Here is a 111745-nt window from a genome sequence, read left to right as displayed (position 1 = left end):
ACCCTGTCGACCCTGCCGGCCAATGACTTCCCGACTGTGGAAGAAGGTCCCGGCTCGCTGACGTGCAGCCTTGAGCAAAGCAAACTGCGCCGTTTGATCGAACGCACCAGCTTCGCCATGGCCCAGCAGGACGTGCGTTACTACCTCAACGGCATGCTGCTGGAAGTTTCCGAAGGCATCATCCGCGCCGTGGCCACCGACGGTCACCGTCTGGCCATGTGCTCGATGAAGGCCGATATTGGTCAGCCGGATCGTCACCAGGTGATCGTGCCGCGCAAGGGTATCCTTGAGCTGGCGCGTCTGCTGACCGAACCGGACGGCATCGTCAGTATCGTTCTGGGTCAACATCACATCCGCGCCACCACTGGCGAATTCACCTTTACCTCGAAACTGGTCGACGGCAAATTCCCTGACTACGAGCGCGTTCTGCCTAAGGGCGGCGACAAACTGGTTCTCGGCGATCGTCAGGCTCTGCGTGAAGCGTTCAGCCGTACCGCGATTCTGTCCAACGAGAAGTACCGCGGCATTCGTCTGCAACTGGCCAACGGTCAGCTGAAGATCCAGGCGAACAACCCCGAACAGGAAGAAGCGGAAGAAGAAGTGGGCGTCGAGTACAACGGCGGCAATCTGGAAATCGGCTTCAACGTGAGCTACCTGCTGGACGTGTTGGGCGTCATGACGACTGAGCAGGTTCGTCTGATTCTGTCCGACTCCAACAGCAGTGCGCTGGTGCAAGAGTCCGACAACGACGACTCGGCCTACGTTGTCATGCCGATGCGTCTGTAATCATGCTCAGCAGAAGCTAGATGTCCTTAAGTCGCGTCTCGGTCACCGCGGTGCGCAATCTGCACCCGGTGACCTTCTCCCCCTCCCCCCGAATCAACATTCTTTACGGCGCCAACGGCAGCGGCAAAACCAGTGTTCTGGAAGCCATTCATCTGCTGGGGCTTGCCCGTTCGTTTCGTAGCACCCGCCTGTTACCGGTCATCCAGTACGAGCAGCTCGCCTGTACGGTGTTTGGTCAGGTGGAGATGGCCGAGGGTGGGCACAGCGCCTTGGGGATCTCCCGAGACCGTCAAGGGGAGTTCCAGATTCGCATTGACGGGCAGAATGCCCGCAGTGCGGCGCAACTGGCGGAAATCCTGCCGCTGCAGTTGATCAACCCTGATAGCTTCCGGTTGCTGGAAGGCGCACCGAAGATTCGCCGGCAGTTTCTCGACTGGGGCGTGTTCCACGTGGAACCACGATTCATGTCCACCTGGCAGCGCTTGCAGAAGGCCCTGCGCCAGAGAAACTCTTGGCTGCGGCATGGTACACTTGACGCCGTTTCGCAAGCGGTTTGGGACAGGGAACTGTGCCAGGCCAGCGCTGAAATTGATGAATACCGCCGCGCTTATATCAAAGCCTTGAAACCAGTCTTTGAACAGACCTTGAGCGAACTGGTTGAGCTCGAGGGTTTAACGCTCAGCTATTACCGAGGTTGGGACAAAGACCGCGAGCTGAGTGCAGTACTCGCCGGGTCCCTTCAGCGGGATCAGCAAATGGGTCACACCCAAGCCGGACCGCAGCGTGCTGATTTGCGTCTTAGATTGGGCGCACATAACGCCGCGGACATCTTGTCTCGCGGTCAGCAGAAGCTGGTGGTCTGTGCATTGCGGATTGCTCAAGGGCACTTGGTCAGCCAGGCCCGACGCGGCCAGTGTATTTATCTGGTGGATGACCTGCCGTCCGAACTGGACGAGCACCACCGCCGCGCGCTTTGCCGCTTGCTGGAAGACTTACGCTGCCAGGTGTTTATCACCTGTGTAGATCACGAATTATTGAGGGAAGGCTGGCAGACGGAAACGCCAGTCGCTCTGTTCCACGTGGAACAGGGCCGTATCACCCAGACCCACGACCATCGGGAGTGAAGGCATTGAGCGAAGAAAATACGAATACCTACGACTCAACGAGCATTAAAGTGCTGAAAGGCCTGGATGCCGTACGCAAACGTCCCGGTATGTACATTGGTGACACCGACGATGGTAGCGGTCTGCACCACATGGTCTTCGAGGTAGTCGACAACTCCATCGATGAAGCGCTCGCTGGCCACTGCGACGACATCAGCATCATCATCCACCCGGACGAATCCATCACCGTTCGCGACAACGGTCGTGGCATCCCGGTAGACGTGCACAAAGAAGAAGGCGTCTCGGCTGCCGAGGTCATCATGACCGTGCTGCACGCCGGCGGTAAGTTCGATGACAACTCCTACAAAGTATCCGGCGGTCTGCACGGTGTAGGTGTGTCGGTTGTGAACGCCCTGTCCGAAGAGCTGGTCTTGACCGTTCGCCGCAGCGGCAAAATCTGGGAACAGACTTACATCCACGGTGTTCCAAAAGAACCGATGAAAATCGTCGGTGAGAGTGAAAGCACCGGCACTCAGATCCACTTCAAACCGTCCGACCTGACGTTCAAGAACATCCACTTCAGCTGGGACATCCTAGCCAAGCGGATTCGTGAACTGTCCTTCCTCAACTCCGGTGTCGGCATCGTCCTCAAGGATGAGCGCAGCGGCAAGGAAGAGCTGTTCAAGTACGAAGGTGGCCTGCGTGCGTTCGTTGAATACCTGAACACCAACAAGACCCCGGTCAACCAGGTGTTCCACTTCAACATCCAGCGCGAAGACGGCATCGGCGTGGAAATCGCCTTGCAGTGGAACGACAGCTTCAACGAGAACCTGTTGTGCTTCACCAACAACATTCCACAGCGCGATGGCGGTACTCACCTGGTGGGTTTCCGTTCCGCACTGACGCGTAACCTGAACACCTACATCGAAGCAGAAGGTCTGGCGAAGAAGCACAAAGTCGCGACCACCGGTGACGATGCCCGTGAAGGCCTGACCGCGATCATCTCGGTAAAAGTGCCGGATCCGAAGTTCAGCTCCCAGACCAAAGACAAGCTGGTTTCTTCCGAAGTGAAGACCGCGGTCGAACAGGAAATGGGCAAGTACTTCTCCGACTTCCTGCTGGAAAACCCGAACGAAGCCAAACTGGTCGTCGGCAAGATGATCGATGCGGCTCGCGCTCGTGAAGCGGCGCGTAAAGCCCGTGAGATGACACGTCGTAAAGGCGCGCTGGATATCGCCGGCCTGCCGGGCAAACTGGCTGACTGCCAGGAAAAAGACCCTGCCCTTTCCGAACTGTACCTCGTGGAAGGTGACTCTGCTGGCGGCTCCGCCAAGCAGGGACGCAACCGTCGGACCCAAGCCATCCTGCCTCTCAAGGGCAAGATCCTGAACGTCGAGAAGGCGCGCTTCGACAAGATGATCTCTTCGCAAGAAGTGGGCACCTTGATCACCGCGCTGGGCTGCGGCATTGGCCGCGATGAGTACAACATCGCGAAGCTGCGTTACCACAACATCATCATCATGACCGATGCTGACGTCGACGGTTCGCACATCCGTACCCTGCTGCTGACCTTTTTCTTCCGTCAGTTGCCGGAGCTGATCGAGCGCGGTTACATCTACATCGCCCAGCCACCGCTGTACAAGGTCAAGAAGGGCAAGCAAGAGCAATACATCAAAGACGACGACGCCATGGAAGAGTACATGACGCAGTCGGCCCTGGAAGATGCGAGCCTGCACCTGAACGAGGAAGCCCCGGGTATTTCCGGCCCCGCCCTCGAGCGTCTGGTGAATGATTTCCGTCTGGTAATGAAGACACTCAAGCGTCTGTCGCGCCTATACCCACAGGAGCTGACCGAGCACTTCATCTACCTGCCTGCCGTTAGCCTGGAGCAATTGTCCGATCACGCTGCGATGCAGGATTGGATGGCCCAGTACGAAGTTCGCCTGCGCACCGTCGAGAAGTCCGGCCTGGTCTACAAAGCCAGCCTGCGTGAAGACCGTGAACGTAATGTCTGGCTGCCAGAGGTCGAGTTGATCTCCCACGGCTTGTCGAACTACGTCACCTTCAACCGCGACTTCTTCGGCAGCAACGATTACAAGACTGTTGTTTCTCTGGGCGCTCAACTGAGCACCTTGCTGGACGATGGCGCGTATATCCAGCGTGGCGAGCGCAAGAAGCCGGTCACCGAGTTCAAGGAAGCCCTTGAATGGCTGATGGCCGAAAGCACCAAGCGTCACACCATCCAGCGATACAAAGGTCTGGGTGAGATGAACCCGGATCAGCTGTGGGAAACCACCATGGACCCAAGCCAGCGCCGGATGCTCAAAGTGACCATCGAAGACGCCATTGGCGCGGACCAGATCTTCAACACCCTGATGGGTGATGCGGTCGAGCCTCGTCGTGACTTCATCGAAAGCAACGCCCTGGCGGTTTCCAACCTGGACTTCTGATTCAGCGAACCTGCCAAACGAAAAAGGCCAACGCTCAAGCGTTGGCCTTTTTTATTGTCCGTAAATGGCTCTGGTAACAATCCACTCTTGATGATGTGCAACGATTGAAACACGGCCATTGCGGGCATAAAAAAACCGGCTATATCAGCCGGTTTTTTTACGTCCGAAAAAAACTTATGCACCTTTTTCGGTTTTTTATGGGTTTATAAAATATGTATATAAATCATAAACCTACGAACTAAATCCGACGCATTTCAACAAAACGGTACACAGGTTATCCACAAAATCTCAGACAGCCACTTGGTCAGTAGCAGTCGGGGCTTGCGGGGCGGGTGGCAGCGAACCCATTTCACGTTGCATCTGCTCGTTCCAGGTTTGGACCCGATCATTCAACTCGGCAACCGCACGCGGCCCGCTACCCTCGGCATACATGGGTGCGCCGATGATCACGGTGATGACGCCCTGCTTCTTCGCCCAACCGGTTTTCGGCCAGAACTTGCCAGCATTGTGCGCAATTGGCAGCACTGGAAGTGCGGCGTTGACGGCTAAAGCGGTACCACCCCGAGAGAACTTTCCGATGGTGCCGTAAGGAACGCGCGTTCCCTCTGGGAATATCAGGACCCAGACACCATCCTTCAGTAGTTCATCGCCTTTCTTCGCCACATGCTTGAGCGCCGCTTTCGGGTTGTCGCGGTCGATGGCGATCGGTCGCAGCATGGCCATGGCCCAGCCGAAAAACGGAACGAAGAGCAGTTCGCGCTTAAGTACCTGGCTCAATGGCTCAAAGTAGGCGGATAGGAAGAACGTCTCCCACGTGCTCTGGTGGTTCGACTGAATAACGCAGGGCTGGTCAGGCACGTTCTCAGCGCCCTTCACTTCGTAGCTGATGCCCAGAAAGACTTTGCTCAGCCACAAGGCGCAGCGGCACCAGTACACATTGATGAAGCGATACCGCGCCTTGAACGGCAGAAAAGGCGCGATAAAAAAGCTCAGGCTGCACCAAAGCAAAGAGCTGGTGCCCAGCAACAGATAGAAGAGGAGCGTTCTGATGGCCTGCAGTATCGACATGGTGACGTTTACCGTGCGGGCTCTGCCCGTCTATATAAAGCGCAATCCCGATCAATCCTTGGTCAGGAATCTCGAAACGCTCTAATTGTGGATAAGTTCTGCGGCAATCGCCGCCAGATCGTCAAAAATCAAGGTGCCTGCCGGTAGGGTCTTGCCCAAAGTCTTTTCGCCTTTCCCGGTCTTTACCAAAACTGGCTGAGAATCGACGGCTTTGGCGGCCTCCAGGTCACCAAGGGTATCGCCGACGAACCAAAGATTGGTCAGCGATACGTTGTAATGCGCGGCGATGGTTTTCAACATCCCGGGTTTTGGTTTGCGGCAATCGCAGCCATCGTCCGGCCCGTGCGGGCAATAGACGATCAGCCCGACTTCACCGCCCTGCTCCGCCACCCGCTCGCGCAAGCGCTCGTGCATGGCGTCCAGGGTGGCGATGTCGTAATAGCCGCGAGCGATGCCCGACTGGTTGGTAGCCACCGCTACCGTCCAGCCAGCCTTGCTCAACTGCGCGATGGCTTCGATCGAACCCGGGAGCGGAATCCACTCCTCCACCGACTTGATGTAAGCGTCGGAGTCGTAATTGATCACCCCGTCCCGATCGAGAATCAGCAGTTTCAACAGCAGCCCCTCAACCCAGCAGCGAAATGTCGGCGACGCCGAGGAACAGCCCACGCAGACGCGCCAGCAGCGCATAACGGTTGGCGCGGACCTTGGCATCTTCCGCGTTGACCATCACGGCTTCGAAGAACGCATCCACTGGCTCGCGCAAGGCAGCCAGACGTGCCAGCGATTCGCTGTACTGACGCGCCGCAGCCATCGGCTGGACAGCCTGGTCAGCCTGCTGGATCGCCGAGTACAGGGAGAACTCGTTGGCGTTGTCGAAGTACTTGGCTTCCACGACCGAAGGAACAGAGCCTTCGACCTTGCTCAGCAAATTCGAAACGCGCTTGTTCACCGCAGCCAGGGCAGCGGCTTCCGGCAATTTGCGGAACGCCTCTACCGCTTGTACGCGCTGATCGAAGTCCAGCGCCGAACCCGGTTTCAAGGCACGAACCGACAGGTAAGTCCCGACATCAACGCCTTCGTCTTCGTAACGGGCACGCAGACGGTCGAAGATGAACTCCAGCACCGAATCGTTGAGGCCGGCAGCCTTGACCTTGGTACCGAACGCATTCACGGCGAAAGCCACGGCGTCGTTCAGGTCGAGGTCGAGCTTCTTGTCGATCAGGATGCGCAACACGCCGAGTGCAGCACGGCGCAAGGCGTACGGGTCTTTGCTACCGGTTGGCAGCATGCCGATGCCGAAAATCCCCACCAGCGTGTCGAGCTTGTCAGCGATGGCCACGGCCGCACCGGTCAGGGTGGTCGGCAGTTCAGCGCCGGCACCGCGCGGCATGTACTGCTCGTTCAGCGCCAGAGCGACTTCTTCCGGCTCGCCGTCGTTGAGGGCGTAGTAGTAACCGGCGACACCTTGCATCTCCGGGAACTCACCGACCATCTCGGTCGCCAGGTCGCACTTGGACAGCAGGCCTGCACGGGAAGCCCATGCGGCATTACCGCCAATACGTTGGGCAATGAACGCAGCGAGTTTGGAAACGCGCTCGGCCTTGTCGTAGACGCTGCCGAGTTTTTCCTGGAACACCACGTTCTGCAGACGCAGGTTGAAGTCTTCGAGTTTCTGCTTCTTGTCTTGCTTGAAGAAGAACTCGGCGTCGGTCAGACGTGGACGAACCACTTTCTCGTTACCGGCGATGATCTGCTGCGGGTCTTTGCTTTCGATGTTGGCCACGGTAATGAACCGTGGCAGCAACTTGCCGTCGGCATCCAGCAGGCAGAAGTACTTCTGGTTGTCCTGCATAGTGGTGATCAGGGCTTCTTGCGGCACGTCGAGGAAACGTTCTTCGAACGAGCACACCAGCGGCACCGGCCATTCAACCAGCGCGGTCACTTCGTCGAGCAGCGCTGGCGGCACGATCGCCGTCCCTTCCTGCATGGTAGCCAGCTCTTCGACGCGCTTGCTGATCAACTCACGACGCTCGTTGGCATCGGCCAATACGTAAGCGGCACGCAGGTCGGTCAGGTAGTTGGCCGGCGAGGTGATGCGCACGCTTTCCGGGTGATGGAAGCGGTGACCACGGGAATCGCGACCCGCCTTCTGGGCGAGGATGGTGCAATCGATGACCTGGTCACCGAGCAGCATCACCAGCCACTGGGTCGGACGAACGAATTCTTCCTTGCGAGCGCCCCAGCGCATGCGCTTGGGGATCGGCAGGTCGTTCAGGGAATCTTCGACGATGGTCGGCAGCAGGCTCGCGGTTGGCTTGCCGGCGATGCTTTGGCTGTAGCGCAGTTTCGGGCCGCTCTGATCGATTTCGCTCAGGTCGACGCCACACTTCTTGGCGAAGCCCAATGCCGCTTGAGTCGGGTTGCCTTCGGCATCGAACGCGGCCTGACGTGGCGGGCCATCGAGGTTGATGCTGCGATCCGGCTGCTGAGTCGCCAGATCGGTGATCAGCACAGCCAGACGACGTGGCGCGGCGTAGACGGTTTTGGTCTCGTAGTTCAGGCCAGCGGCTTGCAGGCCCTTGTCGATACCGGCGAGGAATGCCTCGGCCAGGGTGTTCAGGGCTTTGGGTGGCAGTTCTTCAGTGCCCAGTTCAACCAGAAAATCCAGAGCACTCATTGTGCAGCCTCCAGCTTGGCTAGTACTTCATCACGCAGGTCCGGGGTCGCCATCGGGAAGCCCAACTTGGCGCGAGCCAGCAGGTAGGCTTGCGCAACGGAACGCGCCAGGGTGCGGACACGCAGAATGTATTGCTGACGCGCGGTCACCGAGATCGCCCGGCGAGCATCCAGCAAGTTGAAGGTATGGGAGGCCTTCAACACCATTTCGTAGCTTGGCAACGGCAGCGGCTGGTCGAGTTCGATCAGGCGCTTGGCTTCGCTTTCGTAGAAATCGAACAGTTCGAACAGCTTCTCGACGTTGGCGTGTTCGAAGTTATAGGTCGACTGCTCCACTTCGTTCTGGTGGAACACGTCGCCGTAGGTCACTTTGCCGAACGGACCGTCAGCCCAGACCAGGTCGTAGACCGAGTCCACGCCTTGCAGGTACATGGCCAGACGCTCAAGACCGTAAGTGATCTCGCCGGTCACCGGGTAGCACTCGATGCCGCCCGCTTGCTGGAAGTAAGTGAACTGCGTCACTTCCATGCCGTTGAGCCAGACTTCCCAGCCCAGACCCCAGGCGCCCAGTGTTGGCGATTCCCAGTTGTCTTCAACGAAGCGAATGTCGTGGACCAGCGGGTCCAGGCCGACATGCTTGAGGGAGCCCAGGTACAGTTCCTGGAAGTTGTCCGGGTTCGGCTTCAGCACGACCTGGAACTGGTAGTAGTGCTGCAGACGGTTCGGGTTTTCGCCGTAGCGGCCGTCAGTCGGGCGACGACTGGGCTGCACATAAGCGGCGTTCCAGGTTTCCGGGCCAATGGCGCGCAGAAACGTGGCAGTGTGGAAAGTCCCGGCGCCTACTTCCATATCGTAGGGCTGAAGTACCACACAACCTTGCTCGGCCCAGTATTGCTGGAGGGCGAGGATCAAGTCTTGGAAGGTACGCACGGCTGGCGTAGGCTGGCTCACGAAATTCACCTGTTTCTTGGGCTGCGATTTAAAGAGCGGGAGTATACCCGATTCGGTCCTGCGCACGCCCCCTGGAGCCTTATGCCACGCTGCTTTTGGTGTTCCGAAGATCCGCTGTACATGGCTTATCACGATCAGGAGTGGGGCACGCCGCTACGCGATGCGCAGGGATTGTTCGAGTTGCTTTTGCTCGAAGGGTTCCAGGCCGGCCTTTCCTGGATCACCGTGCTGCGTAAACGTGAGCACTATCGTCAGGTAATGTTCGGCTTCGACGTACAACGCGTGGCGCAGATGAGCGACGCCGAAATCGATGAATTGATGCTCGATCCGGGCATCATTCGTAATCGCCTCAAACTCAATGCGGCCCGGCGCAATGCCCAGGCCTGGCTGGCGCTGGAAGATCCGGTGGAGTTTCTCTGGTCCTTCGTCGACGGCAAGCCTGTGATCAACCATTTCAAGGACCGCAGTGAAGTGCCGGCCGTGACGCCGACTGCCGTGGAGATGAGCAAAGGCCTGAAAAAGGCCGGCTTCACGTTCGTCGGTCCGACTATTTGTTACGCGCTGATGCAGGCCTCGGGCATGGTCATGGACCACACCCAGGATTGCGATCGCTACGCGCCGCTGGCGATCGGCGGTTAGAATAGCTGCCTCGCGCACAGCACAAGATCAGGAGTGACCTGTGGATAAGTTGAAAGGCGCCTTGCTGGTAGGCGCTCTGCGGCTGTTTGCCCTGCTTCCGTGGCGGACAGTGCAGGCAGTGGGCTCGGCCATCGGCTGGGTCATGTGGAAAACCCCCAACCGTTCCCGCGATGTGGTGCGGATCAACCTCGCCAAGTGTTTCCCGGATATGGACCCGGCCAAGCGTGAGCGTCTGGTAGGCCAGAGCTTGAAAGACATCGGCAAGTCCCTGACCGAAAGCGCCTGCGCCTGGATCTGGCCGGCCCAGCGCTCCATCGACCTGGTGCGTGAAGTCGAAGGTCTCGACGTATTAAAGGACGCCCTCGCCTCCGGCAAAGGTGTCGTCGGTATCACCAGCCACTTGGGCAACTGGGAAGTGTTGAACCACTTCTATTGCAGCCAGTGCAAACCGATCATTTTCTATCGCCCGCCAAAGTTGAAGGCGGTGGATGATTTGCTGCGCAAGCAACGGGTGCAATTGGGTAACCGGGTAGCCGCTTCCACCAAGGAAGGCATCCTCAGTGTCATCAAGGAAGTGCGCAAAGGTGGTGCAGTGGGTATTCCCGCTGACCCGGAACCGTCCGAATCCGCCGGGATTTTCGTGCCGTTCTTCGCCACTCAGGCCCTGACCAGCAAATTCGTACCGAACATGCTCGCCGGCGGCAAAGCGGTCGGCGTGTTCCTGCATGCGCTACGTCTGCCCGACGGTTCGGGTTACAAAGTGATCCTCGAAGCCGCGCCAGAGGCCATGTACAGCACTGATACCGAAACGTCCTGCGCAGCCATGAGCCAGGTGGTCGAGCGCTATGTGCGGGCGTATCCGAGCCAGTACATGTGGAGCATGAAGCGCTTCAAGAAGCGTCCGCCGGGTGAAGAACGCTGGTATTGAGTTGATTGGCATGATCTGTGGATAACCTGAGTCCAGGGTTATCCACACCGTTCAATAAAGGGCGCAGAAGATGTCCGAACACCGCAAATCATTTCGTATCAAGATCAGTCACCACAGTTTCGGCGAATGCCTGGGCCAGACGCGTAACCTGTCGACGACAGGCGTCTACGTCAAGCATCCGGGCTTGTCGGCGTTGCGCAAGGGCGCGGTGGTGTACGGTCAGGTGCAGGACTTACCCACAGGCGCGCCGCGTGTGCGAATGGAAGTGGTGCTGGTGGATGCCGAGGGCATTGGCCTGCGCTACCTCTGATCAGTGAGCCTGACGCTCAAGCTTCTTCAGAAACACCGTCATTTCTTTTTCGGCCTGCTTGTCGCCATGGGCGCGAGCGGCTTCCAGGCCCTGTTCCCACGCCTGACGTGCGGACGCGAAATCCTTCAGCCCCAGATGGGCCTTGCCCAATAGCTTCCAGGCTGCCGAATATTTCGGATCGAATTCGACGCAACGCTGGAAATGCTCAGCGGCCTTGGCGTTTTCCCCAAGATCCAGATAACCCTTGCCCAGCCCGAAGCGCAGCAATGAGTTATCCACACCCTTGGCGAGCATTTTTTCCAGGGATTCGATCATGGCTGGATTCCTTATTGAGGTGTGTCAGAGATCAATATGTCTCAATGAAACCGCATTCGCGAGCAAGCCCGCTCCCACAGTTGATCTTTAGTGAACACATAATTTGTGTACGGCAGATAACCTGTGGGAGCGGGCTTGCTCGCGAAGAGGCCTGTCCTGACAACATAAATTCAGGGTCAGAAGAAGCTGAGTCCCACATGGAACAGCTTTTCCACATCCCGAATATGCTTTTTATCCACAAGGAACAGAATCACATGGTCACCGGCCGCGATCACTGTGTCGTCGTGAGCAATGATCACCTCTTCGTCACGGATGATTGCGCCAATAGTGGTGCCTGGCGGCAAGCCAATGTTCTCAATGGACTTGCCGATGACCTTACTCGACTTCTCATCACCATGGGCAATCGCCTCGATGGCTTCCGCCGCGCCCCGGCGCAATGAGTGCACGCTGACGATATCGCCGCGACGTACGTGCGCCAGCAAGGTGCCGATGGTCGCCAATTGCGGGCTGATCGCGATGTCGATGTCGCCGCCCTGGATCAGGTCGACGTAGGCCGGGTTGTTGATGATGGTCATCACCTTCTTCGCGCCCAGGCGCTTGGCCAGCAGCGACGACATGATGTTGGCTTCGTCGTCGTTGGTCAGCGCCAGGAAAAGGTCGGCGTCGGCGATGTTCTCTTCCATCAGCAAGTCGCGGTCGGAGGCACTGCCCTGCAACACCACAGTGCTGTCGAGGGTGTCCGAGAGATGACGGCAGCGCGCCGGGTTCATCTCGATGATCTTCACTTGGTAACGGCTTTCGATGGCCTCGGCCAGACGTTCACCGATCTGCCCGCCGCCGGCGATGACGATGCGTTTGTAGCTCTCATCGAGGCGGCGCATTTCGCTCATCACCGCGCGAATATTCGCCTTGGCGGCGATGAAAAAGACTTCGTCGTCCGCCTCGATCACCGTATCGCCCTGCGGCAGGATCGGCCGATCACGACGGAAAATCGCCGCGACGCGGGTTTCGACATTCGGCATGTGTTCGCGCAACTGGCGCAGTTGCTGACCCACCAGCGGGCCGCCGTAATAGGCCTTCACCGCCACCAGCTGCGCCTTGCCTTCGGCGAAGTCGATCACCTGCAAGGCGCCCGGATGCTGGATCAGGCGCTTGATGTAATTGGTGACCACTTGCTCCGGGCTGATCAGCACGTCCACCGGAATCGCTTCGTTGTCAAACAGCTCGGAGCGAGTCAGGTAGGCGGCTTCGCGAACCCGGGCAATCTTGGTCGGCGTGTGAAACAGGGAGTGGGCCACCTGGCAGGCAATCATGTTGGTTTCGTCGCTGTTGGTCACCGCCACCAGCATGTCGGCGTCGTCCGCGCCGGCCTGACGCAGCACCGTCGGCAGCGAGCCGCGGCCTTGCACGGTGCGGATGTCCAGCCGATCGCCGAGGTCGCGCAGGCGTTCGCCGTCGGTGTCGACCACGGTGATGTCATTGGCCTCGCTGGCCAAGTGTTCTGCCAGCGAACCGCCGACCTGCCCTGCGCCGAGGATGATGATTTTCATCCAGTCACTCCCTTAAAACCCATTAACCGCGCGCGGCGGCAATCTTGATCAGCTTGGCGTAGTAGAACCCGTCGTGGCCGCCGTCCTGGGCCAGCAGTTGGCGACCGTGAGGTTGCTTGATACCGGCTTGAGTCGCGAGGTCCAGTTCACGGGCGCCCGGCGTGCGAGCGAGGAAGGCTTCGATGACTTCGGTGTTCTCGGTCGGCAGCGTGGAGCAGGTGGCGTAAAGCAGAATCCCGCCGACCTCCAAAGTTATCCACATGGCATCGAGCAGCTCGCCCTGAAGCACCGCCAGCGCGGCGATGTCGTCGGGTTGGCGAGTCAGCTTGATGTCCGGGTGACGACGAATCACTCCGGTGGCCGAGCACGGCGCGTCCAGCAGAATGCGCTGGAACGGCTTGCCATCCCACCAGGTGGCGGTGTCGCGGCCGTCGGCGGCGATCAGTTCGGCGCTCAGGCCCAGGCGTGCAAGGTTTTCCCGCACTCGCACCAGACGCTTGGCTTCCAGGTCCACCGCCACCACGCCGGAGAGTGCCGGCTCGGCTTCAAGGATGTGGCAGGTCTTGCCGCCCGGTGCGCAGCAGGCGTCCAGCACCCGTTGACCCGGTGCCAGGTCGAGCAGATCGGCGGCCAGTTGCGCGGCTTCGTCCTGCACGCTGATCCAGCCTTCGGCGAAACCCGGCAAGCTGCGCACGTCGGTGGCGGCTTCGAGAATGATGCCGTCCTGACTGTAAACACACGGCGTGGCGGCGATGCCGGCATCGGTCAACGACCCAAGGTAAGCATCGCGACTGTGATGACGACGGTTGACCCGCAGGATCATCGGCGGATGCGCGTTGTTCGCCGCACAAATGGCTTCCCACTGCTCAGGCCAGAACGCCTTGAGGGATTTTTGCAGCCAGCGCGGGTGGGCAGTGCGCACCACTGGATCGTGTTCCAGCTCGGCCAGCAGCGCTTCGCTTTCACGCTGGGCGCGGCGCAACACGGCGTTGAGCAAGGCCTTGGCCCAAGGCTTTTTCAGCTTGTCGGCGCAACCCACGGTTTCACCGATGGCGGCATGGGCCGGAACCCGGGTGTAGAGCAACTGATAGAGCCCAACCAGCAACAGCGCTTCGACATCGGCGTCGGCTGCCTTGAACGGCTTCTGCAGCAACTTGGCCGCCAGCGCCGACAAACGCGGCTGCCAGCGCGCGGTGCCGAACGCCAGGTCTTGGGTGAAGCCGCGGTCGCGGTCTTCGACCTTGTCCATTTGCGTCGGCAGGGAACTGTTGAGTGAGGCTTTTCCGTTAAGAACAGCAGCAAGTGCCTTGGCGGCGGCCAGACGTGGATTCATTGAGCGTCCGCCGCTTGACCGAGGACGGTGCCAACGGCGAATTTCTCACGACGGCTGTTGAACAAGTCGCTGAAGTTCAGCGCCTTGCCGCCGGGCAATTGCAGACGAGTCAGACACAGGGCTTGCTCACCGCAAGCGACGATCAAACCGTCCTTGCTGGCGCTGAGGATTTCCCCCGGTGCGCCCTGCCCTTCGGCGAGGCTGGCGGCCAGCACCTTCAATGCTTCGCCATTTAGCGTGCTGTGACAGATCGGCCATGGATTGAAGGCGCGGACCAGACGTTCCAGCTCAACCGCCGGACGGCTCCAGTCGATGCGCGCTTCATCTTTGTTCAATTTGTGAGCATAAGTGGCGAGGCTGTCGTCCTGCACTTCGCCTTCCAGCGTCCCGGCGGCGAGGCCGGCGATTGCTTGAATCACGGCGGGTGGACCCATTTCCGCCAAACGGTCGTGGAGGCTGCCGCCGGTGTCTTCACCGGTGATTGGTGTGGTGACTTTCAGCAGCATCGGCCCGGTGTCGAGGCCCAGCTCCATGCGCATCACGGTCACGCCGCTTTCGCTGTCGCCCGCTTCGACGGCGCGCTGGATCGGCGCCGCACCGCGCCAGCGTGGCAGCAAGGAGGCGTGGCTGTTGATGCAACCCAGGCGCGGAATATCCAGCACCACTTGCGGCAGGATCAGGCCGTAGGCGACCACCACCAGCAAGTCCGGCTTGAGCGCGGCCAGTTCAGCCTGAGCGTCTTCGTTGCGCAGGGTTGGCGGTTGCAACACAGGAATGTTGTTTTCCAGAGCCAACTGCTTGACCGGACTTGGCATCAACTTTTGCCCGCGACCCGCCGGACGGTCCGGTTGGGTGTAGACCGCGACGATCTCGTAAGGGCTGTCGAGCAGGGCCTTGAGGTGTTCGGCGGCGAATTCGGGGGTGCCGGCAAAGACGATGCGCAGTGGCTCAGTCATTCAAAAGGTCTCGCAAAAGAAAAAGGCTTGCCGCAGCAAGCCTTTGAAAGGAGGGCATCAAGCGTTCTGGCGATGGAGCTTTTCCAGTTTCTTCTTGATTCGGTCGCGTTTGAGATTGGACAGGTAGTCGACGAACAATTTGCCATTCAGGTGGTCGCATTCATGCTGGATGCACACCGCGAGCAGGCCTTCGGCGATCAGTTCGTAAGGCTGGCCGTCGCGGTCCAGGGCCTTGACTTTAACCTTCTGTGGGCGATCGACGTTTTCGTAGAAGCCCGGCACCGAGAGGCAGCCTTCTTGATATTGCTCCATCTCGTCGGTCAGGGTTTCGAACTCGGGGTTGATGAACACCCGTGGTTCGCTGCGGTCTTCGGAGAGGTCCATCACGACGATACGTTTGTGCACGTTGACCTGGGTCGCGGCGAGGCCGATGCCTGGCGCTTCATACATTGTTTCAAACATGTCATCGACCAACTGACGCACTTCGTCGTCCACTACGGCCACAGGTTTGGCGATAGTGCGCAGGCGCGAGTCGGGGAATTCGAGGATGTCTAAAATGGCCATAAGCTTAATTGCTGCACGTTTGAGGTAATGTCGGGTCGATGGCCTGGCGGGTCCGAAGATGCAGGCTACCGTTGTAAAACGTAGCTTCCTGCTCTTTTTGGTAAAGAGTCGGGAGCGAGCCACGAGGGCTCTGGCGTTCTACGCGAATGCACATAATAAAGGGATTCACCGCATGAGGAAATCACTACTCGCCTTGCTCCTTCTGGCCTCGGCCGGTTTGGCGCACGGGCAAGTGCAACTCAAGGAAGGTTTTCCACAGCAATACACCGTGGTATCGGGTGACACGCTTTGGGACATATCGGGGAAATTCCTTCGTGAGCCGTGGAAATGGCCGGAGCTATGGCAAGCCAATCCACAGATCGAAAACCCCAATCTGATTTACCCCGGCGACTCGCTGTCGCTGGTCTACGTCAACGGGCAGCCACGTCTGACCCTCAACCGCGGCGCTTCCCGGGGCACCATCAAGCTGTCGCCACGCGTCCGCAGCAGCCCGGTCGCCGACGCCATCCCGAGCATTCCGCTGCAATCGATCAACAGCTTTCTGCTGAGCAACCGCATCGTCGACACGGTCGAGGACTTCAACAAGGCGCCTTATATCGTCGCCGGCGATGCCGAACGCGTGCTCAGTGGCACCGGTGACCGAATCTTCGCTCGCGGTCACTTCGACCCGGCTCAACCGGTTTACGGCATCTTCCGTCAGGGCAAGGTCTACACCGATCCTGTCAGTAAAGAATTTTTGGGGATCAATGCCGACGACATCGGCGGTGGCGAGATTGTGGCGACCGAAGGCGACGTCGCCACCCTGGCGCTGCAACGCACCACCCAGGAAGTCCGCATCGGCGACCGCTTGTTCAGCGGTGAAGAGCGATCGATCAACTCGACCTTCATGCCCAGTGCGCCAAAAACCGAGATCAACGGGGTGATCATCGATGTGCCGCGCGGGGTTACCCAAATTGGCGCGCTGGATGTAGTCACGCTGAACAAGGGCCAGCGCGATGGCCTGGTCGAAGGCAACGTGTTGGTGGTGATGAAAACCGGCGAAACCGTGCGTGACCGGATCACCGGTCAGCCACTGAAAATCCCGGATGAGCGCGCCGGTTTGCTGATGGTTTTCCGCACCTACGACAAGCTCAGCTACGGGCTGGTGCTTTATGCATCACGCTCCCTGGCGGTGCTGGACAAGGTGCGAAATCCTTAACAGGCTCCACAAGTTACCAACAGAGTTATCCACAGCTTATTCCCGTTTGAACGGGGCTCATAACGATCAAGGATGATCCATGTCGCTGTCTGCTTTTGCACCGGTTTCCCCTGCGGAACTGGAAGCTCGTTTACGTTTGCATCGCCTGCCGGAACTCGGCCCTGCGCGTTTCAAGAAATTGCTTGAGGCCTTCGGCTCGGCGTCCAAGGCCATCAGCGCGCCCGCCAGTGCCTGGCGTTCGTTGGGTTTGCCCCTCGCTTGCGCGGAGGCCAGGCGCTCCAGTGAAATCCGTGATGGCGCGAGCCATGCATTGGCCTGGTTAGAGCGTCCGGGCCAGCATTTACTGATGTGGGACCAACCTGACTATCCGGCACTGTTGGCGGAAATCAGCGATGCGCCGCCGCTGTTATTCGTGGCGGGCGATCCCGGCATTCTGGAAAAACCGCAGTTGGCGATGGTCGGCAGCCGTCGCGCTTCGCGGCCGGGCATGGACACCGCCGCTGCTTTTTCCCGCAGTCTGGCCGGCGCCGGTTTTGTCATTACCAGCGGTCTGGCGCTGGGCATTGATGCCGCGGCCCATCAAGCCGCTTTGGACGTGGGGGGGCGAACGGTCGGTGTACTTGGCACGGGACTTGAAAAGTTTTATCCACAGCGCAATCGACGGCTGGCAGACGCCATGATCGCTTCGGGCAGCGCAGTGCTTTCAGAGTTCCCGCTGGACGCCGGACCGACCGCCAGTAACTTCCCTCGGCGCAATCGGATCATCAGCGGTTTATCCCTGGGCGTGCTGGTGGTCGAGGCGAGTGTCGCCAGCGGTTCGTTGATCACTGCGAGGCTGGCGGCGGAACAAGGGCGTGAGGTGTATGCGATTCCCGGGTCGATTCATCACCCGGGCGCAAAGGGTTGTCATCAGCTGATCCGCGACGGTGCGGTGCTGGTGGAAACCATCGAGCACATCCTCGAAGCCTTGCGTGGCTGGCAACGGTTGCCGTTATCCACAGCGACACCCGCGGTGACACATCCGTTGCTCATGCTCCTTCATGCCGCGCCGCACACCAGTGAAGCGTTGTCCGTCACCAGCGGCTGGGCCCTGCCAAAAGTGCTGGCAGCGCTGACGGAGCTGGAAATGGACGGCCGTGCGGTCTGCGAAAGCGGGCGCTGGTTTGCGCGGGTGAGCTAGGTTTTATAAGGAAGATCGGTAAACTGCGCAGAGCCTTATTCCGGAGAGTTTTTCATGGTCAACAGTTGGCGTGTGCAACAAGCCGCACGAGCCATTCGCGCAGGCGCGGTGATTGCCTACCCAACCGAAGCGGTCTGGGGCCTGGGTTGCGACCCGTGGGACGAAGAGGCGGTCTATCGTCTGCTGGCGATCAAGGGTCGGTCGGTGGAAAAAGGGTTGATTCTGGTGGCCGACAACATTCGCCAGTTCGACTTCCTCTTCGAAGACTTTCCTGAATTGTGGATGGATCGCATGGCCAGCACCTGGCCAGGGCCGAACACCTGGCTGGTGCCGCATCAGAATATGTTGCCGCAGTGGATTACCGGCGTGCATGAAACGGTGGCGCTGCGGGTCAGCGATCACCCGTTGGTGCGGGATTTGTGCGCGGTGGTCGGGCCGTTGGTTTCAACGTCGGCCAACCCGCAGGGCCAACCGGCGGCGCGGACGCGGATTCGCGTCGAGCAGTATTTCCGTGGGCAGGTGGATTACGTGTTGGGTGGGAATCTGGGTGGGCGCAAGAACCCGAGCGTGATTCGCGATCTGGCGACCGGCCACGTTGTGCGCCCGGATTAAGACCGCCGCGCGGCCATTCGCGAGCAGGCTCGCTCCCACATTGGTTAGGTGTCGATCACAAATACCCTGTGGGAGCGAGCCTGCTCGCGATGGCGTCCGTCAAGGCAACAAAACAGTCGAACCCGTCGTACGCCGCGCCGACAACTCGGTCTGCGCCTTCGCTGCTTCAGCCAATGGATACTTCTGGCTGATGTCCACCTTCAGCTTCCCGCTGATGATCATCTCAAACAGCTCATCCGCCATACGCTGCAAGTTCTCGGCGTTGTTGGCGTAAGTCGCGAGCGTAGGCCGGGTCACGTACAACGAACCCTTCGCCGACAGAATTCCCAGGTTCACCCCGTCTACCGCACCCGACGCATTGCCGAAGCTCACCACCAGACCGCGAGGCGCCGCGCTATCAAGCGAAGTCAGCCAGGTGTCCTTGCCGACGCCGTCGTACACCACCGGCACTTTTTTCCCGTCAGTCAATTCCAGTACGCGCTGTGCGACGTTTTCATGGCTGTAATCGATGGTCGCCCAAGCGCCGTTAGCCTTGGCCAGTGCGGCTTTCTCTGGTGAGCTGACCGTGCCGATCAACTTCACGCCCAAGGCCTTGGCCCACTGGCAGGCCAGGGAACCGACACCACCCGCGGCAGCGTGAAACAGGATGGTTTCGCCACCCTTGAGTTCATAGGTCTGACGCAGCAGGTACTGCACGGTCAGGCCCTTGAGCATCACGCCCGCGGCCTGTTCGAAGCTGATCGCGTCCGGCAGATGCACCAGGTTGGCCTGCGGCAACACGTGAACGTCGCTGTAGGCGCCCAACGGACCGCTGCCATATGCCACGCGATCACCGACCTTGAACCGGGTGACTTCACTGCCCACCGCCTCGACCACGCCCGCGCCTTCCGAGCCCAGGCCCGATGGCAGGGCTGGCGGCGCATAGAGACCACTGCGGTAATAGGTGTCGATGAAATTCAGGCCGATGGCCTTGTTGGTCACGCGAACCTGCTGCGGGCCGGGCTCGGCGGGTTGGTAATCGACATATTCGAGTACTTCGGGGCCGCCATGGGCGCGGAACTGGATACGCTTGGCCATCAGAACTCTCCTTAGGTCTTGGCTACTGGAGTTGTAGCGCGAAGCTCCCTATCGAACTCCCATGCTTGATCTTCGTCAACTGCGGCAGGCCCATCTGCGATGTTATGCTACGCGCCCATTTGCGCCGGCCCCCGCTCCCATGGAGCGCCGCGTAGCTTTGCCCGATTCAAGGTGATGACATGACGACCCGCACCGAGGCCGTAAAAGCCTACCTGCTCGACCTGCAAGACCGCATTTGCGCGGCCCTCGAAGCTGAAGACGGCGGCACGCAGTTCGTCGAAGACGCCTGGACCCGGACTGCCGGTGGCGGCGGCCGCACCCGGGTGATCGAAAACGGCGCGGTCATCGAAAAGGGCGGCGTCAACTTTTCCCACGTCTTCGGCAGCGGTCTCCCACCGTCCGCCAGCGCCCATCGACCAGAACTGGCCGGCCGTGGCTTCGAAGCGCTTGGCGTCTCTTTGGTTATTCACCCGCACAACCCGTATGTGCCGACGTCCCACGCCAACGTGCGCTTTTTCATCGCTGAAAAAGATGGCGAAGAACCGGTCTGGTGGTTCGGCGGTGGCTTTGACCTGACCCCTTATTACGGCAATGAAGAAGACTGCGTGCATTGGCACCGCGTCGCCGAGCAGGCCTGTGCACCGTTCGGCCCGGATGTTTATTCGCGCTACAAGGCCTGGTGCGACAGCTACTTCCACATCAAGCATCGCCACGAGCCGCGCGGTATCGGCGGCCTGTTCTTCGATGACTTGAACGAGTGGGACTTCGACACCAGCTTCGCTTTCATGCGCGCCATCGGTGACGCGTTCATCGACGCCTACCTGCCGATCGTGCAGCGCCGCAAAAATGATGCGTTTACCGCCAAACAGCGTGAATTCCAGGAATTCCGCCGTGGGCGCTACGTTGAATTCAACCTGGTCTACGACCGCGGCACGCTGTTCGGTCTGCAATCGGGCGGGCGTACTGAGTCGATCCTGATGTCCCTGCCGCCGCAAGTACGCTGGAGTTACGACTGGAAAGCCGAGCCGGGCAGCGAAGAAGCACGGCTGACCGAGTACTTCCTGCAAGACCGCGATTGGTTGGCCAAGGCCTGAACGAGGAATCCTGATGGACCGTTACGTCGTATTTGGTAACCCGATTGGCCACAGCAAATCGCCGCTGATCCACCGTCTGTTCGCCGAGCAGACGGCTCAAAAGCTGGACTACAGCACGTTGCTGGCGCCTCTCGACGATTTTTCCACCTGCGCCCGGACGTTTTTCCTCGAAGGTCGCGGGGCGAATGTGACGGTGCCGTTCAAGGAAGAGGCCTATCGTCTGGCGAACAGTCTGACGGCACGGGCGCAGCGCGCCGGTGCGGTGAACACCCTGAGCAAACTCGCTGATGGCAGCCTGTTGGGCGACAACACCGATGGCGCCGGACTGGTGCGGGACCTGACGGTCAACGCCGGTTTCAGCCTCAAGGGCAAACGCATCCTGCTGCTCGGTGCCGGCGGCGCGGTGCGTGGTGCGCTGGAGCCGTTGCTGGCCGAGCAACCCGCCTCGGTGGTCATCGCCAACCGCACGGTGGAAAAAGCCGAACTGTTGGCGGAATTGTTCGCGGACCTGGGGCCGGTGTCGGCCAGTGGTTTTGATTGGTTGAAGGAGTCGGTCGATCTGATCATCAACGCGACGTCTGCCAGTCTGTCAGGGGATGTACCGCCGATTGCCAGCAGTTTGATCGAGCCGGGCAAGACGGTTTGCTACGACATGATGTACGGCAAGGAGCCGACCTCGTTCTGCCGTTGGGCCAGTGAACATGGCGCGTCGGTGTCGATGGATGGCTTGGGGATGCTCGCCGAACAAGCGGCAGAAGCCTTCTTCCTGTGGCGCGGCGTACGCCCGGACACGGCGCCGGTGCTGGCCGAACTTCGCCGGCAGTTGGCCCTTTAAGAGCTTCGCGAGCAAGTCGAATCGTCGCACCGCCGCTCCCACATTGGTTTTGTGAACGCCACAGATCAAATGTGGGAGCGGGCTTGCTCGCGAATGGCCGCGACACCGATTTCGGATCAGTCCTCAAACCGGATCGGGCATTTCTCCGCCCCTTCCAGCTTCCTCAATTCTTCCACCACCTGCGGCCGCGCGCGCCGCAGGGTCAGGCTGCGATCCTGCCGGAGCAGTCGTCGCGCTTCCTGGTGCAGCATCTCCACGCCTGAATAGTCGATGAAGTTGATCTGTTGCGCCTCGATCACCACGCGCACGCCGTGCATTCGTTGCAGGCGTACTTGCAGGTAATGGCTGGCGCCGAAAAAGATCGAACCGCCAACCCGCAGAATGTCTTCATCCCCATCCCGCCAATGCTGGACTCGCGGTTGCGAGGTGCGTTTGAGGTAGAAGAACAGTGAAGCCAGCACCCCGGCGTAGATCGCGGTCTGCAATTCCAGCAGCAGCGTGGCGACACAGGTCAGCGCCATGACCAGGAACTCGGCGCGGCTGACCCGCAACAACGCCCGAATGCCGCGATGATCCACCAGCCCCCAGGCGATCAACAGAATGCTGCCGGCCATGGCCGGGATCGGAATGTGCGCGATCAAATTCGCGCCGAAGATGGCGAACAGTGCCACCCACAGCGCCGAAAAAACGCCAGCCATCGGCGAGCAGGCACCCGCTTCGTAGCTCAGGCCGGAGCGGGTGAAGGAACCGGCTGACAGCGATCCAGAAAAAAACGCACCGACGATGTTCGATAAACCCTGGGCGCGGACCTCTTGGTTGGCGTCGAGCAACTGTTGTGAGCGGGCCGACAAGGAGCGGGCAATCGACAGACTGGTGACCAGCCCGAGCATGCCCACCGCCACCGCGCTGGGTAACAAACGCAGAATCAGGTCCAGATCCAGCGGCAGCGGGCTGAAAGGCGGCAGCCGCCCGACAAACGCGCTGACCAACTTCACATGGCCAAACATCGATGGCCAGAGCCAGACCAGCAATCCGCTCAGCGCCAGGGTGATCAATAGTGTCGGCCAGCGTGGCAACAGCAGTTTCAGGATCACGCCCACGACGACTGTCGCCAAGCCCAACATGAGCGAAGGTTTATCCACTTCGCCGAGGTGACTGAACAGCATCATCAAACTGTTCAGCGCTGTTGCCTGGTTGGGCAATTCTAGCCCCAACAGATTCGGCAGTTGGCCGATGGCAATCACCACCGCCGCGCCGAGGGTGAAACCCAGCACCACCGAGTGCGAGACGAAATTCACCAAGGCGCCGAAGCGCAGCAAACCGAGCAGCCACTGGAAAATGCCGGCCAGCAGCGTCAGCAACAGGATCAGGGTGACGTAGTCCTCTGACGCAGGAACGGCCAGCGGACTGACGCTGGCGTACAAGACAATCGAAATCGCCGCCGTAGGACCGCAGATCAAGTGCCACGAAGAACCCCACAGACAGGCGATCAGCACCGGGATAATCGCCGCGTACAGACCGTATTCAGGTGGGAGACCGGCGATCAGCGCGTAGGCAATGGATTGCGGCAACGCGAGAATCGCGCCGCTGAGGCCGACGATCAGATCGCGACCGACGCTGGCGCGGGTTTGCCGAGGCATCCAGCTGAGGAAGGGGAAGAGCGAATGGCGGCTTGGGAAGGCCATGGGTCCTCTCGGGTGAGATTTTGCGCAAGGGTAGCAGGACTAGACGTTGATCGTTCCCACGCTCCGCGTGGGAATGCATCCCGTGACGCTCCGCGTCACATCTCTAAGCGGACGCGGAGCGTCCATGGCGGCATTCCCACGCAGAGCGTGGGAACGATCGGTGGCGAGGGTTCAGAGTTTGGCTTTCACCGCCTCCAACGCATCCTTTCCATCCACTGTCTTCACCCCGTCAAGCCACTTATCCAGTACCGCCGGATTAGCCTTGATCCACGCCTTGGCTGCATCAGCATTGCTGACCTTCTTGTTCACCACCTCGGCCATGATGCTGTTCTCCATGTCCTGGGTGAAACTCAGGTTGGTGAGCAGTTTGCCGACGTTCGGACAGGCCTGTGCATAACCTTTGCGGGTCAGGGTGTGGACGCTGCCGGTGTCGCCGAAGTACTTCTCGCCGCCCTTGAGGTAATGCATTTTCAGTTGCACGTTCATCGGGTGCGGGGTCCAGCCGAGGAAGGTCACGAACTTCTGTTTCTTCACCGCGCGAGACACTTCCGCCAGCATTGCCTGCTCGCTGGACTCGACCAGTTTCCACTGACCCATGTCGAAGTCGTTCTTCTTGATGATGTCCTGCAAGGAGATGTTGGCGGGAGCGCCGGAGCCGATGCCGTAGATCTTCTTGTCGAACTTGTCGGCGTATTTGTTCAGGTCGGAAAAGTTATGCACACCCGCGTCCCAGACGTAATCCGGGACGGCGAGGGTGAATTCGGTGCCGTCGAGGTTCTTCGCCAGTTGCGTGACATCGCCGGTGGCCACGAACTTGTCGTAGAAGCCCTGTTGTGCCGGCATCCAGTTACCGAGAAACACGTCGACCTGGCCATCTTTCAAGCCGCCAAAGGTGATCGGCACCGCCAGCGTGTCGACTTTGGCCTTGTAACCCATGCCGTCCAGCAGAAACCCGGTGATGGCGTTGGTCGCGGCAATGTCGCTCCAGCCAGGGTCGGCCATTTTCACCGTCTCGCAACTCTGATCGGCATACGCCGACGCACTGCCCAGAGCCAGAAGCCCGACCGTCATTGCTGTGGATAACCTACGCATGGCATTCCCCTTAACATTATTGGTTTTGGCAGGGTTGTGGATAACGTGCTTTACGCTCCAGATCGTCGAGGTCGATGTGGTTGCGCATGTACTGCTGACTGGCGTCCACCAGCGGCTGGTGATCCCAACTCTTCAGCTTGCCGATGGTTAATGCCTCGGCGACAAATCGTCGGCGTCGCTGGCTGGCGAGCACTTGTTGATGAATCGCCGGGATATCCCATTTGGCCCGGGCTTCAGCGAGAAATTCATCGAAAAGCGGCCGATGTTGCGGCGATTGACTGAGTTCTTCCTGTTCACGCGGGTCGTTGTGTACATCGAAGAGCAGGCAAGGATCGTCTTCGCTGTAGATGAATTTGTAGGCGCCGCGACGGATCATCATCAGCGGGCTGATGGTGCCTTCGGCCATGTATTCGCCGAAGACCTCGTCATGACCGCCCTGCCCTTGCAGGTGCGAGACCAGCGAGCGGCCATCCAGCGGCAGCCCCGGCTCCAGCGAACCGCCGGCCAGTTCCACGAAGGTCGGCAACAGATCGGCAGTGGAGACCGCCGCGCTGACCCTACCAGCCCCGAATTGCCCCGGCGCACTGATCAACAGCGGCACGCGGGCGGCCATTTCGTACCAATGCATTTTGTACCAGAGCCCACGCTCGCCGAGCATGTCGCCGTGGTCGCCGGAGAACACGATGATGGTGTCATCGATCAGACCGGTTTCCTCGAGTGTTTGCAGGAGTTTGCCGACGTTACTATCGATATAACTGCACGCACCGAAGTACGCCCGGCGCGCATCGCGAATCTTATCCACAGGCAACGGTTTATCCCACAGGTCGTAAACCTTAAGCAAACGCTGGGAATGCGGATCAAGTTCGGTCTGCGCCGGGGTTTCGGGCAACGGGATGTCGGCGTCGTCGTACATATCCCAGAAGGCCTTGGGAATGGTGTACGGGTCGTGTGGGTGAGTCATCGAAACAGTCAGGCAGAACGGTTGATCGCCATCTTCCCGGATGTGATCGAACAAATACTGCTGGGCCTTGAACACCACCTCTTCGTCGAAATCCAGCTGATTGGTGCGTACGCACGGCCCGGCCTGCAGCACCGAAGACATATTGTGAAACCAGGTTGGACGCACGTCTGGCTCGTCCCAGTTCACCGACCAGCCGTAATCGGCCGGGTAAATGTCGCTGGTCAGGCGTTCTTCATAGCCATGCAACTGATCCGGGCCGCAGAAATGCATCTTGCCCGACAGCGCGGTGCGGTAGCCGAGTCGACGCAGGTAGTGGGCATAAGTCGGTACATCGGCGGGGAAATCGGCCGCGTTGTCGTAGGCGCCGATCTTGCTCGGCAACTGACCGCTGACCAGGGTAAAACGCGACGGCGCGCACAGTGGGCTGTTGCAATAAGCGGCGTCGAACACCACGCCTTCGGCGGCGAGGCGGCTGAGATTGGGCAGTTTGATGGGCGAAGGGCCGTAGAACGGCAACATTGGCGCGGCCATCTGATCGGCCATGATGAAAAGAATATTCTTGCGCTTCATGTGATCGCGGGATTCCATAGTGAATATTTATGCGAGAGTGCTGCGATCGAGCATGTAGCCCACGCAGTTTGTGGTAAAGCCCACGCGCGGCAATGACTAGGATAAGCACAGCTTATGTATGACGCCCTTGGTGATTTGTCTCTGGATTTGCTTCGAGCCTTTGAAGCGGCGGCCCGTCAACGCAGCTTCACGGCGGCCGCGGTGGAGCTCGGCACCACGCAACCGGCCATCAGCCAGCAGATCAAACGGTTGGAAGAACAACTCGGGACGCGGCTGTTCGACCGGATCTATCGCGGCATCGAACTGACTGAGGCCGGGGCGATCCTGTTTGAGCAGGTTCAGCTCGGATTGCAGAATATCGACGCAGGATTGAGCGCGATCAGCGCACAGCACCAGCATGAAGTGTTGCAGGTCGCCACCGATTTCGCCTTCGCCGCGTATTGGCTGATGCCGCGCCTGCACCGCTTCCATGCCGCCAATCCTCAAGTGGACGTCAGCCTGGTCACCAGCGAACGCAGCCTCAACATGCTGCGCACCGATATTGATGTGGCGGTGTTGTTTGGGGATGGCAGATTCAAACAGGGCGAAAGCCATTGGCTGTTCAGCGAGGAAGTCTTTCCGGTGTGCAGCCCGCTTCTGTTGAAGGATCGTCCCCTGCCCTTACCGGCCCAGTCATTGCTCGAGTTCCCGCTACTGCACCTTCGAGGCGAAAACAGCAGCAACTGGTTCGACTGGAGCGGCGTGTTTCGGGAGTTGGGGATCGCTTCGGCACCTGCGCCTGGGCAATTGCGCTTCGACAATTACACGTTGCTGATCCAGGCGGCGATTGGCGGCCAGGGCGTGGCGATTGGGTGGCGGCACCTTGTGGATAACTTGCTGGCGCAAGGTTTGTTGTGTCGACCGATCGCGGAAACGGTGATTTCCAGGCTCGGCTATTACGTGGTCCTGCCCCAGCGAAAACGGCGTGGTGCCCTGATTCAACAGTTTGTGGACTGGCTGATGGCTGAGCAGGCCAGCAGTGCGCAATCGTTGAATGGCCTGCCGCTGCCGTCTATCGCTGTATAGCCTCTGTCGCGACAAAGGTCACGTGTTCGCCAACATGCAGGTTCAACCGCAACTCATCGGCAATCCCGACCGCCACCCGGCTCAACCGCTCAAGCGGTTCGGCGAGGCCCAGCTCCAGGCTGCGGCTGACGTGGCTGAAATGCTCGATGGTCAGCCCGGCCACCCCGCGGGGCGCATTCACCAGCGTCCAGTGCAAGGTGCTGCTTTGCAGGGCCTCGCGGATTTCTTCGGCGGCGTGGCGTTGCAGTCGATCTTCTATCTCCGGGTCGTCCAATACCTCGAAATCGCCCACCAGAAACAGCCGGGAAATCCCCGAGGCCTGCATGCCATCGATCAGCGCATCCACCGCCAGCACTTGCTCGACCGGGCCGGGCACGATGGATTTTTCCACGTGCTCGCTGTTCATCGGCAACCCGGGTGCATCCAGCAGACAGATCACCGCCGAACACCCGGCGACGCTCTGCTTGACCCGCTTGGCGTCGAACAAATCGCCGGTCTTGGTCCGCAATCCCGGGCGCGGCGCGAGGGCCGTAAGGTCATCGAGAATCGCGATCACTTCATGTTGGCGCCGCAGCATTTCAGCCATCAGCGCACTGCCCAGGCTACTCATGGCACCATAAAGCACCACTTTCACCACCGGGGTTTCGGCATTTTTCATGGCCGTGCTCCGTTCTTCCTATCTCTATGGCGTGTGACCTGTGGGAAACAACGCCGGTTCGACTCGGTTCAGAGGGTTTCAAATGCAGCGGATCAACGGCTACCACGCCCATGTCTACTTCGACGCCAGCACCCTTCCTCAGGCGCGCGCCTTGTGTGAGCAGGCGGCGCAACTGTTTCCAGTGAAGATGGGCCGCGTCCATGAACGGCCGGTGGGCCCGCACCCGGACTGGAGCTGCCAGTTGGCTTTCGAGCCGCAATACATCGGCGACGTGCTGCCCTGGCTTGCGCTCAACCGCAAGGGTTTGGTGGTGTTCCTGCACCCGGACACCGGCGACGATCTGCTCGACCACACCGAGCACGCCATCTGGATGGGCGCGATTCGGCCACTGGATCTGTCTATTTTTTGATCAGTTTACAACTGTTCCTCGGCTTCGCCGGGCAAATGTTCGTCCAGATGCAGCCAGGGCAGTCGGTTGTCAGTCCAGATATGTTTTTCGGCGGGTGCCTGCTCGGGATGATCGAGGGTGGCGATGGTTACGTCGATGCTGTCCGGGCTCAACTGCGTTATCAGCGCCAGCTGCGCCCCACAGTTGCCGCAGAAATACCGCACGCAGGGTGTTGAAGAGTTGTACTGCGCTGGCGTTCCTTTCAGCCATTCAAAGGCTGACGCGGGCACGGTGATCCAGGTGGTCACGATCCCGCCGCTGACCCGTCGGCAAATCGAACAATGACAGTGGGCGATGTCGTGCAAAGGCCCACTGAATTGATAGCGCAGATGTCCGCAGTGGCAGCCGCCCGTATGAATTTCGGCCATGTTTTGTCCTCCTGCCCTGTGTTCAGGGACTTGAAACCCGTCCGACGACCGGTTGCACATCTGGTCAATGCTTTCATCCGCGAAAGCTGGCTGAAAGCTTCCGCGATTAGGATCGCCCCCACTACCGGCAACAGACCGGTTGGCCAACGTGAGTGTTTGATTGCTTACACGGTCCATTTAACAACAACAATGGTGATCCTGATGTCCTCTTCTACCCGCCGCTTCGCTGTCACTCCGCCCATACGCCTCGTGCTTCCCGTTCTGCGCTGACCCACCCGGTTCGCCCATTCCCTAGACGCGCTATGCCTGGAGTATTCCCATGCTGACTTTCCTTGGCTTTGCCATGGTCATCACGTTCATGTTCCTGATCATGACCAAGCGCCTTTCCGCGCTGATCGCTCTGATCATTATCCCGATCCTGTTCGCGCTGTTCGGTGGTTTTGCGCCGAAGATCGGCCCGATGATGCTCGAAGGCATCACCAAGCTCGCACCGACCGGTGTGATGCTGATGTTCGCCATTCTGTACTTCGCCCTGATGATCGACTCCGGTCTGTTCGACCCGGCCGTGCGCAAGATCCTCAAACTGGTCAAGGGCGACCCGTTGAAAGTTTCGGTCGGCACCGCCGTACTGGCGCTGATCGTGTCCATGGACGGTGATGGCGCCACCACTTATATGATCTGCGTGGCCGCCATGCTGCCGCTCTACGCCCGTATCGGCATGAGCCCGCGGATCATGGCCGGCCTGATCATCCTCGCCGGTGGCGTGATGAACATGACGCCATGGGGCGGCCCGACCGCTCGTGCCGCCAGTGCGCTGCATGTGGATCCGTCCGACATCTTCGTACCGATGATTCCGGCGATGGCTTTCGGGGTGCTGGCCATCCTCATGATTGCCTACTTCTACGGCAAGCGTGAGCGTGCGCGTCTGGGTGAGCTGCACCTGGTGGGCGATGAAATCGACCACAGTGAAATCAGCGTTTCGCAATTCCCGGATGCCCGTCGTCCGAAGTTGATCTGGTTCAACGGCGCCCTGACCCTGGCCCTGATGGGCACCCTGGTTGCCGGTCTGTTGCCGCTGCCGGTGCTGTTCATGGTGGCGTTCAGCATCGCGATGATCGTCAACTACCCGTGCCTGCAACAGCAGAAGGACCGCGTCGCGGCCCACGCCGGTAGCGTGCTGGCGGTGGTCGGCTTGATCTTCGCGGCCGGCATCTTCACCGGTATCCTGACCGGCACCGGCATGGTCGATGCGATGTCGAAAAGCCTGTTGGCGGTCATCCCGGACTTCCTCGGCCCGTACCTGGCAGTGATCACTGCACTGGTGAGCATGCCGTTCACATTCTTCATGTCGAACGATGCATTTTATTACGGCGTGTTACCGGTACTTGCGGAAGCCGCCAGTCATTACGGTATAACCGCGGTTGAAATGGCACGTGCCTCGATCGTCGGTCAGCCCGTCCACCTGTTGAGCCCGTTGGTACCATCGACCTACCTGTTGGTGGCCCTGGCCGGTATCGACTTCGGTGATCACCAGCGTTTCACCCTGAAGTGGGCAGTGCTGGTTTGCATGTGCATACTGATCGCCGCTTTGCTGATGGGGATTTTTCCGCTGTTCAGCACTCTATAAGCCCAAGACTCACCATGACGGGTCCAGGCATTGTTGTTTGAAGCCTGGGCCCTTCGTGGTTTAACACACGCACAAAGGAATACACATGGAATGGCTGACCAACCCTGAAATCTGGGTTGCCTTCTTCACCCTGACCGCCCTGGAAATCGTTCTGGGTATCGATAACATCATCATGATTTCGATCCTGGTCAGCCGCATGCCCAAGCACATGCAGGCACGCACGCGGATTTTCGGCCTGGCACTGGCCATGGTCACGCGGATCCTGTTGCTGCTGTCGATCACCTGGGTCATGCGCCTCACCGCGGACCTGTTCGAAGTGTTCGGCCAAGGCATTTCCGGGCGTGACCTGATCCTGTTCTTCGGTGGTCTGTTCCTGCTGTGGAAAAGCTCGCAAGAGATGTATCACGCGCTGGAAGGTGAAGACGAAACCAATGAGGAGCCGAGCGGCAAGGGCGGCAACTTCCTCTACACCATCATTCAGATCGCAATTATCGACATCGTGTTCTCGCTGGACTCGGTCATCACCGCTGTTGGCATGGTGTCCCACGTACCGGTCATGGTCGCGGCGATCGTCGTTGCCGTGCTGGTGATGATGTGGGCTTCGGGCACCATCAGCGAGTTCATCGACAAGCACCCGTCGCTGAAGATGCTGGCGCTGTCGTTCCTGTTGATAGTCGGTACCGTGCTGATTGCTGAATCCCTCGACGTTCACGTGCCAAAAGGCTACGTCTACTTCGCCATGGCGTTCTCGCTGGCGGTGGAGGCGATCAACATCAAGATGCGCACCGCGATGGCGAAAAAGCGCAAACAGCAGGACCCGGTGAAACTGCGCAAGGACATTCCGGGTCAATAACCCGAGCCTGTGCACTGGCTGGTGTCAGCCAGTGCACAAAACTTGTGGGAGCGAGCCTGCTCGCGATAGCGGCCTGTCAGTCAACATCGATGTTGAATGTGACGGCCCCATCGCGAGCAGGCTCACTCCCACATTTTTTTTGCTCTGTGATTACCCTGGCGGATCGAGGTTATCCAGCACTCGATTCACCGCCAATTCCCCCAACATGATGCTTTGCTGAATCCCCAGCAGAGTGCTGCGCTGTGGGCCATCCAGAAACCCTGCGAAATCACTGGCCATTACGCTGGCTGACGCCAACGATTCGCAGGCGTGCCCGAGCAAGGTTTCGTTATCGACCTTGGGGTCTATGAAGAAAATGCTGCTGGGTTTGCGCGGCGGGAAGTCGTGGGGGACCGGATCGGTGTCCGGTGGGTTGGGCGTTACCTTGAACATAGATAGAACTCCAGTACTGATTACGTGGAGCCATCACTCTCGCTACCAAACGAAGGGTGGCGGCCATACACAGGTTGGTAGACCGGAGTACTGGAACCGGCGCCCCCGAAGGGACCCTGCGCATGGCCACCATAAAGCTGCGACCTCAATAAGCGTCCGCAAGAAGTGGCTATGCGCCAGACTCCGGGCTACCAAACCCGATCACTGTTTTTCAGCGACTGGGAAACGATAGAGACCCGGGCCACGGCGCACAAGCCGGCGGATTCTGGCGTAACCGTAGGCAACGGCGCAAGGCGTTGTAGCCTCCGAGAAGTAACTCTGGGTGTCATTAAACATGTGTTGCAGAGCGCGTGAATCACATCAACGCAGTTGAAGAATTAGCCGACAGTTTTTTCCAAAGGTTGACGCACAGACCGCAGGTTATGTTCGCGTAACCTTTCAACTGAGGTGCTGAGATCTATGGGCCCCTATTTCATACCTGCATCAACCTGTTTTCATGACAGTTTTGTTTCAATCGTTTCTTTAGCTGTGCGATGCTGGCGCGCAGACCGTTAGCCAACTACAGCTTAAGTACAGAACGTAGAAGAACGCGCGGCACCGTCAAATTTGCCCCAATGGGGCGCTACCACCACAGGGGGCCTGCATGCTCACCCTGCTCAATTTGTTATCTGCCGTGGCCTTGTTGATTTGGGGCACGCACATCGTCCGAACCGGCATCCTGCGGGTCTACGGTTCCAACCTGCGCCATGTGATTGGCCGGAACATGTCCAAGCGCTGGCTGGCGTTCATCTCGGGGATCATCGTGACGGCGATGGTCCAGAGCAGCAACGCCACCGCCATGCTCGTCACCTCCTTTGTCGGTCAGGGCCTGATGGCGCTGACCCCGGCCCTGGCGACCATGCTCGGGGCCGACGTCGGTACTGCGCTGATGGCGCGGGTGCTGACCTTCGACCTGTCGTGGCTGTCGCCGCTGCTGATCTTTCTTGGGGTGATTTTCTTCCTGTCGCGCAAACAGACCCGGGTCGGACAGATGGGTCGGGTCGGTATCGGCCTGGGGCTGATCATCCTGGCGCTGCAACTGATCGTCGAATCCGCTGCGCCGATCACCCAGGCCCAAGGCGTGAAGGTGATTTTCGCCTCGCTGACCGGCGACATCCTGCTGGATGCCCTGGTCGGTGCGTTGTTCGCAATGGTTTCCTACTCCAGCCTGGCCGCCGTCCTGCTGACCGCGACCCTGGCCGGTGCCGCAGTGATCAGCCTGCCCGTGGCCATCGGCCTGGTGATCGGCGCCAATATCGGCAGCGGCATCCTCGCCTTCCTCAGCACCAGCATGCAGAACGCCGCCGGCCGCCAGGTGGCGTTGGGCAGTTTGCTGTACAAGTTGATTGGTCTGTTGCTGATCATTCCGGTGCTCGACCCGTTGGTGCACTGGATCGACAGCCTGGACTTCAGCCCTCAGGAAATGGTCATCGGCTTTCACCTGCTCTACAACACCGCGCGCTGCCTGCTCTTGCTGCCGAGTGTCGGGCCGATGGCCAGGTTCTGTGCGTGGGTGCTGCCGGAGCGCCCGCAACTCAACGGCACTGCCAAACCGCGGCATCTTGATCCGACAGCGCTGGTCACGCCCAGCCTGGCGCTGGCCAATGCCGCCCGGGAAACCCTGCGTATCGGCGACCTGATCGACAACATGCTCGAGGCCATGCTCGACGTGCTGAACGGCAAGCAAACCGCCGTTACCCAGGAAATGCGACGCCTGACCGATGATGTGGAATCGCTCTACGGCGCGATCAAGCTGTATCTGGCGCAAATGCCTCGTGAAGACCTCAGCGAGCAGGACAGTCGGCGCTGGGCGGAAATCATCGAGCTGGCGATCAACCTCAAGCTCGCCAGCGACCTCATCGAACGCATGCTGCGCAAGGTCCAGCAGCAGAAAACTTCGCAGCGCCGGTCTTTTTCCGAAGTCGGCCTGGAAGAGTTGGCGGGGTTGCACACTCAGTTGATATCCAATCTGCGCCTGGGGTTGTCCGTGTTCCTCAGTGCCGACAGGGAAAGTGCCCGCCAGTTACTGCGTGAGAAACGTCGCTTTCGCGCACAGGAACGGCGCCTGGCCCATGCTCACGTCAGCCGATTGCAACGTAAGATCGTGCAGAGTATCGAAACCAGCTCGTTGCACCTGGAGTTGATTGCCGATATGAAGCGTCTGAATTCGCTGTTTTGCAGCAGCGCCTATGTGGTGCTGGAAACTTCCGACACCGGTGCTCTGGCGGTCGACGAATTCGCTGACATTACGCATTCACCCTGAACGTCCGCAGTTGCCTGAAGTCTGTTGAACTTACGCTGGCCGTATGGAAACCCGTTATGCGTTGTTTGTTGTTCGCCTGTCTGTTGCTTGGCTCATTCCCTTCATTTGCCCTGGATCGCTTTCAGGTCGAGGGCTATACGCTGCCCAACGGCCTGCAATTAATGCTCAAACCCGGCACCGAGCACGGGCATGTGGCGATTCGTCTGGTGGTCGGCGTCGGCATCGATGATTTCAGCTGCGCCGACAAGGAGCTGCCGCACCTGCTTGAACACTTGCTGTTCAGCGGCATCGACGCCACGGGCGAAGGCGGGCTGGAAGAGCGCATGCAGGCCTTGGGTGGCGAGTGGAACGCCTACACCAGTAATGCCGACACGACGTTTGTCATCGAAGCCCCGGCGAAAAACCAGCGCAAGGTCCTCGACCTGCTGCTGGCGCTGCTGACCCAGACCCGAATCGACGACAACGCCATCAACGCCGCCAAACAAGTGGTCGAGCGCGAAGACGGCGGCCATTACTCGCACCTGCAACGCTGGCTGGATCGCCAGGACCTTGGCCACACGGCGAGTAATCAGCTGGCGGTGGAACTGGGCCTCAAATGCCCCGAGCGGCCTGAGGTCGATCACCTGACCCGCGATCAGTTGGAAAAGGTACGCAAGGCCTGGTACGCGCCCAACAACATGACCCTGATCGTGGTCGGCGACCTCGAGCGGTTGCTGCCGGCCTATCTGGAACGGTCTTATGGCGCGCTTGAAGCGGTCGACCCGACTGATCACCCGCCTCTGCCGGCGATCCAGGCCAGTGCTGCCCATGAGCGCACCCTGAGTCACGGTTTTGTCGGCGGCAGTGCCAAGTTGCATTGGCTGGTGCCAGAGCCGGTGCTGGAGGATCAGCACGATGAAACCTTCGACTTGCTCAAGGAGTATCTGGACTGGGCGCTCTACCGCAAATTGCGCTTGGCCCATGGCTTGTCCTACGGCCCCTCGGCCGAGCGCGAGGTGTTTGGCGGCGTGGGCTTCATGAGCCTGAACGCAGACCTTGAGCGCGACGACGTGCCCGAGGCCGAACAGGTGCTGGAGGATCTGAAGGCCGGGTTGCTCAGGGACGGTCTCAATGCCAACACCTTCAACCGCCTCAAGCAGGCCGCCATCGCCCGCCAGGCCTGGGCCGTGCAAGGCAACAGCGCGTTGGCCGATTATTACTGGAGTGCCCTTGGGGACTACGAGGACGGCCGTTTCGCCAACCCTGCCAAGGAACTGCAAGGAGTGACGCTGGAGGAAGCAAACAAGGCCATGCGTGAATTGCTGATGCAGCCGGGCTACCTGCGGATCGAAAAGCCGTTGATCAGTGATGATCAGTTTATGTGGGCGATTGCCGGGGTGCTGGGGCTCATCGTATTGATACTGATGGGTTGGCGCTTGCATCGAAGAGCACCGCGAACCCCGTAGCAGCTGGCGTAGCCTGCGTTCGGCTGCGCAGCAGTCGTAAAATCATTCAACGCGGTCCGTCAGGTTTATCTGACATAACGGATTGGCGACTGCTGCGCAGCCGAACGCAGGCTACGCCAGCTGCTACGGGGTTTTGTGATCGGATCGCGAGCCCCTCGCCACGCTGACCTCCGGCGGTTACCCTGTCGAGGATTTTTCCCACGACTATTGCGAACCGCCGAATGCCTACTCTGACCCTATACGTACAGCGCATCCTGGAATTGATGAAGCGCTACCCAGGGGTCATTGCGCTCGGCGGTTTCATTTCCGGGGTCGGCAGCTTCATTCTGGTGGATCGCCAGCAAGGTCTGGCGACCTGGATCACCACCATCATGCTGGTCAGCTGGATCTGGCTGATGCTGGAAAACAGCCTGACCAAGCTGTTCGTCAGGATCTTCAAACGCGAAATCCCCCAACCTCTGCTGCGCTACGCCACGCAGATGATCCACCAGGAAAGCCTGTTCTTCGTCCTGCCGTTCTTTTTTATCACCACCACCTGGAACAGCGGCCAGCTGTTCTTCACCGGTCTGCTGGGCATTGCCGCGCTGATTTCCATCATCGACCCGCTCTACTACAAATGGCTGGCCCCCCGGCGCTGGGCGTTTCTGGCGCTGCACACACTGACGCTGTTCGCTGCACTGCTGACCGCCCTGCCCGTCATCCTGCACCTGACCACCGCTCAGAGTTTCAAACTGGCCCTGGGCACCGCCGTCGTGCTGTCGTTCCCGAGCCTGGCATCGATCTTTCCGATTCGTACCGTGCGCAACGCGCTGGCGATTCTCAGTATCACGCTGGGCATCGGCGCGCTCGGTTGGGTGCTGCGATCCTGGGTGCCTCCGGCGACCCTGTGGATGACTGACGTGGCGATCAGTACGCAAATGCAGGACCGCACACCTGGCAAGAGTCTGGAAGAAGTCAGCGCCGACCAGATCCGTGGTGACGGGCTGTACGCCTACACCGCAATCAACGCCCCGCGCGGTCTGGATGAGCGGATCTATCACGTGTGGCAGTTCAACGGCAAAGAGGTCGACCGTATCCCGCTGGATATCCACGGCGGGCGCAAGGAAGGTTATCGGGCCTGGACCCACAAGCAGAATTTCCCCGGCAACCCCGCGGGTAAATGGCAGGTTCGGGTGCTGACCGAAGATGGCCAGGTCATCGGTGTGTTGCGCTTCGTGGTAAAGGACAACAAGCCGGCGACTGCCGCAAAGTAACCCGTTCGTGCTATTACGTAGAGCTGCGTAATAGCCGATAAAGCACGGAGCTTATGACCAGCAGCACAATGCCCGGCAGTGTCCGACTGGACACCTCTCACTCCCCTGCTCAGTTGCGGGTCACGGGTGACTGGACGCTTGCCCATTACGCCGATCTCAAGCACCTGAGCGAAAAGCTCCGCGGCCAATACGACGACAGCACTCACATCGACCTCAACGGCCTCGGCGCGCTCGACACCGCTGGCGCGTCGCTGCTGGTGGAGTTGCTCGGGTCCGAGCGTTTGGGCCGATCCGCCGAACACCCCGATTGCACACTGTCCTCGGCCGACCGTGCCTTGTTGCAGACGGTCTATTGCTCGCTGACCGACTTCTGCGTGCCGATCAAGGAACCGGAAATCAGCGTCGGCATTCAACTGCTGACCCGCATCGGCCACGCGGTCGACGCGGTCTGGCAGGACACCCTGCAACTGCTGGGTTTCGTCGGCCTGATACTGGAAACCATCGCCCGCGGTCTGTTTCGCCCCAAGCGCTGGCGCATTACGCCGATGGTGGCGCACATCGAACAGACCGGCCTCGACGCCGCACCCATCGTTGCCCTGCTGACCTTTCTGGTGGGTGCCGTGGTGGCGTTTCTCGGGGCGACGGTGCTGGCGAGTTTCGGTGCGAGTATTTTCACCGTGGACCTGGTGGCGTTCTCCTTCCTGCGCGAATTCGGTGTGTTGCTGACCGCGATCCTGATGGCCGGCCGCACCGCCAGCGCGTTCACTGCGCAGATCGGCTCGATGAAAGCCAACGAAGAAATCGACGCCATCCGCACCTTGGGCCTCGACCCGATGGAGCTGCTGGTGGTGCCGCGCGTGTTGGCCCTGCTGGTCGCACTGCCGATGCTGACCTTTCTGGCGATGCTTTCGGGGATCGTCGGCGGCGGTGTGGTTTGCGCGGTGGCGCTGGATATCTCGCCGGCGATGTTCCTGTCGCTGCTGCAATCGGATATTGGCGTTCAGCATTTTGTGGTGGGGATCGTCAAAGCGCCGATTTTCGCGTTTCTGATCGCCGCGATCGGCTGCCTAGAGGGCTTCAAGGTCAGCGGCAGCGCCGAGTCCGTCGGCGCGCACACCACGTCGAGCGTGGTCCAGTCTATTTTCGTGGTGATCGTGCTCGACGCCGTGGCTGCGCTGTTTTTCATGGAGATGGGCTGGTGAATCGTCTACCCCGAGCGCCCTCCGAGGCGGTGATCGAAGTCCGTGGGCTGTGCAATCGCTTCGGTCGCCAGAGCGTGCATGAGAACCTCGATCTGGATTTGTACAAGGGCGAAATCCTCGCCGTGGTCGGCGGTTCCGGCAGCGGCAAGTCAGTGCTGTTGCGCAGCATCGTCGGCTTGCGTCAGCCCAGCGAAGGGGTGGTGAAGGTCTTTGGCAAAAACCTGCCGACGCTGTCCGAACACGAACGCTCCATGGTCGAACGGCGCTTCGGCGTGCTGTTCCAGAAAGGCGCCCTGTTCTCTTCGCTGACCGTGACGGAGAACGTCGCCCTGCCCCTGATCGAGCATGCCGGTTTGAGCCGAGAGGACGCCGAGCATTTGGCGGCAGTGAAAATGGCCTTGGCCGGGCTGCCGCTGTCGGCAGCCGACAAGTACCCCGCTTCGCTGTCCGGTGGCATGATCAAGCGTGCGGCACTGGCCCGGGCGTTGGCGCTGGACCCGGACATCCTGTTTCTCGACGAACCCACCGCCGGCCTCGATCCGATTGGCGCGGCGGCGTTCGATCAATTGATCCTGACCCTGCGCGATGCGTTGGGTCTGAGTGTGTTTCTGGTCACCCACGACCTTGACACGCTCTACACCATCACCGACCGGGTGGCGGTGCTGGCGCAGAAAAAAGTGCTGGTGGCGGATGCCATCGACAAGGTGTCGGAAACCGCCGATCCGTGGATTCACGAATACTTCCATGGCCCTCGCGGCCGCGCGGCGCTGACCGCCGCTCAACAGCTTAAGGAGGTCTGACATGGAAACCCGAGCCCATCATGTATTGATCGGCCTGTTCACCGTGATTGTGGTGGCAGGCGCCCTGCTTTTCGGCTTGTGGCTGGCCAAGTCCAGCGTCGACACCGAGTTCAAGGATTACGAAATCGTCTTCAACGAGGCCGTCAGCGGCCTGTCCAAGGGCAGCGCCGTGCAGTACAGCGGGATCAAGGTCGGCGACGTGGTGGCCCTGCGCCTGGACCCGAAAGACCCGCGCAGGGTGTTGGCGCGGATTCGCCTGGGCGGTGATACGCCGATCAAGGAAGACACCCGGGCCATATTGGCGCTGACCGGGATCACCGGCACCTCGATCATTCAGCTCAGCGGCGGTACGCCGCAGAGTCCGAAGCTCAAGGGCAAGGACGGTGAGTTACCGACCATTATTGCATCGCCCTCGCCTATCGCTCGCTTGTTGAACGACAGCGGCGACCTGATGGCTGGCGTGAACATGCTGATGCATAACGCCAACCAGATGTTTTCTTCGGAGAACGTCGAGCGCATCAGCAATACCCTTGAGAATCTGGAACAAACCACCGGCACCATCGCCGACCAGCGCGGCGATATTCGCCAGGCGATGCAGCAACTGGCCTCGGTCGGCAAACAGGCCGGCGCCATGCTGGAACAGACGTCGGCGCTGATGCGCAACGCTAATGGCATGCTCAACGATCAAGGCAAGCAGATGTTCGGCAGTGCCGAGCAGGCGATGAAGTCGCTGGAACAGAGCAGCGCGACCATCAACACGTTGCTCACGACCAATCAGGATTCGCTCAACAGCGGCATGCAAGGTCTCAATGGCTTGGCTCCAGCAGTGCGTGAACTGCGCGACACCCTGACGTCGTTGCGGGCTATTTCCCAGCGTCTGGAAGCCAATCCCACCGGTTATTTGCTGGGCAATGACAAGAACAAGGAGTTCACGCCATGAAGCGGCCTCACCTCGCCCTCCTCGCCAGCTTCATTGTGCTCAGCGCCTGCTCGATCCTGCCCAAGGCCGAGCCGTCCGATGTCTATCGGTTGCCTTCGGCCCAGAGCAGCGCAGCGGCCAGTCACGGGACGCCGCAACGCTGGTCGCTGCGCCTGACCAAGCCGCAGGCCAGCGAGGCCTTGAACAGCCCGAAAATCGCCGTGATCCCGCAGGGTGATCTGATCAGCAGCTACAAGGCTTCGCGCTGGAGCGACCCGGCACCGGTGTTGCTGCGCAATCGTCTGTTTGATGGTTTCCAGCGTGATGGTCGGGTGCCATTGCTCAGTACCGATGACAGCAATTTCCAGGCTGATCTTGAACTGGGCGGTAGCCTGCAGGCGTTTCAGACTGAGTACCAAGGCACGAGTGCGAGTGTCGTCGTGCGTCTGGATGCATTGCTGGTGCGCGGTTATGACCAGCGAATCCTCGCCAGCCGACGCTTCGAAGTGCGCCAGCCGTTGAGCGATGCGAAGGTACCGGCGGTGGTGGCCGGGTTTGGCCAGGCCAGTGACCAGTTGACGGCGCAGGTGGTGGCTTGGGCGGTTGAGCAAGGACAGAAAGTCGCCCCGCCGCTGAGGCCATAAAGGTCGCACGCACATCTAATGTGGGAGCGGGCTTGCTCGCGAAGGCGGTGTGTCAGTCAACAGAGATGTTGAATGTACCGGCCTCTTCGCGAGCAAGCCCGCTCCCACAGGGTTCTCGTTTAGCCAAAGAACCAGTAGCAGACGCCGATCGCGCCCAACACCCCGGCAAGCTCCGCCAGCAACGCACACCCCACCGCATGCCGCGCCCGCTGGATCCCCACCGCGCCGAAGTACACCGCCAATACATAGAAGGTCGTTTCGGTACTGCCCTGAATCGTCGCCGCCACCAGCGCCGGGAAGCTGTCCACGCCTGACGTTTTCATGGTTTCGATCAGCATCGCACGGGCGGCACTGCCGGAGAACGGCTTGACCATGGCGGTCGGCAGCGCATCGACGAAGCGCGTGTCCCAGCCGGCCCATTCCACCAGATGCCGAATTCCGTCCAAGCCAAAGTCCAGCGCTCCGGATGCCCGCAGCACGCCGACGGCACACAGCATCGCCACCAGATACGGCAGCAGGTTCTTGGCCACGTCGAAGCCTTCTTTGGCGCCTTCGACGAACGCTTCGTACACCTTCACCTTACGCAGCGCGCCAATCACCAGAAACAACATGATCAGCCCGAACAGCGTCACGTTGCCGAGGATCGATGACAGGCTGGCCAGAGCGGTCGCTGAGAGCGTCGCCAGCAGCGCCATGAAGGCACCGAGGGCCAAGGCACCGGGAATCAGGTATGCGAGCACCACCGGGTCCCACAGGCGCAGACGCTGCATGAACGCCACCGACAGCAGGCCGACCACTGTCGAGCAACTGGTGGCGAGCAGGATTGGCAGGAACACCAGGGTCGGATCGGGCGCACCTTGCTGGGCGCGGTACATGAAGATCGTCACCGGCAGCAGGGTCAGGGAAGAGGCGTTGAGCACCAGGAACAGGATCTGCGCGTTGCTGGCGATGGTGTCGCTGGGGTTGAGCTCTTGCAGCGCCTTCATGGCTTTAAGGCCGATTGGCGTGGCGGCGTTGTCCAGGCCCAGGCCGTTGGCGGCGAAGTTCAGCGTGATCAGGCCGATGGCTGGGTGCCCGGCCGGCACTCCCGGCATCAGCCGCAGGAACAACGGGCCCAGCGCTTTGGCCAGCCACTCGACGATCCCGGCCTTCTCGGCAATCCGCAGAAAGCCCAGCCAGAGCGTCAGGGTGCCGAACAACAGGACCATGACTTCGACCGACAACTTGGCCATGGCGAAAATGCTTTCCACCATCGCCGCGAAGATCCCGGCGTTACCGCCGATCAGCCATTGCGCCAGTGCCGAAACGGCAGCCACGATGAAGAAGCCAAGCCACAGGCCATTAAGCATCAGTCAAATCCCCCGAAGAATGCGGCGAATGATAGCGGGGTAGCCAGAAACGACAAACCCCGGATTTCTCCGGGGTTTGTTTAGCGCGATGTACGCTCCCACAAGGGGTTTTGCATTAGTTGCTGGAAATCTCGCCAGTTGGCAATTTTTCCTTGCTGCGCCAGTGCGGCAGCGAGTTCCAGTAGCGCTCGCCCTTGGCGTCGTCGTACATGCCTTCCCAGCGGGAGATGACCAGCACGGCCAAGGCATTGCCGATCACGTTCAGTGCGGTACGGGCCATGTCCATGATGCGGTCGACACCGGCGATGAACGCCAGGCCTTCGAGCGGAATACCCACGCTGCCCAAGGTGGCCAGCAGCACCACGAAGGACACACCCGGTACGCCGGCGATGCCTTTGGAGGTGACCATCAGGGTCAGCACCAGCAGCAATTGCTGGCTGATCGACAGGTCGATGCCGTAGAGCTGGGCAATGAAGATGGCCGCGATGCTCTGGTACAGGGTCGAACCGTCGAGGTTGAACGAGTAGCCGGTCGGTACCACGAAGCTGCAAATGGCTTTCGGCGCGCCGTAGGCTTCCATTTTCTCGATCACGCGCGGCAGCACGGTTTCGGAACTGGCGGTGGAGTAGGCCAGCACCAGCTCATCCTTGAAGATGCGCATCAGCTTGATCACCGAGAAGCCGAACAGGCGAGCGATCAGGCCCAGCACCACGAAGGCGAAGAAGGCGATGGCGACGTAAACCAGGATCACCAGTTTGGCCAGCGGTATCAGAGAGGCGAAGCCGAAGTTGGCCACGGTCACTGCGATCAGTGCGAAAACGCCGATCGGGGCGTAGCTCATGATCATGTGGGTGACTTTGAACATGCTTTCCGACACGCCCTGGAACATCTTCACCAGCGGCTCGCGCAGGTCCGATTGCAGGCTCGACAGACCGAGACCGAACAACACGGAGAAGAAGATGATCGGCAGCATCTCGCCGCGGGCCATGGCCGCGAAGATGTTCGACGGGATCAGGTTGAGGATGGTTTCGATGAACGCATGTTCATGCTGAACCTCGGCGGCAGTGGCCTGGTACTTGGAAATATCCACAGTACCCAGGGTGCTCATGTCGATGCCGGTGCCCGGATGGAACACGTTGGCCAACACCAGACCGACCACGATGGCGATGGTGGTGACGATCTCGAAGTAAAGGATGGTCTTGAGGCCGATACGCCCGAGCTTCTTCGCGTCGCCGACGCCTGCAATACCGACGATCAGCGAAGAGATCACGATCGGGATCACAATCATCTTGATCAGACGGATAAAGATATCGCCTGCTGGTTGCAGGACGTTGCTGACCCACCAGGCTTTTTCGGCACTGAAATGGTTGAGCAGCGCACCGATTGCAATCCCCAATACCAGACCGATGAGGATCTGCCAGGCGAGGCTAAGCTTTGCCTTCTTCATATCTTTACCCTTACTTGCGTTTGACTCAGACAGATGCAAGAACTGAAACGCTTGTGGCGAAAAAGTCTTGTGCATCTGCCCCCGTATAAGGTGCCCCGGAGCGCTTGTTATCGGCTCTCTGGCAGGCGAAAAAAGGCGCAACTATTCAGATGCAAGGAAGCGACGTCTAATGCCGTAAACGCCTACCCTATGCCGAATCGGCATGAGCTTTTTTTACTGAAACTCGCGTCCCAACCGGTTCGAATACGACATTTCGGCAGGCATAAGTGCCGTGAACCGGTCATCGCAGAGGAGATTGGTTGTTTTTTGAACAAGGGAATGAGGACTAAAACTTGGGAAAAAGCCTACGTTTAAGCGCGAAAATTCTCGGTCTTTGAGGCGCAGTTTTCTCGATATACGGTCACCAAAGAAACACCGCGAAATGGTTTTGCGAGGGATTGACGGAGCAGGCGAGCAGAACGCTCTAGGACAACACTTTGCGCTGAGGAGCTCTTCGCAAGTCCGTCGATCCATGAGTGACCGACGAACTTGCGTCGCAGCTTCTGCCTGACCCGGCCCTTGCGCAGGCACTCCCTGTACCCGTAGGTCACTCCGCCCCTGAAACAGGCAGAACGTCCCGGCCCCTTGATCATGCGTCTACCGTCCTCGGGTAGCGCAGTGGAAAGAAGCCATGCTGCTTCTTTCATGTTACGAATTCAGTACCCGTGTGGATCTTTCTTCCATGGCACTACCGCCCGGAAGCAGGGCGGCTGCCAGTGTCTTTAACAAAACGCTCATGTTCACCCTCGACCGCGACGGCCAAAGAAGAAGGAAGCAATGAACATCACCAGGAACACGACAAAGAGAATCTTGGCGATACCCGTGGCGGTGCCCGCGATACCACCGAAGCCCAGTACCGCAGCGATGATGGCAATGATCAAGAATGTGATTGCCCAGCTCAACATGGTGATTCTCCTTACGCTTCTATTTAGAGATGTTGCTTGTGGTGCTTTTCCCGGCGCCTTGAACGCGCCAAGTTCATGTGTCTAGAACACCCAACGTTCCTGGCGAGGCATCTCATCCGCAGGCTGAGCCTGATCGACGTCCATCATTCGCATTGGGGGGCTGTCAGCCTGGTTACTGCTGGCCGCGCTGAAATGGGTTTGGGTCGGGTGCTGAATCGACAAGCGTGGCGCTTCTTGCTGCTGGTTCTGCTCCCAACGCTGAAACTGCTGGCCGGCGATCAAGGTGATCAATAGCGCCAGAACAGCAAACAGGCCTTGCTGGATATGCAGTGGCGAGATACGCAACTGGGCGGCACGTTGGCGACTCATCCTGAAGCTCCTCCCACACTGTGGTGATCTTGTTAGGGGCGACTTTTAAATGCCCCGGTTAATCAGACCATTGCAGCCTGCATGCCAGCTTTTACTGATAATAAAAACCAATAAAATCAGTTGATTATGAATGATGTAGGAAACGGATCGGACGCATCCTGCACGATGGTCCTTTTGAAGTCGTGCGTAATGCACGATGGACTTGTAAGAAATTTCAATATTTTTGAATTGCGAGGAGGAGGTGGATGTCACAAGGGGACAGCGGGAATCGCCCGCGAACCGGCTATCTGATAAAAAAACAACAAAATCAGGCGATTAGCCGTAGGGTGAGGAGAGAGCTACGCTGCTGTGGCTGGAATCGACCAGAATCAACCATGCAACTTGCCCGATTATTCCGGGACTAACCAAGATCATTCTTTAAGGAGCGTAGGAAAATGGAATCAGCCACTGAGCATCAAGGCCGCATTCTGCTGGTGGACGATGAGTCCGCCATCCTGCGTACTTTCCGTTATTGCCTCGAAGATGAAGGCTACAGCGTCGCTACCGCCAACAGCGCCGCTCAGGCTGATGCACTGCTCCAGCGCCAAGTCTTCGACCTGTGCTTCCTCGACCTGCGCCTGGGTGAAGACAATGGCCTCGATGTGCTGGCCCAAATGCGCATTCAGGCGCCGTGGATGAGGGTCGTGATCGTCACCGCTCATTCGGCCGTGGATACTGCCGTGGATGCCATTCAGGCCGGTGCCGCCGACTATCTGGTCAAGCCTTGCAGCCCCGACCAATTGCGCCTGGCCACCGCCAAGCAGCTGGAAGTGCGGCAACTGTCGGCACGTCTGGAAGCCCTTGAAGGCGAAGTGCGCAAACCCAAGGATGGCCTCGACTCTCACAGCCCGGCGATGAAAGTTGTGCTCGAAACCGCCCGCCAGGTGGCCAGCACCGATGCCAATATTTTGATTCTCGGCGAGTCCGGCACCGGTAAAGGCGAACTGTCCCAGGCCATTCACGGCTGGAGCAAGCGCGCGAAGAAATCCTGCATCACGATCAACTGCCCGTCCCTGACCGCCGAACTCATGGAAAGCGAGCTCTTCGGCCACAGCCGTGGCGCGTTCACCGGGGCCAGCGAAAGTACTCTGGGTCGTGTCAATCAGGCCGACGGTGGGACGCTGTTTCTTGACGAGATCGGCGATTTTCCGTTGGTTTTGCAACCTAAGTTGCTGCGTTTCATCCAGGATAAAGAATACGAACGGGTGGGTGACCCGGTCACCCGCCGCGCCGATGTGCGCATCCTCGCTGCCACTAACCAGAATCTCGAAGACATGGTCCGCGATGGCCGTTTCCGCGAAGACCTGCTCTACCGCCTGAACGTCATCACCTTGCACCTGCCGCCACTGCGCGAACGCAGGGAAGATATTCTGAACCTGGCCGATCGCTTTCTGGCCCGTTTCGTCAAGGAGTACGCGCGTCCGGCTCGGGGCTTCAGCGACGAAGCCCGTGAAGCGCTGCTCGGCTACCGCTGGCCGGGGAACATTCGCGAACTGCGCAACGTTGTGGAGCGGGCAAGCATCATTTGTCCACAGGAACGGGTCGAGATCAGTCACTTGGGCATGGCTGAAACCCCGGTCAACAACGCTCCTCGCATCGGCGCTGCGCTGAGTCTGGATGAATTGGAAAAGGCCCACATCGGAGCGGTGCTCGCCACTGCAGATACGCTGGACCAGGCCGCCAAGACCCTGGGTATCGATGCCTCGACGTTGTACCGAAAACGCAAGCAGTACAACTTGTGAGCTGTCTCCGATGAGACTGGCGATGAAGTTGCGCACGCGGCTGTTTCTGAGTATTTCCGCACTGATCACCGTGGCGCTGCTTGGGCTGTTGCTCGGGCTGGTCAGCGTTATGCAGATGGCGAGTTCCCAGGAAGCGCTGAATCGCAATAATTTCGTCATGCTCGACCTGGGGCTGAAAATGCGTCAGACCTTGGGCGATCAGCTGATGATCATGCTCAGCGAGAAGCCGGATCCTGCAGCGTACGAGGCGTCCAAGCAGCATTATTTTCAGTTGCTTGACGACGGCATTGCTCATTCCCAGGCTGGCGATGAGCGCCAGTTCGGTTTCGAACAGGCCAAGACTGACTACCTGAGCTTTCTGCAGGCGTACGACCTGTCCCGTGATTCGACGCAGGTGTTGAGTGGCAACAAAGAACTCACCGAAAAATTCAATGCGCTGCGCAATGGTTTGATCGTCGAGCAACAGCGTGCGCTGGATAACATCAATGCCACCGAACGGCAGGCTCGGGAGAGGGCGCTCCTGATTGCCGGCCTGCTCGGGTTGGTGGGGTTGGCGGTGCTGATCATCGGTTTCGTCACTGCCCACGCTATTGCTCAACGTTTTGGTGCACCGATCGAGGCTCTGGCCCAGGCGGCGGATAACATTGGCCAAGGCAATTTCGAAGTGACGCTGCCGATTTCCTCGGCCGTGGAAATGAACCTGCTGACCAAGCGCTTCGGGATCATGGCCGAGGCCTTGCGCGAGCATCAGGCCACCAATGTCGATGAACTGCTCGCCGGCCAGCAGCGTTTGCAGGCCGTGCTCGATAGCATCGACGATGGGTTGCTGATGATCGACCGCGATGGTCATTTGGAGCACCTCAATCCAGTGGCGCAGCGTCAGTTGGGTTGGGACAGCGATCGTCTCGGTCAAGGTCTGGGTACGGCGCTTGAGCGTCCCGAACTCGATGATCAGCTGCAACTGGTGCTGCGCGGCGGCACCCTGGAGCGGGCGCCTGAGGACCTGAGCATCGAGGTCGACGGTGAGTCGCGGTTGCTGACCTTCAGTCTGACGCCGGTCAGCCATACACAGGGACATATTCTCGGTGCCGTGATGGTGCTGCATGACGTCACCGAACAGCGGGCATTTGAGCGGGTGCGCAGCGAGTTCGTGCTGCGCGCCTCGCATGAATTGCGAACGCCGGTTACCGGGATGCACATGGCGTTCGGCCTGTTTCGCGAGCGCGCGCACTTTGCCAAGGACTCGCGTGAAGCTGATCTGCTGGACACCGTGAATGAAGAGATGCAGCGCTTGATGCAGTTGATCAACGACCTGCTGAACTTCTCCCGCTACCAGAACGGATTGCAGAAACTCACGTTGGCGCCGTGCTCCATCGAGGATTTGCTGGAGCAGGCCCGGGCACGTTTTGCCGGTCCGGCAGAAGAGCAGGGCCTCGACCTGCTGGTGGAAGTGCAAGGGCCATTGCCGCGATTGCAGGCCGATCAGCCGCAGCTGGACCGGGTGCTCGATAACCTGATCGACAACGCGTTGCGCCACACCGCTTCCGGCGGGCAAATACGTTTGCAGGCTCGACGCCATGGAGAACGAGTGATTATCAGCGTCGAGGACAACGGCGAAGGCATTGCCTATGGTCAGCAGGGGCGGATTTTCGAACCTTTTGTACAGGTCGGTCGCAAGAAGGGCGGAGCCGGACTCGGTCTGGCGCTGTGCAAGGAAATCGTGCAGTTGCACGGCGGTCGGATGGGTGTTTATTCGCGGCCGGGGCAGGGTACTCAGTTCTATATGGCGCTGTCGGTATAAGCCGCAGCCGCTTCAGGCTTCGTCATCAAGACGTCGGGCAGCCAATCGGCGTCCACGGGTAATCAGCTCGATGAACTGCACCGCACTCAACGCATGGGCGAATAGCCAACCCTGACCGAATTTCACGCCTTCACTGCTTAGAAGCGCCGCCTGGGATTCAAGTTCGATGCCCTCGGCAATCACCTTGAGTTGCAGGGCCTGGGCCATGTGAATGATGTGCGGGGCGACACCGCTACTTGCAGCGTCATGACCCAGCGCATCGATAAACGCCTTGTCGATTTTCAGGCAGTCGACTGGCAGGGTTTGCAGATAGGCGAGGCTGCAATAGCCAGTGCCGAAGTCATCAATCAGCACTTGATGCCCGACATCCCGCAAGGCTTGCAGGTTTTCCCGGGCTACCACGACATCGATCAATCCCCGCTCGGTGACCTCAAAGGCAATTTGCTTTGCCGCGACGCGGTGCAAGGTCAGCAGTCGTGCCATGACTTGGCCGATACGCGGCACCATGACGTCGCAGGCCGCCAGGTTGACCGAGATGTACAGTTGCGGATTGGCCCGCAACAATTGACCCAGCTGCTCAAGCAGGCGTTGCAGGACGAAGTCGGTCATCTGGCGGATCTGGCCGGTGTTCTCCGCCATCGGAATAAACAGGTCGGGGCTGGTCAGGGTGCCGTCCGGCCGTCGCCAGCGCAGCAAGGCTTCTGCCCCGACACAGTTGCGGCTGTCGAGGTCGAAGATCGGCTGATACAGCACCTGCAATTCGCCTCGCCGTATGGCGCCACTCAGTTCGGCGTCCAGCGACTGTCGCTGGCGCACCAGCAGAAGCACCAGAAAACCCACGCATAAGGCGAGTGCCAGGCTGGCCGGCAGCAACCACCACCAGACTGCGGGCACATGCATACCGGTGCGCGGGCTGATCAGCACCAATTGGTATTCCGGATTGTTGGTGGGCATGCGGTAAATCAGGCGGGAATGCGTCACTTGTAGCGCGTCGAGACTTTTCGGGGGCCAGGGTTCTGTGGGTGGCCAGGCCTGCGAGACACCCAGTACCGGAATCGCGCGCGTACCGTGGTCGAGCACCACCAGCAGGCTGCTTCCCGGCGGCAAGTCGACCATGTCGGTCAAATGCCCGCGAGACGTCGCGACCCGAAAATTGCCGCGTCCGAGCATCAGCGCGGCGCGGTTTTCATCGGGTTCGGTGGTGGTGTTCAGCCAGTAACTGTAGGTCGGCCCCTTGATGTCTGGCGGCCTTATCATCGACAGCCCTTCCTGGCGGGGGCGGTTGGAACAGATCCGTGAGGCGTCCATATAGGCGGCTTCGTAAACGAAGCGGTAATTGAAGCTGACCTGTTGCAAGGTCGCGATCATTTCGTCATCGCAGCCGCGTAACGGCTGGGCTTCCAGGTCGTCGAGGCTTTCACGCAGCTGCCCGAATAGTTGCTCCAGGCGAGCAAGGAAGCGCTCGCCCTGGGCATTCATTTCTTCGCTTTCGCTCTGCTCGACTTGATGCATGGCCACGAACAGGCTGCCGGCCATCAGGAGTGTCGCGCTCAAGGCAGCAGCCAGTATCGCCAAAAACCAAGGGCGAAAGAACCAACTACGTAGTGTCTCTCGAGCAGCAGGCATAGGGAATATCCGAAGAATTACCAATGAGTTATAGCTGCTGATTGGAAAAAAGCCCTGACCGTCGGGCGGGCGTCATTATTTTGTCTGGTTCAAGACTTGTAGAAGTGCCGCTGTTTGCGCATCTGGCGTGCCATCGAAACGTGACGGTCGGAAATGCATCTGGAAGGCCGCAATCACATGGCGTGTCGCAACATCCAGTTCGCCGGTTTGCGGCGTGGGATAACCCGCGCGAGCCAGCTGTGCCTGAAACCAGCTGATGGTTGGCAGTTGTACTTCGAACTGTGCTTGCTGGCGCGTTACCGCCTGCTCATTCGGCCAGACTCCCAGGCCTTCGGCAGCCAGGCGCTTCCAGGGGAACAGCGGCCCCGGATCAAGCTTGCGCAGCGGGGCGATGTCGCTGTGGCCGATGATGCTGCGGGGATTGATGGCGTAGCGCTTGCTGATGTCCTTGAGCAGGACGATCAGGGACTGGACCTGGTCTTCACTGTAGGGGTACCAAAGGCGCCCGGTCGGGGTGTCTTTAAAGCCTGGATTGACGATTTCGATACCGATGGAACTGGAGTTCAACCAGGTCCGGCCTTGCCATTCGCTTTCCCCGGCGTGCCAGGCTCGGAGGTTTTCATCCATTAGCTTGTAGATGGTGGCGCCCTTGTCGTCGCCAATCAGATAGTGGCTGCTGACCTCGCCGTGGGTCAGCAGTTGCAGCGAGCGCTCCAGTGACGCGGAGGTGTAGTGCACCACCACGAACTGAATGCGGCTGTCGTAATTGGCTGAAGGGTGACGGGTGTCGAACCGGGGGCCGCTGGCACAACCGGCCAACAGAATCAGCGACACGATGAGAGATAGATATTTCATGGCAGAAGGCAATACACGCAAGACAGTAATGCAACAGTGTAACGTACTGCCTTGCGCGCAGACGGCCAACGCGAAGTTTTAAACAAAATGGAACAATTGACTGTCAGCCCAGTGCCACTTGGTTGCGGCCAGCATGTTTCGCGCGATATAGGGCCTGATCGGCTCTTTTAAGGACCAGATCGCTATGTTCGCCGGGTTTGAATGCAGTCAGGCCCATGGAAATAGTGATGGTTACCGGCTCACCCTTGAAGTGGAAAGGGCAGGCTTCGATCGAGGCGCGCAGCTTTTCCAGCAGTTTCGCACCAGCAGATGGCACTGTGTCTGGCATCAACAGGACAAACTCCTCACCGCCGAACCGGGCAATGAAATCCGTCCCGCGCAGGCGCTTGCGTAGCACGCTGGCGATGATTTTCAGTACTTTGTCGCCCGCCAAGTGACCATAGTTATCGTTAATGCGTTTGAAATGGTCGAGGTCGAGCATTGCCAGCAACAGGGTGTTGCCGTGTTGCTGCCACTGGTTGATTTCGTGATCCAGCCGTTCGCTCCAGGCTGCCCGGTTAGGCAGGCCGGTAAGCGGGTCGATCAAGGCTTTCTGACGCTGCTCTTCAAGATGCTCGCGGTAGCCCAGGGCTTCCTGCTCCATGTGCGCAACGCGTTCGGCCAGACCATGGAGGCGGGCCGCGACTTCCTGCTCGCGCTCGTTACGCTGCTTCTGGTGCTGGTCCATGGTGCCGAGCAGGCCTTCCAGATGGTTTTCCAGAACGTGCTTGAGATCGTCCAGGTCGGCGGCTTCCTGCATGCTGCTCTGCAAGCCGTCGACCTGCTCGCGGATCTGCGTGTCCATCTCGCGTGCGGCGGAACGGTTGTCGGCATGGCCTTCGCTGGCGGCTTGCAAGTTGCTTTGGAACGACTCGAGGCGTTCGTTTAGCTGTTGCAAGTAAGCTTCGAATTCATGCTGGCCACTGTCGGTGATTGCCAGCATCAAGGTTGCCAGATCGTCGAGGATCGGCAGAAGTTCGTACCAATTCAAACCGTTTTGCAGACGATCACGCATCGCTTCGGCTTGCGGACGATGACGCTCGGGCAGCGTCAGGTCGTCGAGCAGGCCCAGTAACGTGTCTTCGATGTGCTTGGCCACCGAGCTGTAGGACGGCTCGGGTGAGTCCGGCAGGGCGTAGAGAACATCCGGCTCGGATTGTTCAGCGTCTACGGCGGCCAACACCTCGGCCATGGCCGGGGGCAACGGCAGGCTGTCGAGATAGACCACCGGGGTCAGTTCGTCGGGATTGATTGCCGGTTGAGTCTGTATTTCTGGCTCGATGATTGATGGCGCGGGTTCTTCTGGATGGTCTATGTCCGGTTGTGGTTGCGTCTCTGGAGTCTGGGCGTGTGCTCGCTCCGGCTCGAGCACCGGCGGGACAAACGCTACAACTGCAGGAGAAGGCGCTGCTGCGGGCGGAGCCTCGATCGTCGTTGGCTCGGATGCAGTCGCGGGCGCGGCAACATGTGTAACCGCCACTTGCGGCTTATCAATCTCTGGTGCGAGATTGACGGTTACCTGTGATGTCTCGGCATGAGGCACGGCAACCGCTTCGGCATGCTGCAGGGTGGGCGTCGGAACAATGCCGGGGACAACCTGTAATGCCGCTTCATCCGCTTCACGGCTGCCAAAAAGCCGCTGCAGCAAACCAGGGCGGCCGGGTTCTGCCGGGTTTTCAAGCTGATTCAGCGCTTTGCCTTGCAGACCGCTCAGTTCACTGAGCAGCAACGGAATCTCGCGCGCCTGCCCGACTCTTGCATCCAGTTGCTTGGCGAAGTTTTTCAGCGGCCGGCTTACTTCGCGGGGCAGCGGTAATGTTTGCAGCTGCGAGACCAGCGCGGTCAATGCGGCGCTGGTCTGATTGACCCGGGTTTCCCGGCGTTGTTCGGAGTCGAGCACGGCTTTTTCCAGCCGCGGAAGCAGGGCGGCCAGGCCGGCGTCCATGTCGTCGGTGCGCACGACTTCACGCATTTCCTTCATGCATTGGTCAACGACGCGGTCGGTGCCCTCGGCGGCCAGCGTGCTGCGTACCAGGCCGCGACGCAGCAGGTCGAGCCGGGCGTCCCATCGACGTTCGAGCTTTTCCTGTTGTTCGATGCTCTTGAGGTATTTCTCTTTCCAGCGCTGTGCTTCGTCGCTCATTCATGGGATCCGCGAGGGGCAGGACTCAACGCGGGTAATGCATCGGCCGTGAGCGAACCCGGCAGACGAATCTCTACCGCGACCGGCAGGTGATCGGAAATGGGTTGTGCCAGCACCTCGACCTTTTCAAGGGTCAGGGTGGGGCTCAGTAGAATATGGTCCAGGCAGCGCTGCGGGCGCCAGCTAGGGAACGTCGCTTCCAGTTGCGGCGCGAGCAGGCCGAGGTCACGCAACGGGGAGTTTTGCAGCAAGTCACTGGCATGGGTATTCATGTCGCCCATCAGCACCTGGTGTTTATAGCCGCCAATCAACTCGCGGATGTAAGCCAGTTGCAAGCTGCGGGCGCGGGCGCCCAGTGCCAGGTGCATCATGACCACCACCAGTGCCTCAGGACCTTCGCCAAAGCGCACCAGAATCGCCCCACGACCCTTGGGCCCCGGTAGCGGATGATCTTCAATCGCCCACGGGCGCAGGCGGCTGAGCACACCATTGCTGTGCTGGCCGAGGCGTCCGAGATTGCGATTGAGTTGTTGATACCAGTAGGGGAATGCGCCGAGCTGGGCCAGGTGTTCGACCTGGTTGACGTAGCCTGATCGCAAGCTGCCGCCATCGGCTTCCTGCAAGGCGACCAGATCGAAGTCGCCCAGCAGATTGCCGATCTTTTGCAGATTGTCGGCACGCCCGGTGTGCGGCAACAGATGCTGCCAGCCCCGGGTCAGGTAATGGTGATAGCGCTCGGTACTGATGCCGACCTGGATATTGAAGCTGAGCAAGCGCAGACGACTGTCTGCGGGCAGGCCCGTCGATTCCAGATGATGTTCGTTGACCCGCGGATCATGCAGGCCAACGACGCGTTCAGTGCCCCAGCGGCGCATGGCAGTCGCCGCGCTTAGTTGGCAGCAGCCTTGTTAGCCGCTCGCTCTTTGTCGATCAGCTTGTCGGCCAGTTGCAATGCTTGCTCGGCACCGCCGGCAGAGCCCACGTCGAAGCGATACTTGCCGTTGACGATCATGGTTGGAACGCCGGAGATTTCGTACTTTTTGGCCAGGTCAGTGGCCTTGACGATCTGGCCCTTGATGGCAAAGGAGTCGAAGGTGGCCAGGAACTTGTCCTTGTCTACGCCCTGAGTGGCCAGGAAATCGGCCATTTCATTCTTGTCGACCAGCTTCTTGTGTTCTTTCTGAATCGCGTTGAACACCGCAGCGTGAACCTTGTTTTCGACGCCCATGGCTTCAAGGGTCAGGAACATCTGACCGTGTGCGTTCCACGGGCCGCCGAACATGGCCGGAATGCGGACGAAGTTCACGTCGGAAGGCAGTTTCTCAACCCATGGATTGATCACGGGCTCGAAAGCGTAGCAGTGCGGGCAGCCGTACCAGAACAGCTCCACCACTTCGATCTTGCCAGGCACAGCTACCGGGACGGGATTGGTCAGTTCGACATATGGCGCTGCGGGTGCTTCAGCAGCTTGGGCGGTCATGCCGAACAGGCTGGCAGCGACGAGTGCGGCGCTGATGATCAGATTACGCATGCTTTACTCCTGGACAATTTTGGTCGCCTCGCGCGACCTGTTTTCAGACAGGTCCTGGCGGGCTTGAGTTCTGTAGTGTAACGGCAGCGGCCACAAAAAAGGGCGGCCAAAGCCACCCTTTTTATGCTTGCATCGACGGATTAATCGAGCGTTAACGTTGCGGAAGGTGTAGACCTCGCGCAACGCCAGATTCGTCGGTCTTAGTGCAGACCTTGAATGTAGCTGGACACCGCGGCGATATCTTCGTCGCTCAGCTTTTTGGAGATGCTCTGCATCGGCTTGGTGTCGCCATCGTTGGTGCGGCCGGCCTCTTCCTTGCGGAAGTCGGTCAGTTGCTTGGCTACATACTGAGCATGCTGGCCACCCAAGTGCGGGAAGCCGGCAGCTGCGTTACCCGCACCATTTGGCGAGTGGCAACCGGTGCAGGCTGGCAGACCCTTGGCCAGATCGCCGCCGCGGAACAGTGCTTCACCGCGAGAAACGACTTTCGGGTCGGCGGCGCCAACGCTGCCTTTCTGGCTGGCGAAGTAGGCGGCGATATCGGCCAGGTCCTGATCGCTCAGGTTGGTCAACAGGCCGGTCATTTCCAGTACCGTGCGTTTGCCGGACTTGATGTCGTGTAGCTGCTTGTTCAGATAACGCTCGCCCTGGCCTGCCAGTTTCGGAAAGTTAGGCGCCATACTGTTGCCATCCGGGCCATGACAGGCGCCACATACTGCGGCTTTCGCCTGACCAGCAGTCGCATCACCTGCAGCATGGGCAATGCCGGAGATCCCCACGGTCAACAGCAGACTCACGATCAATTTGTTCATCAGCTAATCCAACTACGGCTAAGGGTTAAAGAGTTATGGACCGGGATCACTCGCTCATCCACTGGATGATTGCTTGGTAATCCTCGGCACTGCAGTCCATGCACAAACCACGCGGCGGCATCGCCTTGAAACCCTGGGTCACGTGTTGCACCAGCGTCTCCATACCTTTCGCCAACCTCGGCGTCCAAGCTTCCTGATCGCCCTTTTTGGGCGCCATGGGTAGTTGGCCGGAATGACAGGCACCACAAACACGGTTGTACACAGCTTCCGGATCCTGTGTAGCCTGAGCGCTGTAAAGCGGCATCAAGACACCGGCAGCTAGCAGCCATTTCGTCATAAAACGACCTTTTCAGGGTTGAGAGCGTTCTGCGTTCTAGTGCGCAATCAAGGTCAATCGCTCTCGTGAACTTCATCCTACGCTGGGACAAAGCGCACACAAAATCTGCGGCATTATATACTGGCGTCACTGAAACGGAAACGACACTGCTCGCCGCGTCCATTCCCGGCGCCGCCCACATCGGAAATCCCATGCAACTCAAGAACCCCATCCTCGGCCTGTGCCAACAGTCCACCTTCATGCTCAGCGCTGCCAAAGTCGATCAATGTCCCGACGACGAAGGCTTTGAAGTGGCCTTCGCCGGGCGTTCCAACGCCGGCAAGTCCAGTGCGCTGAACACCCTGACGCACGCCAGCCTTGCGCGGACCTCGAAAACTCCAGGTCGCACGCAGCTCTTGAACTTCTTCAAGCTAGACGATGATCGTCGTCTGGTCGACCTGCCGGGTTACGGTTACGCGAAAGTGCCTATCCCGTTGAAGCTGCACTGGCAGCGTCACCTGGAAGCCTATCTGGGTGGTCGGGAGAGTTTGAAGGGGCTGATTTTGATGATGGACATCCGTCATCCAATGACCGACTTCGACCTGCTGATGCTCGACTGGGCTGTCGCCAGCGGCATGCCGATGCACATTTTGCTGACCAAAGCCGACAAGCTGACCTACGGCGCGGCGAAAAACGTCCTGCTCAAGGTTCAGGCAGACATCCGCAAGGGTTGGGGAGATGCGATCAGCATCCAGCTGTTCTCGGCGCCAAAACGCATGGGCCTGGAAGACGCCTACACTGTACTGGCGGGTTGGATGGAACTGGCGGACAAGGGCGCCGAGCTCGCGGAGTAAGCTCATTTACAAAAACCGCGGGCAAAAAAAACCCCGGACTTCTTATGGGGAGGGGGAAGTTCCGGGGTTCAAGTTCCGGACCGCTAGGGCGGGGTCCAGATATCTGCCAACACTTAACACAACATTAGGAGCATCGAAGGGCTTCACCACCCATTCAGTAACTCTGAGTGGCGATTCAGGCGATTAGTTCAGAATTTTTTAAAAAGCCTTTGGAATAGGCCATCGAATTTTCCGAACTAAGCACCCTTCGGTCCTTCTGCCGCGGCACTATGCCGCAGCAGAAAACGCCTGTTCAGACGGCTCAGTGAGCCTCATCCCAGTTATTTCCTACACCAACCTCGACCAACAGCGGCACATCAAGCTTCGCTGCGTCGCTCATGTGCACGCGAATTTCATCGCGGACCTGGTCGACCAAATCTTCACGCACTTCCAGAACCAATTCATCGTGCACCTGCAGGATGACTTTGGCGTCAAGGCCTGACGCTGTCAGCCAGCTATCCACGGCAATCATGGCTTTCTTGATGATGTCCGCCGCAGTGCCTTGCATCGGGGCGTTGATCGCCGTGCGTTCGGCACCTTTGCGCAGGGCCGGGTTTTTTGCGTTGATTTCCGGCAGGTACAGACGACGACCGAAGATGGTTTCGACGAAACCTTGTTCGGCGGCCTGGGCGCGGGTGCGTTCCATGTATTCCAGCACGCCTGGGTAACGGGCGAAGTATCGGTCGATGTAGGCCTGGGATTGCTTGCGATCAACACCAATCTGCTTGGCCAGGCCAAACGCGCTCATGCCGTAGATCAAACCGAAGTTGATCGCCTTGGCACTGCGCCGTTGGTCGGTGGTGACGTCTGCCAGTTCAACCCCGAAGACTTCCGCTGCGGTGGCTTTGTGCACGTCCAGATCATTGCGGAACGCGTGCAGCAAACCTTCGTCCTTGGCCAGGTGAGCCATGATTCGCAGTTCGATTTGCGAGTAGTCCGCTGCCAGTAGCTTGTAGCCTTTTGGCGCGACGAACGCCTGACGAATCCGACGCCCTTCGGCGGTGCGGATCGGAATGTTCTGCAGGTTCGGGTCGCTGGACGACAAACGCCCGGTCGCCGCGACGGCCTGATGATAAGAGGTATGAATTCGCCCGGTGCGCGGGTTGATCTGCTCTGGCAGGCGATCGGTGTAGGTGCTTTTCAGCTTGCTCATCGAGCGGTACTGCATCAGTACTTTGGGCAGCGGGAAATCCTGTTCGGCCAGTTCCGCCAGCACGGCTTCGGCGGTGGACGCCTGGCCCTTGGCGGTTTTGCTGATGATCGGCAGGCCGAGTTTTTCGTACAGGATCACGCCCAATTGCTTCGGCGAGCCGAGGTTGAATTCTTCCCCGGCAATGGCGAACGCCTCACGCTCGAGGGCGACCATTTTCTCGCCCAGCTCGACGCTCTGAATGCCCAGCAGGTTGGCATCGACCAGCGCGCCTTGGCGTTCGATCCGTGCCAGCACCGGCACCAACGGCATTTCGATTTCGCTCAGGACCTTGCTCAGGCTCGGGATGGCATTGAGCTTTTCCAGCAGGGTTTGATGCAGGCGCAGCGTCACGTCGGCGTCTTCGGCGGCGTAAGGTCCGGCCAGTTCCAGGGAGATCTGGTCAAATGTCAGCTGTTTGGCACCCTTGCCAGCGATGTCCTGAAAACTGGTGGTGGTGTGATTCAGGTACTTGAGCGCCAGGCTGTCCATGTCGTGACGGGTCGCGGTGGAGTCCAGCACGTAGGATTCGAGCATCGTGTCGAAAGCGACGCCTTGTACGGTGATGCCGCAGCTCTGATCGCCACCGATGGCGCAGTTGGCCAGGATGTTCATGTCGAACTTGGCGTGCTGGCCAACCTTGAGTTTGCTCGGGTCTTCCAAAATCGGCTTCAGCGCGCGCAGCACGGTGTCGCGATCGAGCTGATCCGGAACGCCCATGTAGGAATGGGTCAGCGGGATGTAGGCCGCTTCGTTGGCTTGTACAGCGAAAGACAGGCCCACCAGTTGCGCCTGCTGCGCATCGATGCCGGTGGTTTCGGTATCGAAGGCAATCAGCTTGGCGTCGTTGAGCTTCTTCAGCCACAGGTCGAAATCAGCCTGGGTGAGGATGGTGGTGTACTTGAGTTCGGTATCGACGGCCGCTTCTTCAGCCACCGGAGCGACGACTTCCTGGCCGGAACGCTTGGCGTCGCGCTGGTTATCTTCGAACCAGCTCTTGAACTCCAGCAGGGTATAGAGCTCGGCGAGCTTGTCGTGATCCGGCTTGCCCATTTGCAGGTCGTCGAGGCCGATATCCAGCGGTACGTCGATTTTGATGGTTGCCAATTGATAGGAGAGAAACGCCATCTCCTTGTGCTCTTCGAGCTTGGCCGGCAGGGTTTTGGCCCCGCGAATCGGCAGGGTCGGGACGATGTCGAGCTGCGCATAGAGCTCGGTCAGGCCCCCGTTCACACCGACCAACAGGCCGGAAGCGGTCTTCGGGCCAATACCCGGAACGCCCGGAATGTTGTCGGAAGAATCGCCCATGAGTGCCAGGTAATCGATGATCTGCTCGGGAGCGACGCCGAATTTCTCCTTCACGCCCTCCACGTCCAGCGCGCTACCGGTCATGGTATTGACCAAGGTAATGTGGCCGTCGACCAGCTGCGCCATGTCCTTGTCGCCGGTGGAGATCACCACCGGGCGGTCGGCTGCCGCGCTGCTGCGGGCCAGGGTGCCGATCACGTCATCGGCTTCAACGCCTTCGACGCACAGGAGCGGGAAGCCCAGGGCGATCACGCTCTGGTGCAGCGGCTCGATCTGAACACGCATGTCGTCGGGCATGCTTGGGCGGTTGGCCTTGTATTCGGCGTACATGTCATCGCGAAATGTCCCACCCTTGGCGTCGAACACCACGGCGAACGGACTTTCCGGATACTGCTTGCGCAGACTCTTGAGCATGTTCAGTACGCCCTTGACCGCACCGGTCGGCAGACCTTTGGAGGTGGTCAGCGGTGGGAGGGCGTGAAAGGCGCGGTACAGGTAAGAAGAACCGTCCACCAGGACGAGGGGGGCTTGGCTCATGAGCAGGATCAACCTTTTCGGCGGGTCCGGCGCTAGAATAGCGGGACCGTTGACGACAAAGGGACAAGGTTATCATGCGCACACTAAATCGCCTGTTGCTGGCTGGGTTGTTTGCATCCGTTCCGTTGGCCGTCATGGCGGCGAACGATGCGCCGACACCGGAGCCGGAAGTCACTATCCGCACGGAAGGGGATAAAACCATCCAGGAGTACCGTCAAAACGGTTTCCTGTATGCAATCAAGGTCACACCGAAGGGCGCACCGCCGTATTTTCTGGTGCGTGCGGACGGGACAGATGCAAACTTCATCCGCTCGGATCAGCCGGATATGCTGATTCCGTCGTGGAAGATCTTTGAGTGGAAGTAGTTTCTTAATTTCAATCGGCGCTGGCTCAAGCAGCGGCGCCCGTACTGGCAGTTCAAACATGTCTGTGTTCACCCCGCTGGCTCGGCCCGAGCTGGAAACCTTTCTCGCCCCTTACGGGCTCGGCCGCCTGCTTGATTTCCAGGGGATTGCCGCTGGTAGCGAAAACACCAATTTCTTCATCAGCCTGGAGCAGGGCGAATTTGTCCTGACCCTGGTTGAGCGTGGTCCGGTTCAGGAAATGCCGTTCTTCATAGAGCTGCTCGACGTGCTGCATGACGCCGACCTGCCAGTGCCTTATGCCTTGCGCACCACTGACGGCGTCGCCTTGCGCGAACTGGCCGGCAAACCTGCGCTGTTGCAGCCGCGTCTGGCTGGCAAGCACATCAAGGAAGCCAATGCGCAGCATTGCGCTCAGGTGGGCGAGTTGCTCGGCCATCTGCACCTTGCGACCCAGGCCAACATGATCAAGCGCAAGACCGATCGCGGCCTGGACTGGATGCTGGAAGAGGGCGCGCAGTTGCTGTCGCACCTCAATCCCGAGCAAAGCGATCTGCTGCAACGGGCGCTGGACGAAATCACACAGCAGAAGACGAAAATTCTTGCGTTGCCACGAGCCAACATCCACGCCGACCTGTTCCGCGATAACGCGATGTTCGAAGGCACCCACCTGACCGGGTTGATCGACTTCTACAACGCGTGTTCGGGGCCGATGCTCTACGACGTGGCGATCGCCTTGAACGACTGGTGTTCGGACGAGAGCGGCTTGATCGACGGGCCGCGGGCGAGGGCGTTGCTCGGTGCTTATGCAGCGCTGCGACCGTTCACGGCAGCCGAGGCGGAGTTGTGGCCGACCATGCTGCGGGTGGCCTGCGTACGGTTCTGGTTGTCGCGATTGATCGCCGCCGAGTCGTTTGCCGGGCAGGACGTGTTGATTCACGATCCGATGGAGTTTCAGCAGCGTCTGGCGCAGCGGCAGAAGGTCAACACACCACTGCCGTTCGCGCTCTAAAAGCTTCGCGAGCAAGCCCGCTCCCACATTGGATCTCAGTCGGCCACAGAATTTGTGTGCACAGGAGATCCAGTGTGGGAGCAGGCTTGCTCGCGAATGGTGGCGCCACAAATGTCTGGGTTACAACGACTCCAGACACCCTGCCAAATCATTCCCCAACTTCTCCAATACCTGCTCATACCCCTGAGCGGTCGCCGGCGTGTACCCGCCCAACGCGTCCAGTTCCGCCAGCTTCACCGGCAGACCTGCCACCAGGGTTTCCGCCAGGCGCGGACGCAGAGGCGGTTCGCTGAACACGCAGGTTTTACCGACTTCCTGCAATCGAGTGCGCATCGCCGCGACGTGCTGGGCGCCGGGCTGGACCTCGGCGGCGACGCTGAAAACGCCAGCGTGCTTGAGGCCGTAGGCATCTTCAAAGTAGTCGAAGGCCTCGTGGAATACGAAGTACGGTTTGCCCGCGATGCCGGCCAGACGTGCCTTCAAGCGAAGATCCATAGCATCCAGACGCTCATCGAACGCCTTGAGGTTGCTCTGATAACGCGCGGCATTGGCCGGATCGGCTGCACTCAGGTCTGCGGCCATTTTTGTGGCGATGACACGGGCGTTGACCGGCGAAAGCCACAAGTGCGCGTCCAGGCTGCCGGGACGGTGATCGTGATCATGCTCGTCGGCTTCTTCAGCATGGGAGTGGCTATCTTCGGCGAAACGTCGCAGTTTCAGGCCCGGTAAATCCTGCACGGCGACGCTGGGTAGCGTACGACCATTCAGCACGCGGGGCAGGAAACCTTCCATGCTTGGACCGATCCAGTAAACCAGATCCACAGATTGCACTTTCCGTACGTCGGATGGGCGCAAGGCATAGTTATGAGGCGAGGCACCAGGCGGCAGCAAGACTTCCGGTATCGCCACACCGTCCTGCACCGCCGCGGCGATCAGCTGTAGAGGCTTGATACTGGTGAGAACTTTGACTTCGGCTTGAGCTGAACCCATCAGCAGAAAACTGGCGACAAATGCGACAAAGATAGAAAAAAGTCGGGACACGATGACCACTCGAAGAGGCGAGAACGGGTAACATAATAACGTCTCTCACAAAACTCGTCGCCGCTCATGCCTAAAACACCGATTGCCAGCCGTCCCCACGACCACTCTCATTGCGTCCATAGCGCATTGTCTGAGGCCGATGCTCTGTGCGCACGTCAAGGCCTGCGCCTGACCGCCTTGCGTCGGCGGGTGCTGGAACTGGTCTGGCAAAGCCACAAACCGTTGGGTGCCTACGACATTCTCGCGGTACTCAGCGAGCAGGACGGCCGCCGTGCGGCGCCGCCGACTGTGTACCGTGCGCTGGATTTCCTGCTGGAAAACGGCCTCGTACACCGCATCTCCTCGTTGAACGCCTTCGTTGGCTGCAATCACCCGGAACATGCCCACCAGGGCCAGTTCCTGATTTGCCGCGAATGCCACGCCGCCATCGAGCTCGAACAGAAATCCATCAGTGACGCGATCATCAGTAGCGCCAAGGATGTCGGATTTGTCGTCGAAGGCCAGACCGTTGAAGTGGTCGGCCTGTGCTCAGGTTGCCAGGGGGTTTAATGAGCAATGCGCTGATCCGCCTCGAGCAGGTTGCCGTCACCTTTGCCGGGCAAAACGTGCTGGATAACATCGAGCTGAGTGTCGAGCCGGGGCAGATCGTCACTCTGATCGGCCCTAACGGCGCCGGCAAGACCACGCTGGTGCGCGCGGTACTCGGTCTGTTGAAACCGGACAGCGGCAGCGTGTGGCGCAAGCCGAAACTGCGGGTCGGTTACATGCCGCAAAAACTTCACGTCGATCCGACGCTGCCGCTGTCGGTGCTGCGCTTCTTGCGCCTGGTGCCGGGCGTGGACCGCGCCATGGCCTTGGCGGCACTCAAGGAAGTCGGCGCCGAACAGGTGATCGACAGCCCGGTGCAAACTGTTTCCGGTGGCGAAATGCAGCGGGTGCTGCTGGCCCGGGCATTGCTGCGAGAGCCGGAACTGCTGGTGCTCGACGAACCGGTGCAAGGCGTCGATGTGGCCGGTCAGGCCGAGCTCTACAGCCTGATCACACGATTGCGTGACCGACACGGCTGCGGCGTGTTGATGGTGTCCCACGACCTGCATCTGGTGATGAGCACCACCGACCAGGTGGTCTGCCTCAACCGTCACGTCTGCTGCTCCGGGCATCCCGAGCAGGTCAGCGGTGATCCGGCTTTCGTCGAGCTGTTCGGAAAGAACGCACAAAGCCTGGCGATTTATCACCACCATCACGACCACGCCCATGACTTGCATGGCTCGGTAGTCAACGCTGCCCCGTCGGCCCCTACCCACGTTCACGGAGATAGCTGCAAGCATGGCTGATTTTCTGCTCTACGCCCTGCTTGCAGGTCTGGCCCTGGCGTTGGTCGCGGGCCCGCTGGGTTCGTTCGTGGTCTGGCGGCGCATGGCCTATTTCGGCGATACCCTTTCGCATGCCGCGCTGCTCGGCGTGGCGCTGGGTTTTCTGCTGGATGTCAGTCCGACCGTTGCGGTCACCGTAGGCTGCCTGCTGTTGGCGGTGTTGCTGGTGACCTTGCAACAGCGTCAACCGCTGGCGTCCGACACGCTTTTGGGAATTCTCGCACCGAGCACGCTCTCTTTGGGTTTGGTCGTACTAAGCTTCATGCACGAAGTGCGGATCGACCTGATGGCTTATCTGTTTGGCGACTTGCTGGCGATCAGCCCGACCGATCTGGCCTGGATACTCGGCGGCAGCGCGGCCGTTCTGGCCTTGCTGGTGACGTTGTGGCGGCCATTGCTGGCAATCACGGTGCACGAAGAATTGGCCAGGGTTGAAGGTCTGCCGGTGGCGGCGTTGCGCTTGACCCTGATGTTGTTGATCGCTGTGGTGATCGCGGTGGCGATGAAAATCGTCGGTGTGTTGTTGATTACGTCCTTGCTGATCATCCCGGCAGCTGCGGCACAACGTCACGCCCGGTCACCGGAGCAGATGGCACTGGGCGCGAGCCTGCTGGGCATGCTCGCGGTCTGTGGCGGGCTGTCGCTGTCGTGGTTCAAGGACACCCCGGCGGGCCCATCGATTGTTGTGACGGCCGCCGCACTGTTTCTGCTGAGTTTTGTCCTGCCCCGTCGAGGGGTGTAGACTTGCTCGTTTTTTGCGCAAATAGAGAGTCGCAGGAATGAAGCCGTTCGCCTCCCGTTATCTGCTCCTTGTCGTATTTTCGCTGCTACTGGGCGCTTGTCAAAGCACGCCACCGGCGGCCACCGAGGCTACCGGTGCACGGGCCACGGCCATCGCACAGCTGGAACAAAGCCTCGCCAGCAGTGAGCTGGCGACTGCCGAAGATCAACTCGCTGCCTTGCAGGCCGAGTCGCCCAACGATCAATCGCTTGAGCAATACCAGCGGCAACTGGCCGAAGCCTATCTGCGCCGCAGTCAGATCGTGCTGCAAAAGGGCGATGTGAATGCGGCTGCCACGGCGCTGAGCCGCGCCCGGTCGTTGATGCCCAAGGCTCCGGCGCTGACTGGTGGGGTCAACAATGCCATCGTTGATGCCCGCAAAGCTGAACTGGATAGAGCCGAAGCTGCGCTCATGGCTGCCGAAGCCAAGCCACAGGCCAAGGTCATTGATCCGACGGCTGAAAGCACCACGGTTGCGTTGAACCTGACGGATATGACCAAGCTTCGCCGCCAATTGGATGCGATCGCCGCCGATGTGGTGAATTACCAGTGCGACGTGAGCATTCAGGCGCCACGCACCCAGGACTTCCCTTGGTTGACCACGTTGCTGACCAAGCGCGTGAAGAAACTCGATGCGGATTTTGATCTGAATCTGGAGAAGCAGATTCTGCGCAACGTGCCGGCTCAGATGGTCTTGAGTCCGCGTAAACCCTAAAAGCTTCGCGAGCAAGCCCGCTCCCACAGTGGGTTTGTGTCGTTCACAGATCCAATGTGGGAGCGGGCTTGCTCGCGAAGGCGTCCTTCCATTCACGCAGAACTTCAGGCCGGAATCGCCTTGGCCTTAGGCTCCCTGTCCCACACCCGATGCTGCCCGATCGCGGCAAAAAACGGTTTGATCAACTTCGCATCTGCCCCCACGATCAACCCCGCATCAGCCTCCAGCTTCAACACATCCAGCAACTGTTTGGCCTCGCCTTGCAGCGCAATCGCCTTCAAATGCTTGTACGCCTCCAACAGGTAATGCAGCGCCACGCCGTCGGTGCTCAACGCCTTGATCGACGCCGTGCCACCGGGCACAAACACCGCATCGAACGCCACCGAAGGCAAGCCCTCCATCGACGCATCGACCGGCAGCGTCTTGCCATCGGCGGTGGTCACAGGGGCAGACGTCGGGCCGAGCAGTTTGGCGTGCGCACCTTCGGCCTTCAGCGCTTTCTTCATGGCATCAATCGCTGCACCATCGACGCCATTGGCTGCCAGGATTGCCACTTTGCGGGTTTTTATATCTGCCGGCAGCAAGTTGGCCTGACTCAGGGCTGGCGAGCGATCCGGTGAGGTTTTGCGTACTTCGACCGTCCCGGCTTTGGGCGCTGGCAACCCCAGGTTCTGCGCCACGCGCTTGGCCAGATCCAGATCGATGTTGGCCAGAATCTCATTCACCTGGCGCGCGCGGATGAACGCCCGCTCAACCTTGCCCAGCTCGAAGCTGTAAGCCGAGATGATGTGCTCCTGCTCGTGCTTGCTCATGCTGTGGAAAAACAGCCGTGCCTGGGAGAAGTGGTCGCTGAAGGATTCGCTGCGCTGACGGATCTTGTTGGCGTCGATGCGCTCTGGGTAACTTTCAAAGCCACCATCTTGTGCTGCAGGCGGCGTTTCTTTCGGCCAGCCGCTATCAATGGAGTTCGGCTCGTAGGACGCGCGACCCTTGTCGATGGTGGAGCGGTGCAACGCATCCCGTTGACCATTGTGGAACGGTGCGACCGGGCGGTTGATCGGGATCTCGTGAAAGTTCGGCCCGCCAAGTCGGCTGATTTGCGTATCGGTGTAGGAAAACAGTCGACCTTGCAGCAATGGATCGTTGGAAAAGTCGATCCCCGGCACGATATGCCCAGGGCAGAAAGCAACCTGTTCGGTTTCGGCGAAGAAGTTGTCGGGGTTACGGTTGAGTGTCATTTTGCCCAACGGGGTGATTGGCACCAGTTCTTCCGGAATCAGCTTGGTCGGGTCGAGGATGTCGAAGTCGAATGTATGTTCGTTCTCCTCCTCGATGATCTGTACGCCAAGCTCCCATTGCGGGTAGTCGCCCATCTCGATCGACTCCCAGAGATCGCGACGGTGGTAATCCGTGTCTTTACCGGCGAGTTTCTGCGCCTCATCCCACACCAGCGAGCAGGTCCCGGCCGTGGGGCGCCAGTGGAATTTGACGAAGCGCGATTTACCTTCGGCGTTGATCAGGCGGAAGGTGTGTACGCCGAAGCCTTGCATGCTGCGCAGGCTTTTCGGGATCGCCCGGTCGGACATGGTCCAGATCACCATGTGCGCCGATTCCGGTACCAGCGAGACAAAATCCCAAAAGGTATCGTGAGCTGAGCCGCCGGTGGGTATTTCATTGTGCGGCTCGGGTTTCACCGCGTGCACGAAGTCAGGAAACTTGATCGCATCCTGAATGAAAAACACCGGCATGTTGTTGCCTACCAGGTCGAAGTTGCCTTCGTCGGTGAAAAACTTCACCGCGAAACCGCGTACGTCCCGCACGGTATCGCCCGACCCGCGCGGGCCCTGCACCGTGGAGAAGCGGACGAAGACCGGGGTTTTTTGGCTTGGGTCTTGTAGGAACCCGGCCTTGGTCAGCACGGAATGGGTTTCATAGCTCTGGAAGTAGCCGTGAGCACCGGTGCCGCGGGCGTGGACGATGCGCTCGGGAATGCGTTCATGGTCAAAGTGCGTGATCTTTTCACGCATGATGAAATCTTCCAGCAACGATGGCCCGCGGGCGCCGGCCTTCAACGTGTTCTGGTTGTCCGAGACCTTCACGCCCTGATTGGTACGCAGGGCCTGTTCAGTGGCGTCGGAACGAAATGGCTCCAGGCTGTCGAGCTTGGCATTGGTGTTACCGCGGTCCGGGGTATCGGTCCCGGCCAGTGCGCTTTTGGTTGCGGCAGGCTTTTTAGTAATCATCAGGCAAAACTCCTCGTTGCGATTCCCGCCGTAGCCAGGACTCTTGAGCAATACCCCAGGCACGGACCGGGGCGTTTTCGAGTTGCCTAATTAGTGACTGATGACGTTTTGCGCCGTTCCTTTTTTCTAACCTTTGATCGCGTTATTGCCAAATGGAAGGTTGAATGCGGAATAAATGCTAATAACCTCTATACGGACAGGCTAAAATGCGCGCCCGGCTAACCGCTGATCCTTTTCCAACGCGCCCCACAAGGTTCGCTACGTGATCGAGTTTCAAAACGTCCACAAAACCTACCGCGTCGCCGGTAAGGATATTCCCGCCCTGCATCCGACCAGTCTGACGATTGAGAACGGTCAGGTCTTTGGTCTGATCGGCCATTCCGGTGCGGGAAAAAGTACCCTGCTGCGTCTGATCAATCGCCTGGAAGAGTCCAGTGGCGGCAAGATATTCGTCGACGGCGAAGAAGTCACCGCGCTCGACGCCAACAGCCTGCGACGCTTCCGTCAGCAAGTCGGGATGATTTTCCAGCACTTCAACTTGCTGGCGTCCAAGACCGTGGCCGATAACGTCGCGCTGCCACTGACGCTGGCCGGTGAACTGTCGCGCAGCGAGATCGACCGTCGTGTGGCCGAATTGCTGAAGCGGGTCGGCCTGTCCGACCACGCCAAGAAGTACCCGGCGCAATTGTCCGGTGGCCAGAAGCAGCGCGTCGGCATTGCCCGCGCCCTGGCAACCAAGCCGAAAATCCTGCTGTGCGACGAAGCCACCAGCGCACTGGACCCGCAGACCACCGCGTCGGTCCTGCAATTGCTGGCCGAGATCAATCGCGAGCTGAAGCTGACCATCGTCTTGATCACCCACGAGATGGACGTGATCCGCCGGGTCTGCGACCAGGTCGCGGTGATGGACGCTGGCGTGATCGTCGAGCAAGGTTCGGTCGCCGAGGTGTTCCTGCATCCGAAGCACCCGACCACCAAGCGCTTCGTGCAAGAAGACGAGCAGATCGACGAGAGCGAACAGCGTGACGACTTCGCTCACGTGCCGGGCCGTATCGTGCGTCTGACCTTCCAGGGCGAAGCGACCTACGCACCGCTACTGGGTACCGTCGCTCGTGAAACGGGTGTGGACTACAGCATCCTGGCCGGTCGTATCGACCGCATTAAAGACGTGCCCTACGGGCAGTTGACCCTGGCCGTTACCGGTGGCGACATGGAAGCGGCGTTCGCCCACTTCACCGCAGCTGACGTCCACATGGAGGTGCTGCGCTGATGGAAGTCCTGGCAAGTTTCTTCGTCAATATCGACTGGTTCGAAATCTGGCTGGCCACCGGCGATACCTTTCTGATGCTCTTCGGTTCGCTGTTGTTCACCGTTTTGCTCGGTCTGCCCCTGGGCGTGCTGTTGTTCCTCTGCAGCCCGCGTCAGTTGCTGGAAGCCAAAGGCGTCTACGCAATGCTGTCGCTGATGGTGAACATCCTGCGTTCGCTGCCGTTCATTATTCTGCTGATTGTGATGATTCCGTTCACGGTGTTGATCACCGGTACGTCCCTCGGTGTCGCCGGTGCGATTCCGCCGCTGGTGGTGGGCGCTACGCCATTCTTTGCGCGGCTGGTGGAAACCGCCCTGCGTGAAGTGGATCGCGGCATCATCGAGGCGACCCAGGCCATGGGCGCGACGACCCGGCAAATCATCACCAATGCCTTGCTGCCGGAAGCCCGCCCGGGCATCTTCGCGGCGATTACGGTGACAGCCATTACACTGGTGTCCTACACGGCGATGGCAGGTGTGGTCGGCGCGGGTGGTTTGGGTGACCTGGCGATCCGTTTCGGTTACCAGCGTTTCCAGCCCGATGTGATGGTCGTGACGGTGCTGTTGCTGTTGGTGCTGGTCCAGGTGCTGCAAACCGTTGGCGATAAGTTGGTTGTGCACTTCTCCAGGAAATAAAGAGTCCCGTAAATGACAATTGAGCCGGCCATTCGCTGGCAGGCGTCGAAGACCGGCGCCGCACAAGGAGTTAGCTGAATGAAAAAACTACTCGTAGCGCTCGCAGCAGTTGCGGTGTTCTCTGCTCAGGCCAATGAAACCCTGACCGTCGCGGCCACCCCGGTTCCGCACGCAGAAATCCTCGAATTCGTGAAACCGGCCCTGGCCAAAGAAGGCGTGGACCTGAAGGTCAAAGTCTTCACCGACTACATCCAGCCGAACGTGCAGGTGGCCGAAAAACGTCTGGACGCCAACTTCTTCCAGCACCAGCCGTACCTCGATGAATTCAACAAGGCCAAGGGCACCAACCTGGTAGCCGTTGCCGGTGTGCACCTGGAACCGCTGGGCGCTTACTCCAGCAAGTACAAAGCGCTGACCGAGTTGCCCGGCGGCGCCAACGTGGTGATCCCGAACGACGCCACCAACGGCGGCCGTGCGCTGTTGCTGTTGGCGAAGGCTGGCCTGATCAAGTTGAAGGATTCGAACAACATCCTCGCGACCGTGAAGGACATCACCGAGAACACCAAGGACCTGAAATTCCGTGAACTGGAAGCCGCGACCATCCCGCGCGTGCTGACCCAGGTCGACCTGGCGCTGATCAACACCAACTACGCGCTGGAAGCCAAGCTTGATCCGTCCAAGGACGCGCTGGTCATCGAAGGCAGCGACTCGCCTTACGTGAACATCCTCGTTGCCCGTCCAGACGACAAGGACAGCGAAGCGATGAAGAAGCTGATTGCTGCCCTGCACAGCCCGGAAGTGAAAGCCTTCATCCTCGAGAAGTACAAAGGCGCGGTCGTGCCGGCGTTCTGATCTGAAGCTTTAACGAAAAATGGGGCGCATTGAATGCGCCCCATTTTTTTGCCTGGAATACGGACCCTGTGGGAGCGGGCTTGCTCGCGAAGGGGCCAGTACATTCAACATCCATGTTGACTGGAACACCGCTTTCGCGAGCAAGTCGAATCGTCGCACCGCCGCTCCCACATTTGTTCTATGTCAGCACAACTATTTGCGGTTAAGCATCACTGGCAACTGCGCCACCAATTTCACGTTGTTCAACGGCGCCCGAATGAACCCACGCTGCGTCCCGTCCGGCCCAATCACCGCCAGGTTGCCGCTGTGGTCGACGGTGTAGTTCGGCTTGCTGGTGTCCGCCGGAATGAACGGAATACTCACCGCGTTGGCCAGTTTCTGAATGTCTTCAACCGACGAAGCCGTCAGCCCTTGGAACTGCGGATCGAAGTAGCCCAGGTACTGCTTGAGCTGTTGGGGCGTGTCGCGGTTCGGATCGATGCTGACCAGAATGATCTGCAACTTATCCACAGCCTCTGGCGGCAGCTCGCTTTTGATCTGGCGCAACTGGGCGAGGGTGGTCGGGCAAATGTCGGGGCAGAAGGTGTAGCCGAAGAACAGCAGCGACCATTTGTCTTTCAGCTCGTTGACCACCACCGGTTTGCCGTTCTGGTCGGTCATCGTCACGTTCGGCAGGTTGCGGCTTTGCGGTAGCAGAATGATCCCGGCATCGATCAGAGCCGTCGGGTCGCCCTGGCCTTTTCCAGACAGCACTTTGTTGATGGTCAGGCCCAGGACCAGCGCGATCAGGGCAACGAGGATGAAGACGGTTTTCTGGGTTCGAGTCATAGGTTCAACAGTAAGTAGTGGTCTACGAGCAGCGCGATAAACAGCAGGAACAAGTAGTAAATAGAGTACTTGAACGTGTTGATCGCCGCGTGCGGCCGAGTGCCACGGTACAGCACGATGGCCCATTGCAGAAACCTCGCACCCAGTCCCAGCGCGCAAATCAGGTAGAGCACGCCGCTCATGTGGATCACGTACGGCATCAGGCTGACGGCCAGCAGCGCAAAGGTATAAAGCAGGATGTGGACCTTGGTGTAGTGCTCGCCATGGGTCACCGGCAGCATCGGAATGTCGGCCTTGGCGTATTCCTCTTTACGGTGAATGGCCAGCGCCCAGAAGTGCGGCGGGGTCCAGGCGAAGATGATCAACACCAACAGCAAGGGTTCGGCGCTGACATGACCGGTGGCGGCGGTCCAGCCGAGCAGTGGCGGGGCAGCGCCGGCCAGTCCGCCGATGACGATGTTTTGCGGCGTCGCGCGTTTCAGGAAACCGGTGTAGACCACCGCATAGCCGAGCAGCGAGGCCAGGGTCAGCCATGCGGTCAGTGGATTGGTGAAGGCCAGCAGTACGGCTTGCCCAAGCACCGCCAACACCAAGGCAAACGTCAGCGCGGCCGCCGGTGACACTCGACCTTCGGCCAGGGGACGTTTGTGCGTGCGGGCCATGACCGCATCGATGCGTCGGTCCACCACATGATTGACGGCTGCCGCACCACCGGCACACAAGGCGATCCCCAGATTGCCGAACACCAGCACCGTCCACGGCACCCCGGCGCGGGTCGCGAGGAACATGCCGACCAGCGAGGTGATGAGCATCAGCACCACCACTTTCGGTTTGGTCAGTTCCAGGTAGTCACGCCAGATCGCCTGACTGTGACGTGCGCCGATCAAAGTCGCCATGGCATCTCTCCTTTTATTGTTATGGGCCCGGCTGAGTGTTTACGCGGGCTGAACCGCCAGCGTGCAGGGGGTTGCTGCTTGACCCGAACCAGACTGGTTCGCGCGTGATAATTGACCAGCACCATCGTCAGCAACAGTGCCGCGCCGCCCGCGTTGTGTGCGACGGCCACTGGCAGCGGCAGGTGAAACAGCACATTGCTGATGCCAAGGGTGATTTGTGCGGCAAGGGCGATCAGCACTAACCCGGCCAGGCGCGTCATGCCGACCACCTTCAGTTGCCAGGCCAGCCCCAGCAACACCAGGGTCACCAGCAAAGCGCCGATGCGGTGAGTCAGATGAATCGCCGTGCGGGCATCGCTGTCCAGTTGCCCGCCGAGGTAATTGGGGCCGATGTGTTGAGTCAGGTGAAAACCGTTGGCGAAGTCCGCGGGCGGCAGCCACTGCCCATGACAGGTCGGGAAGTCGATACAGGCCACCGCTGCGTAGTTGGAACTGACCCATCCACCCAAGGCAATTTGCAGGATCACCAGCAGTAACCCGGCGGTCGCCCAGTACTGCAAACGCCGTGGCACGGTCAGCGCTGGTAGTACGCCGGACAGGCGCAAGGTCAGTAAAAACAACAGACTCAACGTCGCAAAGCCGCCGAGCAAATGCCCGGTGACCACTTGCGGCCAGAGCTTGAGCGTCACCGTCCACATGCCGAATGCTGCCTGGGCGAACACCACGGCGAGCAGGAACAACGGCAACTTCACCGGCTGCCCCGGATGACGACGATGAACCCAGGCGCGGCCGGCCAATACCGAGATCAACAGCCCCAGCGTGCCGGCGAAGTAGCGGTGAACCATCTCGTTCCAGCCCTTATGGGCTTCGACAGGAGCGTCGGGAAAATGCAGTTCGGCATGGGCCAATTGAACTTCGCTTTTCGGTACGCTGATAAAGCCATAGCAACCCGGCCAGTCCGGACAGCCGAGGCCGGCGTGGGTCAGGCGGGTGTAGGCGCCGAGCAACACCACAATCAGTGCCAGCAAGGTGGCAAACAGCGCGAGGCGAAATCCAGGTTTGGCCATGACGATGCCCTTATCCGATGTTCGACAGTTTCAGCAAATGGCGCAGGTCGTTGAGCAGATCCTTACCCTTCACCGTCGGGTCGTAGCGCAGCACCAGATTGCCATGCGGATCGATGATCCACAGCTGCGGCACTGACTGGTCGCCGGCGGTCTTATGGAAGTCGGTCAAATTCAGTGGATAACGCTGTAATTGAGGATACTCGCGCGTCAGCTTGGCGTCGTATTCACTGCTCAGCGGTTGTGCCGCAGCCAAGGCATGACTGGCGCGCCCGGCATCACGGCCGAGGCCGATCTGGATCTGCCGCGCCAGGTACACCAGTTGCTGGCAGTCCACCGAGCAATCCTTGGGCGCGGTCACCAGTATCTGCCAACGATCCTCCTGCGCCTGGACGCCGAGGTCGGCGCGGGTCTGGCCGTTGCCGATCAGTTCGCCGTGATAGCTGCGACCTTCCGGCACCCAGAACTGCAATTTGTACATGCCGGTGGCGAGGATCATCGGACCGATCACCCCAAGCAGGATCAGCAGTAACTGCAAGCGACCTTTGCGCCGACTCGCCGGCGATTTCGCCTCAGACATGCGGGGTGGATTCATGGCCGCTCCCATGGTGTTTCTCCTTTGCGTTGTGCCAGCCGAGATAGAGATAGAGGCCGAACAGGGCGATCGACATGGCGAACCACTGCACGGCATAAGCCAGGTGTTTTTCCGGTCCCATGGCGACTACCGGCCAGTCAGCCTGGTAAGTCGCGGGACCGCTTTCTGCGCGTAATTCGTAGGCAAAACCTTCGCGATCCAGCGCCGTCCAGAGCTTGGCTGGTTCAACTGCGGTAACCAGTTGTGGCCAGGTCGTGGTGCTTGGGTCAGCGTGCAACTGGAAGGTGGCGCCGGGGGAGACGTAGACCCAGGCCACGAGGCTCAAGGCCTGAGTCGGTGTGGTGAATTGCGGTGGGGTGCGGCGATCCGGCCACGGCAGCCAGCCGCGATTGACCAGCAGCCAGAGCCCGGTCGCCTGATCCTGAAACGGTTGCAGCAGTTCGACGCCAACCTTGCCGTCGCGCTGACGGTTATCCAGCAACAAGCTGTGTGCGGCATCGAACTGGCCGTGCAGGTGAACGCGGCGAAAGGCTGGATCTGCGGTGGGTTGCAGCTCGGTGCTGGCCATCGGTTCAGCGGCACGGCGCTCGGTGTAGCTTTGCAGCCGCGCGCTTTTCTCTGCGCCCCGGCTCAATTGCCAGAACCCGAGTGACACCAGCATGGGCAACAACACCGCGACCACCAGGGTCGGCACGATACCCGGCCGGAAACGCTTCATGGCGTCGCCAGAAAGTCGGTAGTCGCGATAGCTATACTCAAGTGCATCGCCTTTCCCCCGGAGTCTCACCATGCTCAAAGCAGCCATCGTCCTGATGCTGATTGCCACGGTTGTCAGCCTGTTCAGCGGCCTGTTTTTTCTGGTCAAGGACGACAGCAGCTCGAACCGCCTCGTCATTGCCTTGAGTGTTCGTGTGGCGCTGGCCGCCATTACCGTCGGCTTGATTGCCTGGGGTTTTTTCAGCGGCCAGTTGGTGTCGCACGCACCTTGGTAAGCCTCAGAGCACGTAGACGAAAACGAAAAGCCCGATCCACACCACATCCACGAAGTGCCAGTACCAGCTCGCCGCTTCAAACGCGAACTGGTGCTCGGCGTCGAAGTGCCCGCGCATGATCCGCATCAACATCACAAACAAGATGATGGTGCCGATGGTCACGTGGGCACCGTGGAAGCCGGTGAGCATGAAGAAGGTCGCGCCGTAGATGCCCGAACCCAGGGTCAGGCCCAGTTCGTGGTAGGCATGCATGTATTCTTCGGCCTGAAAACCAAGGAACGCGCAGCCCAGTAACACGGTGAGCGCCAGCCAGATTTTCAGCGCGCCGCGATGACCTTTCTTCAAGGCGTGGTGGGCGATGGTCACGGTGACGCTGGAGCTCACCAGCAAAATGGTATTGAGCAGCGGCAGGCCCCAGGGACTGATGACTTCCTTGGGTGGCGGAAAGAGTTTCGGGTCAGGGGTGTGCAGCAATGGCCACGCAAACTGGAAATTTGGCCAAAGCATATGAGCGATGCCTTTAGCCCCTTCACCACCGAGTGCCGGGCCGGAAATGTTTCTCACATAAAACAGCGCGCCGAAGAACGCGATGAAGAACATCACTTCCGAGAAGATGAACCAGCTCATGCCCCAGCGGAACGAGCGATCCATCTGGGCGCTGTACAACCCCTGGCGGCTTTCCTTGATCACCGTACCGAACCAGCCGAACAGCATGTAGGCCACCATCAGACCACCGACGAAAAAGATCAGCGGGCCGTGGGACTCCGGCCGCGCCGCCTTCAGGTCGTTGAACCAGGTGGCCAGGCCGAACACGGTGGTGAACATGCCGGCGGTGGCAATGATCGGCCATTTGCTCTGGGCCGGTACGTAATAGTGTTCATGAGTTGCCATTTATTGTTCTCCTTATCGGGCACGCTCAGCCGCCAGTATTTACAGCCACCGGTGGATGTCGGGCGGTGATATCGAACAGCGTGTAAGACAGCGTCAGGTGCTTCACATCCTTGGGCATGTCACGGTCAACGATGAAACGTACCGGCATCTCGATCCGTTGACCGGGCTGCAGCACTTGCTGGGTAAAGCAGAAACATTCGGTCTTGTGGAAGTACGCCGCCGCCGCGCTGGGCGCGATGCTCGGAACCGCCTGGGCGCTCATCGGGCGATCGGTCGGGTTATGGGCGATGAAAATCATCTCGTTCACCGCTCCCGGATTTGCCACCAGTTCATCGCCCTTGGGATAGAAGTCCCAGGACATGTCGGCGGAATTGGTCGACAGAAACTGCACGCGGACCTGCCGCGAGGTGTCGACCGTTTGTTCGCCCTCGTACTGCCCGCCGGTCTTGCCGTTGATGCCGAACGCCTTGCACATCACGTCGTAGATCGGTACCAGGGCAAACCCGAAGACAAACATCGCCACCACCACCAGCAGCAGGCGCGTGACCAGTTTCTTCAACGAAATCGAATCAGCCATGATTTCCAACCCCCATCGAGAACCCTGTGGGAGCGGGCTTGCTCGCGAAGCAGACGCCGCGGTCCGTCAGATAAACCGCGTTATCGTTCTTCGCGAGCAAGCCCGCTCCCACATAGGGTTGCGCGTTCATTTCACTTCCGGCGGCGTGGTGAAGGTGTGATACGGCGCCGGTGACGGGACGCTCCATTCCAGACCTTCAGCCCCATCCCACGGTTTGGCCGGTGCTGGCGGGCCGCCACGGATGGTCTTGATCACGATGAACAGGAAGAAGATCTGCGTGGCGCCGAACATGAACGCGCCGATCGACGACACCATGTTGAAGTCGGCGAATTGCAGGTTGTAGTCGGGAATCCGCCGCGGCATGCCCGCCAGCCCCACAAAGTGCATCGGGAAGAACGCCATGTTCATGCCGATGAACGAGAGCCAGAAGTGCAGCTTGCCGAGGGTTTCGTCGTACATGTGGCCGGTCCATTTCGGCATCCAGTAGTAGGCCGAGGCGAAGATCCCGAAGATCGCCCCCGGTACCAGTACGTAATGGAAGTGCGCGACCACAAAGTAGGTGTCCTGGTACTGGAAGTCCGCCGGGGCGATGGCCAGCATCAGCCCGGAGAACCCGCCAATGGAGAACAGGATCACGAACGCCACCGCAAACAGCATCGGTGTTTCGAAGGTCAGCGAGCCTTGCCACATGGTGCTGGCCCAGTTGAACACCTTCACGCCAGTCGGCACCGCGATCAGCAGCGTGGCGTACATGAAGAACAACTCGCCCACCAACGGAATGCCGACCACGAACATGTGGTGCGCCCAAACGATGAACGACAGGAACGCGATACTCGCCGTCGCATAGACCATCGAGGTGTAGCCAAACAGCGGCTTGCGCGAGAAGGCCGGAATGATCGAACTGACGGCACCGAAGGCCGGCAGGATCATGATGTACACCTCGGGGTGACCGAAGAACCAGAACACGTGCTGAAACAACACCGGGTCACCGCCACCGGCGGCACTGAAGAAGCTGGTGCCGAAGTGGATGTCCATCAGCATCATCGTCACGCAGCCGGCCAGTACCGGCATCACCGCGATCAGCAGGAACGCGGTAATCAGCCAGGTCCAGACGAACAGCGGCATTTTCATCAACGTCATGCCGGGGGCGCGCAGGTTGAGGATGGTGGCGATCACGTTGATCGCACCCATGATCGAACTGATCCCCATCAAGTGGATGGCGAAGATGAAGAAGGTCACGCTTTCTGGTGCGTAGGTCGTCGACAGCGGGGCGTAGAACGTCCAGCCGAAGTTCGGTCCACCGCCGGGGGTGAATAGGGTCGATATCAGCAGGATGAACGCCGCCGGCAATAGCCAGAAGCTGAAGTTGTTCATCCGTGGCAGGGCCATGTCCGGCGCGCCGATCATCAACGGGATCATCCAGTTGGCGAGGCCGACGAAGGCCGGCATCACCGCACCGAAGACCATCACCAGGCCGTGCATGGTGGTCATCTGGTTGAAGAACGCCGGTTCGACGATTTGCAGTCCCGGTTGGAACAACTCGGCACGAATCACCATCGCGAACGAGCCGCCGAGCAAAAACATGGAGAACGCGAACCACAGGTACAGCGTGCCGATATCCTTGTGGTTGGTGGTCAGCACCCAGCGCATCAGACCTTTGGCGGGGCCGTGGGCGTGGGCGGTGCCGGTATGAACATGGTCATCGACGACAGCAGTCATGTCCTGTCTCCTGCAAACAGATGGGCTGGGCAGGCCGGGGCGCGATGCCCCGGCTGGTTCCTTACGTGCGCAATAGACCGGGTCATTTGCTTTCCGCCTGTTTCAGCTCCAGCACTTCTTTAGGGGTGACCATGTCGCCCTTGTTGTTGCCCCAGGCGTTACGTTCGTAGGTCACGACCGCTGCGATATCGACTTCCGAGAGCTGCTTGCCGAACGCCGCCATGGCGGTGCCGGGCTTGCCGTGGAAGACAAGGCTCAGGTGCCCTTCTTTCGGTCCGGTGGCGATTTTCGAGCCCTTGAGTGCCGGGAACATCGGCGGCAGGCCCTGACCTTCGGCCTGGTGACAGGCGACGCAGGTGGTGTGGTAGATCTTGTCGCCGCGCTCTTTAAGCTCGTCGAGGGTCCATTCCTTGCTGGTCAGTTCTTTGAGTTGCATGGCCTCAGCCTTGCGCTCGCCCAGCCATTTTTCGTAATCGGCCTTTTCCTTGACCTCGACCACGATGGGCATGAAGCCGTGGTCCTTGCCGCACAATTCGGCGCATTGACCGCGGTAGATGCCGGGCTTGTCGACGCGGGTCCAGGCTTCGTTGACGAACCCCGGAATCGCATCGCGCTTGACCGCAAAAGCCGGCACCCACCAGGAGTGGATGACGTCGGCGGAAGTGACCAGGAAGCGCACCTTGGCGCCGATCGGCAGCACCAAAGGCTTATCGACCTCAAGCAAGTAGTGCTCGCTCTTGACTTCCTTGTTGTGGATCTGATCGGCGGGCGTGGTCAGGTTGCTGAAGAACTCAACGTCCTGGCCCAGGTATTTGTAGTGCCACTTCCACTGATAGCCGGTGACCTGGATATCGATATCCGGCTCACTGGCGTCGTACATCTTGATCAGGGTTGCGGTCGCGGGAACCGCCATGGCCACCAGGATCAGGAAGGGCACGATGGTCCAGAGGATTTCAACGGTGGTGCTTTCATGAAATTTTGCGGCCACCTGCCCGGTCGAGCGGCGGTGGAGAATCATCGACCAGAACATGGCGCCGAAGACGATGATGCCGATCACTACACAGATCCAGAAAATGGTCATGTGCAGGTCAAATACTGCGTGACTGATTTCAGTCGCTCCCGGCGCCATATTCACAGTCCAGGCCGCTTGTGCCTGACTGAAAATCGACCACAACAGGAGGCCCATCCAGACGTGTGGATGTCGCATCATTGCGGGTTCCCCTTATCGTTCTTGTTATCCCGCCGGCTTTCACCTGCGGCAAGGGAGCGGCTTTTTCAGACTACGAACTTGAATCGCCGAGCCTTGCTGCGTGTGCAGTCGGGCGTCATCAGCTAACTCCATTCCCACCCGAGTATAGACAGCGACTGCCACCTCGCAATGTGAGGGCGTAAATCATCTGAAACAGGTGGGACTTGCGTTCTAGGTCACGAATGGAGAAGGATGCAGACGAGTGGTGGCAAACCGATATAACTTTGATGTCTCAAGGATGAAATAATTATGACAAATGCGTCTTAGCATTTTTCGTATGCCAGCTAAGTTATGTCTTCCCTATTTCATTGCCTTTGTTTCCTGGAGTTTTCATGAACACCGCCGCATTGCGCGAGCAGATCCAAAAAGCCCAACAACACGAAGCTGAAACCGGCCTGCTGACTCGTCAGCTGGAAAGCAAACTGCCTCATCTACACCCATCCATCCAATTGCCGGAAGCGGACGCCAATGGTGTGCTGACGCGTTTTGTCGCCGCCTACATCGATGAAGTTCCTGATCTGCTGGATGCAGCCAATGAAGTTGCCAGGGAAGCGGGTATCGAGTCACAGATCAAACCGGTGCTGAAAATTGCCGAACAGTACTTCCTCCAGCCGCCGACGATAATGGCTGGGCACATCGGGCTCGACAGCCTGTTGGACGAAGCCTATCTGGCGCACCGTTTTGTCGAAGAGGTCAACGACCTGTACATCAAGCATTTTGGCCAGCCACTGATCCCCTTGGACATGACTGTCGCCAACCTGATTGCCCACCAACTGATCGGTGAGGAGTTCGCCAACCAACTGGATGAGGCTGTACATCACGCCGTGGACGAGATGCTCGACGACGAAAGCTTCGCGCTGGAGTCGGTGGAAGCCTACCGTGGAAAGCTAAGCAGCCCGGACACTGGCGCTGCGTGGAAGCGCTGGCCGTGCATGTCGCGCCGGTTAGGCGTGGGCCTGGAACTGGATCAGCCAGCAGCTTGATCCATTGATCAACACAATCCCCCTGTGGGAGCGAGCTTGCTCGCGATTGCGGTGTGTCAGTCGACATGAATGTTGAATGACCAATCGCAATCGCGAGCAAGCTCGCTCCCACATTGTTTTCTACGCCGCCGAACCTACGCCGGTGGTGGTGCGTAATCGCCCTTCCAACCTGCGCTTCAACCCCCGCGCTTCAATCAACAGTTTTGATCCCTTGGCCGCATTGGCCCGACCCCATTCCTCCAGCAACTCCAGACACGAGTGATCGATGTAACTCAGGTTATTGAGCGGCACATGCACCGTCGCGCCTGCCGGAATGGTCCCCAGAACCTGGGTCAGCGCCGGCACTTTGAGGAAGGTCGCTGCACCTATCAATCGCAGCTCCATTTCGCCGTCCTTGGGCAGATCGATCAGGCTGATTTTCAGCCGCGAAGCCTTCCAGGCCAGTTTGGCCAAGGTCAGGCCGAAGCCGATCAGCACGCCGGTCAGCAGGTCGGTGAAGATGATCGCCAGGGCTGTTGCCGCGTAGGTGAACATCGGCATCCGCCCATAACGGCCCAGACCACGGAAGGCCTTGAGGTCGACCAGTTTGAAGCCGGTGTAAACCAGAACGCCCGCCAGGCTCGCCACCGGTATGCTTTGCAGTACGCTGGACAGCAGCAACACGAAAGCCAGCAGCCACAGGCCGTGGAAGATCGTCGACAGTCGCGTGGTGGCGCCGGCCTGGACATTGGCCGAACTGCGCACGATCACGCCAGTCATCGGCAATGCGCCGAGCAAACCGCAGAGCATGTTGCCGACGCCTTGAGCCGACAGTTCCCGGTCGAAGTCCGAGCGCTGGCCACTGTGCATGCGGTCGACCGCGGCGGCCGAGAGCAGGGTTTCGGCGCTGGCGATAAACGCCACGGCAAATGCGGCGATTAGCAGTGTCGGGTCAGCCAGGTTGAGTAAATCTGCGGGTTTCAGCCAGTCGATGGCTTCCGCCAGGTTGGCCGGGACTTCCACTCGTTTGACTTGCAAGGCGAGCACCAGGCTGGCGACGGTCGCCAGGCCTACACCCAGCAGTGCGCCGGGAATGAAGCGCAGGGAGTGGGGGCGGAATTTCTCCCACAGCCACATCACCGCAATCGTCGACAGCCCGAGCAACCCGGCTTGCCAACCCAAGGACGGCAAGGCCTGGGCGACGGCAGCCGGGAAGGCTGCCAGGTTATCCAGCCCGGAAGGCTTGGGCACGGCGTCGAGCATCACATGCACCTGTGACAACACGATCAATACGCCAATCCCGGCGAGCATGCCGTACACCACTGCAGGCGCCGTGACCCGAAACCAGCAGCCCAGCTTCAAACGCCCAGCCACCAGCTGCAGAAAACCGGCCAGCAACAGGATTGGCCCGAGCATGTCGATGCCGTGCTGGCGTACCAGTTCGAACACCAGAACAGCCAAACCGGCCGCCGGGCCGCTGACTTGCAGTGGCGAACCGGCAATCCAGCCCACCACCAGGCCACCGATGATCCCGGTGATCAAGCCTTTGGACGGCGGCAGCCCCGAGGCGATGGCGATGCCCATGCACAAGGGCAGGGCGACGAGAAACACAACCACGGACGCCAGCAGCTCCCGTGGCAGAACAGCTTTAAGTTGAGCAGCACGCATGGTGACTCTCCCGAAGTTTTCTTCAGGCGTGGCGAAGCCGGGCTGCTTGATCAGCAGCCTCGGCTAAACCACACAGTAATTTAGGAAGATTTAGAAGCGCGCTTTGGGCGTCGCCACCGGAATCGGATGGCTGCCATCGAGCGGCAGGAAACACCCCTTGTCCGCGTCGTAAGCTCTGATTTCGCTGGTTTCGATGTTGTAGATCCAACCATGGATAAACAGCTGACCATTGGCCATGCGCGAGGCAACCGACGGGTGCGTGCGCAAATGTTGCAGCTGGGCGATCACATTCTCCTCGGTGAGGACGTGCATGCTTTCGTTTTCGTCAGCGCAATGGCAGTTTTCCTGGACCATGGTTTTTGCCACTTCGGCATGACGCAACCAGGCTTTGACCGTTGGCATTTTTTCCAGGCTTTGCGGGTTGAGCACTGCGCGCATCGCGCCACAGTCCGAGTGCCCGCAGATGATGATGTGTTGCACGCCGAGGGCCAGAACGGCGTATTCGATCGCCGTGGAAACACCGCCGTTCATTTGCCCATAAGGCGGCACAACGTTGCCGACGTTACGGGTGACGAACAAGTCGCCGGGGGAGCTTTGGGTGATCAGCTCAGGAACGATGCGCGAATCGGCGCAGGCGATGAACATCGCCCTGGGGCTCTGGGCCGTGGCGAGTTTTTTGAAGAGTTCTTCCTGCTGTGGAAAAACCTCGTGATGAAAATGCAAAAAGCCGTCAACGATATGCTGCAGCGCTGCATCGGCGGTTTCCGCCTCGGGTTGGGCTGAAGCCGACGCAGCCAACGGCTGTTTATCCTTGTCACTCATGATTCATCCTCTTTGGCGGAGTCAGGGAATTTTCCCGTTTTGTCCGGTGTGAAGCCAGTGGCTGTTTAAAAAACATCCAGGCCGAGCATCTCGACCCATCAGTCACTCGATGAACAAGGTAGCGACCGAAACTTAACTCAAACTGAATAAAACGCTCTAGAACGTGTGTTCCAGGTCACAAAAAACGTGACCGGCGTGGTGGCAAAGTGCATTTCACCCTACTCAACCATAGGCCAATTGTCCTCAAATCAACGACATCTGGCGACCCGGCGGACAGAAGGCTTCGCAGTCCAGATTGAAACCTTCCCGACGATTGAGCCCCAGGCGTTTGATGGTTTTGGCAAAGCGTTGCGCCAGCAGATCGGCAAACGGCCCTTCGCCACGCATCCTCGCACCGAAGCGACTGTCGTAGAGCTCGCCACCACGGCTCTGACGAATCAGGCTCAACACATGAGCGGCACGCTGAGGATAGTGGGCCGCCAGCCATTCTTCGAACAGCGGCGCGACTTCCAATGGCAAGCGCAGCATCATGTAGGCCGCACTTTGCGCCCCCGCGGCATGAGCTTCGGTGAGCAGGCTTTCGAGTTCGCTGTCGTTGATCATCGGAATCATCGGCGAGCACAGAACGCCCACCGGAATTCCCGCTTCACGCATCACGCGGATCGCTCGTAACCGGGCCTTGGGTGCCGCAGCGCGTGGTTCAAGGATGCGTTTGAGCTCGTCGTCCAGGGTGGTGAGGCTGATCATCACCGCCACCAGCCTTTGCTCGGCGAGTTCGACCAGCAGGTCCAGATCCCGAAGAATCAGCGAGCCCTTGGTAATGATGGTCACGGGATGGCGATAGCGCAGCAGCACTTCGAGGGTTTTTCGGGTGATTTTGTGTTCGCGTTCGATCGGTTGATAAGGGTCCGTATTGGAGCCCAGATTGATCGGCGCACATTGATAGCCACGTTTGGAGAGCTGCTCCTCCAGCACATCGGCGGCGTTGGTCTTGGCGATCAGTTTGGTTTCGAAATCCAGTCCTGGCGACATGTCCCAATAAGCGTGGCTGGGCCGCGCGTAGCAATAGATGCAACCGTGCTCGCAGCCGCGATAGGGATTGATCGAACGATCGAAGGGCAAGTCTGGCGAGTTGTTGCGAGTGATGATGGTTTTCGCCGTTTCGATGCGCACCTCGGTGCCTTGGGTGATCGGCGCTTCCTGATACCAGCCGTCATCCTCGGCCACCGAGCGATTCGGCGCGAAGCGGTTGTGCGGGTTGGTGGCGGTGCCGCGGCCGCGAGGGGGGGGAAGAGGGGTGGACATGAAAACGCCTCTGTACTGTTTTTATATACAGTATAGAGGCGTTATTCATCTGGCTAGTGCCGCTGGGCAGTCAGTTCTTCCGGGTGACTTGCCCCAGATCGTCGGCCGACGTGGTCTTCATATCATCCGTGCGCAGGTCTGCTACCTCGCTCGCCTTGACCGGCAAGCCGCCGTTGCCCCAGCTGCCGCGGATGAAACTCACCACATCCGCCACTTCCTGATCCGACAAACGCCATGCGAATCCCGGCATGGTAAAGGTCGAAGGTGCCGTGTGAGTCGCCGGCAGCGTACCGCCCTTGAGCACGATGTGAATCAGTGACGTCGGATCCTCCGACTGCAACACCGGGTTGCCCGCCAGCGCCGGGAACACTTTGGTGTAGCCATGGCCATCGGTACGGTGACAGGCCGCGCAGTTGTCGATGTACACCGAAGCGCCAGGCTTGCTGTCGTCCCCGTTCCACAGCGCCTGCGCTACCTGTTTGTCGTACTGGTGTGGCTGATCGTCGGGATCATTCGCCGGCAAGGACTTGAGGTAACGGGCAATCGCGGTCAGATCGTTGTCGGTCATGAACTGCATGCTGTGCGTCACCACATCACTCATGCCACCAAACACTGCGCTGCGATCACTGCGACCGGTCTTGAGGAACTGCACCAGTTGCTCTTCGCTCCAGCTCCCGAGGCCGTCTTTGTGATCGCCGCGCAGACTTTTCGCGATCCAGCCTTCAAGCGGTGCACTGCCTGACAGAAATGCGCTGCCTTCGCCTGCATTCAGGGCTTTTTCCTGCATGGTCAGGGCACGCGGCGTATGGCACGCACCGCAATGTCCGAGGCCCTCGACCAGATAAGCCCCACGACTGACCACGGCATCTTCGCCGGGTGCCGCTTTGTAGTCCGCCACAGCCGGGGCAAACATCCAGCGCCAGCCCGCAAGCGGCCAGCGCATGCTCAAAGGCCAGGGAATGTCGCTGGCCTTGTTCTCCTGAGCGACAGGCGCCACGCCATGCATGAAGTAGGCGTACAAGGCTTGTATGTCGGGTTCGTTGACGCTGGCGTAGGACGGATAGGGCATCGCCGGGTACAACGTACTACCGTTTTTGGCGACGCCATGGCGCACGGCCTTGTCGAAATCCTCAAAGCTGTAGTTGCCCAGGCCGGTTTTATCCGGCGTGATATTGGTGGAGTAGATCGTCCCGATCGGCGTTTCCATCGGCAGGCCGCCGGCGAACGGCTTGCCGTCCTTGGCGGTATGGCAAGCCACGCAGTCACCCGCGCGGGCGAGGTACTCGCCTTGTTTGATCAGGTTTTGATCGATTTCTGCGGCGTTGATCGAGCCACAACCGAGCAGCGCCAAGGTCGCGATAACAAGTGCTTTCATGGTCATCGCTCCTTAAGCCTGAACCAGCGGGCCGGGGTTTTTCAGGTACTGCTCGCGGATCGCCCGGGCCGACCAGTAGGTCAACGCTGCCACCAGACCGGTAGGGTTGTAGCCCAGACCTTGTGGGAAAGCTGATGCACCAGGGACGAAAACGTTATGCACATCCCAGCTCTGCAAGTAACGGTTCAGGGCGCTGGTTTTCGGATGGGTGCCCATGATCGCGCCACCGTTGAGGTGGGTGGTCTGGTAAGACGCGGTGTTGAAGTGATCACCAACTTTTTTGCCCAGTACGGCGATGGCCTTGGGGCTCATCGCTTCGGCGATCTTGCCCATTTTCTCGACCATGAAGCGGTTCATCTTGATGTCGTTTTCCTGCCAGTCGAAGGTCATCCGCAACAGCGGCAAGCCGTAGGCATCGCGGTACACCGGGTCCAGATCGAGGTAGTTGCCGCGGTAGGACTGATGCGCGCCGTGGGCATCCATCGACACTTGATGGGTGTAGTAATCGGCGGTGGCACGTTTCCAGGCACTGCCCCAGGCCGGGGTGCCTGGCGGGTTGGATGTGCCTGCGATTGGTCGGCTGCCGGCCTGGTTGACCCACATCGGCGAGCCGCCGACGAAGCCATGGGGCCCGTGATCGAAGTTGTCGGCGTTGAAGTCGTCCACCGCCACGCCGTTACCGCCGGCGCCGATAAAGTTATTGGTGTGGGTGTCTTTGTCGAAGTAAGCCTTGATGGTGGCCATGTTCTGGTAGGCGAAGTTCTTGCCGACCACGCCTTCGCCACTGATCGGGTCATACGGTTTGCCGATACCCGAAAGCAACATCAGCCGCACATTGTGGAACTGGAAGGCACCGAGGATCACCAGATCTGCCGGCTGCTCGATTTCCCGGCCCTGGCCATCGATGTAGGTCACGCCTGTCGCCTTGCTCTTGGTGCTGTCGAGATTGACCCGCAGTACGTGGGAGTTGGGCCGCAGCTCGAAATTGGGCAGCGGTTTGAGCGCCGGCAGAATGTTTACGTTCGGCGATGCCTTGGAATACATGTAGCAGACGTAACCACTGCAAAAACCGCAGAAGTTGCACGGGCCCATCTGTGCGCCATAAGGGTTGGTGTAGGGGCCTGACGTATTGGCCGAGGGCAGGTTGTAGGGTTTGTAACCCACTGCGGTGGCCGCTTTCTGAAACAACTGTGCGGAAACAGTGTTCTTCTGCGACTCCAGCGGGAAATGATTCGAACGATCCGGCGCGTACGGGTTGCCGCCCTTGCCTTCACCGACCAACTGACCCTTCACCGTCCAGGCCTGACCCGATGTGCCGAAAACCTTCTCGGCGTAATCGAAAAACGGTTCCAACTCCTCATAGCTGACGCCGAAGTCCTGGATGGTCATGTCCTTGGGGATGAAGCTTTTGCCGTAGCGTTCTTCATAGTGGCTGCGCATGCGCAACTCGATCGGGTCGACCCGAAAGTGCACGCCGGACCAGTGCAAACCGGCGCCACCGACCCCATTGCCGGGCAGGAAGGCGCCCAGTTGGCGGTTCGGCAACGCGATGTCATTCACGCTATGGCGAATGGTCACGGTCTCTTTGGAGATGTCCTGGAAGAGTTTTTTCCGCACGCTGTAGGTGAGTTCGTCGATCACCTGTGGATAGTTGCCGTCAGGGTAAGTGTCCTGCATCGGCCCGCGCTCCAGCGCCAGCACATTCAGGCCGGCCTCTGTCAGCTCCTTGGCCATGATCGCGCCCGTCCAGCCAAAACCGACGATCACTGCGTCGACCTTCTTCATTACCGTTGCCATGCTTACGCCCTCTCGCCGCGTATCGAAACTGCCGGGAAGGGGTATTGCTCGTTGCGTTCCACCCAATCCATGAAATCGGCGCGGGCGCCGGGGAAGCCGATCATGGTCCAGCCGACCATGCCTTTATTGCCGCCGTGAATCGGGTCGCAGAAAAATCCTTCTTTGGTGTTTTGCAGCAGCAGGTTGAAGAAAATCTTCGCTGGGACACTGTCGAACTAAGGTTTTCCGGCCTCGAGTTGTTTGAGCAAATCGTCTCGGGTAGCGCTGTCTTGCTCAGCAAATGCTTTACCGTTGAACGCTTTCGACCAAGCATCCGTGGCGGCGATGCCCAGGCGATAAATCTCTTTGGGCACCAGTTTGCTCTGCCAGCCCATTTCCGGAGCCGCGTCTGCGTTGAACGGTCCCTGCATGAACCACAGCGCGCCGGCCGCGTAAGGCGTGTTCATCTGGCGGTCGATGTATTCGGGGACACCGGCTTCCAGGGCGCCTGGCCCTTGGGCATCGCTTGGAATCAGCTGCGCGACAGCCGCCTGGATGAACGTCCATTCTTCGGCGGTGAAGTAGCTGGGTTCATAGGTGCTGGTGCTGACCGGCGCTTTGCCGGAGCTGGCCGGGGCTGCTTCGGGCGCGGCCATCAGGACCGTGCTGCCCAGACCGGTGCTGGCAACGGTGACCACCGGGATCAAGGTCAGGGATTTGCGCAAAAACTCACGCCGCGGGTTGTCTCGATCTTGATCGGACATAGGGTGGCACCTCATCAGGCATAGCGGTTTTTCAGCCGTCTCGCAGGACGACTTTTCGTTTTGGCACCGATGAAGATCGCCAGCAAGCGGGGAGCAATAGGGCGCATCGGTAATATGGAGAAACAAATGGTAGCAGGCTAAGCATAAAGATGAACCGATTCAGCTGAAAAACCTCGGTTTTGCGACGAAAGCGATCGGCCGATTCACGATTCTTTGACAGACGGCTCACAGGCCTTTGACTGCTCGGGGGGGAAGCTGGGCCGTCATCTTCCCAATTCTCCTGAACGGTCACCCCGAGCATGTCTCTATCGCGTTTTATCCCAGCGATCTGCCTGTCGCTGGCCGCACTGTTGAACCTGACGCCGGCCCTTGCCGACGACAGTGCGTTGCCCCGACCTGCGGAGTGGGCTCAATCGGTCGAGGTGCAATACAACCTCTTCAAAATGTCCCCGACGCTCTATCGCAGTGCATTGCCCGACAGCGGCGCCGTGCCGTTACTGGAAAAACTCAAGGTCGGGACCGTTATCACTTTCCTGCCCGAGTCGGACTCCAGCTGGTTGTCGACACCAGGGATCGCACAGGTACAGCTGCCCTATCGCACCAACCATGTGGATGATGCGGATGTACTCAAGGCCCTTCGCGCGATCCAGACTGCCGAAGCCAAGGGACCGGTGCTGATGCACTGCAAGCATGGTTCGGACCGCACGGGCCTGATGGCGGCCATGTACCGGGTCGTGGTGCAGGGTTGGAGCAAGGAAGACGCCCTGAACGAAATGACCCAGGGCGGCTTTGGTGACAGCACTCATTTCAAGGACGGCGTCCGTTACATGATGCAGGCTGATGTCGACAAGCTCCGCACCGCGCTGGCCAACGGCGATTGCAGCACGAGTCCGTTTGCCAGTTGTTCGATGAAGAGCTGGTTCAAATCGGCCCACGTCGAGTAAACCGTTACCTCCGCGGGCAATGGCCTCTGAGCCTGCAAAAGCGGATGGGTATCGGGCATGGCGTCTTCCTTGAGTAGAGGCTGAATGTGGTCAGCCTATAAAGGAAGCGCAGGGGAAAGGTGGTAGATAGATACCACCTTCCAATCCGTTCAGGAGTGGAAGGTGGTGTTGACTCAGTGTTGCTCGTCAGGCTTTTTCTTCAGCTTCGGGTTCGGGAAAAACTGCACGGCCTGAACCTTGGCGTCCGGCACCTTCAGCGCCGAGGTGTTGACCCGCGTGCCCAATTCCTTGGGTACCGACAGGCCTTGTTCATTCAACGTGTCGGAATAACCGCAGGCCACGCACTCGCGGTGCGGGACTTCGTCTTCGTTCCACATCATCAACTTGTCCGGCTCGCTGCAGGCCGGGCAGACAGCCCCGGCGATAAAGCGCTTTTTCGTGATCACAGGACCCTCGCTCATGCTGCCGCGACCTCAGTCAGGCCGCTGTGGCGCAAGAGTGCGTCAATCGACGGCGGGCGTCCGCGGAAGTCGACGAACAGCACCATCGGCTCCTGGGAACCACCGCGTGCCAGGATCGCTTCGCGGAATGCACGGCCGGTCTCGGCGTTGAGCACGCCTTCTTCTTCGAATTTCGAGAAGGCATCCGCCGACAGCACTTCAGCCCACTTGTAGCTGTAGTAGCCCGCCGCATAACCGCCGGCGAAGATGTGCGCAAAGCTGTTCGGGAAACGGTTGTAGGCGGGTGGACGCATCACCGAGACCTCGTCTCGCACACCTTCAAGCACCTGCGCCACGCTACGGCCGTCACCGTGGGTGGCGTGCAGGTCGAAGTCGAACAGCGAGAACTCCAGCTGACGGACCATCATCAGACCGGACTGGAAGTTCTTCGCGGCGAGCATTTTCTCCAGCAGGTCCTGAGGCAGCGGTTCGCCGGTTTCGTAGTGACCGGAGATCAGCGCCAGACCTTCCGGCTCCCAGCACCAGTTCTCCATGAACTGGCTTGGCAGCTCGACCGCATCCCAGGCCACGCCGTTGATGCCGGATACGCCGGCGTGTTCAACGCGGGTCAACAGGTGATGCAGGCCGTGACCGAATTCGTGGAACAGGGTGGTCACTTCATCGTGGGTCAGCAGGGCCGGTTTGCCGCTGTCGGCCGGGGTGAAGTTGCATACCAGGTTCGCCACCGGACTTTGCAATACGCCGCTGATCGTGCGGCGACGGTCACGGGCGCCGTCCATCCAGGCGCCGCCACGCTTGTTGGCGCGAGCGTAGAGGTCGAAGAAGAAGCGGCCGACGTGCTGGCCGTTTTCCTTGATTTCGAACAGGCGAACATCCGGGTGCCAGGTGTCGAAGCCTTTCAGTTCGGCGATTTCAATGCCGTACAGACGCTGAACGATAGCGAACAGACCGCCCAGCACTTTGTCGATCGGGAAGTAAGCGCGAAGGGCTTCCTGGGCGACGCTGTAGCGCTGCTCGCGAAGCTTTTCACCGTAGAAACCGCTGTCCCAGCTTTGCAGGTCCGGGCAGCCTTGTTCGGCGGCGTACGCCTTGAGCTGTTCCAGATCCTGGGCGGCGAACGGTTTACTGCGCTTGGCCAGATCGCGCAGGAAACTCAGTACCTGATCGCTCGATTCGGCCATTTTGGTGGCCAGGCTCAGCTCCGAGAAGCTGGCGAAGCCCAAGAGTTTTGCAAGCTCCTGACGCAGGTCGAGGATTTCTTCCATGACCGGGCCGTTATCGTTCTGACCGGCATTCGGGCCTTGGTCCGACGCACGGGTGCAGTAGGCGGCGTAGACTTCTTCGCGCAGGGAGCGGTCTTGGGCGTAGGTCATCACCGCGTAGTAGCTCGGGAATTCCAGGGTGATCAGGAAGCCTTCCAGGCCTTTGGCCTGTGCAGCCGCGGCCATTTGCGCCTTGGCCGAATCAGTCAGGCCGGCGAGGGTCGCTTCGTCAGTGACGTGCTTGGTCCAGGCCTGAGTGGCGTCGAGCAGCTGGTTGGAGAAGCGGCTGCCCAGCTCCGACAATTTGCTCTGCACTTCGGCGTAACGCTTTTGTTCGGCTTCCGGCAGGTCGATACCCGACAGACGGAAGTCACGCAGGGAGTGTTCCAGGATAGTTTTCTGCGCCACCTCGAAACCGGCAGCTTCGGGACTGTTAGCCAGCGCTTCGAACGCCTCGAACAACTCGCGGTTTTGGCCCAATTCGGTGGAGTAGGCGCTCAAGGCCGGCAGGCAGGATTCGTAGGCTTCGCGCAATTCGGCGCTGTTGCACACGGCATTCAGGTGGCTGACCGGGCTCCAGGCGGCGCCCAGTCGATCATTCAGCTCGTCCATCGCCAGCACCAGGCCGGCCCAGGTCGGTTGTTTGCCCTGGACTTTGAGGATCTCGATAATGGCGGCGCGGTTGTCAGCCAGGATCTGTTCAATGGCCGGTTGCACGTGTTCGGCCCGGATCGCCGAGAACGGCGGCAGGTCGTAGGACTGCAAAAGAGGGTTGTTCACGCTCACGTTTGGCACCTTGGCTGGAAGAAACATTGCGCCATCTTAATTACAATCGACGCTCACCGCAGCTATCAGCAAAAGAGAGAGAGCCTATCGTGACCCTTCGCAAGTATCAGAACCACACGCCGCTACTGGGCAAAGGCGCCTTTGTCGACGGTTCGGCGGTGGTGATCGGCGACGTCGAAATCGGCGAAGACAGCTCTGTCTGGCCACTGACGGTGATTCGTGGCGACATGCACCGCATCCGTATCGGCACGCGCACCAGCGTGCAGGACGGCTGTGTGCTGCACATCACCCATGCCGGGCCGTTCAATCCCGATGGTTTTCCGTTGCTGATTGGCGACGATGTGACCATCGCGCATAAAGTCATGCTCCACGGCTGCACTGTGGGCAATCGGATTCTGATCGGCATGGGTAGCATCGTCATGGACGGCGCGGTGGTCGAGGACGACGTGATTATTGGTGCTGGCAGCCTGGTGCCGCCGGGCAAACGCCTTGAAAGCGGCTTCCTTTATGTGGGCAGCCCGGTGAAGCAGATTCGGCCACTGACTGACAAAGAAAAAGCCTTTTTCACCTACAGCGCGGCGAACTACGTGAAGCTCAAGAATTTGCATCTGGCCGAAGGCTACGACCAGCTCTGACCCTGCGCCCTTATTCAGGATTCAACATGCATTACCAAACCGTATTGTTCGACCTCGATGGCACCCTGACCGATCCACGCGAGGGCATCACCCGTTCGATCCAGTTCGCCTTGAGCAAACTGGGCATCGATGAGCCCGACCTGACCAAACTTGAACACTTCATCGGCCCGCCGTTGTTGCAGGCGTTCATGCAGTTCTACGATTTCGACGAGCCCAAGGCGTGGGAAGCGGTGAACTTCTATCGCGAACGCTTCAAGGTCACCGGCCTGTACGAGAATCGCGTGTTCGATGGCGTCACACCTCTGTTGGAAACCCTCGGCGGGCAAGGGCGACAGCTGTACATCGCGACGTCCAAACCGTGGATTTTCGCCCGGGAAATTGCCCGGCACTTCGACTTCGCCAAGCACTTCAAAGTGATCTATGGCAGCGAACTGGATGGAACCCGGACCAACAAAGTCGAGCTGATCGCCCACTTGATGGCCGAAGAAGGCCTGGACCCGGCCAACACCCTGATGATCGGCGACCGTAAGCACGATTTGATCGGTGCGCGCAGCAATGGGCTGGATGCGGCGGCGGTGGGTTACGGGTTTGGCAGTCGGGAAGAGTTGAGCGCTGAAGCCCCGGCTTATCACTTTGAAACGCTGGAAGAGATGCATCAGGCGTTTTTGCAGCGATAGTTCAATCGCCTTCGCGAGCAGGCTCGCTCCCACATTAGATCTGCGAATACAAGTCCGTTGTGGGAGCGAGCCTGCTCGCGAAGAGGCCCGCTCCGCCTCTGAAGTTTTATGCTCCAGCCAATGCCTTCAAAGCCGCCTTACGTTCTGCAACCGGCAACGCGCCGAGCTTCTCGACTGCCGCATAAAACTTCACCCAATCCCCGCCCACCTGTCTGAACAACGCCGCAAACGCCGGCACCCATTGGTCGTACAGCCCAAATGGCATCAGTCGGGCATTGTTCATCGGCGCATTGATCCACGCGTCATAGCGTTTGTCCCCAGCCCATTGGCTGTCGCGCAGCTGCCGGTATTCACCCCGCAATCGTTCGAACTCGTCGGCTTTGCGCTGGCGCATCCGGTCGGCGGGCAGGGGCAGGGTGTACAGCCGTTCGAGTCGCGTGCGGGTATCCAGAACCAACTGAATGAACTGGTCCCGTTGCTGCACCTGTGCGCCGCTGTCTGGCGCCAGGCCGCGGAATGCACGCCATTGGCGGGTGCCTTCCTGTTCGACGAAGGTGGCGAAAGACTCATTGAACTCGGTGTCGTCCTTCACATAAACACGTTGATGCGCCAGTTCATGGAAGATCAGCGTGGCCAATCGTTCGTCACCCCAGGCCATCATCGAACTGATAATCGGATCGTTGAACCAGCCGAGCGTCGAATAAGCCTCGACGCCACCGATCGACACGTCCATACCTTGCAATCGTTGCAACGCAGCTTCACCGCGGGCCGCGCTCTGACTGTAATAACCGCGGTAGGCGACGCAACCGGCGATCGGGAAGCAATGGTTCTGGGGTGTCAGGGAAAATTCCGGCGTGGCAAACACGTTCCAGACTACGAACGGCCGGCCAATGTCGGCGTACAAACGGTAACTCTGGTTATCCGGCAGATGCAGCTGTTGGCTGGCGAAGGTGCGGGCCTTTTGCGATTGAGTCAGGTGCGCACGCAATAGCTGATCGCGACCGGGATCGGCAATCACTGTGGAAACCGGCTCGCGTGCCCGCAGCAATTGCAGCTGACCACTGGCCAATTGGCCGTAATAGCTGATGCCGGCGCAACCGTTGAGAAACAAAAACAACACACCCGGAAACAAAATGCGTAAAACGCGATCAAGTAACCCAAGGCTTGGAAGCGGCCTGATCAAAATGAATCATCCCTGGAGAGTCTGCCCGCAAGACTATCCCGCCTGACTGGAGCTCCGCTATGCGCACGTTGATGCTGACAGGAAGCCTGCTGTTGCTGGCCGGTTGTGCTGGATTCGGATTACCCCGCCATGATCCGGCTCAAGCGTGGATCGACCTGGAGTCGAAGCAGGAAGACACCGCGCTGCAGGCGCTGGAAGTCGATGACAAGGCCGCCACCGACAAGCGCTATTTTGAGGTCCAGCCGGGTAGCCATGAGCTGACGGTTCGTTACCAATTCCCGGTCGCGCCAAGCAACATCGGCCCCGACGCCGAGCCGCTGTGGCGTGACTGTCAGCTAAACGTGAAATTCAAGGACTTCAATGCCGGCGAGCGGTATCAGCTCAAAGCAGGAAATATCGGTTTTCGGCCGTGGGCAAAACTCTACGATCAACAGCGAAAAGTGATTGGCCAGGGTGTACCGGCAGGCTGCCAACGCACCTGATCGGCGTTATTCTTAAGGTCTAGTCCTTGAGAAAATCATCATGCGCAGGTTAATGCTGTTACTTGCTGCAAGCATCGTTGCTGGCTGTCAGAGCCCGTTGCCAGCGGTTAATCCGCAGATGGCCTGGGTCGAGTTTTCTACGCCATTCCCCAACGATAAATTGCTGATGGCCGAACGACTGGACAAGCAGCGGTTGCGCGACGGGCGTTTTTTCCAGGTCACCCCCGGCAGCCATGAGCTGATCGTTCGATTCGACTTCGAAGTGCCCGGTGGTGGTGGCTTAGGTGTGATGGACGGTCCCTCGGAACGGCTGTGCTACCTGACCATCAACTATGATCATTTCGAAGCCGGCCAGCGTTATGTGCTGGTAGGCCAGTCGATAGCGTTTACTCCCGGTGCCCGGCTGTACAACGCCAAGCGTGAAATCGTCGCTGAAGACCGAGAGTCCTATTGCCTCATGTGAGGTGAATCAGCGGTCGTTCTTCTGGTAGATGATTTTCTTCGTACCGCCTTCGCACGAGCCCACGACCATATTCTGGTCGTGTACTTCGTCGTTGGTGACGATTTCCAGCGTGTAGGACGAGACGTTATTGGCCTGGATCTTGGCTTCAATCTCGGCCTTGAGTTCTTCACAGGATTTAGCTGCCGCGAGGGCCGATGTGGCCAGCGCGCAACAGATAACCGCCAAGGCGAAACGTTTCATGGTTGAAGCTCCTTTGAGGCAGCGCGCACGATGATGCGTTTTAGCTGCTGTCATTTATTCGACCACAATCTCGCCAGCCAGGTTTTGTTTCAGCGCAAAAAAAGAACGCAGCCCGCCGAGGCTGCGATCTTTTATAGGGCGCGCGAAAAAACCCTCTATCAGCTGACCAATGTTGCATCCAGGCTGATTTTCGCATTCAACACTTTGGAAACCGGGCAGCCTTCTTTGGCTTTATTGCTCAATTCTTCAAATTGAGCCTGAGTCGCCCCAGGAATCTTCGCTTTGAGGATCAATTTCACTGCCGTGATCGCGAATCCGCCGTCCACCTGGTCCAGGGTGACTTCGGCATTGGTATCAATGCTGTCAGCCTTGAGACCGGCATCGCCGAGAATCATCGAAAACGCCATGGAGAAGCAGCCCGCGTGCGCTGCGCCAATCAGCTCTTCCGGATTGGTACCCTTGCCGCCCTCGAAACGTGCCTTGAAGCCGTAGGGCGCTTCTCTGAGGACACCGGTTTCCGTGGAAATCGAGCCGATGCCGGTTTTCAGATCACCTGCCCAATGAGCCGATGCTTTCTTCGTAATAGCCATGTCTGCCTCCTCAAGATTCCGGTGCGCAACGTCGCACCTTCGTGGTTTTCGGTTGCTAGGGTTCTGAGGATAGACCGTGGTGCAAAGTTCACCTGATCTCATTAGTCCTACCGTTTACGTAGGAATTTATGCCTTGGCTATTGAAACTCGGGTATATGCCCTCATTGCATGAATCACGCTTATAGATTCGGCAGGTTTTCGTTTGTAAGAAAAAACCTGCGCCCTCAATTGGAGAAGCAGGCTTATGAAACGACTGTCCGATATCAAGTTCTCGACCCTCGATCTGGTGCCCGTGCGGGAGAACGGCAGCGCGGCCCAGTCGCTGCGCAATTCCCTGGACCTGGCTCAGCACGTCGAAAAATTCGGCTACAACCGTTTCTGGGTTGCCGAACACCACAACATGGATGGCATTGCGAGTTCGGCGACTTCGGTACTGCTTGGCTACCTGGCGGGCGGCACCTCGACCATTCGTGTTGGCTCGGGCGGTGTGATGCTGCCAAACCACGCGCCGCTGGTGATTGCCGAGCAGTTCGGCACGCTCGAAAGTCTGTACCCGGGCCGGATCGACCTGGGCTTGGGCCGTGCACCCGGTTCCGACCAAATGACCGCCCGCGCCTTGCGTCGTGAACGCTCCGGCAGCGCCGACGATTTCCCGGAAGACGTGGCGGAGCTGATGCGCTACCTCGGACCGCGCACCCCGGACCAGCGGATCATCGCAATGCCAGGCACCGGCACCAACGTCCCGGTCTGGCTGCTGGGTTCCAGCTTGTTCAGTGCGCAACTGGCGGGTGAACGCGGTTTGCCCTACGCCTTCGCTTCACATTTCGCACCGCGCTTCATGCATGAGGCCATTCGCGTCTATCGCAATCACTTCAAGCCTTCAGCAATATTGGATAAGCCTTACGTAATGCTCGGTGTGCCCTTGGTGGCTGCCGACACCGACGAGCAGGCCGATTATCTGGCGACTTCGGTCTATCAGCGCATCCTGGCGTTGATGCGTGGCCAGAGCCTGGTGCAACGTCCTCCGGTAAAAACCATGGACGGCCTGTGGCTGCCTCATGAGAAAGAGGCGGTCGGCGATTTCCTTGGTCTGGCGATGGTTGGCAGTCCGCAGAAAATCCGCGCCAAACTGGAAGTGCTGATCGAGCAGACCCAGGCGGACGAGCTGATTTTTACCTGCGACCTCTACGAACATGCCGATCGCGTGCACTCTTATGAGCTGCTGGCTCAGGTCATGAAGGGCTGAAGCTCAAATAGCGAGCGCAAAAAAGCCGACGTCATTGCGTCGGCTTTTTCATTTTCGAGGGAGGTCAGCCCTGTTTGTAGACGATTTGCTTGGAACCTTTTTCACAGGTGCCGACGACTTTCCCACCGGCAGCAGTGCCTTTATCGATGATTTCCAGTGAGTAATTAGAAATGCCCTTGGCATCCAGTTTCGCGGCGATTTCAGCTTTTAGCTCTTCGCACGACTTGCCCTGGGCCAGGGCTGTTCCCGCAAAAATCAACAAACCTACCGCTAAAATAAAATTCTTCATCGGGTCGCATTCCCTGGTCGGGTCAATAGGGTCACCCAGCAATCAGCCGGATGTAAATATGTAGCGCTTTGCCATTCCCTATGGCGCTCGGCCAGCGCGCAGGCTCAGAAGACTAGCTCAAACTCAGCTACTGGCAATCCGGAACCCGACTTTGAGCGTCACCTGAAAGTGCGCTGCCTTACCGTCCTTGATGTGCCCGCGGGTTTCGGTCACTTCAAACCATTCCATATATTTGAGGCTTTTGCTGGCCTCGGCCAGTGCGTTGTTGATGGCGTCTTCGATGCTGCTGGTGGACGAGCCGACGAGTTCGACTTTCTTGTAGGTGTGATGGTCAGTCATGGCGTTCTCCTCAGGGTGTGAAATACAGCCTAGCAGTGATTTTTCGTATTACTTCTGTCGGCCAATCCAAAGTGGAAGTTCAGATTTACTGCACTTTCTCGAACCCCTGAAGTCCCAACCAACACACGCAACTCAATCAATGCAGGAGAGCCACCATGGCCAACACCTCTTTACGTAAAGCCTCATTGCAAAGCATGGAAGCCGAGATCGAGAGTCTGCTGAAGTCTTTGGAAAACCTGAAGGACGACGCCTCGGACGAGTCGCGTAAAACCCTTAAAGTCTTGAAAAGCAACGCCGAGAACGCGCTGAAGCATTCGCGCCATCTGCTCAGCGATGCGTACGAAGACGTCAAAGTCAAAACCCGTGAAACCGGGATTGCCACGCGGGATTACGCCCAGGAACACCCTTGGACGACAGCGGGTGTGGCTGTCGGTGCATTGGGGCTGCTCGCGGCTTATCTTCTGTTTAAACGCGGTGATTAATCCGTCTGACGCAGCTCGTTTTTGAGCCACTGCGCCAGTTGCCGAGCGCGCCCGTCCGCGGCGCGCTTGGGTAGCCACAACGCCAGTTGCGCCGGGGTTTCACTGAAGCCCCATGGCGCAACCAGGCGCCCGGCCTTCAAGTCCTCAGCGACCAGCGGCTCGGGCGCAATCGCCACACCCAGGCCGGCCACTGCGGCCTCCAACAAGTAATACAAATGCTCGAAACCTTGTCCGTACTTCAACGCTTTGGCGTCGAGGTTGCTTTGCTGTGCCCAGCTTGGCCAGGCCTGAGGGCGTGAGGTGGTGTGCAGCAATGGCTCGCTCAGCAGCGCTGCGGGCGGTGCGTCTTGCAGTCGTTCGAAGCCGGCGAATCGCGGGCTCATGACCGGGCCGATCCGTTCGCTCGCCAACTCATAGACTTGCATGTCCGCTGGCCACGGTGGCTCGGCAAACACCAGCAAGGCGTCCAGTCCCGGGCGACGTGGATCGAGATCACCCTCGCCAGCCGACAGGTGCAGGCGCAGGTCCGGCAGGTCGGTATTCAGCCGTCCCAACCTGGGAATAAACCAGCGTGCCAACAAGCTGCCCGAGCAACCCAGTACGAACGGTGCATCGGCGGTGCTTTGGGTCAGCTCTGCACACACAGTCCGTAAACGCTCGAACGCCTCGCCGCTGGCATCGCGCAAACGAATGCCGGCATCTGTGAGTTTAAGGCCGCGACCATCCTTGATGAACAGGCTCACGCCCAGGTGTTCTTCAAGCACCTTGAGTTGCCGGCTGACCGCACCATGGGTGACGTGCAGCTGTTCGGCCGCCTTGCTGACGCTATTCAGGCGGGCAGTCGCTTCGAAGGCCCGAAGGGCGTTCAGCGGGGGAAGGTCATGGCTCATGAAATATGTGAGTTTTCCTGACAGGTTGCAGCGATCTTATCGGTTTTCAGCTCAAGGCGTCAGGGGTAGAGTTAGCCCATTGTCATCCCACGCATTCAACTGGAGCGACCCATGACCCAGACTAATCTGCGCAACGGCCCCGACGCCAACGGCCTGTTTGGCGCGTTCGGCGGCCGTTACGTCGCCGAAACCCTGATGCCGTTGATCCTCGATCTGGCCCGTGAATACGAATTGGCCAAGGATGATCCTGCATTCAAAGAGGAATTGGCCTACTTCCAGCGCGACTACGTGGGTCGTCCAAGCCCACTGTACTTTGCCGAACGCCTGACAGAGTTCTGCGGCGGCGCGAAGATTTACCTCAAGCGCGAAGAGCTGAACCACACCGGCGCGCACAAGATCAACAACTGCATCGGCCAGATTCTGCTGGCGCGGCGCATGGGCAAGAAACGCATCATCGCCGAGACCGGCGCTGGCATGCACGGCGTGGCGACCGCCACCGTGGCTGCACGTTTTGGCCTCGATTGCGTGATCTACATGGGCACCACTGACATCGAACGTCAGCAGGCCAACGTATTTCGCATGAAGCTGCTGGGCGCCGAAGTGATCCCGGTCGTGGCCGGTACCGGCACCCTGAAAGACGCGATGAACGAAGCCCTGCGTGACTGGGTGACCAACGTCGACAGCACCTTCTACCTGATCGGCACGGTGGCCGGTCCGCACCCTTATCCTGCGATGGTTCGCGACTTCCAGGCCGTTATCGGCAAAGAAACCCGTACTCAACTGCAAGACCAGGAAGGTCGTCTGCCGGACAGCCTGGTGGCGTGCATCGGTGGCGGCTCCAACGCCATGGGCCTGTTTCACCCGTTCCTCGACGACAAAAGCGTCGAGATCATCGGCGTTGAAGCGGCCGGCTACGGCATCGAAACCGGTAAACACGCAGCCAGCCTGAACGGCGGCGTACCGGGCGTGCTGCACGGCAACCGTACCTTCCTGCTGCAGGACGACGATGGCCAGATCATCGACGCTCACTCGATCTCTGCCGGCCTCGACTATCCAGGCATCGGCCCGGAACACGCATGGTTGCATGACATCGGCCGCGTCCAATACACCTCGGTAACCGACGACGAAGCCCTCGACGCGTTCCACAAATGCTGCCGTCTGGAAGGGATTATTCCTGCACTGGAAAGCGCCCATGCCCTGGCCGAAGTGTTCAAGCGCGCACCGACCCTGCCGAAAGATCACCTGATGGTGGTCAACCTGTCCGGCCGCGGGGACAAAGACATGCAGACCGTGATGCACCACATGGAACAATCGAAGCAGGAGAAACACTGATGAGCCGCCTGCAAACGCGTTTTGCCGAACTCAAGGAACAGAATCGTGCCGCCCTGGTGACCTTCGTGACCGCTGGCGACCCGAGCTATGACACCTCGCTGGCGATCCTCAAAGGCTTGCCAGGCGCTGGTGCCGACGTGATCGAGTTGGGCATGCCCTTCACCGATCCAATGGCCGATGGCCCGGCAATCCAGTTGGCCAATATCCGCGCCCTCGGCGCCAAGCAGAACCTGGCGAAAACCCTGCAAATGGTTCGCGAGTTCCGTGAAGGCAATACCGAGACGCCGATGGTGCTGATGGGTTACTTCAACCCGATTCACATGTATGGCGTGCCGCGTTTCATTGCCGACGCCAAAGAGGCCGGCGTTGACGGTCTGATCGTGGTCGACTTGCCGCCGGAGCATAACGGCGAACTGTGCGATCCGGCCCAGGCTGCCGGTCTGGACTTCATCCGTCTGACCACCCCGACGACCGATGATGTGCGCCTGCCGACTGTCCTGAACGGCAGCTCAGGTTTCGTCTATTACGTGTCTGTCGCCGGTGTGACCGGTGCGGGCGCTGCGACGCTGGAGCATGTTGAAGAAGCGGTTGCGCGTCTGCGTCGCCATACCGATCTGCCGATCAGCATCGGTTTCGGTATTCGTACACCGGAGCAAGCGGCGTCCATCGCGCGTCTGGCTGATGGCGTGGTGGTGGGTTCGGCGTTGATCGATCACATCGCCAATGCATCAACGCCGGATCAGGCAGTTGATGGCGTGTTGAGCCTTTGCTCGGCGCTGGCCGAAGGCGTGCGTAAAGCCCGCGTCAGCTGAAGGTAAAGTTCCTGATACAGAGGAATTAGAGCCTCGCGGTACAGACTAAACAGCAAGACCGAGGGCTTCAGGACTACGTTCTGAAGCCCTTTTTGCTGTATGTGCAGTGAGGAAAGACCCGATGAAAATGCCGAAACGTCTGATTGCCAGCCTGGGTGTGCTGATGCTCAGTGCCACCCCGTTGCTGAATGCGAGTGCTGATCAGCGCGACGATCACGACCGCGGCGGCCCGCAGCAAGGCCATTACGATAACCGCGGTGACAATCATGGCGACGATCACCGTGGCCCGCAGGACAATCATCGCGGCGGCCCTCCGCCACGGGACTTCGGCCCGGTGCGCCAGACTATCCACGATAACCATGGCTATTTCGTGCGCGGTGCTCCGCCACCTCCAGGTATTCATCTGGTGCGTGGCCGACCGTTGCCTCACGGCTATTACGGCGAACGCCTCGATAACCGGGCGTTGGGCCGGCTGCCGTATTACCCAGGGTACGAATGGCGCCGTGCGGGCGGCGACATTGTGTTGATCGCCGTAGGAACCGGGATCGTTTATGAAATTCTCGAAGGGGTGCTTTGAATAGCAGGTAGGTGTTGAAGGCTTCGCGGATTAGCCGCGAAGCCTGTTGTTTACGGCAACTCCAAGCCGCCCGCAGCCTTGTGCAACTTCCTCAGATGCTCGCCAACCTGCTTCAGGTTGGCTTCATTGGCGGCCATTTCGGCTGCACGGCTCGGTTCGAGCAGCGCTCTCACTTCCTTGTCCAGATCGCCTGTCAGCGCCTGAAGTTGTTTTTGCCGCAGGCTGCTTTCCGATTCCAGACGCTGCCACTCACTCGGCTGCGGCAATCCATAACCACCGGTGCCAAGCAACTCCGCCGGGCGGCTGAGGAAGCCGCTGTTGGCAAGAATTTGCTGCAAAGTTGCGTTGGCCTTGTCCATGCCGCCGTTCTTCAATTCCCGAGCGCCCAGATAGCGCTGCTTTACTTCGTCCTGGGCCAGCACCAATTGTTGGCGGAAGGCTGCCTGCTCCAATAACAGCAAGGCTGCGCTGGTGCGCAAATCGGCTTGGTCGATCCATTGCCGGCGCTCTTCAGCTTTCAATGCAAGCCAGTCTTCAACCTTTTCCTGCTTGATCGGCAAGTGCTTCTTCAGCACTTCGAACATCGCTTGATAACGATCGCGGAAGGAGTCGAATCGGTAGCCCAGGCGCAGCGCTTCGCGGGGATCATCCAGCACGCTGGTGTCCGCCAGTCCGCGACCCTTGAGCACTTCCAGCAAACCGTTGGGCATGATGCTGTCCAACCCGACCAGTTTTGTATTGTTGGTACTGCTACGCAGTAACTTCAGGCCCTCAACAGCGCAGTTATTGGACAGGAAGAAGTAGTTGCCGTCGTAACTCCAGTGCATTTCGGCGGCGTGTTCCACCACGTCTTCAATCTCGTTGCGCGACAGGTTCAACGGCACCGAGGCCAGGCTGCGCAGTTCGGTTTTGGTGTATTCGTCGATCACCTGCGCCAGCGGCAGAACAAACAGGCGCGACGGGTATTTGCCCACCAATCCGTCCCAACTCGACAGCTGCACGTCACCGACGAAGGCGCGGTAGGACAGCACCAGATGCTGATCCAGATCCAGGCGACAATCCGGCCCACGGGGGCGGCCGGGTGCACAGATCACTAACCGCAACATGCTATGACCCCAGCGGCTGACCCAGTTCTGGTTGGCTTCTGCCAGCAGATAGTCGACGGCGTAGACCCGTTCCGGATCGACCTGGCCCAGTGGCGTTTTGGCGAAATCATTGCCGGCATTGAGAAAGGAGAAGGTTTTGCCGCAGATGTCTTTAGCGGCGGGCGCCCACCCGAAATGTTCTTTGTAGTAGCGGTACAGCGCAGGGCGGCGACAGGCGTAGGCCGGGTCGAGAAGGAAATATTCCATGTTGACCGCGACGAACTCCTTGGGGCTGCTCGTCTCGTAAATGTCCGGGCTGCGGGCAATTTGCCGGTTGTACTGTTCGCGTTCGCCACGACGGCCGACATACTGTGGCCAGCCGGCAAGGTCGAGCAGGTGCGGGTCGTCGCTGAGCGTAAAGCGTCGGTCGGACTGGCCGCGGCATTGATCGGGAATGCCAATCAGCCCTGAGCTGCTGTTGCGCCGGGTGCAACGCTGAATCAGCGTGCGCTCCGCGTCTGGCCACAGGCGCGAGCGATCATAGATGTGGGTGAGTTCGTGCAACACCGTGGCAAGCATTTCGCGGCGCACGGTGCCATGGGGACGATAAGTCTTTTTGGTCGCGGCGCTGCCATCAGTGAGGCTGGCTAGCAGGTTGCGGTTGAGATCGAGCTCGGACACCAGCGACGCCTGGCCGTAAGCGTTGCTCGGCATGTCAGCGGTCCAGCCAACGTCGATGCGTCGGTCGAGCTGCTCGATGAACCGCGGCGGCAGCGCCTGCATGGCTTCATCGAGCAACGCTTGGCTGGCCTGTTGTTGAGCGGGGCTGAGGCCTTCGGTTTTAAGCCTTAATTGCAAGTCAGCCTGGGCCGTGTTGCCGAGCAGCAACATGACCCCGGCCAACAGCCAGGCGCCTGGCGACCTCACAGTGCGAGGATGGCTTCGGCGAGAACCTGATCACTGGCGTCGCGGGCTTCCGGTACGCGGGTGCGCAGCGTGTTGAAGGCCGCTTCCAGGTGCGCGCCACGAATCTCGCCATCGCTGGCGACGAAACTGGCCGCATCGTCGTGGGCTTCACGAACGATCTTCGAGTCACGGATGGACGTCGTGGTATCGGACGTGAAATCAAGGGTACGCCGGGTGGCGTTGATGAGGATGTTACTGGTGGCAACCAGGGTGTGCGCCTGAGTCACATCGGCCAATAACAGCAGGCCAAGGGCGGCAACAATCAGGGGGCTACGCATGGAACGACTCCGCAAGAACAAGGATAACTATTGGACGAGAATTGCCTGCGCCAGTTCAAGGTCGCTGACATGAAGTTTTGGCTGGGTCCGGCGCAGATAAATAAGGGCGGATTCCAGTTGTGCTCCTCGCAGTTGGCCGTCACTGGCGATGAAAGCCGCAGCGTCATCCTGTGCCGCGAGTAGCAGCTTACGGTCGAAGGGGGCGGAGGTCACCATGCTTGTGGCGTAGCCGGTAGCCACGATGCCTTGTGTAGACAGGTTGAAGGCGTCAAAGGCATGGGCCGAACCCACCCAGCAGGCAATGGCGAAAACCGGAGTGATTAACAGATTTGAAAGGAAACGCATGAGACTCGAAAGCTGAAGGCGAGTCGCAAGGCTAGCGCAACGCCCGGTCTAGAGCCAGCGCCGAAACATTGGGACACGGTGGGCGTGTCCCACGTCAGTGATGTCGCTTAGATCGTCAGTATGGCTTGCGCCAGTTGTGCATCGGTCGCGCTCAATTGAGGTGCCTGGTGGCGAATATGGTCGAGTGCGCTTTCCAGTTTCACGCCTCGAATGGCGCCTTCGCTGGCCACGAAGCTGGCGGCGTCGTCACGGGCGGCGCGCACGATTTTGTCATCGCGAAAGGAAGAAGTGACATCGGAGGTCGCATCGGACGTGGCCTTGAGCGCATTGACGACGGTATCGGTGGTCACGATAAAGCTGGTGGCGTGGGAATTGGCAGCCACGGCAAGCAGGGCTGCAGCGCTGAGCAGACGAAGACGGGACATGGTGAAACTCCTTTGGAAAACCGATTGAGAGGTGGCGCAGTATCTGATGAGTCAGACGTCTGCCATGCAGCGTTCGCCACGTTCTATCTGGATATTAGGCCTATGAGTATCGGTTCGCACAGTCCCGTCTGTTCAAGTAGGAAGCTAGCGCCAGAACGGTTTGTCCAATTCGTTGAGACGATCCGCGTGGCTGATGTTCAGGTCTGAGAGCTGCCGGTCATTGAGTTGGCCCAATAAACGCCGGGTTCGAGCCCTTTCCAGGTTGTTGGCGAGACCCCTCAGCAATCTACGAACCCAGTGGGAGCGAGGCGTTGATTGAGGTGTGGAAGCGGAAACATCCAGTAAGTGATTCATGGCGCGGTCCTTTTGCTGGCAGTTCGGGATTTCATGGTGATCCCGTCCTCTCTTCCGCAACAGACACACTGCACTGAAATTGTACTGGTTCAGTTGTGCAAATAGTAAAACTGTACCTGTTAAGCGATAGCTCTACTGTATGACCCATGTTGAGGGTCCAAAACGACAAAGCCCGTCGTGGTTTCCCACGACGGGCTTTGTTTTTTCAATTTGGAGTGCTGGCGGTGGACCCGGTGGGTCAGAGCCAGCGACGCTAACTTAGCGCCAGAACGGCTTGCTCAGCTCTTCGTAGCGTTGTGCTTCGCTAATCCCTGCGTCAGCCAGCAGACGCGAATCCAGACGAGCCAGTTGGTGGCGGCTGGAGATGCGGCGCTGCCACAGCATCAGGTTGGCGAGAACGCGAAGAGGCGTGGAAGCCTGGGTTTTTACAGCGTTGTCTTCGAAAAACAGCTCGGAACTGAGTGTACGTTCCATGGTTGACATCCTTCCGCTTATGGCGGGATTAGGTAGTGGTTTAACTGATGCCAATGATCCTCTCGTTTGGCCAGTCTCCCTAGATACAGTTCACCTGTATTGTGAGGGACCAGTTAACTGTTAAAGGGTGGTGTACTGGTCGAAATTGAGGCAACTGTACTTGTCTGCACTAATATCGTGCGTTTTTGGTTGGTTGACTCGAAAAGGTAGGCAATTAAGGTAGGAAAAGACCGGTACAGCAGTACAGTTTTATTCAGTATTTGATCTGGCAACAGCAGGCTGACGAAACTGTGTTTGCGTCAGCTGCTATCTGTACCAATTACACCGTGAGCATCCGCCCGGTTTCCTCCAGGTTTATGTGCCAGCTCAGGGCATCACGCAGGATATGCGGTGTGTGCCCGCCGAGTGCACAAGCGGCCGTGAAGTAGTCATCCAGGGCTTGCCGATAGTCCGGGTGCACGCAGTTGTCGATGATGACCCGAGCGCGCTCTCGCGGCGCCAGGCCACGCAAGTCCGCCAGACCGATCTCGGTGACGAGGATGTCGACGTCATGCTCAGTGTGGTCGACGTGGCTGACCATCGGCACCACGCTGGAGATCGCGCCGCCCTTGGCGATCGATTTGGTTACGAAGATCGCCAAATGCGCATTGCGCGCAAAGTCGCCCGAGCCGCCGATGCCGTTCATCATCCGCGTGCCGCAGATGTGGGTGGAGTTGACGTTGCCGTACAAGTCGAACTCAAGCGCCGTGTTGATGCCGATGATGCCGAGCCGGCGCACCACTTCCGGGTGGTTGGAGATTTCTTGCGGGCGCAGGACCAGTTTGTCCTTGTAGCGCTCAAGGTTGCCGAAAACATCGGTATTGCGACGGCTCGACAAGGTGATCGAACTGCCCGAAGCAAAGCTCAGCTTGCCGGCGTCGATCAGGTCGAAGGTCGAGTCCTGAAGCACTTCGGAGTACATCGTCAGGTCTTCGAACGGCGAGTCGATCAGGCCGCACATCACCGAGTTGGCGATGTTGCCAATCCCGGCTTGCAGCGGGCCGAGCTTGTTGGTCATGCGCCCGGCAGCCACTTCCTGCTTGAAGAAGTCGATCAGGTGGTCGGCAATGGCCTGGGTATCAATGTCCGGCGGCAGTACGGTGGACGGCGAGTCGGACTGATTGGTGATTACGATTGCGACGATCTTTTCCGGCGGAATCGGGATGGCGGTACTGCCAATGCGATCGTCGACCTTTACCAGCGGGATCGGTGTACGGGTCGGCCGATAGGTCGGGATATAGATGTCGTGCAGACCTTCGAGATTCGGGTTGTGCGCCAGGTTGATCTCGACGATCACCTGTTTGGCGAAAATCGCGAAGCTGGCCGAGTTACCCACCGACGTGGTTGGCACGATATGGCCCTGCTCGGTGATTGCCACGGCTTCAATCACCGCGATGTCCGGCAGCTTGAGTTGCTGATTGCGCAGCGACTCCACGGTTTCCGACAGATGCTGGTCAATGAACATCACTTCGCCGGCGTTAATGGCTTTGCGCAGGGTGCTGTCGACCTGGAAGGGCATGCGTCGTGACAATACGCCGGCTTCGGTGAGCTGTTTATCGAGGTCGTTGCCCAGGCTGGCGCCGGTCATCAGCGTGATTTTCAGCGGGGTGATTTTGGCGCGTTCGGCCAATGCGTGGGGCACGGCCTTGGCTTCGCCGGCGCGAGTGAAACCACTCATGCCGACGGTCATGCCGTCCTCAATCAGAGCGGCAGCGTCAGCGGCGCTCATCACCTTATCCAACAACGAAGGCAAGCGAATACGATCACGGTACATGGATTGTTATCTCGGGCAACGAAAGCAAGGTGTGCAGTTTAGTGATTTCAAAAAAATTCCTCCCGCTACCATGGTCGAATGCAGAGCCCTGATTTAGAGCCTTTGGTCGGTTTTTAGCGGGCAATAAAAAACCCCAGCCTACTAAAGGCTGAGGTTTTGGGTATTGCGCTGGAGCAGGTTTTACTCGACGGCTTTGACCATGTCTTCGATGACTTTCTTGGCGTCGCCGAAGACCATCATGGTTTTGTCGAGGTAGAACAGCTCGTTGTCCAGACCGGCATAGCCGCTGGCCATCGAGCGCTTGTTGACGATCACGGTCTTGGCTTTATAAGCCTCGAGAATCGGCATACCGGCAATTGGCGATTTCGGATCGTTCTTCGCGGCCGGGTTGACCACGTCGTTGGCGCCGAGCACCAGCACCACGTCGGTCTGACCGAACTCGGAGTTAATGTCATCCATCTCGAACACTTGCTCGTAAGGCACTTCGGCCTCGGCCAGCAGGACGTTCATGTGCCCTGGCATCCGACCAGCCACCGGGTGGATCGCAAACTTCACGGTGACTCCCCGGTGAGTCAGCTTCTCCGCCAGTTCCATCAGTGAGTGTTGGGCGCGTGCCACCGCCAGGCCATAACCCGGAACGATGATCACGGTGTCGGCGTTGGTCAGCAGGAAGGTCGCATCGTCAGCCGAACCGGATTTCACCGGACGGGCCTCTTTCGAACCTGCCGGGCCAGCTGCCTCTGCCGTGTTGCCGAAACCGCCGAGCAATACGTTGAAGAACGAACGGTTCATCGCCTTGCACATGATGTACGAGAGGATCGCACCGGATGAACCCACCAGGGAGCCGGCAATGATCAGCATCGAGTTGTTCAGCGAGAATCCGATACCTGCCGCTGCCCAGCCGGAGTAGCTGTTGAGCATCGAAACCACCACCGGCATATCGGCGCCGCCGATCGGGATGATGATCAGCACACCCATCACGAAGGCCAGGGCCAGCATGAGGGCGAAAGCACTGAGGTTGCCAGTCATCATGAAGGTGATGCCCAGGCCGAGCGTGGCCAGGCCCAGCAGCAGGTTCAGCTTGTGCTGCCCGCCGAACTGTACGGGTGCGCCCTGGAACAGGCGGAACTTGTACTTGCCCGACAGCTTGCCGAACGCGATCACCGAACCGGAGAAGGTGATTGCACCGATGGCCGCGCCGAGGAACAGCTCCAGACGGTTACCAGCAGGAATCGCATCACCCAGTTGCTTGACGATGCCCAGCGATTGAGGTTCAACGACAGCAGCGATGGCAATGAACACCGCGGCCATACCGATCATGCTGTGCATGAAGGCGACCAGTTCCGGCATTTTGGTCATTTCAACGCGCTTGGCCATGATCGACCCGGCGGTACCGCCGACCAACAGACCTACGATGACGTAGCCGATGCCGGCAGTCGCGAGCTCAGCCCCCAGCTTATAGACGAGGCCCACGGTGGTGAGGATCGCCAATGCCATGCCGAGCATGCCGTACACATTGCCGCGCCGCGACGTGGTCGGGTGCGACAGGCCTTTCAGGGCCTGGATGAAACAGATCGACGCGATCAAGTAGAGCGCCGTTACAAGATTCATGCTCATTACTTAGGCGCCTCTTCTTTTACTGCTTTTGGGGCTTTTTTCTTGAACATCTCAAGCATCCTGCGGGTAACCAGGAAGCCACCAAATACGTTCACCGCTGCCAGAGCGACCGCCAGGGTGCCCATGGTTTTGCCCAGAGGCGTGACGGTCAATGCCGCGGCCAGCATGGCGCCGACGATCACGATCGCTGAGATCGCGTTGGTTACCGCCATCAAAGGCGTGTGCAGTGCAGGTGTAACGTTCCAGACCACGTGATAACCGACATAAATCGCCAGCACGAAGATGATCAGGTTGTAGATACCGGGGGAGATAAGCTCTTCCATCGTCTGAATCCCTGCTTAGGCGTTTTTGCGGATGACTTGGCCGTCGCGGCACATCAGGCACGCGGCGACGATGTCGTCTTCGAGGTTGATCTCGAACTGGCCTTCTTTGTTGAAGACCAGCTTCAGGAAGTCCAGCAGGTTGCGCGCATACAATGCCGAAGCGTCTGCTGCGACTGCGCCGGCCAGATTGGTCGGGCCGCAAATGATCACGCCATTCTCGACGACGACCTGATCGGCCACGGTCAGAGGGCAGTTACCGCCCTGGGCTGCAGCGAGGTCGATGACCACCGAGCCTGGCTTCATCTGTGCCACGGTTTCCACGCTCAACAGCGTCGGTGCCTTGCGGCCCGGGATCAGTGCGGTGGTGATGACGATGTCAGCCTGCTTGGCGCGTTCGTGCACGGCCAGGGCCTGACGTTGCATCCAGCTGGCGGGCATTGGTCGTGCGTAACCGCCGACACCGACGGCGCATTCACGCTCTTCATCGGTTTCGTAAGGCACGTCGACGAACTTGGCGCCGAGGGATTCGATCTGCTCTTTTACCGCAGGACGTACGTCAGACGCTTCGATCACTGCGCCCAGACGTTTCGCCGTAGCGATCGCCTGCAAACCAGCCACGCCAGCACCGAGAATCAGCACGCGCGCCGCTTTCACGGTACCCGCAGCAGTCATCAGCATCGGCATGAAGCGTGGATAGTGGTGAGCGGCCAGCAACACGGCTTTATAGCCGGCGATGTTGGCTTGGGAGGACAGCACATCCAGGCTCTGAGCGCGGGAGGTGCGCGGCGCGGCCTCCAGTGCGAAAGCGGTAATGCCGCACTCAGCCAGCTTGGCAATGGTTTCATTGCTGAACGGGTTGAGCATGCCCACCACAACGGTGCCGCTTTTAATCAGCGTCAGTTCGCTGTCGCTGGGGGCGACCACCTTGAGAATCAGCTCGGCACCAAACGCATCGTTGGCGCTGCCAATAATTGCGCCTGCCGCTTCATAGGCACTGTCGACAACGCTGGCGTTAATGCCGGCGCCGCTTTGCACAGTGACCTTATGACCCTGGCCGATCAGCTTCTTGATGGTTTCGGGGGTTGCAGCAACCCGTGTTTCACCGGTCTGGGTTTCGAGAGGAACACCAATGTGCACGTCAAATCTCCTGCGTGATCTTATTGAGTAAACCCAGGCACTTCGGATGGTGCGGCTGGGGGCGGCCGATCAGCACGATCCCGCCAAATCAGGGCGGGGCGCGGCATTTTGCAGGCGAACTTAGTGCCCTTCAAGGGTTTATGACGGGTGACGGAAAATTAACTACAAGTCACCCCGTGACCGAATGTCGCAACTGACCGGTTCAATCCCTTGCAGGCCGTGCCTTGTAAGGATTCTTGTAAAAATTGAAGAATTTACGCATCGGTCAGGTGAATGAGTCGTTATTGCTCCGCAATAGAGGCTCAAGGCCACGTTTTCAGGCTCTTGTGGGACGTTTGTACTGCTTGTCGGTACAGTCTTCGAATATGCGACAAATACTTATATCTGTAGTGCTTTGATTTTGCTGACTACGGGGTCAGCTAATCAGGCGGGACCTTTATCCTTCTAGGCTGTAGCCCTGTGCCTGATTGACCAGCCAATCGCGAAATGCCCTTAAAGAGGCCGATTCGACCTTTCGCTCAGGAATCATCAAGTAATACGCCTTGATGCTTGATAACGCTTGGGCGTTGGCAATGACCAGCCGCTTCTCGGCCAGTTCGCGTTGAATCAGGAACGGCGGAATCAGCGCTATTCCCATATCGTGCATGGCCGCTTGGGCAAGCATGGAGAATAGCTCGTAGCGCGGCCCTGTCATGTCTCTCGGGACATTTAGGTTTTGAGAGTTGAACCACTGGCGCCAGGCATAAGGGCGAGTGGTCTGCTGCAACAGGGGCAATTCGGCGATTTCGCCGGGAGACAGGGTTGTCTTTTTCCCCATGAGATTGGGGCTGCACACCGGCATCGGATTTTCGCCCATCAGCCTGTGGGATTCGGTACCCGACCAGTCCGCGTCGCCAAAATAGATCGCGGCATCGAAGTCGGTATCGGCAAACAGGAAGGGCCGCGTTCGGTTGGTAAGGTTGACCGTCACTTCCGGGTGTTTTTGCTGGAAATCCTTGAGTCGTGGCAACAGCCATTGAGTGCCGAAGGTTGGAACTACCGCCAGCTCGATCACGTTGGCACCTTGCTGGCCCATCACTGACAAGGTGTCCCGTTCAACGGCATCGAGTTGGGTGGCCACCCGGCGGCTGTAGGAAAGACCGGCCTCCGTCAGCTTGACTCCGCGCCGCGAGCGTCGGAACAGTTCTACGCTGAGGAACTCCTCAAGGCTGGCGATCTGTCGGCAAATGGCGCCTTGAGTGAGCGAAAGCTCCTGAGCGGCCTTGGTAAAACTTTCGTGGCGAGCGGCCGCTTCAAAGCTGATCAGGGCCGTTGTGCTGGGGATTTTCCTGCGCATGTACGTCAACCTCACTAATACATCGCATAAAAGCTATTTTGCGATGTTTCGGAGTGAGAAATTAGCACAACAGTATGCAAAATCCTCGTTTGCCGTAACGCCGAACCCGGCCTAGGATCAGCCCACGTTATTTGACCCGATTCGAGAGGACACACTCATGGGCGGTAAAGCTAGCTTCAACTGGATCGATCCCCTGCTGCTGGATCAACAGCTCACCGAAGAAGAACGCATGATCCGCGACACCGCTAAGCAATTCGCTCAGCAGAAGCTCGCGCCGCGTGTTCTCGAAGCTTTCCGCCATGAAAAGACCGACCCGGCGATCTTTCGCGAGATGGGCGAAATAGGTCTGTTGGGCGCGACTATCCCTGAGCAGTATGGTGGAAGCGGTCTGAACTACGTCAGCTACGGCCTGATCGCCCGTGAAGTCGAGCGCGTCGACTCCGGCTATCGCTCGATGATGAGTGTGCAGTCCTCGCTGGTCATGGTGCCGATCAATGAATTCGGCACCGAAGCCCAGAAACAGAAATACCTACCGAAACTGGCCTCGGGTGAATGGATCGGTTGCTTTGGTCTGACCGAACCTGACCACGGCTCCGACCCGGGCGCGATGATTACTCGTGCACGCAAAGTGGAAGGGGGCTACAGCCTGACCGGCAGCAAGATGTGGATCACCAACAGCCCGATCGCCGATGTGTTCGTCGTATGGGGCAAGGACGATGCGGGTGACATCCGTGGCTTCGTTCTGGAGAAAGGCTGGAAAGGCCTGAGTGCTCCTGCGATTCACGGCAAGGTCGGCTTGCGTGCATCCATCACCGGCGAGATCGTCATGGACAACGTGTTTGTCCCTGAAGAAAACATTTTCCCGGATGTGCGCGGTCTGAAAGGTCCGTTCACCTGCCTCAACTCCGCACGCTATGGCATCTCCTGGGGTGCGCTGGGTGCTGCCGAGTTCTGCTGGCATACCGCTCGCCAGTACACTCTGGATCGCAAGCAGTTCGGTCGCCCATTGGCCGCCACTCAGCTGATCCAGAAGAAGCTGGCCGACATGCAGACCGAGATCACCATGGCGCTGCAAGGCTGCCTGCGTCTGGGGCGTATGAAGGACGAGGGTACTGCTGCGGTCGAGATCACTTCGATGATGAAGCGCAACTCCTGCGGCAAGTCCCTGGACATTGCTCGGATGGCGCGCGACATGCTGGGTGGT

At 59.3% G+C, this 111745-nt stretch carries 110 protein-coding genes and 1 pseudogene (2 of these 111 running past the window's edge); 47 read left to right on the top strand and 64 right to left on the bottom strand.

The features are described from left to right. The 3 genes in view from dnaN to gyrB are tightly spaced (at most 20 nt apart) and all read left to right on the top strand, a layout consistent with a single transcriptional unit that may run on beyond the window. Positions 1 to 786, top strand: partial view of a DNA polymerase III subunit beta gene (gene dnaN, locus ASC74_RS00575; RefSeq protein WP_008155702.1) — the 3' portion only. The gene continues 318 nt to the left of window position 1, outside the view; only the last 786 of its 1104 coding nucleotides appear in the window; its start codon lies off the left edge, out of view; its stop codon occupies positions 784 to 786. 20 nt (positions 787 to 806) lie between these two features. Beyond that, on the top strand, positions 807 to 1910 hold the full coding sequence (gene recF, locus ASC74_RS00570) for a DNA replication/repair protein RecF (RefSeq protein WP_056738504.1): 1104 nt from the start codon (positions 807 to 809) through the stop codon (positions 1908 to 1910). A gap of 5 nt (positions 1911 to 1915) precedes the next feature. After that, entirely contained in the window at positions 1916 to 4339 is a 2424-nt protein-coding gene (gene gyrB / locus ASC74_RS00565; RefSeq protein ID WP_046045408.1) for a DNA topoisomerase (ATP-hydrolyzing) subunit B, read from the top strand. Positions 4340 to 4627: 288 nt separating this feature from the next. On the opposite strand, the gene ASC74_RS00560 is transcribed toward gyrB, so the two are convergent. The 4 genes from ASC74_RS00560 to glyQ all read right to left on the bottom strand — a co-directional run bounded on the left by ASC74_RS00560 (position 4628) and on the right by glyQ (position 9037). Beyond that, positions 4628 to 5407, bottom strand: coding sequence for a lysophospholipid acyltransferase family protein (locus ASC74_RS00560; RefSeq protein WP_056738502.1), 780 nt, complete (start codon positions 5405 to 5407; stop codon positions 4628 to 4630). An 81-nt stretch (positions 5408 to 5488) separates the two neighbouring features. Beyond that, complete coding sequence (gene gmhB, locus ASC74_RS00555) at positions 5489 to 6028, bottom strand: D-glycero-beta-D-manno-heptose 1,7-bisphosphate 7-phosphatase (RefSeq protein WP_177338824.1); 540 nt, start codon at positions 6026 to 6028, stop codon at positions 5489 to 5491. Between the two features lie 4 nt (positions 6029 to 6032). Beyond that, positions 6033 to 8087, bottom strand: a complete 2055-nt coding sequence (glyS, locus tag ASC74_RS00550) for a glycine--tRNA ligase subunit beta (RefSeq protein ID WP_056738498.1) — start codon at positions 8085 to 8087, stop codon at positions 6033 to 6035. Further along, complete coding sequence (gene glyQ, locus ASC74_RS00545) at positions 8084 to 9037, bottom strand: glycine--tRNA ligase subunit alpha (protein ID WP_003213601.1); 954 nt, start codon at positions 9035 to 9037, stop codon at positions 8084 to 8086. Before glyQ ends, glyS begins: the two co-directional genes overlap by 4 nt. An 81-nt stretch (positions 9038 to 9118) precedes the next feature. Between glyQ and tag the strand changes: the two genes are divergently transcribed. The 3 genes from tag to ASC74_RS00530 all read left to right on the top strand — a co-directional run bounded on the left by tag (position 9119) and on the right by ASC74_RS00530 (position 10914). Then, a complete protein-coding gene (gene tag / locus ASC74_RS00540; protein ID WP_056738496.1) occupies positions 9119 to 9676 on the top strand; it encodes a DNA-3-methyladenine glycosylase I in 558 nt (185 codons plus the stop codon). 40 nt (positions 9677 to 9716) lie between these two features. Then, positions 9717 to 10604, top strand: a complete 888-nt coding sequence (locus tag ASC74_RS00535; protein WP_056738494.1) for a lysophospholipid acyltransferase — start codon at positions 9717 to 9719, stop codon at positions 10602 to 10604. Positions 10605 to 10674: 70 nt separating this feature from the next. Beyond that, complete coding sequence (locus ASC74_RS00530) at positions 10675 to 10914, top strand: PilZ domain-containing protein (RefSeq protein ID WP_056738493.1); 240 nt, start codon at positions 10675 to 10677, stop codon at positions 10912 to 10914. Here ASC74_RS00530 and ASC74_RS00525 read toward each other — a convergent pair whose 3' ends face one another. From ASC74_RS00525 to def, 5 genes are all read right to left on the bottom strand, one after another. Next, entirely contained in the window at positions 10915 to 11229 is a 315-nt protein-coding gene (locus ASC74_RS00525) for a tetratricopeptide repeat protein (protein WP_056738491.1), read from the bottom strand. It lies immediately after the preceding gene. 176 nt (positions 11230 to 11405) lie between these two features. Then, the gene (gene trkA, locus ASC74_RS00520; RefSeq protein ID WP_056738489.1) at positions 11406 to 12779 is read right to left on the bottom strand and encodes a Trk system potassium transporter TrkA; all 1374 of its coding nucleotides are present in this window, start codon (positions 12777 to 12779) and stop codon (positions 11406 to 11408) included. 22 nt (positions 12780 to 12801) lie between these two features. Beyond that, positions 12802 to 14112, bottom strand: a complete 1311-nt coding sequence (gene rsmB / locus ASC74_RS00515; protein ID WP_056738487.1) for a 16S rRNA (cytosine(967)-C(5))-methyltransferase RsmB — start codon at positions 14110 to 14112, stop codon at positions 12802 to 12804. Further along, positions 14109 to 15068: a methionyl-tRNA formyltransferase gene (gene fmt, locus ASC74_RS00510; RefSeq protein WP_056738485.1), complete on the bottom strand. Its 960-nt coding sequence runs from the start codon at positions 15066 to 15068 to the stop codon at positions 14109 to 14111. Before fmt ends, rsmB begins: the two co-directional genes overlap by 4 nt. Positions 15069 to 15125: 57 nt before the next feature. Next, complete coding sequence (gene def, locus ASC74_RS00505) at positions 15126 to 15632, bottom strand: peptide deformylase (protein WP_008155676.1); 507 nt, start codon at positions 15630 to 15632, stop codon at positions 15126 to 15128. Positions 15633 to 15804: 172 nt separating this feature from the next. Between def and ASC74_RS00500 the strand changes: the two genes are divergently transcribed. The 3 genes from ASC74_RS00500 to ASC74_RS00490 all read left to right on the top strand — a co-directional run bounded on the left by ASC74_RS00500 (position 15805) and on the right by ASC74_RS00490 (position 18622). After that, entirely contained in the window at positions 15805 to 16830 is a 1026-nt protein-coding gene (locus tag ASC74_RS00500; RefSeq protein WP_056738483.1) for a LysM peptidoglycan-binding domain-containing protein, read from the top strand. A gap of 79 nt (positions 16831 to 16909) precedes the next feature. After that, positions 16910 to 18010: a DNA-processing protein DprA gene (gene dprA / locus ASC74_RS00495; protein ID WP_056738482.1), complete on the top strand. Its 1101-nt coding sequence runs from the start codon at positions 16910 to 16912 to the stop codon at positions 18008 to 18010. Positions 18011 to 18064: 54 nt separating this feature from the next. Then, positions 18065 to 18622 (top strand): L-threonylcarbamoyladenylate synthase, encoded by a 558-nt coding sequence (locus ASC74_RS00490; protein ID WP_056738480.1) that lies wholly within the window; start codon positions 18065 to 18067, stop codon positions 18620 to 18622. 99 nt (positions 18623 to 18721) lie between these two features. On the opposite strand, the gene ASC74_RS00485 is transcribed toward ASC74_RS00490, so the two are convergent. After that, complete coding sequence (locus ASC74_RS00485; protein WP_056738479.1) at positions 18722 to 19699, bottom strand: NADPH:quinone reductase; 978 nt, start codon at positions 19697 to 19699, stop codon at positions 18722 to 18724. Positions 19700 to 19878: 179 nt separating this feature from the next. On the opposite strand from ASC74_RS00485, the gene hemF reads away from it, so the two are divergent. Both hemF and aroE read left to right on the top strand, forming a co-directional pair. Further along, a complete protein-coding gene (hemF, locus tag ASC74_RS00480) occupies positions 19879 to 20793 on the top strand; it encodes an oxygen-dependent coproporphyrinogen oxidase (RefSeq protein ID WP_046044909.1) in 915 nt (304 codons plus the stop codon). A gap of 13 nt (positions 20794 to 20806) precedes the next feature. Beyond that, complete coding sequence (aroE, locus tag ASC74_RS00475) at positions 20807 to 21628, top strand: shikimate dehydrogenase (protein WP_056738477.1); 822 nt, start codon at positions 20807 to 20809, stop codon at positions 21626 to 21628. Between the two features lie 116 nt (positions 21629 to 21744). Here aroE and ASC74_RS00470 read toward each other — a convergent pair whose 3' ends face one another. From ASC74_RS00470 to betC, 3 genes are all read right to left on the bottom strand, one after another. Continuing rightward, complete coding sequence (locus tag ASC74_RS00470; RefSeq protein WP_056738475.1) at positions 21745 to 23313, bottom strand: SulP family inorganic anion transporter; 1569 nt, start codon at positions 23311 to 23313, stop codon at positions 21745 to 21747. 171 nt (positions 23314 to 23484) lie between these two features. Continuing rightward, the gene (gene choX / locus ASC74_RS00465) at positions 23485 to 24405 is read right to left on the bottom strand and encodes a choline ABC transporter substrate-binding protein (protein ID WP_056738473.1); all 921 of its coding nucleotides are present in this window, start codon (positions 24403 to 24405) and stop codon (positions 23485 to 23487) included. A gap of 16 nt (positions 24406 to 24421) precedes the next feature. Beyond that, entirely contained in the window at positions 24422 to 25936 is a 1515-nt protein-coding gene (gene betC / locus ASC74_RS00460) for a choline-sulfatase (RefSeq protein WP_046044906.1), read from the bottom strand. Between the two features lie 114 nt (positions 25937 to 26050). Between betC and ASC74_RS00455 the strand changes: the two genes are divergently transcribed. Further along, positions 26051 to 27001 (top strand): choline sulfate utilization transcriptional regulator, encoded by a 951-nt coding sequence (locus tag ASC74_RS00455; protein WP_056738471.1) that lies wholly within the window; start codon positions 26051 to 26053, stop codon positions 26999 to 27001. Here ASC74_RS00455 and ASC74_RS00450 read toward each other — a convergent pair. After that, positions 26988 to 27659 (bottom strand): NAD(P)-dependent oxidoreductase, encoded by a 672-nt coding sequence (locus ASC74_RS00450; protein ID WP_056738469.1) that lies wholly within the window; start codon positions 27657 to 27659, stop codon positions 26988 to 26990. The genes ASC74_RS00455 and ASC74_RS00450 overlap by 14 nt on opposite strands. Before the next feature lie 82 nt (positions 27660 to 27741). Here ASC74_RS00450 and ASC74_RS00445 point away from each other — a divergent pair, with 82 nt between their 5' ends. Next, positions 27742 to 28068: a DOPA 4,5-dioxygenase family protein gene (locus ASC74_RS00445; protein WP_056738467.1), complete on the top strand. Its 327-nt coding sequence runs from the start codon at positions 27742 to 27744 to the stop codon at positions 28066 to 28068. A 5-nt stretch (positions 28069 to 28073) separates the two neighbouring features. Here the strand turns inward: ASC74_RS00445 and ASC74_RS00440 are convergent, their stop codons facing one another. Further along, positions 28074 to 28475, bottom strand: a complete 402-nt coding sequence (locus tag ASC74_RS00440; RefSeq protein WP_056738465.1) for a GFA family protein — start codon at positions 28473 to 28475, stop codon at positions 28074 to 28076. A 319-nt stretch (positions 28476 to 28794) separates the two neighbouring features. On the opposite strand from ASC74_RS00440, the gene ASC74_RS00435 reads away from it, so the two are divergent. After that, positions 28795 to 30102: a CitMHS family transporter gene (locus ASC74_RS00435; protein WP_056738463.1), complete on the top strand. Its 1308-nt coding sequence runs from the start codon at positions 28795 to 28797 to the stop codon at positions 30100 to 30102. Positions 30103 to 30187: 85 nt separating this feature from the next. Further along, a complete protein-coding gene (locus ASC74_RS00430; RefSeq protein ID WP_056738461.1) occupies positions 30188 to 30955 on the top strand; it encodes a TerC family protein in 768 nt (255 codons plus the stop codon). Between the two features lie 150 nt (positions 30956 to 31105). On the opposite strand, the gene ASC74_RS00425 is transcribed toward ASC74_RS00430, so the two are convergent. Next, the gene (locus ASC74_RS00425) at positions 31106 to 31387 is read right to left on the bottom strand and encodes a DUF6124 family protein (RefSeq protein ID WP_046044899.1); all 282 of its coding nucleotides are present in this window, start codon (positions 31385 to 31387) and stop codon (positions 31106 to 31108) included. 643 nt (positions 31388 to 32030) lie between these two features. Here ASC74_RS00425 and ASC74_RS00420 point away from each other — a divergent pair. From ASC74_RS00420 to ASC74_RS00390, 7 genes are all read left to right on the top strand, one after another. After that, a complete protein-coding gene (locus ASC74_RS00420) occupies positions 32031 to 33689 on the top strand; it encodes a Na/Pi cotransporter family protein (protein WP_056738459.1) in 1659 nt (552 codons plus the stop codon). A gap of 56 nt (positions 33690 to 33745) precedes the next feature. Beyond that, a complete protein-coding gene (locus ASC74_RS00415; protein ID WP_056738457.1) occupies positions 33746 to 35134 on the top strand; it encodes a M16 family metallopeptidase in 1389 nt (462 codons plus the stop codon). Positions 35135 to 35355: 221 nt separating this feature from the next. Continuing rightward, positions 35356 to 36387 (top strand): DUF5924 family protein, encoded by a 1032-nt coding sequence (locus ASC74_RS00410; protein WP_056738455.1) that lies wholly within the window; start codon positions 35356 to 35358, stop codon positions 36385 to 36387. A 53-nt stretch (positions 36388 to 36440) separates the two neighbouring features. Further along, positions 36441 to 37589, top strand: a complete 1149-nt coding sequence (locus ASC74_RS00405; protein ID WP_056738454.1) for an ABC transporter permease — start codon at positions 36441 to 36443, stop codon at positions 37587 to 37589. Then, entirely contained in the window at positions 37586 to 38389 is an 804-nt protein-coding gene (locus ASC74_RS00400; RefSeq protein ID WP_056738452.1) for an ABC transporter ATP-binding protein, read from the top strand. The genes ASC74_RS00405 and ASC74_RS00400 overlap by 4 nt, the downstream gene beginning before the upstream one ends. Before the next feature lies 1 nt (position 38390). Then, a complete protein-coding gene (locus tag ASC74_RS00395) occupies positions 38391 to 39329 on the top strand; it encodes an MlaD family protein (protein ID WP_056738451.1) in 939 nt (312 codons plus the stop codon). After that, complete coding sequence (locus ASC74_RS00390) at positions 39326 to 39952, top strand: ABC-type transport auxiliary lipoprotein family protein (RefSeq protein ID WP_056738449.1); 627 nt, start codon at positions 39326 to 39328, stop codon at positions 39950 to 39952. The genes ASC74_RS00395 and ASC74_RS00390 overlap by 4 nt, the downstream gene beginning before the upstream one ends. Before the next feature lie 119 nt (positions 39953 to 40071). Here the strand turns inward: ASC74_RS00390 and ASC74_RS00385 are convergent, their stop codons facing one another. The 4 genes from ASC74_RS00385 to ASC74_RS00375 form a co-directional block, all read right to left on the bottom strand. Next, complete coding sequence (locus ASC74_RS00385; protein ID WP_056738447.1) at positions 40072 to 41301, bottom strand: nucleoside recognition domain-containing protein; 1230 nt, start codon at positions 41299 to 41301, stop codon at positions 40072 to 40074. Between the two features lie 115 nt (positions 41302 to 41416). Next, positions 41417 to 42748: a glutamate/aspartate:proton symporter GltP gene (gene gltP / locus ASC74_RS00380; protein ID WP_056738446.1), complete on the bottom strand. Its 1332-nt coding sequence runs from the start codon at positions 42746 to 42748 to the stop codon at positions 41417 to 41419. A gap of 779 nt (positions 42749 to 43527) precedes the next feature. Then, positions 43528 to 43692 (bottom strand): DUF1328 domain-containing protein, encoded by a 165-nt coding sequence (locus tag ASC74_RS30625; protein ID WP_003177151.1) that lies wholly within the window; start codon positions 43690 to 43692, stop codon positions 43528 to 43530. An 81-nt stretch (positions 43693 to 43773) separates the two neighbouring features. Beyond that, a complete protein-coding gene (locus ASC74_RS00375) occupies positions 43774 to 44061 on the bottom strand; it encodes a hypothetical protein (RefSeq protein WP_056738445.1) in 288 nt (95 codons plus the stop codon). Between the two features lie 434 nt (positions 44062 to 44495). Here ASC74_RS00375 and algB point away from each other — a divergent pair, with 434 nt between their 5' ends. Continuing rightward, complete coding sequence (gene algB, locus ASC74_RS00370) at positions 44496 to 45842, top strand: sigma-54-dependent response regulator transcription factor AlgB (RefSeq protein WP_046044888.1); 1347 nt, start codon at positions 44496 to 44498, stop codon at positions 45840 to 45842. 10 nt (positions 45843 to 45852) lie between these two features. Next, positions 45853 to 47643: an ATP-binding protein gene (locus tag ASC74_RS00365; RefSeq protein WP_056738444.1), complete on the top strand. Its 1791-nt coding sequence runs from the start codon at positions 45853 to 45855 to the stop codon at positions 47641 to 47643. 12 nt (positions 47644 to 47655) lie between these two features. Here ASC74_RS00365 and ASC74_RS00360 read toward each other — a convergent pair whose 3' ends face one another. From ASC74_RS00360 to ASC74_RS00330, 7 genes are all read right to left on the bottom strand, one after another. Next, a complete protein-coding gene (locus ASC74_RS00360; RefSeq protein WP_056738443.1) occupies positions 47656 to 49269 on the bottom strand; it encodes an EAL domain-containing protein in 1614 nt (537 codons plus the stop codon). 75 nt (positions 49270 to 49344) lie between these two features. Beyond that, positions 49345 to 50124, bottom strand: a complete 780-nt coding sequence (locus ASC74_RS00355) for an N-acetylmuramoyl-L-alanine amidase (RefSeq protein WP_046044885.1) — start codon at positions 50122 to 50124, stop codon at positions 49345 to 49347. A gap of 103 nt (positions 50125 to 50227) precedes the next feature. Continuing rightward, positions 50228 to 52306, bottom strand: coding sequence for a diguanylate cyclase (locus ASC74_RS00350; RefSeq protein WP_056738442.1), 2079 nt, complete (start codon positions 52304 to 52306; stop codon positions 50228 to 50230). Beyond that, positions 52303 to 53181, bottom strand: coding sequence for an endonuclease/exonuclease/phosphatase family protein (locus tag ASC74_RS00345; protein ID WP_056738441.1), 879 nt, complete (start codon positions 53179 to 53181; stop codon positions 52303 to 52305). The genes ASC74_RS00350 and ASC74_RS00345 overlap by 4 nt, the downstream gene beginning before the upstream one ends. A gap of 14 nt (positions 53182 to 53195) precedes the next feature. Next, on the bottom strand, positions 53196 to 53837 hold the full coding sequence (locus ASC74_RS00340; protein ID WP_008156010.1) for a thiol:disulfide interchange protein DsbA/DsbL: 642 nt from the start codon (positions 53835 to 53837) through the stop codon (positions 53196 to 53198). A gap of 200 nt (positions 53838 to 54037) precedes the next feature. After that, positions 54038 to 54649 carry a c-type cytochrome gene (locus ASC74_RS00335; protein ID WP_046044883.1) on the bottom strand — a complete coding sequence of 204 codons (612 nt, stop codon included), beginning with the start codon at positions 54647 to 54649 and terminating at the stop codon, positions 54038 to 54040. 46 nt (positions 54650 to 54695) lie between these two features. Then, positions 54696 to 54986, bottom strand: a complete 291-nt coding sequence (locus tag ASC74_RS00330) for a c-type cytochrome (protein WP_008156007.1) — start codon at positions 54984 to 54986, stop codon at positions 54696 to 54698. A 191-nt stretch (positions 54987 to 55177) separates the two neighbouring features. Between ASC74_RS00330 and yihA the strand changes: the two genes are divergently transcribed. Then, positions 55178 to 55819 carry a ribosome biogenesis GTP-binding protein YihA/YsxC gene (gene yihA, locus ASC74_RS00325; protein WP_046044882.1) on the top strand — a complete coding sequence of 214 codons (642 nt, stop codon included), beginning with the start codon at positions 55178 to 55180 and terminating at the stop codon, positions 55817 to 55819. A gap of 301 nt (positions 55820 to 56120) precedes the next feature. Here the strand turns inward: yihA and polA are convergent, their stop codons facing one another. After that, entirely contained in the window at positions 56121 to 58892 is a 2772-nt protein-coding gene (gene polA / locus ASC74_RS00320) for a DNA polymerase I (protein ID WP_056738440.1), read from the bottom strand. A gap of 74 nt (positions 58893 to 58966) precedes the next feature. On the opposite strand from polA, the gene ASC74_RS00315 reads away from it, so the two are divergent. Both ASC74_RS00315 and ASC74_RS00310 read left to right on the top strand, forming a co-directional pair. Continuing rightward, entirely contained in the window at positions 58967 to 59257 is a 291-nt protein-coding gene (locus ASC74_RS00315; RefSeq protein WP_056738439.1) for a DUF2782 domain-containing protein, read from the top strand. A gap of 58 nt (positions 59258 to 59315) precedes the next feature. After that, positions 59316 to 60266, top strand: a complete 951-nt coding sequence (locus ASC74_RS00310; protein WP_056738438.1) for a homoserine kinase — start codon at positions 59316 to 59318, stop codon at positions 60264 to 60266. A 120-nt stretch (positions 60267 to 60386) separates the two neighbouring features. On the opposite strand, the gene ASC74_RS00305 is transcribed toward ASC74_RS00310, so the two are convergent. Next, the gene (locus ASC74_RS00305) at positions 60387 to 61307 is read right to left on the bottom strand and encodes a zinc ABC transporter substrate-binding protein ZnuA (RefSeq protein WP_056739097.1); all 921 of its coding nucleotides are present in this window, start codon (positions 61305 to 61307) and stop codon (positions 60387 to 60389) included. 66 nt (positions 61308 to 61373) lie between these two features. On the opposite strand from ASC74_RS00305, the gene zur reads away from it, so the two are divergent. From zur to ASC74_RS00285, 4 genes are read left to right on the top strand one after another with little or no spacing between them, the layout of a single operon-like run. After that, on the top strand, positions 61374 to 61856 hold the full coding sequence (zur, locus tag ASC74_RS00300; protein ID WP_008155995.1) for a zinc uptake transcriptional repressor Zur: 483 nt from the start codon (positions 61374 to 61376) through the stop codon (positions 61854 to 61856). After that, positions 61856 to 62641, top strand: a complete 786-nt coding sequence (gene znuC, locus ASC74_RS00295) for a zinc ABC transporter ATP-binding protein ZnuC (RefSeq protein WP_056738432.1) — start codon at positions 61856 to 61858, stop codon at positions 62639 to 62641. The genes zur and znuC overlap by 1 nt, the downstream gene beginning before the upstream one ends. After that, positions 62634 to 63422: a zinc ABC transporter permease subunit ZnuB gene (gene znuB, locus ASC74_RS00290; RefSeq protein WP_056738429.1), complete on the top strand. Its 789-nt coding sequence runs from the start codon at positions 62634 to 62636 to the stop codon at positions 63420 to 63422. Before znuC ends, znuB begins: the two co-directional genes overlap by 8 nt. A 37-nt stretch (positions 63423 to 63459) precedes the next feature. Beyond that, the gene (locus tag ASC74_RS00285) at positions 63460 to 64176 is read left to right on the top strand and encodes a PA5502 family lipoprotein (protein ID WP_056738428.1); all 717 of its coding nucleotides are present in this window, start codon (positions 63460 to 63462) and stop codon (positions 64174 to 64176) included. Between the two features lie 104 nt (positions 64177 to 64280). Here the strand turns inward: ASC74_RS00285 and katE are convergent, their stop codons facing one another. Next, positions 64281 to 66419 carry a catalase HPII gene (gene katE, locus ASC74_RS00280; protein WP_056738426.1) on the bottom strand — a complete coding sequence of 713 codons (2139 nt, stop codon included), beginning with the start codon at positions 66417 to 66419 and terminating at the stop codon, positions 64281 to 64283. Between the two features lie 262 nt (positions 66420 to 66681). On the opposite strand from katE, the gene ASC74_RS00275 reads away from it, so the two are divergent. From ASC74_RS00275 to ASC74_RS00265, 3 genes are all read left to right on the top strand, one after another. Next, positions 66682 to 67689: a methionine ABC transporter ATP-binding protein gene (locus tag ASC74_RS00275; RefSeq protein ID WP_056738424.1), complete on the top strand. Its 1008-nt coding sequence runs from the start codon at positions 66682 to 66684 to the stop codon at positions 67687 to 67689. Further along, a complete protein-coding gene (locus ASC74_RS00270; protein WP_046044871.1) occupies positions 67689 to 68363 on the top strand; it encodes a methionine ABC transporter permease in 675 nt (224 codons plus the stop codon). Before ASC74_RS00275 ends, ASC74_RS00270 begins: the two co-directional genes overlap by 1 nt. A gap of 78 nt (positions 68364 to 68441) precedes the next feature. Next, positions 68442 to 69215 carry a MetQ/NlpA family ABC transporter substrate-binding protein gene (locus tag ASC74_RS00265; RefSeq protein ID WP_056738422.1) on the top strand — a complete coding sequence of 258 codons (774 nt, stop codon included), beginning with the start codon at positions 68442 to 68444 and terminating at the stop codon, positions 69213 to 69215. A gap of 192 nt (positions 69216 to 69407) precedes the next feature. Here ASC74_RS00265 and ASC74_RS00260 read toward each other — a convergent pair whose 3' ends face one another. The 5 genes from ASC74_RS00260 to ASC74_RS00240 are packed head-to-tail and all read right to left on the bottom strand — an operon-like array spanning position 69408 to position 73316. Then, positions 69408 to 70043, bottom strand: coding sequence for an SCO family protein (locus tag ASC74_RS00260; protein ID WP_056738420.1), 636 nt, complete (start codon positions 70041 to 70043; stop codon positions 69408 to 69410). Continuing rightward, positions 70040 to 70939 carry a heme o synthase gene (gene cyoE, locus ASC74_RS00255; RefSeq protein WP_056738417.1) on the bottom strand — a complete coding sequence of 300 codons (900 nt, stop codon included), beginning with the start codon at positions 70937 to 70939 and terminating at the stop codon, positions 70040 to 70042. The genes ASC74_RS00260 and cyoE overlap by 4 nt, the downstream gene beginning before the upstream one ends. After that, positions 70927 to 72006 carry a COX15/CtaA family protein gene (locus tag ASC74_RS00250; RefSeq protein ID WP_056738415.1) on the bottom strand — a complete coding sequence of 360 codons (1080 nt, stop codon included), beginning with the start codon at positions 72004 to 72006 and terminating at the stop codon, positions 70927 to 70929. The genes cyoE and ASC74_RS00250 overlap by 13 nt, the downstream gene beginning before the upstream one ends. Before the next feature lie 10 nt (positions 72007 to 72016). Next, on the bottom strand, positions 72017 to 72610 hold the full coding sequence (locus ASC74_RS00245; protein ID WP_056739096.1) for a hypothetical protein: 594 nt from the start codon (positions 72608 to 72610) through the stop codon (positions 72017 to 72019). Then, on the bottom strand, positions 72576 to 73316 hold the full coding sequence (locus tag ASC74_RS00240) for an SURF1 family protein (RefSeq protein WP_056738414.1): 741 nt from the start codon (positions 73314 to 73316) through the stop codon (positions 72576 to 72578). The genes ASC74_RS00245 and ASC74_RS00240 overlap by 35 nt, the downstream gene beginning before the upstream one ends. 70 nt (positions 73317 to 73386) lie before the next feature. On the opposite strand from ASC74_RS00240, the gene ASC74_RS00235 reads away from it, so the two are divergent. Further along, a complete protein-coding gene (locus tag ASC74_RS00235) occupies positions 73387 to 73590 on the top strand; it encodes a twin transmembrane helix small protein (RefSeq protein WP_008064738.1) in 204 nt (67 codons plus the stop codon). Between the two features lie 3 nt (positions 73591 to 73593). Here ASC74_RS00235 and ASC74_RS00230 read toward each other — a convergent pair whose 3' ends face one another. From ASC74_RS00230 to coxB, 4 genes are all read right to left on the bottom strand, one after another. Continuing rightward, a complete protein-coding gene (locus ASC74_RS00230) occupies positions 73594 to 74481 on the bottom strand; it encodes a cytochrome c oxidase subunit 3 (RefSeq protein WP_056738412.1) in 888 nt (295 codons plus the stop codon). Positions 74482 to 74506: 25 nt separating this feature from the next. Then, the gene (locus ASC74_RS00225) at positions 74507 to 75058 is read right to left on the bottom strand and encodes a cytochrome c oxidase assembly protein (protein ID WP_046044864.1); all 552 of its coding nucleotides are present in this window, start codon (positions 75056 to 75058) and stop codon (positions 74507 to 74509) included. A gap of 126 nt (positions 75059 to 75184) precedes the next feature. Continuing rightward, entirely contained in the window at positions 75185 to 76777 is a 1593-nt protein-coding gene (gene ctaD, locus ASC74_RS00220; RefSeq protein ID WP_056738410.1) for a cytochrome c oxidase subunit I, read from the bottom strand. Positions 76778 to 76859: 82 nt separating this feature from the next. Then, positions 76860 to 77987: a cytochrome c oxidase subunit II gene (gene coxB, locus ASC74_RS00215; RefSeq protein WP_056738408.1), complete on the bottom strand. Its 1128-nt coding sequence runs from the start codon at positions 77985 to 77987 to the stop codon at positions 76860 to 76862. A 371-nt stretch (positions 77988 to 78358) separates the two neighbouring features. On the opposite strand from coxB, the gene ASC74_RS00210 reads away from it, so the two are divergent. After that, positions 78359 to 79009 carry a hypothetical protein gene (locus tag ASC74_RS00210; protein WP_046044861.1) on the top strand — a complete coding sequence of 217 codons (651 nt, stop codon included), beginning with the start codon at positions 78359 to 78361 and terminating at the stop codon, positions 79007 to 79009. A 120-nt stretch (positions 79010 to 79129) separates the two neighbouring features. Here the strand turns inward: ASC74_RS00210 and ASC74_RS00205 are convergent, their stop codons facing one another. The 6 genes and pseudogenes from ASC74_RS00205 to ASC74_RS00180 all read right to left on the bottom strand — a co-directional run bounded on the left by ASC74_RS00205 (position 79130) and on the right by ASC74_RS00180 (position 86698). Next, the gene (locus ASC74_RS00205) at positions 79130 to 80656 is read right to left on the bottom strand and encodes a SulP family inorganic anion transporter (protein ID WP_056738406.1); all 1527 of its coding nucleotides are present in this window, start codon (positions 80654 to 80656) and stop codon (positions 79130 to 79132) included. Between the two features lie 90 nt (positions 80657 to 80746). Continuing rightward, the gene (locus ASC74_RS00200; RefSeq protein WP_056738405.1) at positions 80747 to 81478 is read right to left on the bottom strand and encodes a carbonic anhydrase; all 732 of its coding nucleotides are present in this window, start codon (positions 81476 to 81478) and stop codon (positions 80747 to 80749) included. Positions 81479 to 81721: 243 nt separating this feature from the next. Next, positions 81722 to 82783, bottom strand: a complete 1062-nt coding sequence (locus ASC74_RS00195) for a PA0069 family radical SAM protein (RefSeq protein WP_056738403.1) — start codon at positions 82781 to 82783, stop codon at positions 81722 to 81724. A 70-nt stretch (positions 82784 to 82853) separates the two neighbouring features. Beyond that, a complete protein-coding gene (locus tag ASC74_RS00190; RefSeq protein WP_056738401.1) occupies positions 82854 to 84158 on the bottom strand; it encodes a c-type cytochrome in 1305 nt (434 codons plus the stop codon). A 12-nt stretch (positions 84159 to 84170) separates the two neighbouring features. Next, positions 84171 to 85955 (bottom strand): GMC family oxidoreductase, encoded by a 1785-nt coding sequence (locus ASC74_RS00185; RefSeq protein WP_056738399.1) that lies wholly within the window; start codon positions 85953 to 85955, stop codon positions 84171 to 84173. A 2-nt stretch (positions 85956 to 85957) separates the two neighbouring features. Further along, positions 85958 to 86698: pseudogene (locus ASC74_RS00180) on the bottom strand (gluconate 2-dehydrogenase subunit 3 family protein). 299 nt (positions 86699 to 86997) lie between these two features. Here ASC74_RS00180 and ASC74_RS00175 point away from each other — a divergent pair. Then, complete coding sequence (locus ASC74_RS00175; protein WP_056738397.1) at positions 86998 to 87642, top strand: phosphatase domain-containing protein; 645 nt, start codon at positions 86998 to 87000, stop codon at positions 87640 to 87642. A gap of 173 nt (positions 87643 to 87815) precedes the next feature. Here ASC74_RS00175 and ASC74_RS00170 read toward each other — a convergent pair whose 3' ends face one another. Together ASC74_RS00170 and prlC are read right to left on the bottom strand one after the other, a co-directional pair. After that, the gene (locus ASC74_RS00170; RefSeq protein ID WP_008152496.1) at positions 87816 to 88103 is read right to left on the bottom strand and encodes a YheV family putative zinc ribbon protein; all 288 of its coding nucleotides are present in this window, start codon (positions 88101 to 88103) and stop codon (positions 87816 to 87818) included. After that, a complete protein-coding gene (gene prlC / locus ASC74_RS00165) occupies positions 88100 to 90178 on the bottom strand; it encodes an oligopeptidase A (protein WP_177338823.1) in 2079 nt (692 codons plus the stop codon). Before prlC ends, ASC74_RS00170 begins: the two co-directional genes overlap by 4 nt. Before the next feature lie 62 nt (positions 90179 to 90240). Between prlC and ASC74_RS00160 the strand changes: the two genes are divergently transcribed. Beyond that, positions 90241 to 90786 carry a gamma carbonic anhydrase family protein gene (locus ASC74_RS00160; RefSeq protein ID WP_056738395.1) on the top strand — a complete coding sequence of 182 codons (546 nt, stop codon included), beginning with the start codon at positions 90241 to 90243 and terminating at the stop codon, positions 90784 to 90786. A gap of 26 nt (positions 90787 to 90812) precedes the next feature. Then, a complete protein-coding gene (locus ASC74_RS00155; RefSeq protein ID WP_056738388.1) occupies positions 90813 to 91463 on the top strand; it encodes an HAD family hydrolase in 651 nt (216 codons plus the stop codon). A 106-nt stretch (positions 91464 to 91569) separates the two neighbouring features. Here ASC74_RS00155 and ASC74_RS00150 read toward each other — a convergent pair whose 3' ends face one another. Then, a complete protein-coding gene (locus ASC74_RS00150) occupies positions 91570 to 92646 on the bottom strand; it encodes an aminopeptidase (RefSeq protein WP_082555736.1) in 1077 nt (358 codons plus the stop codon). 59 nt (positions 92647 to 92705) lie between these two features. Between ASC74_RS00150 and ASC74_RS00145 the strand changes: the two genes are divergently transcribed. Further along, on the top strand, positions 92706 to 93128 hold the full coding sequence (locus ASC74_RS00145) for a PA0061/PA0062 family lipoprotein (protein ID WP_046044850.1): 423 nt from the start codon (positions 92706 to 92708) through the stop codon (positions 93126 to 93128). Between the two features lie 40 nt (positions 93129 to 93168). Then, positions 93169 to 93591, top strand: a complete 423-nt coding sequence (locus ASC74_RS00140; RefSeq protein ID WP_056738384.1) for a PA0061/PA0062 family lipoprotein — start codon at positions 93169 to 93171, stop codon at positions 93589 to 93591. 6 nt (positions 93592 to 93597) lie between these two features. Here ASC74_RS00140 and ASC74_RS00135 read toward each other — a convergent pair whose 3' ends face one another. Next, a complete protein-coding gene (locus tag ASC74_RS00135) occupies positions 93598 to 93831 on the bottom strand; it encodes a DUF1161 domain-containing protein (RefSeq protein WP_046044848.1) in 234 nt (77 codons plus the stop codon). A gap of 158 nt (positions 93832 to 93989) precedes the next feature. Continuing rightward, entirely contained in the window at positions 93990 to 94421 is a 432-nt protein-coding gene (locus tag ASC74_RS00130; protein ID WP_056738382.1) for an OsmC family protein, read from the bottom strand. Between the two features lie 244 nt (positions 94422 to 94665). On the opposite strand from ASC74_RS00130, the gene ASC74_RS00125 reads away from it, so the two are divergent. Further along, complete coding sequence (locus ASC74_RS00125) at positions 94666 to 95667, top strand: LLM class flavin-dependent oxidoreductase (protein WP_046044846.1); 1002 nt, start codon at positions 94666 to 94668, stop codon at positions 95665 to 95667. 64 nt (positions 95668 to 95731) lie between these two features. On the opposite strand, the gene ASC74_RS00120 is transcribed toward ASC74_RS00125, so the two are convergent. Further along, positions 95732 to 95956, bottom strand: coding sequence for a DUF1161 domain-containing protein (locus ASC74_RS00120; protein WP_056738381.1), 225 nt, complete (start codon positions 95954 to 95956; stop codon positions 95732 to 95734). A 123-nt stretch (positions 95957 to 96079) separates the two neighbouring features. Then, the gene (locus ASC74_RS00115; RefSeq protein WP_008027736.1) at positions 96080 to 96295 is read right to left on the bottom strand and encodes a dodecin; all 216 of its coding nucleotides are present in this window, start codon (positions 96293 to 96295) and stop codon (positions 96080 to 96082) included. Between the two features lie 155 nt (positions 96296 to 96450). Here ASC74_RS00115 and ASC74_RS00110 point away from each other — a divergent pair, with 155 nt between their 5' ends. Then, positions 96451 to 96777: a DUF883 family protein gene (locus ASC74_RS00110; RefSeq protein WP_046044844.1), complete on the top strand. Its 327-nt coding sequence runs from the start codon at positions 96451 to 96453 to the stop codon at positions 96775 to 96777. Here the strand turns inward: ASC74_RS00110 and ASC74_RS00105 are convergent. Then, the gene (locus ASC74_RS00105; RefSeq protein ID WP_056738379.1) at positions 96774 to 97667 is read right to left on the bottom strand and encodes a LysR family transcriptional regulator; all 894 of its coding nucleotides are present in this window, start codon (positions 97665 to 97667) and stop codon (positions 96774 to 96776) included. The genes ASC74_RS00110 and ASC74_RS00105 overlap by 4 nt on opposite strands. A 111-nt stretch (positions 97668 to 97778) precedes the next feature. On the opposite strand from ASC74_RS00105, the gene trpB reads away from it, so the two are divergent. The 3 genes from trpB to ASC74_RS00090 all read left to right on the top strand — a co-directional run bounded on the left by trpB (position 97779) and on the right by ASC74_RS00090 (position 100388). Further along, positions 97779 to 98999 carry a tryptophan synthase subunit beta gene (trpB, locus tag ASC74_RS00100; RefSeq protein WP_008152527.1) on the top strand — a complete coding sequence of 407 codons (1221 nt, stop codon included), beginning with the start codon at positions 97779 to 97781 and terminating at the stop codon, positions 98997 to 98999. Then, the gene (gene trpA, locus ASC74_RS00095) at positions 98999 to 99811 is read left to right on the top strand and encodes a tryptophan synthase subunit alpha (protein WP_056738378.1); all 813 of its coding nucleotides are present in this window, start codon (positions 98999 to 99001) and stop codon (positions 99809 to 99811) included. Before trpB ends, trpA begins: the two co-directional genes overlap by 1 nt. Positions 99812 to 99932: 121 nt before the next feature. Further along, the gene (locus tag ASC74_RS00090) at positions 99933 to 100388 is read left to right on the top strand and encodes an anti-virulence regulator CigR family protein (protein ID WP_033059871.1); all 456 of its coding nucleotides are present in this window, start codon (positions 99933 to 99935) and stop codon (positions 100386 to 100388) included. 50 nt (positions 100389 to 100438) lie between these two features. Here the strand turns inward: ASC74_RS00090 and ASC74_RS00085 are convergent, their stop codons facing one another. The 11 genes from ASC74_RS00085 to ASC74_RS00040 all read right to left on the bottom strand — a co-directional run bounded on the left by ASC74_RS00085 (position 100439) and on the right by ASC74_RS00040 (position 110541). Beyond that, on the bottom strand, positions 100439 to 102400 hold the full coding sequence (locus ASC74_RS00085; RefSeq protein WP_056738376.1) for a DUF7844 domain-containing protein: 1962 nt from the start codon (positions 102398 to 102400) through the stop codon (positions 100439 to 100441). After that, on the bottom strand, positions 102397 to 102717 hold the full coding sequence (locus ASC74_RS00080; protein WP_046044839.1) for a DUF2388 domain-containing protein: 321 nt from the start codon (positions 102715 to 102717) through the stop codon (positions 102397 to 102399). The genes ASC74_RS00085 and ASC74_RS00080 overlap by 4 nt, the downstream gene beginning before the upstream one ends. 27 nt (positions 102718 to 102744) lie before the next feature. Beyond that, complete coding sequence (locus ASC74_RS00075) at positions 102745 to 103062, bottom strand: DUF2388 domain-containing protein (protein WP_056738374.1); 318 nt, start codon at positions 103060 to 103062, stop codon at positions 102745 to 102747. A 107-nt stretch (positions 103063 to 103169) separates the two neighbouring features. Beyond that, on the bottom strand, positions 103170 to 103487 hold the full coding sequence (locus tag ASC74_RS00070; protein ID WP_056738372.1) for a DUF2388 domain-containing protein: 318 nt from the start codon (positions 103485 to 103487) through the stop codon (positions 103170 to 103172). 144 nt (positions 103488 to 103631) lie between these two features. Beyond that, positions 103632 to 103841 carry a DUF1127 domain-containing protein gene (locus ASC74_RS30615; protein WP_046044837.1) on the bottom strand — a complete coding sequence of 70 codons (210 nt, stop codon included), beginning with the start codon at positions 103839 to 103841 and terminating at the stop codon, positions 103632 to 103634. Between the two features lie 258 nt (positions 103842 to 104099). Further along, positions 104100 to 104315: a DUF1127 domain-containing protein gene (locus ASC74_RS00065; protein ID WP_008154465.1), complete on the bottom strand. Its 216-nt coding sequence runs from the start codon at positions 104313 to 104315 to the stop codon at positions 104100 to 104102. Positions 104316 to 104634: 319 nt separating this feature from the next. Beyond that, the gene (locus ASC74_RS00060) at positions 104635 to 106128 is read right to left on the bottom strand and encodes an acetyl-CoA hydrolase/transferase family protein (RefSeq protein ID WP_056738371.1); all 1494 of its coding nucleotides are present in this window, start codon (positions 106126 to 106128) and stop codon (positions 104635 to 104637) included. Positions 106129 to 106308: 180 nt separating this feature from the next. Beyond that, positions 106309 to 107745, bottom strand: a complete 1437-nt coding sequence (locus ASC74_RS00055; protein WP_056738368.1) for an NAD(P)(+) transhydrogenase (Re/Si-specific) subunit beta — start codon at positions 107743 to 107745, stop codon at positions 106309 to 106311. After that, complete coding sequence (locus ASC74_RS00050; protein ID WP_003187010.1) at positions 107745 to 108068, bottom strand: NAD(P) transhydrogenase subunit alpha; 324 nt, start codon at positions 108066 to 108068, stop codon at positions 107745 to 107747. Before ASC74_RS00050 ends, ASC74_RS00055 begins: the two co-directional genes overlap by 1 nt. Positions 108069 to 108083: 15 nt before the next feature. Next, positions 108084 to 109205 carry a Re/Si-specific NAD(P)(+) transhydrogenase subunit alpha gene (locus ASC74_RS00045; RefSeq protein WP_056738367.1) on the bottom strand — a complete coding sequence of 374 codons (1122 nt, stop codon included), beginning with the start codon at positions 109203 to 109205 and terminating at the stop codon, positions 108084 to 108086. A 436-nt stretch (positions 109206 to 109641) separates the two neighbouring features. Then, positions 109642 to 110541: a LysR family transcriptional regulator gene (locus ASC74_RS00040; RefSeq protein WP_056738365.1), complete on the bottom strand. Its 900-nt coding sequence runs from the start codon at positions 110539 to 110541 to the stop codon at positions 109642 to 109644. Positions 110542 to 110698: 157 nt separating this feature from the next. Between ASC74_RS00040 and ASC74_RS00035 the strand changes: the two genes are divergently transcribed. After that, positions 110699 to 111745, top strand: the 5' portion of a protein-coding gene (locus tag ASC74_RS00035; RefSeq protein ID WP_056738363.1) for an acyl-CoA dehydrogenase. Its footprint extends 135 nt past the window's final position; 1047 of the gene's 1182 nt are visible here — the first part of the coding sequence; the start codon lies at positions 110699 to 110701; its stop codon lies beyond the right edge, outside the window.

The sequence above is a fragment of the Pseudomonas sp. Root329 genome, from assembly GCF_001424925.1.
Classification (GTDB): domain Bacteria; phylum Pseudomonadota; class Gammaproteobacteria; order Pseudomonadales; family Pseudomonadaceae; genus Aquipseudomonas; species Aquipseudomonas arabinosi.
The sequence above is the reverse complement of the archived record's forward strand: the minus strand, read 5'-3'. Positions and strand labels throughout refer to the sequence as shown.

Excerpts from the sequence above, each read along its gene's own strand:
- ASC74_RS00210 (WP_046044861.1), top strand. The coding sequence starts at position 78,359 with ATGAACACCGCCGCATTGCGCGAGCAGATCCAAAAAGCCCAACAACAC.
- ASC74_RS00185 (WP_056738399.1), bottom strand. The coding sequence starts at position 85,955 with ATGGCAACGGTAATGAAGAAGGTCGACGCAGTGATCGTCGGTTTTGGC.
- ASC74_RS00395 (WP_056738451.1), top strand. The coding sequence starts at position 38,391 with ATGGAAACCCGAGCCCATCATGTATTGATCGGCCTGTTCACCGTGATT.
- ASC74_RS00330 (WP_008156007.1), bottom strand. The coding sequence starts at position 54,986 with ATGACGAAATGGCTGCTAGCTGCCGGTGTCTTGATGCCGCTTTACAGC.
- ASC74_RS00450 (WP_056738469.1), bottom strand. The coding sequence starts at position 27,659 with ATGAAAAATGCCGAAACCCCGGTGGTGAAAGTGGTGCTTTATGGTGCC.
- dprA (WP_056738482.1), top strand. The coding sequence starts at position 16,910 with ATGTCGCTGTCTGCTTTTGCACCGGTTTCCCCTGCGGAACTGGAAGCT.
- ASC74_RS00140 (WP_056738384.1), top strand. The coding sequence starts at position 93,169 with ATGCGCAGGTTAATGCTGTTACTTGCTGCAAGCATCGTTGCTGGCTGT.
- ASC74_RS00060 (WP_056738371.1), bottom strand. The coding sequence starts at position 106,128 with ATGTACCGTGATCGTATTCGCTTGCCTTCGTTGTTGGATAAGGTGATG.
- ASC74_RS00440 (WP_056738465.1), bottom strand. The coding sequence starts at position 28,475 with ATGGCCGAAATTCATACGGGCGGCTGCCACTGCGGACATCTGCGCTAT.
- ASC74_RS00360 (WP_056738443.1), bottom strand. The coding sequence starts at position 49,269 with ATGCCTGCTGCTCGAGAGACACTACGTAGTTGGTTCTTTCGCCCTTGG.
- ASC74_RS00240 (WP_056738414.1), bottom strand. The coding sequence starts at position 73,316 with ATGAAGCGTTTCCGGCCGGGTATCGTGCCGACCCTGGTGGTCGCGGTG.
- def (WP_008155676.1), bottom strand. The coding sequence starts at position 15,632 with ATGGCCATTTTAGACATCCTCGAATTCCCCGACTCGCGCCTGCGCACT.
- ASC74_RS00190 (WP_056738401.1), bottom strand. The coding sequence starts at position 84,158 with ATGAAAGCACTTGTTATCGCGACCTTGGCGCTGCTCGGTTGTGGCTCG.
- prlC (WP_177338823.1), bottom strand. The coding sequence starts at position 90,178 with ATGTTTCTTCCAGCCAAGGTGCCAAACGTGAGCGTGAACAACCCTCTT.
- ASC74_RS00485 (WP_056738479.1), bottom strand. The coding sequence starts at position 19,699 with ATGGCCAAGCGTATCCAGTTCCGCGCCCATGGCGGCCCCGAAGTACTC.
- betC (WP_046044906.1), bottom strand. The coding sequence starts at position 25,936 with ATGAAGCGCAAGAATATTCTTTTCATCATGGCCGATCAGATGGCCGCG.
- ASC74_RS00130 (WP_056738382.1), bottom strand. The coding sequence starts at position 94,421 with ATGGCTATTACGAAGAAAGCATCGGCTCATTGGGCAGGTGATCTGAAA.
- aroE (WP_056738477.1), top strand. The coding sequence starts at position 20,807 with ATGGACCGTTACGTCGTATTTGGTAACCCGATTGGCCACAGCAAATCG.
- ASC74_RS00200 (WP_056738405.1), bottom strand. The coding sequence starts at position 81,478 with ATGAGTGACAAGGATAAACAGCCGTTGGCTGCGTCGGCTTCAGCCCAA.
- ctaD (WP_056738410.1), bottom strand. The coding sequence starts at position 76,777 with ATGACTGCTGTCGTCGATGACCATGTTCATACCGGCACCGCCCACGCC.
- ASC74_RS00375 (WP_056738445.1), bottom strand. The coding sequence starts at position 44,061 with ATGAGTCGCCAACGTGCCGCCCAGTTGCGTATCTCGCCACTGCATATC.
- tag (WP_056738496.1), top strand. The coding sequence starts at position 9,119 with ATGCCACGCTGCTTTTGGTGTTCCGAAGATCCGCTGTACATGGCTTAT.
- recF (WP_056738504.1), top strand. The coding sequence starts at position 807 with ATGTCCTTAAGTCGCGTCTCGGTCACCGCGGTGCGCAATCTGCACCCG.
- ASC74_RS00350 (WP_056738442.1), bottom strand. The coding sequence starts at position 52,306 with ATGAGCGACGAAGCACAGCGCTGGAAAGAGAAATACCTCAAGAGCATC.
- ASC74_RS00435 (WP_056738463.1), top strand. The coding sequence starts at position 28,795 with ATGCTGACTTTCCTTGGCTTTGCCATGGTCATCACGTTCATGTTCCTG.
- ASC74_RS00425 (WP_046044899.1), bottom strand. The coding sequence starts at position 31,387 with ATGTTCAAGGTAACGCCCAACCCACCGGACACCGATCCGGTCCCCCAC.
- ASC74_RS00365 (WP_056738444.1), top strand. The coding sequence starts at position 45,853 with ATGAGACTGGCGATGAAGTTGCGCACGCGGCTGTTTCTGAGTATTTCC.
- ASC74_RS00415 (WP_056738457.1), top strand. The coding sequence starts at position 33,746 with ATGCGTTGTTTGTTGTTCGCCTGTCTGTTGCTTGGCTCATTCCCTTCA.
- gltP (WP_056738446.1), bottom strand. The coding sequence starts at position 42,748 with ATGAAGAAGGCAAAGCTTAGCCTCGCCTGGCAGATCCTCATCGGTCTG.
- fmt (WP_056738485.1), bottom strand. The coding sequence starts at position 15,068 with ATGACTGAGCCACTGCGCATCGTCTTTGCCGGCACCCCCGAATTCGCC.
- ASC74_RS00250 (WP_056738415.1), bottom strand. The coding sequence starts at position 72,006 with ATGGCCAAACCTGGATTTCGCCTCGCGCTGTTTGCCACCTTGCTGGCA.
- ASC74_RS00405 (WP_056738454.1), top strand. The coding sequence starts at position 36,441 with ATGACCAGCAGCACAATGCCCGGCAGTGTCCGACTGGACACCTCTCAC.
- ASC74_RS00120 (WP_056738381.1), bottom strand. The coding sequence starts at position 95,956 with ATGAAGAATTTTATTTTAGCGGTAGGTTTGTTGATTTTTGCGGGAACA.
- rsmB (WP_056738487.1), bottom strand. The coding sequence starts at position 14,112 with ATGAATCCACGTCTGGCCGCCGCCAAGGCACTTGCTGCTGTTCTTAAC.
- ASC74_RS00135 (WP_046044848.1), bottom strand. The coding sequence starts at position 93,831 with ATGAAACGTTTCGCCTTGGCGGTTATCTGTTGCGCGCTGGCCACATCG.
- ASC74_RS00270 (WP_046044871.1), top strand. The coding sequence starts at position 67,689 with ATGGAAGTCCTGGCAAGTTTCTTCGTCAATATCGACTGGTTCGAAATC.
- choX (WP_056738473.1), bottom strand. The coding sequence starts at position 24,405 with ATGCGTAGGTTATCCACAGCAATGACGGTCGGGCTTCTGGCTCTGGGC.
- ASC74_RS00430 (WP_056738461.1), top strand. The coding sequence starts at position 30,188 with ATGGAATGGCTGACCAACCCTGAAATCTGGGTTGCCTTCTTCACCCTG.
- ASC74_RS00310 (WP_056738438.1), top strand. The coding sequence starts at position 59,316 with ATGTCTGTGTTCACCCCGCTGGCTCGGCCCGAGCTGGAAACCTTTCTC.
- ASC74_RS30625 (WP_003177151.1), bottom strand. The coding sequence starts at position 43,692 with ATGTTGAGCTGGGCAATCACATTCTTGATCATTGCCATCATCGCTGCG.
- ASC74_RS00050 (WP_003187010.1), bottom strand. The coding sequence starts at position 108,068 with ATGGAAGAGCTTATCTCCCCCGGTATCTACAACCTGATCATCTTCGTG.
- ASC74_RS00125 (WP_046044846.1), top strand. The coding sequence starts at position 94,666 with ATGAAACGACTGTCCGATATCAAGTTCTCGACCCTCGATCTGGTGCCC.
- ASC74_RS00055 (WP_056738368.1), bottom strand. The coding sequence starts at position 107,745 with ATGAGCATGAATCTTGTAACGGCGCTCTACTTGATCGCGTCGATCTGT.
- ASC74_RS00265 (WP_056738422.1), top strand. The coding sequence starts at position 68,442 with ATGAAAAAACTACTCGTAGCGCTCGCAGCAGTTGCGGTGTTCTCTGCT.
- yihA (WP_046044882.1), top strand. The coding sequence starts at position 55,178 with ATGCAACTCAAGAACCCCATCCTCGGCCTGTGCCAACAGTCCACCTTC.
- algB (WP_046044888.1), top strand. The coding sequence starts at position 44,496 with ATGGAATCAGCCACTGAGCATCAAGGCCGCATTCTGCTGGTGGACGAT.
- ASC74_RS00245 (WP_056739096.1), bottom strand. The coding sequence starts at position 72,610 with ATGGGAGCGGCCATGAATCCACCCCGCATGTCTGAGGCGAAATCGCCG.
- cyoE (WP_056738417.1), bottom strand. The coding sequence starts at position 70,939 with ATGGCGACTTTGATCGGCGCACGTCACAGTCAGGCGATCTGGCGTGAC.
- ASC74_RS00205 (WP_056738406.1), bottom strand. The coding sequence starts at position 80,656 with ATGCGTGCTGCTCAACTTAAAGCTGTTCTGCCACGGGAGCTGCTGGCG.
- ASC74_RS00420 (WP_056738459.1), top strand. The coding sequence starts at position 32,031 with ATGCTCACCCTGCTCAATTTGTTATCTGCCGTGGCCTTGTTGATTTGG.
- ASC74_RS00340 (WP_008156010.1), bottom strand. The coding sequence starts at position 53,837 with ATGCGTAATCTGATCATCAGCGCCGCACTCGTCGCTGCCAGCCTGTTC.
- ASC74_RS00075 (WP_056738374.1), bottom strand. The coding sequence starts at position 103,062 with ATGCGTTTCCTTTCAAATCTGTTAATCACTCCGGTTTTCGCCATTGCC.
- ASC74_RS00355 (WP_046044885.1), bottom strand. The coding sequence starts at position 50,124 with ATGAAATATCTATCTCTCATCGTGTCGCTGATTCTGTTGGCCGGTTGT.
- ASC74_RS00115 (WP_008027736.1), bottom strand. The coding sequence starts at position 96,295 with ATGACTGACCATCACACCTACAAGAAAGTCGAACTCGTCGGCTCGTCC.
- ASC74_RS00040 (WP_056738365.1), bottom strand. The coding sequence starts at position 110,541 with ATGCGCAGGAAAATCCCCAGCACAACGGCCCTGATCAGCTTTGAAGCG.
- zur (WP_008155995.1), top strand. The coding sequence starts at position 61,374 with ATGCCTAAAACACCGATTGCCAGCCGTCCCCACGACCACTCTCATTGC.
- ASC74_RS00235 (WP_008064738.1), top strand. The coding sequence starts at position 73,387 with ATGCTCAAAGCAGCCATCGTCCTGATGCTGATTGCCACGGTTGTCAGC.
- ASC74_RS00500 (WP_056738483.1), top strand. The coding sequence starts at position 15,805 with ATGAGGAAATCACTACTCGCCTTGCTCCTTCTGGCCTCGGCCGGTTTG.
- ASC74_RS00455 (WP_056738471.1), top strand. The coding sequence starts at position 26,051 with ATGTATGACGCCCTTGGTGATTTGTCTCTGGATTTGCTTCGAGCCTTT.
- ASC74_RS00335 (WP_046044883.1), bottom strand. The coding sequence starts at position 54,649 with ATGAACAAATTGATCGTGAGTCTGCTGTTGACCGTGGGGATCTCCGGC.
- polA (WP_056738440.1), bottom strand. The coding sequence starts at position 58,892 with ATGAGCCAAGCCCCCCTCGTCCTGGTGGACGGTTCTTCTTACCTGTAC.
- ASC74_RS00490 (WP_056738480.1), top strand. The coding sequence starts at position 18,065 with ATGGTCAACAGTTGGCGTGTGCAACAAGCCGCACGAGCCATTCGCGCA.
- ASC74_RS00445 (WP_056738467.1), top strand. The coding sequence starts at position 27,742 with ATGCAGCGGATCAACGGCTACCACGCCCATGTCTACTTCGACGCCAGC.
- ASC74_RS00175 (WP_056738397.1), top strand. The coding sequence starts at position 86,998 with ATGTCTCTATCGCGTTTTATCCCAGCGATCTGCCTGTCGCTGGCCGCA.
- ASC74_RS00155 (WP_056738388.1), top strand. The coding sequence starts at position 90,813 with ATGCATTACCAAACCGTATTGTTCGACCTCGATGGCACCCTGACCGAT.
- ASC74_RS00065 (WP_008154465.1), bottom strand. The coding sequence starts at position 104,315 with ATGGAACGTACACTCAGTTCCGAGCTGTTTTTCGAAGACAACGCTGTA.
- znuB (WP_056738429.1), top strand. The coding sequence starts at position 62,634 with ATGGCTGATTTTCTGCTCTACGCCCTGCTTGCAGGTCTGGCCCTGGCG.
- hemF (WP_046044909.1), top strand. The coding sequence starts at position 19,879 with ATGACGACCCGCACCGAGGCCGTAAAAGCCTACCTGCTCGACCTGCAA.
- ASC74_RS00080 (WP_046044839.1), bottom strand. The coding sequence starts at position 102,717 with ATGCGTAGCCCCCTGATTGTTGCCGCCCTTGGCCTGCTGTTATTGGCC.
- ASC74_RS00260 (WP_056738420.1), bottom strand. The coding sequence starts at position 70,043 with ATGACTCGAACCCAGAAAACCGTCTTCATCCTCGTTGCCCTGATCGCG.
- ASC74_RS00110 (WP_046044844.1), top strand. The coding sequence starts at position 96,451 with ATGGCCAACACCTCTTTACGTAAAGCCTCATTGCAAAGCATGGAAGCC.
- ASC74_RS00230 (WP_056738412.1), bottom strand. The coding sequence starts at position 74,481 with ATGGCAACTCATGAACACTATTACGTACCGGCCCAGAGCAAATGGCCG.
- ASC74_RS00315 (WP_056738439.1), top strand. The coding sequence starts at position 58,967 with ATGCGCACACTAAATCGCCTGTTGCTGGCTGGGTTGTTTGCATCCGTT.
- ASC74_RS00530 (WP_056738493.1), top strand. The coding sequence starts at position 10,675 with ATGTCCGAACACCGCAAATCATTTCGTATCAAGATCAGTCACCACAGT.
- ASC74_RS00410 (WP_056738455.1), top strand. The coding sequence starts at position 35,356 with ATGCCTACTCTGACCCTATACGTACAGCGCATCCTGGAATTGATGAAG.
- ASC74_RS00345 (WP_056738441.1), bottom strand. The coding sequence starts at position 53,181 with ATGCGCCGCTGGGGCACTGAACGCGTCGTTGGCCTGCATGATCCGCGG.
- ASC74_RS00105 (WP_056738379.1), bottom strand. The coding sequence starts at position 97,667 with ATGAGCCATGACCTTCCCCCGCTGAACGCCCTTCGGGCCTTCGAAGCG.
- glyS (WP_056738498.1), bottom strand. The coding sequence starts at position 8,087 with ATGAGTGCTCTGGATTTTCTGGTTGAACTGGGCACTGAAGAACTGCCA.
- ASC74_RS00560 (WP_056738502.1), bottom strand. The coding sequence starts at position 5,407 with ATGTCGATACTGCAGGCCATCAGAACGCTCCTCTTCTATCTGTTGCTG.
- ASC74_RS00385 (WP_056738447.1), bottom strand. The coding sequence starts at position 41,301 with ATGCTTAATGGCCTGTGGCTTGGCTTCTTCATCGTGGCTGCCGTTTCG.
- ASC74_RS00145 (WP_046044850.1), top strand. The coding sequence starts at position 92,706 with ATGCGCACGTTGATGCTGACAGGAAGCCTGCTGTTGCTGGCCGGTTGT.
- ASC74_RS30615 (WP_046044837.1), bottom strand. The coding sequence starts at position 103,841 with ATGAATCACTTACTGGATGTTTCCGCTTCCACACCTCAATCAACGCCT.
- ASC74_RS00090 (WP_033059871.1), top strand. The coding sequence starts at position 99,933 with ATGAAAATGCCGAAACGTCTGATTGCCAGCCTGGGTGTGCTGATGCTC.
- znuC (WP_056738432.1), top strand. The coding sequence starts at position 61,856 with ATGAGCAATGCGCTGATCCGCCTCGAGCAGGTTGCCGTCACCTTTGCC.
- ASC74_RS00470 (WP_056738475.1), bottom strand. The coding sequence starts at position 23,313 with ATGGCCTTCCCAAGCCGCCATTCGCTCTTCCCCTTCCTCAGCTGGATG.
- ASC74_RS00525 (WP_056738491.1), bottom strand. The coding sequence starts at position 11,229 with ATGATCGAATCCCTGGAAAAAATGCTCGCCAAGGGTGTGGATAACTCA.
- trpB (WP_008152527.1), top strand. The coding sequence starts at position 97,779 with ATGACCCAGACTAATCTGCGCAACGGCCCCGACGCCAACGGCCTGTTT.
- katE (WP_056738426.1), bottom strand. The coding sequence starts at position 66,419 with ATGATTACTAAAAAGCCTGCCGCAACCAAAAGCGCACTGGCCGGGACC.
- ASC74_RS00070 (WP_056738372.1), bottom strand. The coding sequence starts at position 103,487 with ATGTCCCGTCTTCGTCTGCTCAGCGCTGCAGCCCTGCTTGCCGTGGCT.
- ASC74_RS00170 (WP_008152496.1), bottom strand. The coding sequence starts at position 88,103 with ATGAGCGAGGGTCCTGTGATCACGAAAAAGCGCTTTATCGCCGGGGCT.
- ASC74_RS00285 (WP_056738428.1), top strand. The coding sequence starts at position 63,460 with ATGAAGCCGTTCGCCTCCCGTTATCTGCTCCTTGTCGTATTTTCGCTG.
- coxB (WP_056738408.1), bottom strand. The coding sequence starts at position 77,987 with ATGATGCGACATCCACACGTCTGGATGGGCCTCCTGTTGTGGTCGATT.
- ASC74_RS00225 (WP_046044864.1), bottom strand. The coding sequence starts at position 75,058 with ATGGCTGATTCGATTTCGTTGAAGAAACTGGTCACGCGCCTGCTGCTG.
- trpA (WP_056738378.1), top strand. The coding sequence starts at position 98,999 with ATGAGCCGCCTGCAAACGCGTTTTGCCGAACTCAAGGAACAGAATCGT.
- ASC74_RS00390 (WP_056738449.1), top strand. The coding sequence starts at position 39,326 with ATGAAGCGGCCTCACCTCGCCCTCCTCGCCAGCTTCATTGTGCTCAGC.
- trkA (WP_056738489.1), bottom strand. The coding sequence starts at position 12,779 with ATGAAAATCATCATCCTCGGCGCAGGGCAGGTCGGCGGTTCGCTGGCA.
- ASC74_RS00195 (WP_056738403.1), bottom strand. The coding sequence starts at position 82,783 with ATGTCCACCCCTCTTCCCCCCCCTCGCGGCCGCGGCACCGCCACCAAC.